The organism is Variovorax sp. 01N429, from assembly GCF_056399425.1.
In genome coordinates, this window is sequence record NZ_JBFTRG010000021.1 from 1 (window position 1) to 104,485 (window position 104,485).

Annotated in this window: 88 protein-coding genes, 1 other RNA gene and 1 riboswitch; of the genes, 46 read left to right on the forward strand and 43 right to left on the reverse strand. The window is 65.5% G+C overall.

Annotated elements, in window-relative coordinates:
* Positions 1 to 239: 239 nt before the first annotated feature.
* Genes AC1DSF_RS26265 through AC1DSF_RS26280 form a run of 4 tightly spaced genes read right to left on the reverse strand, consistent with a single transcriptional unit; the run spans position 240 to position 4,384 of the window.
* Positions 240 to 1,010, reverse strand: a complete 771-nt coding sequence (locus tag AC1DSF_RS26265; protein WP_478146287.1) for a glucose 1-dehydrogenase — start codon at positions 1,008 to 1,010, stop codon at positions 240 to 242.
* Between the two features lie 56 nt (positions 1,011 to 1,066).
* Positions 1,067 to 1,975, reverse strand: a complete 909-nt coding sequence (locus tag AC1DSF_RS26270; RefSeq protein ID WP_478183707.1) for a pseudouridine synthase — start codon at positions 1,973 to 1,975, stop codon at positions 1,067 to 1,069.
* A gap of 19 nt (positions 1,976 to 1,994) precedes the next feature.
* Positions 1,995 to 3,326: a leucine-rich repeat-containing protein kinase family protein gene (locus AC1DSF_RS26275; protein ID WP_478183708.1), complete on the reverse strand. Its 1,332-nt coding sequence runs from the start codon at positions 3,324 to 3,326 to the stop codon at positions 1,995 to 1,997.
* Positions 3,323 to 4,384, reverse strand: coding sequence for an MBL fold metallo-hydrolase (locus tag AC1DSF_RS26280; RefSeq protein WP_478183709.1), 1,062 nt, complete (start codon positions 4,382 to 4,384; stop codon positions 3,323 to 3,325). Before AC1DSF_RS26280 ends, AC1DSF_RS26275 begins: the two co-directional genes overlap by 4 nt.
* Positions 4,385 to 4,479: 95 nt before the next feature.
* Between AC1DSF_RS26280 and AC1DSF_RS26285 the strand changes: the two genes are divergently transcribed.
* The 12 genes from AC1DSF_RS26285 (at position 4,480) to AC1DSF_RS26340 (ending at position 17,919) form a co-directional block, all read left to right on the forward strand.
* A complete protein-coding gene (locus AC1DSF_RS26285; RefSeq protein ID WP_478125871.1) occupies positions 4,480 to 4,875 on the forward strand; it encodes a MerR family transcriptional regulator in 396 nt (131 codons plus the stop codon).
* Between the two features lie 36 nt (positions 4,876 to 4,911).
* The gene (can, locus tag AC1DSF_RS26290) at positions 4,912 to 5,613 is read left to right on the forward strand and encodes a carbonate dehydratase (protein ID WP_478125872.1); all 702 of its coding nucleotides are present in this window, start codon (positions 4,912 to 4,914) and stop codon (positions 5,611 to 5,613) included.
* 24 nt (positions 5,614 to 5,637) lie between these two features.
* On the forward strand, positions 5,638 to 7,452 hold the full coding sequence (aceK, locus tag AC1DSF_RS26295) for a bifunctional isocitrate dehydrogenase kinase/phosphatase (protein ID WP_478183710.1): 1,815 nt from the start codon (positions 5,638 to 5,640) through the stop codon (positions 7,450 to 7,452).
* A 45-nt stretch (positions 7,453 to 7,497) separates the two neighbouring features.
* A complete protein-coding gene (locus AC1DSF_RS26300; RefSeq protein ID WP_478146281.1) occupies positions 7,498 to 8,682 on the forward strand; it encodes an acetyl-CoA C-acyltransferase in 1,185 nt (394 codons plus the stop codon).
* A gap of 83 nt (positions 8,683 to 8,765) precedes the next feature.
* On the forward strand, positions 8,766 to 10,013 hold the full coding sequence (locus tag AC1DSF_RS26305) for a glutamate carboxypeptidase (protein ID WP_478183711.1): 1,248 nt from the start codon (positions 8,766 to 8,768) through the stop codon (positions 10,011 to 10,013).
* A 47-nt stretch (positions 10,014 to 10,060) separates the two neighbouring features.
* Positions 10,061 to 11,191, forward strand: a complete 1,131-nt coding sequence (locus AC1DSF_RS26310) for an acyl-CoA dehydrogenase family protein (protein ID WP_478125876.1) — start codon at positions 10,061 to 10,063, stop codon at positions 11,189 to 11,191.
* A gap of 52 nt (positions 11,192 to 11,243) precedes the next feature.
* Positions 11,244 to 11,675 (forward strand): YchJ family protein, encoded by a 432-nt coding sequence (locus AC1DSF_RS26315; protein WP_478183712.1) that lies wholly within the window; start codon positions 11,244 to 11,246, stop codon positions 11,673 to 11,675.
* Positions 11,676 to 11,851: 176 nt separating this feature from the next.
* Positions 11,852 to 12,670, forward strand: coding sequence for a DUF3047 domain-containing protein (locus AC1DSF_RS26320; protein WP_478183713.1), 819 nt, complete (start codon positions 11,852 to 11,854; stop codon positions 12,668 to 12,670).
* A 48-nt stretch (positions 12,671 to 12,718) separates the two neighbouring features.
* Complete coding sequence (locus tag AC1DSF_RS26325; protein ID WP_478125879.1) at positions 12,719 to 13,684, forward strand: rhodanese-like domain-containing protein; 966 nt, start codon at positions 12,719 to 12,721, stop codon at positions 13,682 to 13,684.
* Positions 13,685 to 13,711: 27 nt separating this feature from the next.
* Positions 13,712 to 13,817, forward strand: a riboswitch (TPP riboswitch).
* 80 nt (positions 13,818 to 13,897) lie between these two features.
* On the forward strand, positions 13,898 to 15,781 hold the full coding sequence (thiC, locus tag AC1DSF_RS26330) for a phosphomethylpyrimidine synthase ThiC (protein ID WP_478125880.1): 1,884 nt from the start codon (positions 13,898 to 13,900) through the stop codon (positions 15,779 to 15,781).
* A 54-nt stretch (positions 15,782 to 15,835) separates the two neighbouring features.
* Positions 15,836 to 16,528 carry an HAD family hydrolase gene (locus tag AC1DSF_RS26335; RefSeq protein WP_478125881.1) on the forward strand — a complete coding sequence of 231 codons (693 nt, stop codon included), beginning with the start codon at positions 15,836 to 15,838 and terminating at the stop codon, positions 16,526 to 16,528.
* Between the two features lie 5 nt (positions 16,529 to 16,533).
* Positions 16,534 to 17,919, forward strand: a complete 1,386-nt coding sequence (locus tag AC1DSF_RS26340; protein WP_478183714.1) for a patatin-like phospholipase family protein — start codon at positions 16,534 to 16,536, stop codon at positions 17,917 to 17,919.
* Positions 17,920 to 17,955: 36 nt separating this feature from the next.
* Here AC1DSF_RS26340 and AC1DSF_RS26345 read toward each other — a convergent pair whose 3' ends face one another.
* Together AC1DSF_RS26345 and AC1DSF_RS26350 are read right to left on the reverse strand one after the other, a co-directional pair.
* Positions 17,956 to 18,156, reverse strand: coding sequence for a hypothetical protein (locus tag AC1DSF_RS26345; protein ID WP_478183715.1), 201 nt, complete (start codon positions 18,154 to 18,156; stop codon positions 17,956 to 17,958).
* A 119-nt stretch (positions 18,157 to 18,275) separates the two neighbouring features.
* Positions 18,276 to 19,310 carry an AraC family transcriptional regulator gene (locus AC1DSF_RS26350; protein WP_478183716.1) on the reverse strand — a complete coding sequence of 345 codons (1,035 nt, stop codon included), beginning with the start codon at positions 19,308 to 19,310 and terminating at the stop codon, positions 18,276 to 18,278.
* Positions 19,311 to 19,440: 130 nt separating this feature from the next.
* Between AC1DSF_RS26350 and AC1DSF_RS26355 the strand changes: the two genes are divergently transcribed.
* The 18 genes from AC1DSF_RS26355 (at position 19,441) to AC1DSF_RS26440 (ending at position 40,920) form a co-directional block, all read left to right on the forward strand.
* Positions 19,441 to 20,613, forward strand: a complete 1,173-nt coding sequence (locus tag AC1DSF_RS26355) for an isovaleryl-CoA dehydrogenase (RefSeq protein WP_478183717.1) — start codon at positions 19,441 to 19,443, stop codon at positions 20,611 to 20,613.
* Between the two features lie 10 nt (positions 20,614 to 20,623).
* Positions 20,624 to 22,327, forward strand: a complete 1,704-nt coding sequence (locus AC1DSF_RS26360; protein ID WP_478183718.1) for an AMP-binding protein — start codon at positions 20,624 to 20,626, stop codon at positions 22,325 to 22,327.
* Entirely contained in the window at positions 22,324 to 23,940 is a 1,617-nt protein-coding gene (locus tag AC1DSF_RS26365) for a carboxyl transferase domain-containing protein (protein ID WP_478183719.1), read from the forward strand. The genes AC1DSF_RS26360 and AC1DSF_RS26365 overlap by 4 nt, the downstream gene beginning before the upstream one ends.
* A 10-nt stretch (positions 23,941 to 23,950) precedes the next feature.
* Positions 23,951 to 24,460 carry a DinB family protein gene (locus AC1DSF_RS26370; RefSeq protein WP_478125888.1) on the forward strand — a complete coding sequence of 170 codons (510 nt, stop codon included), beginning with the start codon at positions 23,951 to 23,953 and terminating at the stop codon, positions 24,458 to 24,460.
* Between the two features lie 41 nt (positions 24,461 to 24,501).
* Positions 24,502 to 25,290 (forward strand): enoyl-CoA hydratase/isomerase family protein, encoded by a 789-nt coding sequence (locus AC1DSF_RS26375; protein WP_478146268.1) that lies wholly within the window; start codon positions 24,502 to 24,504, stop codon positions 25,288 to 25,290.
* A 28-nt stretch (positions 25,291 to 25,318) separates the two neighbouring features.
* Positions 25,319 to 25,990, forward strand: a complete 672-nt coding sequence (locus AC1DSF_RS26380) for a DUF4126 domain-containing protein (protein ID WP_478183720.1) — start codon at positions 25,319 to 25,321, stop codon at positions 25,988 to 25,990.
* Positions 25,983 to 27,977, forward strand: a complete 1,995-nt coding sequence (locus AC1DSF_RS26385) for an acetyl/propionyl/methylcrotonyl-CoA carboxylase subunit alpha (protein ID WP_478183721.1) — start codon at positions 25,983 to 25,985, stop codon at positions 27,975 to 27,977. Before AC1DSF_RS26380 ends, AC1DSF_RS26385 begins: the two co-directional genes overlap by 8 nt.
* 65 nt (positions 27,978 to 28,042) lie before the next feature.
* On the forward strand, positions 28,043 to 29,566 hold the full coding sequence (locus AC1DSF_RS26390) for a sugar ABC transporter ATP-binding protein (RefSeq protein ID WP_478183722.1): 1,524 nt from the start codon (positions 28,043 to 28,045) through the stop codon (positions 29,564 to 29,566).
* Positions 29,563 to 30,591, forward strand: a complete 1,029-nt coding sequence (locus tag AC1DSF_RS26395; protein WP_478125893.1) for an ABC transporter permease — start codon at positions 29,563 to 29,565, stop codon at positions 30,589 to 30,591. Before AC1DSF_RS26390 ends, AC1DSF_RS26395 begins: the two co-directional genes overlap by 4 nt.
* Before the next feature lie 52 nt (positions 30,592 to 30,643).
* Positions 30,644 to 31,597, forward strand: a complete 954-nt coding sequence (locus tag AC1DSF_RS26400; RefSeq protein WP_478183723.1) for a substrate-binding domain-containing protein — start codon at positions 30,644 to 30,646, stop codon at positions 31,595 to 31,597.
* A gap of 167 nt (positions 31,598 to 31,764) precedes the next feature.
* A complete protein-coding gene (locus AC1DSF_RS26405; protein WP_478183747.1) occupies positions 31,765 to 32,694 on the forward strand; it encodes a 2-hydroxyacid dehydrogenase in 930 nt (309 codons plus the stop codon).
* A gap of 62 nt (positions 32,695 to 32,756) precedes the next feature.
* On the forward strand, positions 32,757 to 33,677 hold the full coding sequence (locus AC1DSF_RS26410; RefSeq protein WP_478183724.1) for a hydroxymethylglutaryl-CoA lyase: 921 nt from the start codon (positions 32,757 to 32,759) through the stop codon (positions 33,675 to 33,677).
* Positions 33,677 to 34,165 (forward strand): YbaK/EbsC family protein, encoded by a 489-nt coding sequence (locus AC1DSF_RS26415; protein WP_478125897.1) that lies wholly within the window; start codon positions 33,677 to 33,679, stop codon positions 34,163 to 34,165. Before AC1DSF_RS26410 ends, AC1DSF_RS26415 begins: the two co-directional genes overlap by 1 nt.
* Entirely contained in the window at positions 34,162 to 34,401 is a 240-nt protein-coding gene (locus tag AC1DSF_RS26420; RefSeq protein WP_478183725.1) for a DUF1289 domain-containing protein, read from the forward strand. The genes AC1DSF_RS26415 and AC1DSF_RS26420 overlap by 4 nt, the downstream gene beginning before the upstream one ends.
* Complete coding sequence (locus AC1DSF_RS26425) at positions 34,398 to 35,033, forward strand: DsbA family protein (protein ID WP_478146263.1); 636 nt, start codon at positions 34,398 to 34,400, stop codon at positions 35,031 to 35,033. Before AC1DSF_RS26420 ends, AC1DSF_RS26425 begins: the two co-directional genes overlap by 4 nt.
* Before the next feature lie 243 nt (positions 35,034 to 35,276).
* Complete coding sequence (locus AC1DSF_RS26430) at positions 35,277 to 36,971, forward strand: MFS transporter (RefSeq protein ID WP_478183726.1); 1,695 nt, start codon at positions 35,277 to 35,279, stop codon at positions 36,969 to 36,971.
* Positions 36,972 to 37,188: 217 nt separating this feature from the next.
* Entirely contained in the window at positions 37,189 to 38,463 is a 1,275-nt protein-coding gene (locus AC1DSF_RS26435; RefSeq protein WP_478183727.1) for a PucR family transcriptional regulator, read from the forward strand.
* A gap of 120 nt (positions 38,464 to 38,583) precedes the next feature.
* The gene (locus AC1DSF_RS26440) at positions 38,584 to 40,920 is read left to right on the forward strand and encodes a hypothetical protein (RefSeq protein ID WP_478183728.1); all 2,337 of its coding nucleotides are present in this window, start codon (positions 38,584 to 38,586) and stop codon (positions 40,918 to 40,920) included.
* 206 nt (positions 40,921 to 41,126) lie between these two features.
* Here AC1DSF_RS26440 and AC1DSF_RS26445 read toward each other — a convergent pair whose 3' ends face one another.
* From AC1DSF_RS26445 to AC1DSF_RS26500, 12 genes are all read right to left on the reverse strand, one after another.
* Positions 41,127 to 42,035, reverse strand: a complete 909-nt coding sequence (locus AC1DSF_RS26445; RefSeq protein ID WP_478183729.1) for a malonate decarboxylase subunit epsilon — start codon at positions 42,033 to 42,035, stop codon at positions 41,127 to 41,129.
* A gap of 13 nt (positions 42,036 to 42,048) precedes the next feature.
* Positions 42,049 to 42,921, reverse strand: a complete 873-nt coding sequence (locus AC1DSF_RS26450) for a triphosphoribosyl-dephospho-CoA synthase (RefSeq protein ID WP_478183730.1) — start codon at positions 42,919 to 42,921, stop codon at positions 42,049 to 42,051.
* A complete protein-coding gene (gene mdcG / locus AC1DSF_RS26455; RefSeq protein ID WP_478183731.1) occupies positions 42,918 to 43,604 on the reverse strand; it encodes a malonate decarboxylase holo-[acyl-carrier-protein] synthase in 687 nt (228 codons plus the stop codon). The genes AC1DSF_RS26450 and mdcG overlap by 4 nt, the downstream gene beginning before the upstream one ends.
* A 9-nt stretch (positions 43,605 to 43,613) precedes the next feature.
* Entirely contained in the window at positions 43,614 to 44,315 is a 702-nt protein-coding gene (locus AC1DSF_RS26460; protein ID WP_478183732.1) for a biotin-independent malonate decarboxylase subunit gamma, read from the reverse strand.
* Between the two features lie 11 nt (positions 44,316 to 44,326).
* Positions 44,327 to 45,205 carry a biotin-independent malonate decarboxylase subunit beta gene (locus AC1DSF_RS26465; RefSeq protein ID WP_478183733.1) on the reverse strand — a complete coding sequence of 293 codons (879 nt, stop codon included), beginning with the start codon at positions 45,203 to 45,205 and terminating at the stop codon, positions 44,327 to 44,329.
* A complete protein-coding gene (gene mdcC / locus AC1DSF_RS26470) occupies positions 45,202 to 45,546 on the reverse strand; it encodes a malonate decarboxylase acyl carrier protein (RefSeq protein WP_478183748.1) in 345 nt (114 codons plus the stop codon). Before mdcC ends, AC1DSF_RS26465 begins: the two co-directional genes overlap by 4 nt.
* 159 nt (positions 45,547 to 45,705) lie before the next feature.
* The gene (mdcA, locus tag AC1DSF_RS26475; protein ID WP_478183734.1) at positions 45,706 to 47,388 is read right to left on the reverse strand and encodes a malonate decarboxylase subunit alpha; all 1,683 of its coding nucleotides are present in this window, start codon (positions 47,386 to 47,388) and stop codon (positions 45,706 to 45,708) included.
* Between the two features lie 9 nt (positions 47,389 to 47,397).
* The gene (gene madM / locus AC1DSF_RS26480) at positions 47,398 to 48,162 is read right to left on the reverse strand and encodes a malonate transporter subunit MadM (RefSeq protein ID WP_478125909.1); all 765 of its coding nucleotides are present in this window, start codon (positions 48,160 to 48,162) and stop codon (positions 47,398 to 47,400) included.
* A 5-nt stretch (positions 48,163 to 48,167) separates the two neighbouring features.
* Positions 48,168 to 48,584, reverse strand: coding sequence for a malonate transporter subunit MadL (madL, locus tag AC1DSF_RS26485; RefSeq protein ID WP_478183735.1), 417 nt, complete (start codon positions 48,582 to 48,584; stop codon positions 48,168 to 48,170).
* 159 nt (positions 48,585 to 48,743) lie between these two features.
* Complete coding sequence (locus tag AC1DSF_RS26490; RefSeq protein ID WP_478125911.1) at positions 48,744 to 49,658, reverse strand: LysR substrate-binding domain-containing protein; 915 nt, start codon at positions 49,656 to 49,658, stop codon at positions 48,744 to 48,746.
* Positions 49,659 to 49,794: 136 nt separating this feature from the next.
* Complete coding sequence (locus tag AC1DSF_RS26495; protein ID WP_478183736.1) at positions 49,795 to 50,301, reverse strand: HPP family protein; 507 nt, start codon at positions 50,299 to 50,301, stop codon at positions 49,795 to 49,797.
* A gap of 115 nt (positions 50,302 to 50,416) precedes the next feature.
* Positions 50,417 to 50,572, reverse strand: coding sequence for a hypothetical protein (locus AC1DSF_RS26500; protein ID WP_478125913.1), 156 nt, complete (start codon positions 50,570 to 50,572; stop codon positions 50,417 to 50,419).
* Between the two features lie 866 nt (positions 50,573 to 51,438).
* Between AC1DSF_RS26500 and uvrA the strand changes: the two genes are divergently transcribed.
* Entirely contained in the window at positions 51,439 to 57,261 is a 5,823-nt protein-coding gene (gene uvrA / locus AC1DSF_RS26505) for an excinuclease ABC subunit UvrA (protein WP_478183749.1), read from the forward strand.
* A gap of 92 nt (positions 57,262 to 57,353) precedes the next feature.
* On the opposite strand, the gene AC1DSF_RS26510 is transcribed toward uvrA, so the two are convergent.
* The 8 genes from AC1DSF_RS26510 to AC1DSF_RS26545 all read right to left on the reverse strand — a co-directional run bounded on the left by AC1DSF_RS26510 (position 57,354) and on the right by AC1DSF_RS26545 (position 68,597).
* The gene (locus AC1DSF_RS26510) at positions 57,354 to 58,388 is read right to left on the reverse strand and encodes a DctP family TRAP transporter solute-binding subunit (RefSeq protein ID WP_478183737.1); all 1,035 of its coding nucleotides are present in this window, start codon (positions 58,386 to 58,388) and stop codon (positions 57,354 to 57,356) included.
* 556 nt (positions 58,389 to 58,944) lie between these two features.
* Positions 58,945 to 60,243 carry a TRAP transporter large permease gene (locus AC1DSF_RS26515; RefSeq protein WP_478125915.1) on the reverse strand — a complete coding sequence of 433 codons (1,299 nt, stop codon included), beginning with the start codon at positions 60,241 to 60,243 and terminating at the stop codon, positions 58,945 to 58,947.
* Entirely contained in the window at positions 60,240 to 60,812 is a 573-nt protein-coding gene (locus tag AC1DSF_RS26520) for a TRAP transporter small permease (RefSeq protein ID WP_478125916.1), read from the reverse strand. The genes AC1DSF_RS26515 and AC1DSF_RS26520 overlap by 4 nt, the downstream gene beginning before the upstream one ends.
* Before the next feature lie 150 nt (positions 60,813 to 60,962).
* A complete protein-coding gene (locus AC1DSF_RS26525) occupies positions 60,963 to 62,900 on the reverse strand; it encodes an acyl-CoA synthetase (RefSeq protein ID WP_478125917.1) in 1,938 nt (645 codons plus the stop codon).
* Positions 62,897 to 64,033 carry an acyl-CoA dehydrogenase family protein gene (locus tag AC1DSF_RS26530; protein WP_478146402.1) on the reverse strand — a complete coding sequence of 379 codons (1,137 nt, stop codon included), beginning with the start codon at positions 64,031 to 64,033 and terminating at the stop codon, positions 62,897 to 62,899. The genes AC1DSF_RS26525 and AC1DSF_RS26530 overlap by 4 nt, the downstream gene beginning before the upstream one ends.
* A 10-nt stretch (positions 64,034 to 64,043) precedes the next feature.
* On the reverse strand, positions 64,044 to 65,252 hold the full coding sequence (locus AC1DSF_RS26535; RefSeq protein ID WP_478125919.1) for an acyl-CoA dehydrogenase family protein: 1,209 nt from the start codon (positions 65,250 to 65,252) through the stop codon (positions 64,044 to 64,046).
* A 14-nt stretch (positions 65,253 to 65,266) separates the two neighbouring features.
* Positions 65,267 to 66,457, reverse strand: coding sequence for an acetyl-CoA C-acyltransferase (locus AC1DSF_RS26540; protein WP_478125920.1), 1,191 nt, complete (start codon positions 66,455 to 66,457; stop codon positions 65,267 to 65,269).
* A 10-nt stretch (positions 66,458 to 66,467) separates the two neighbouring features.
* Entirely contained in the window at positions 66,468 to 68,597 is a 2,130-nt protein-coding gene (locus AC1DSF_RS26545; protein ID WP_478125921.1) for a 3-hydroxyacyl-CoA dehydrogenase NAD-binding domain-containing protein, read from the reverse strand.
* Between the two features lie 123 nt (positions 68,598 to 68,720).
* Between AC1DSF_RS26545 and AC1DSF_RS26550 the strand changes: the two genes are divergently transcribed.
* From AC1DSF_RS26550 to AC1DSF_RS26560, 3 genes are all read left to right on the forward strand, one after another.
* Positions 68,721 to 69,635 carry a LysR family transcriptional regulator gene (locus tag AC1DSF_RS26550; RefSeq protein ID WP_478125922.1) on the forward strand — a complete coding sequence of 305 codons (915 nt, stop codon included), beginning with the start codon at positions 68,721 to 68,723 and terminating at the stop codon, positions 69,633 to 69,635.
* A 67-nt stretch (positions 69,636 to 69,702) separates the two neighbouring features.
* Complete coding sequence (locus AC1DSF_RS26555; protein WP_478183738.1) at positions 69,703 to 72,969, forward strand: adenylate/guanylate cyclase domain-containing protein; 3,267 nt, start codon at positions 69,703 to 69,705, stop codon at positions 72,967 to 72,969.
* A gap of 22 nt (positions 72,970 to 72,991) precedes the next feature.
* Positions 72,992 to 73,645, forward strand: a complete 654-nt coding sequence (locus AC1DSF_RS26560; RefSeq protein WP_478125924.1) for a redoxin domain-containing protein — start codon at positions 72,992 to 72,994, stop codon at positions 73,643 to 73,645.
* A 28-nt stretch (positions 73,646 to 73,673) separates the two neighbouring features.
* On the opposite strand, the gene AC1DSF_RS26565 is transcribed toward AC1DSF_RS26560, so the two are convergent.
* A complete protein-coding gene (locus AC1DSF_RS26565; RefSeq protein ID WP_478125925.1) occupies positions 73,674 to 74,111 on the reverse strand; it encodes a JAB domain-containing protein in 438 nt (145 codons plus the stop codon).
* Between the two features lie 98 nt (positions 74,112 to 74,209).
* Between AC1DSF_RS26565 and pyrC the strand changes: the two genes are divergently transcribed.
* The 4 genes from pyrC (at position 74,210) to htpX (ending at position 77,715) form a co-directional block, all read left to right on the forward strand.
* Positions 74,210 to 75,250 carry a dihydroorotase gene (gene pyrC / locus AC1DSF_RS26570; protein WP_478183739.1) on the forward strand — a complete coding sequence of 347 codons (1,041 nt, stop codon included), beginning with the start codon at positions 74,210 to 74,212 and terminating at the stop codon, positions 75,248 to 75,250.
* Positions 75,247 to 75,990 (forward strand): NYN domain-containing protein, encoded by a 744-nt coding sequence (locus AC1DSF_RS26575; RefSeq protein ID WP_478146393.1) that lies wholly within the window; start codon positions 75,247 to 75,249, stop codon positions 75,988 to 75,990. The genes pyrC and AC1DSF_RS26575 overlap by 4 nt, the downstream gene beginning before the upstream one ends.
* A gap of 43 nt (positions 75,991 to 76,033) precedes the next feature.
* A complete protein-coding gene (locus tag AC1DSF_RS26580) occupies positions 76,034 to 76,771 on the forward strand; it encodes a DUF3025 domain-containing protein (RefSeq protein ID WP_478183750.1) in 738 nt (245 codons plus the stop codon).
* Between the two features lie 77 nt (positions 76,772 to 76,848).
* The gene (gene htpX / locus AC1DSF_RS26585; RefSeq protein WP_478146392.1) at positions 76,849 to 77,715 is read left to right on the forward strand and encodes a protease HtpX; all 867 of its coding nucleotides are present in this window, start codon (positions 76,849 to 76,851) and stop codon (positions 77,713 to 77,715) included.
* A gap of 100 nt (positions 77,716 to 77,815) precedes the next feature.
* On the opposite strand, the gene AC1DSF_RS26590 is transcribed toward htpX, so the two are convergent.
* The 6 genes from AC1DSF_RS26590 to cysK form a co-directional block, all read right to left on the reverse strand.
* The gene (locus AC1DSF_RS26590) at positions 77,816 to 79,480 is read right to left on the reverse strand and encodes an NAD(P)/FAD-dependent oxidoreductase (protein ID WP_478183740.1); all 1,665 of its coding nucleotides are present in this window, start codon (positions 79,478 to 79,480) and stop codon (positions 77,816 to 77,818) included.
* A gap of 135 nt (positions 79,481 to 79,615) precedes the next feature.
* Positions 79,616 to 81,160 (reverse strand): tripartite tricarboxylate transporter permease, encoded by a 1,545-nt coding sequence (locus AC1DSF_RS26595; RefSeq protein ID WP_478146390.1) that lies wholly within the window; start codon positions 81,158 to 81,160, stop codon positions 79,616 to 79,618.
* 3 nt (positions 81,161 to 81,163) lie between these two features.
* Entirely contained in the window at positions 81,164 to 81,652 is a 489-nt protein-coding gene (locus tag AC1DSF_RS26600) for a tripartite tricarboxylate transporter TctB family protein (RefSeq protein WP_478125932.1), read from the reverse strand.
* Positions 81,653 to 81,808: 156 nt separating this feature from the next.
* Entirely contained in the window at positions 81,809 to 83,329 is a 1,521-nt protein-coding gene (locus tag AC1DSF_RS26605) for a sensor histidine kinase (RefSeq protein WP_478183741.1), read from the reverse strand.
* A complete protein-coding gene (locus AC1DSF_RS26610) occupies positions 83,326 to 84,015 on the reverse strand; it encodes a response regulator (protein WP_478183742.1) in 690 nt (229 codons plus the stop codon). Before AC1DSF_RS26610 ends, AC1DSF_RS26605 begins: the two co-directional genes overlap by 4 nt.
* Positions 84,016 to 84,043: 28 nt before the next feature.
* Positions 84,044 to 84,964 carry a cysteine synthase A gene (gene cysK / locus AC1DSF_RS26615; RefSeq protein WP_478125935.1) on the reverse strand — a complete coding sequence of 307 codons (921 nt, stop codon included), beginning with the start codon at positions 84,962 to 84,964 and terminating at the stop codon, positions 84,044 to 84,046.
* Positions 84,965 to 85,029: 65 nt separating this feature from the next.
* Between cysK and rnpB the strand changes: the two genes are divergently transcribed.
* Positions 85,030 to 85,367: RNase P RNA component class A (gene rnpB / locus AC1DSF_RS26620), an RNA gene on the forward strand.
* Positions 85,368 to 85,522: 155 nt separating this feature from the next.
* Here the strand turns inward: rnpB and AC1DSF_RS26625 are convergent.
* Together AC1DSF_RS26625 and AC1DSF_RS26630 are read right to left on the reverse strand one after the other, a co-directional pair.
* Positions 85,523 to 86,236: an RNA pseudouridine synthase gene (locus AC1DSF_RS26625; RefSeq protein WP_478183743.1), complete on the reverse strand. Its 714-nt coding sequence runs from the start codon at positions 86,234 to 86,236 to the stop codon at positions 85,523 to 85,525.
* Positions 86,237 to 86,246: 10 nt separating this feature from the next.
* Positions 86,247 to 87,905: an MBL fold metallo-hydrolase gene (locus tag AC1DSF_RS26630; RefSeq protein WP_478183744.1), complete on the reverse strand. Its 1,659-nt coding sequence runs from the start codon at positions 87,903 to 87,905 to the stop codon at positions 86,247 to 86,249.
* Between the two features lie 153 nt (positions 87,906 to 88,058).
* On the opposite strand from AC1DSF_RS26630, the gene AC1DSF_RS26635 reads away from it, so the two are divergent.
* The 3 genes from AC1DSF_RS26635 to AC1DSF_RS26645 all read left to right on the forward strand — a co-directional run bounded on the left by AC1DSF_RS26635 (position 88,059) and on the right by AC1DSF_RS26645 (position 91,331).
* A complete protein-coding gene (locus tag AC1DSF_RS26635) occupies positions 88,059 to 89,024 on the forward strand; it encodes a Bug family tripartite tricarboxylate transporter substrate binding protein (RefSeq protein ID WP_478146404.1) in 966 nt (321 codons plus the stop codon).
* 93 nt (positions 89,025 to 89,117) lie between these two features.
* Entirely contained in the window at positions 89,118 to 90,524 is a 1,407-nt protein-coding gene (locus AC1DSF_RS26640) for an NfeD family protein (RefSeq protein ID WP_478125938.1), read from the forward strand.
* 3 nt (positions 90,525 to 90,527) lie between these two features.
* Positions 90,528 to 91,331, forward strand: coding sequence for a slipin family protein (locus tag AC1DSF_RS26645; RefSeq protein WP_478125939.1), 804 nt, complete (start codon positions 90,528 to 90,530; stop codon positions 91,329 to 91,331).
* Here the strand turns inward: AC1DSF_RS26645 and AC1DSF_RS26650 are convergent.
* Positions 91,258 to 92,274 carry a LysR family transcriptional regulator gene (locus AC1DSF_RS26650; protein ID WP_478183745.1) on the reverse strand — a complete coding sequence of 339 codons (1,017 nt, stop codon included), beginning with the start codon at positions 92,272 to 92,274 and terminating at the stop codon, positions 91,258 to 91,260. The genes AC1DSF_RS26645 and AC1DSF_RS26650 overlap by 74 nt on opposite strands.
* A gap of 160 nt (positions 92,275 to 92,434) precedes the next feature.
* Between AC1DSF_RS26650 and AC1DSF_RS26655 the strand changes: the two genes are divergently transcribed.
* Positions 92,435 to 93,184, forward strand: a complete 750-nt coding sequence (locus AC1DSF_RS26655) for an SDR family oxidoreductase (RefSeq protein ID WP_478146381.1) — start codon at positions 92,435 to 92,437, stop codon at positions 93,182 to 93,184.
* Between the two features lie 66 nt (positions 93,185 to 93,250).
* Complete coding sequence (corA, locus tag AC1DSF_RS26660; protein WP_478125942.1) at positions 93,251 to 94,225, forward strand: magnesium/cobalt transporter CorA; 975 nt, start codon at positions 93,251 to 93,253, stop codon at positions 94,223 to 94,225.
* Positions 94,226 to 94,263: 38 nt separating this feature from the next.
* Here corA and AC1DSF_RS26665 read toward each other — a convergent pair whose 3' ends face one another.
* Genes AC1DSF_RS26665 through AC1DSF_RS26675 form a run of 3 tightly spaced genes read right to left on the reverse strand, consistent with a single transcriptional unit; the run spans position 94,264 to position 98,884 of the window.
* Positions 94,264 to 95,196: a dimethyl sulfoxide reductase anchor subunit family protein gene (locus tag AC1DSF_RS26665; protein ID WP_478125943.1), complete on the reverse strand. Its 933-nt coding sequence runs from the start codon at positions 95,194 to 95,196 to the stop codon at positions 94,264 to 94,266.
* On the reverse strand, positions 95,193 to 95,963 hold the full coding sequence (locus AC1DSF_RS26670) for a 4Fe-4S dicluster domain-containing protein (protein ID WP_478125944.1): 771 nt from the start codon (positions 95,961 to 95,963) through the stop codon (positions 95,193 to 95,195). The genes AC1DSF_RS26665 and AC1DSF_RS26670 overlap by 4 nt, the downstream gene beginning before the upstream one ends.
* Positions 95,960 to 98,884 (reverse strand): molybdopterin oxidoreductase family protein, encoded by a 2,925-nt coding sequence (locus AC1DSF_RS26675; protein WP_478125945.1) that lies wholly within the window; start codon positions 98,882 to 98,884, stop codon positions 95,960 to 95,962. The genes AC1DSF_RS26670 and AC1DSF_RS26675 overlap by 4 nt, the downstream gene beginning before the upstream one ends.
* 96 nt (positions 98,885 to 98,980) lie before the next feature.
* On the opposite strand from AC1DSF_RS26675, the gene AC1DSF_RS26680 reads away from it, so the two are divergent.
* Positions 98,981 to 99,943 (forward strand): LysR family transcriptional regulator, encoded by a 963-nt coding sequence (locus AC1DSF_RS26680; RefSeq protein WP_478183746.1) that lies wholly within the window; start codon positions 98,981 to 98,983, stop codon positions 99,941 to 99,943.
* A gap of 37 nt (positions 99,944 to 99,980) precedes the next feature.
* Complete coding sequence (locus tag AC1DSF_RS26685) at positions 99,981 to 100,841, forward strand: IclR family transcriptional regulator (RefSeq protein ID WP_478125947.1); 861 nt, start codon at positions 99,981 to 99,983, stop codon at positions 100,839 to 100,841.
* Here the strand turns inward: AC1DSF_RS26685 and AC1DSF_RS26690 are convergent.
* The 4 genes from AC1DSF_RS26690 to AC1DSF_RS26705 form a co-directional block, all read right to left on the reverse strand.
* Complete coding sequence (locus tag AC1DSF_RS26690; protein WP_478146374.1) at positions 100,830 to 101,339, reverse strand: flavin reductase family protein; 510 nt, start codon at positions 101,337 to 101,339, stop codon at positions 100,830 to 100,832. The genes AC1DSF_RS26685 and AC1DSF_RS26690 overlap by 12 nt on opposite strands.
* A 37-nt stretch (positions 101,340 to 101,376) precedes the next feature.
* Positions 101,377 to 102,543 carry an acyl-CoA dehydrogenase family protein gene (locus AC1DSF_RS26695; protein WP_478146373.1) on the reverse strand — a complete coding sequence of 389 codons (1,167 nt, stop codon included), beginning with the start codon at positions 102,541 to 102,543 and terminating at the stop codon, positions 101,377 to 101,379.
* Entirely contained in the window at positions 102,540 to 104,153 is a 1,614-nt protein-coding gene (locus AC1DSF_RS26700; RefSeq protein WP_478146372.1) for a rhodanese-like domain-containing protein, read from the reverse strand. Before AC1DSF_RS26700 ends, AC1DSF_RS26695 begins: the two co-directional genes overlap by 4 nt.
* A partial coding sequence (locus AC1DSF_RS26705; protein ID WP_478146371.1) for an AMP-binding enzyme occupies positions 104,150 to 104,485 on the reverse strand: 336 nt, incomplete at its 5' end. The genes AC1DSF_RS26700 and AC1DSF_RS26705, both read right to left, overlap by 4 nt.

A 104,485-nucleotide genomic window follows, 5' to 3' on the forward strand; every position in this document is an offset into this window, starting at 1 on the left:
GGCCCTATCCAACAGAAGGTGGACCCCTTTGCCACCAAAATTCTGTAGCTCACCGAGACCTCGATACTGGATGCGGCGCAAGTCGCGTGCGGCCTCTCGTCACGTCACGTCACGTCTGCACCGTGGTTCTCACACGGCCTCAGTCTTGAGCAGCGTTGGTCAACTTAGTGCTGGGCAGAGGCGTGCCGCCTGCTCGTGCCGCCCCCTCACGATTCGCAGGCGCCCGCGCCAATGCCCTCTCAACGCGCGTGCGTCACCCCACCGTCCACGATCAGGGTCGAACCCACCACATAGTCGCCAGCCCGCGAAGCCAGGTAGATCGCCGCGCCCGCCATGTCTTCCGGTTCGCCGATCCGACCTGCCGGAATCCGCGCCTTGACTTCATCGCCGTGGTCGCGCGCATCCTTGTTCATGTTGGACGCGAACGCGCCCGGCGCGATCGCGCTCACTGCAATGCGGTCCTGCGCCAACCGCAGCGCCATCCGACGAGTGAGCTGGATCAGCCCCGCCTTGCTCGCGGCATACGAATAGGTCTCTTGCGGATTGACCGAAATGCCGTCGATGGATGCAATGTTGATCACCTTCGCGAGATGGTCTGTCGCAGCCTTCTTGAGCATCGGCGTGAGCGCCTGCGTGAGGAAGAACGGCGCTTTCAGGTTGAGGTCGACCACCTTGTCCCAACCGCTTTCGGGGAATTCTTCGTAAGGCGCGCCCCATGCGGCGCCGGCGTTGTTGACCAGAATGTCGAGCGAGCCTTCGTGCTTGGCGTAGGCGTCCACCAAGGCTTGCGCGCCTTCGATGGTGGACACATCGGCCGGTAGCGAAACGCAATGGCCGAAAGCGGAGAGCTCCTTCGCGGTCTGGTCGCAGGCGTCAGCCTTGCGGGCCGAGATGTAGACGCGTGCTCCTTGCGCGAGAAAGCCTTCGGCGATCATTCGGCCGATGCCGCGCGAGCCGCCGGTGATGAGGGCGGTGCGGCCCTCGAGCGAGAAAAGTTGGGTCGTGTCCATGGTGCGTGTCTCCTGAGTTTCGCAAGCAGCTTAGTGCGACACGCGGCCGAGTGGCGTCACATTGGCGCCACCGGCAGTGCGAGCGATCGTCCGCTGACGAAGCGCCGCTCGGTGCCGCTCACCGGGTCGCGGAAGCGAACCTCCTTGGCCAGCAGCTGCAACGGTCGGTCGAAATCGTCACTGCCTTCAGGCAGCAGCATGGGATAGATCGCGTCGTTCAGGATCGGCATCCCGAGCGCTGCGCAATGCACGCGCAGTTGGTGCCTGCGGCCCGTCACGGGCGAGAGGCCGAGATGCGCCCATCCTTCACCAGTCGCCAGCACCTCGATGCGAGTCTCGGCATTGGCCTCCCCCGCGACCTCTCGCATGCGCATGAAATGATCGTCCGGCTCCAGCCGGCTTCGATGCAAGGCTGGCGGCGCGAACTCGGCGGCCGGATGCACGATGGCTTCGTATTGCTTGGTGATCGCCCGGTCGGCGAACAATGCGCTGTAGGCGCCACGTGTCGCGCGTTGCACCGAAAACAGCACGATCCCGGCTGTCTCGCGATCGATGCGGTGAACGGGTGCCAGATCTTCGATGCCCAGCTTGCGCTTCAGCCGCACCAGGAGGCTTTCCTGCACGTACTTGCCGACGGGCGTGACGGGCAGGAAATGGGGCTTGTCGACCGCCAACAGGTGCTCGTCCTGAAAAAGGATGCGCTCTTCGAACGGAACGCGAGGTTCTGCTTCGAGGCTGCGGTAGTAGTAGACGCGCAGCCGCGGCTCGTAGGGCCGGGCCTCGGTGACCGGCACACCGTGCTCGTCGACCACGTCGCCGGCCCGCATGCGCGCGTCCCAGGTCGAGCGCGGGATCGCCGCGAAGCGCTGCACGAGGAAAGCCGCGATGGTCGGCCACTCGCCATCTGGCAGGGCCACACAGCTTGCGCCGACGCCATCTCGCATGGGCAACGGCAAGGCGCGCATAAGTTGCGAGGCTCGTTCGTCAGAGGCCGGCCGCGGCCAGTGCGGCAGCCATTTCGCCGAAGGCTGGCCGCGCCATGACCTCGGCATCCATGCAGCGCGAGCGAAGGTCGGAGAGGAGCGCGAAAGTCGCATGCTCGTCTCGCGTCGTCGGCGTGCAATGCGCCAGCAGCTCTTCAAGCAGGCAGCCGAAGGCGCGCGCCTCGATGCACTGCAACGCGTGGGCTCTCGCGTTGTCGTCAACAGGAAGGAACGATGCGGCACCGAAGTCACCTAGCAAGGCATCGCCTTCGACGTTCGACAGGATGTTGTGGGCATACAGGTCGCCGTGCAGGATGCCGCGCGCATGCAGTTGGGCCGTGACCGAAGCGATGCCGCTGGCCATGCGCAGTGCGATAGGGACAGACCAGCCCGCGCCTTCCGCGTAGACATCGCGGGTGCACGATTCGAAGCTCGGCGGCCCTGCCAGGTTCCCGAAGCCGGCATGCACCAGTTCCAGCACGAGTCCCGGCGTGGCCTCGGGGTGATCCTGGATGCGCCCCAGCACACTGATGAGGTTGGGATGCGTGCCGGCCGCGATGCACGCCGCCATCTCGCTGTGCGGCCATCCATCGCTGGTCACCGCGCCCTTGAAGAGCTTGACCGCGACCGGCCGCGTGCTGCCATCCGGCTGGCGCCATTCGGCCTGATGGATCACGCCGGAAGCGCCTTCGCCCAGCTTCTGCTGAAGCGAGAGCTGCCGCCAATCGATCGATGCAGTCGGCTGCGAGTCGAGCGCCGTCGCCTCAGGTGCTTCATCGAATGGATTGCCCGCGAAGGCCAGCCATGACAGCCTTGGCAGCGAGAGCAGCCAAGCAGGAAGTGCATCGAGCTCATTGGCGGAAATGCGCACCAGCTCCAGTGCGCGACAGGCCGCCATCTCGGGTGGAAGGGCGCGCAAGCGGTTCCCGGCCAGCAACAGCTTCTGCAGCTTGGTGCAGCGGCCGATTTCGGCGGGCAGTGCTTCGATCCGGTTGTCCGTCAGGATCAGCCATCGCAACTCGGGCGGCAGTGCGGCCGCCGGCACCTCGACGATATCGTTGGCCCGAAACGCGACCATGCTGAGTTGCGGGCAACGTCCGATGGCCTCCGGCAGCCTTGTGAACCGATTGCCGGAGCAGAACAGGACGCGCAGCCGGTGCAGCCGATGAAGATCGTCCGGCAACGCGCTCAATGCATTGCCGGAGAGGTCCAGCACCTCCAGCGTGTCGGCAAGGTCGAAGATCTCGCGCGGGAACTCCGAGAGGCCGCCGCCCAGATGCAGGCGCTGCGATCCGGCCAACTCGCCCGCGCGCAGTTGGCTCAAAGTCTTCATGCGAAGGTGCCGAACCGGTACACCCCGTCCTCGCCACGCCGACGCTGCAACTGTCCCGAGAACCACAGCAGATGAAGGTGCGCGATGGTCTCGCCCAACGCGAAGGTCATCTGGTGCAGGTCGAGCGCGCGCTTGAAGAGAATCGGCAAGCCTTCGGCCCCGCTGTGTGGCTTGGCGATGCAGGCTTCGAGCAGTTCGGCCAGGCGGTCGCGGTGGTGTTCCTTGAGTTGCTCGACGCGGCGATGAATGCCGGTGAAAGGCTTGCCGTGCGAAGGCAGACCCAAGGTGTTCTCCGGCAAGGACTTGAAGCGCTCGATGCTGTCCAGGAAGAGCCGCAGCGAATTGGCTTCGGGCTCGCCGGCATGCACGCTCACGTTCGTGGAGATGCGCGGCAGCATCATGTCGCCGCCGATGAGCGCATTGAGTTCCTCGCAATACAAGGCAATGTGCTCGGGCGCGTGGCCATAGCCGCTGATGCAGCGCCAGCCCCGGCCGCCGATCTGGACGACGTCGCCGTCCAGCATGCGCACGAAGCTGTCCGGCACTGCCGGCACCATGTTCGAGTAGTAGTTGCTGCGGGCGCGAATCTTGGCGATCGCTTCCGGATCGGTGAGGCCGTGCGTCGCGAAGAAGTCTGCCGCAGCATCGCCGCCGGCCAGCGTGTCGCCCGTGGAGGTCAGCACCCGTGCGACGTGATAGTCGGTCGAGCTGATCCACAGCGGCGCGTTCCAGCGCTTGCACAGCCAGTCAGCCAGGCCGATGTGGTCCGGGTGCATGTGGGTCACGATCACGCGCAGGATCGGCAGACCCTGCAACTGTGTTTCGAAGATCTGTTCCCACTGCTTGCGCGAGGCTTCGTGGGAGATGCAGCAGTCGACCACTGTCCAGCCTTCGACGCCGTCGATCGTGTCGCGCAGCAGCCAGAGGTTGATGTGATCGAGCGCGAAGGGGAGCGCCATTCGGATCCAGCGCACGCCGGGAGCGACTTCAAGCGCCTCCCCGGGGGCCGGCAATGTGTCGCCGTGGGGGTAATGGAGTTCGCGTTCGAGGAGGTTCATGTACGATTGACGTTAACGTAAACGTCATGGCAAGGAGCCACCATTGTAGGCAGTGCCGCTCCGGCGCGCTTACTCATTGCTTTTGAGCCATTCTCATGCCGTCGCAGACCTTCACCATCAGCGAACTCGCCAAGGAGTTCGATCTCACCACGCGGGCCATCCGCTTCTATGAGGACATGGGCCTGCTCGCGCCGCGGCGAGCTGGTATGCAGCGGATCTATACGGCGCGCGACCGGACCCGCCTGACGCTCACCCTGCGCGCCAAGCGACTCGGTCTGAAGTTGACCGAGGTCAAGGAAATCCTCGACATGTACGACAGTCCGCGCGACACAGCCTTGCAGTTGCAGCGCTTCCTTGGCGTGCTGGGCAGTCATCGCGAACAGCTCGAATCTCAATTGTCGGAACTGCAGGCCAACCTCGCCGAGGTCCGCCAGCAGGAAGAACAGGCACGCGCCGCGCTCGCGCGCGCCGCAAGACAGAAGACGCGCTGAGCGCCAATCTCACCTTCAACTCATCCAAGAACGACCATGGAAAACGCACCCGAAACCCTCGACGATCTGTTCGCCCACAACCGGGCGTGGTCCGCACGCATGGAGCGCGACCGTCCTGGCTTCTTCACCAGCCTGGTGAAGCAGCAGACCCCGCGCTACATGTGGATCGGCTGCTCCGACAGCCGTGTGCCGGCCAACCAGATCACCGGGCTGGAGCCGGGCGAGGTGTTCGTGCACCGCAACGTGGCAAACATCGTGGTGCATTCCGACCTGAACGCGCTGTCGGCGATCCAGTTCGCCGTCGAGCGGCTGAAGGTGCAGCACATCATGGTGGTGGGCCACTATGGTTGTTCGGGCGTGCAGGCCGCCCTCGAAGGCGCGCGCATCGGCATCGCGGACAACTGGATCCGCCACATCCAGGACGTGCGCGACCGGCATCGCGTGATGCTCGACACGTTGCCCGAAGCAGCACGCGCCGACGCGCTGTGCGAGCTGAACGTCGCCGAGCAGGTGGTGAATGTGTCCGTCAGCACGGTGATGGTCGACGCATGGAGCCGCGGGCAGGCCGTGACGATTCATGGCTGGGCCTTCGGCGTGCACGACGGGCTCATCCAGGACCTCGGCATCACCGTCGACGGCAACAAGCCGATCGAGAACCAGTATCGCGCCGCAGTGCAACGCATTCGCTACAAGTGGAGCAAGCCTGGCGAACTGACCCTGTCCGAGTCCGCCAAGTAGTTCGTCAGGCCATCGGTCGAAGCCATGTTTCCACAGCGCCTCGATTCGCCGCTTGCCTACGACGTCGCAAAGGCGATGCGCGACGGCTTCGACCGGCACTACAGGCTGTTTCGTGCCGAGTCGTCGCGTGCCAAGCATCGCTTCGAGACGGCGGACTGGCACGGCCAGCAGCGAGCGCAGCGGGAGCGCATCGAGTTCTATGACCTGCGTGTGAACGAAGCCGTTGCGCGGCTCGAAAAGGAATTCAAGGCCGGCGAGCAGCCGATGGATGTCTGGCACCAGATCAAGCTGCACTTCATCGGGCTGCTGGTCGATCATCACCAGCCCGAGTTGGCGGAGACCTTCTTCAACTCGGTGACGACCAAGATATTGCACCGGGCGTATTTCCAGAACGACTTCATCTTCGTGCGGCCCGCCATCAGCACGGAATACATCGAGCCGCGCGGTGCGCCGACCTATCGCGCCTACTACCCGGCGCAGGAAACGCTCGCCGACACCATTGAATGCATCCTGGACGACTACGCGCTGCAAGGCAGCGGCTACGCCGACATGCGCCGCGATGCGGAGCGCGTGGCGGCGGCGATCCTCGGGCGTTTTCACCAGATCAAGCTGCGCGCCAATTTCCAGGTGCAGGTGCTGTCGGGCCTTTTCTATCGCAACAAGGGCGCGTATCTGGTTGGCAAGATCATCAACGGCTTCACGGAGCTGCCTTTTTCGTTGCCGATCCTGCATGACGGCAAAGGCAAGTTCTATGTCGATGCAGTGCTCTTCGGAGAAGAAGACTTGCAGATGCTCTTCAGCTTTGCGCGCGCGTATTTCATGGTCGACATGGAAGTGCCGTCGGCCTACGTGCAGTTTTTGCGATCGCTCATGCCCAGGAAACCGCGCGCGGAAATCTACAACGCGCTGGGGCTGGCCAAGCAAGGCAAGACGCTCTTCTATCGCGACTTTCTCTCTCACCTGAACTATTCAACGGACAAGTTCCGCATCGCGCCGGGCATCAAGGGCATGGTGATGCTGGTGTTCGATCTGCCGTCCTTTCCGTACGTGTTCAAGTTGATCAAGGACTTCTTTCCACCGCAGAAGGACACCACGCGCGAGCAGATCAAGAGCAAGTACATGCTGGTGAAGCAACATGATCGCGTGGGCCGCATGGCCGACACGCTGGAGTACAGCGACGTGGGTTTTCCGATGGACCGCTTCGAGCCCGAACTCATCGAGGAGATCAGGAACTTCGCGCCCAGCCAGCTCGAGATCGGCGACCGCGACGGGAATGGGGAGATGGAGATCGTGCTCAAGCATGTCTACATCGAGCGCCGCATGATTCCGCTCAACATCTACCTGCAGGAGGCGTTCGACCAGCTCGATCATCCCGACCATGCCAAGCGCGCAGGCAAGCAGCTCGAGCATGCGGTCATCGAATACGGCAATGCGATCAAGGACATGGTGGCCGCCAACATTTTTCCGGGCGACATGCTGTTCAAGAACTTCGGCGTCACGCGCGGCGGAAAGGTCGTGTTCTATGACTACGACGAGATCGAATACCTCACGGACTGCAATTTCCGCAAGGTGCCGGCGCCTCGCAACGAAGAGGAAGAGATGAGCGGCGAGGTCTGGTATGCCGTCGGCCCAAAGGATGTCTTCCCGGAGACCTTCGGCCCCTTCCTGCTCGGCAATCCGGCTGTGCGCGAAGCCTTCATGGCGCATCACGCCAATCTTCTCGACGCGGCTTTCTGGCAGAGCCACAAGCAGCGTATCCAGGCCGGTCACATGCTGGACGTTTTTCCGTATGACGAGGCGCAGCGCTTTCGTCACGACAGCCACAACCCCTATTTCTGACCACTTTCCCTGACCACTTTCCAAGACCACTGAAGGAGCATTTTCATGAGCGAATCGATCGTGATCGTCGGCGCAGCCCGCACCCCCATGGGCGGCTTCCAGGGCGACTTCTCTTCTCTTGCAGCGCATGACCTCGGCGGCGTTGCCATCAAGGCCGCCGTGGAGCGTGCGGGCATCACGGCCGACAGCGTCGGCGAGGTGTTGTTCGGCAACTGCCTCATGGCAGGGCAGGGCCAGGCGCCGGCGCGGCAAGCGGCCTACAAGGGCGGCCTGCCCGACAGCGCGGGCGCGGTGACGCTCAGCAAGATGTGCGGCTCGGCCATGAAGGCGGCGATGCTCGCGCACGACATGCTGCTCGCAGGCACGCATGACGTGATGGTGGCCGGCGGCATGGAAAGCATGACCAACGCGCCCTATCTCATGCTCAAGGGCCGGGGCGGCTACCGCATGGGCCACGACCGCATCTTCGACCACATGATGCTCGACGGACTCGAGGACGCCTATCAGCCGGGCCGTTCGATGGGCACCTTCGGCGAGGATTGCGCGGCCAAGTACAAGTTCACGCGCGAGCAGCAGGACGCCTTTGCCATCGCGAGCGTGGAGCGTGCCAAGGCAGCGACCACGTCGGGTGCATTCAAGGCTGAAATCGCCGCCGTGACCGTCAAGGGCCGCGGGGGCGAAACGGTGATCGACATCGACGAAGGACCCGGCAAGGTCAAGCTCGACAAGATCGCGACGCTCAAGCCGGCTTTCAAGAAGGACGGCGGCACCATCACGGCGGCATCGAGCTCGTCCATCAACGACGGCGCCGCCGCGCTCGTGATGATGACCGAAAGCACCGCGAAGAAGTACGGTGCAAAGCCCATCGCCCGCCTCGTCGCGCACGCCACGCACGCCCAGCAGCCGGAGTGGTTCTCCACCGCACCGGTGGGCGCGGTCGCCAAGCTCTTCAAGAAGACCGGCTGGACGGTGAAGGACGTCGACCTGTGGGAAGTGAATGAAGCATTCGCGGTGGTGCCGATGGCGCTGATGCACGAGCTCTCGGTGTCGCACGACATCGTCAACGTGCACGGCGGCGCTTGCGCCCTGGGCCATCCGATCGGTGCAAGCGGTGCGCGCATCATGGTCACGCTGATCCATGCGCTGCAGCAGCGCGGCAAGAAGCGCGGCGTTGCGACGCTGTGCATCGGCGGTGGCGAAGGCACGGCGGTGGCGATCGAACTGCTCTGATCCGCTCTGAGTTCGCTCTCATCCGCACAAAGGGGCTGCCTAGAATGAAGCCCCGTTTTTGACCTCTTGGAGACTCTGTCCACATGCATCCGGCCTTCCATCGCAGCGCAGTTGCCGCGCTGCTCGCTTCCGCTTTCGTCGCCCCCGCCGTCTGGAGCCAGACGCGCGACCAGGCCTTGTTCGATGCTGCAACCGCTGAAAAGCCAGCGGTCATCAAGACGCTCGAAAACCTGGTCAACATCGAAACGGGCACGGGCGATGCCGAAGGGCTCGCATCGGCCGGCAAGTACCTGGAGGACGAACTGAAGTCGCTGGGTTTCACCGTCACGCGCAGCAAGTCGGCCGGCATCGTCGTCGGAGACAACATCGTCGGCAAGCTCAAAGGCAAGGGCGGCAAGAACCTGCTGCTGATCTCGCACATGGACACGGTCTACCTGAAGGGCATCCTCGCAAAGGCGCCATTCAAGGTCGAAGGCGACAAGGCGTACGGCCCCGGCATCGCTGACGACAAGGGCGGCAACGCGGTCATCGTGCATTCGCTCAAGCTGCTCAAGGCGCGCGGCTTCCAGGACTTCGGCAGCATCACGGTGCTGTTCAATACGGACGAGGAAAAGGGCTCCTTCGGCTCGCGCGACCTGATCCAGGAAGAAGCGGCCAAGGCGGACTACGTGCTGTCCTTCGAGCCCACGGGCGCCGGCAAGGAAGACCTTTCGCTTGGCACCTCCGGCATCGCCTATGTGCAGGTCAACATCACGGGCAAGGCCTCGCACGCCGGTGCCGCACCCGAGCTCGGCGTGAACGCGCTCGTCGAGGCGTCCGATCTCGTCCTGCGCACGATGAGCATCGACGACAAGGCGAAAGGCTTGCGCTTCAACTGGACCATCGCCAAGGCCGGCGCGGTGTCCAACATCATCCCCGCGAGCGCTACGCTCAATGCCGACGTTCGCTACGCGAAGAACGAAGACTTCGACGCCGCCATGAAGACGCTCGAAGAGAAGGCCCAGCAGAAGAAGCTGCCCGATGCCGACGTCAAAGTGCTGATCACGCGCGGCCGGCCGGCCTTCAATGCAGGTGAGGGCGGCCGCAAGCTGGTCGACAAGGCCATCGGCTACTACAAGGAAGCCGGCGGCGAACTCACCATCGTCGAGCGCACCGGCGGCGGAACCGACGCCGCCTACGCCGCGCTGTCGGGCAAGCCCGTCATCGAAAGCCTGGGCCTGCCCGGCTTCGGCTATCACAGCGACAAGGCCGAGTACGTGGACACCAGTGCCATTCCGCGTCGCCTGTACATGGCCAGCAAGCTGATCATGGATCTCGGGCAGGCCAAGTAGACAACGCCCAAGTACGACAAGCACGCCAAGAAAGCAAGGAAGCCGCCATGCTGCTCAATGCCGACCAGGAAGCGATCCGCGATGCCGTTCGCGAATTCGCGCAAGCCGAACTCTGGCCCAACGCGCCGCGCTGGGACCGCGAGCACAGCTTTCCCAAGGAGGCGCACACCGGCCTGGCGGCGCTCGGCGCCTATGGCATCTGCGTGCCTGAAGAAGACGGCGGCGCCGGGCTCGACTACCTGACGCTCGCGCTGGTGCTCGAAGAAATCGCTGCCGGCGACGGCGGAACCAGCACCGCCATCAGCGTGACCAACTGCCCGGTCAACGCCATCCTCATGCGCTACGGTAATGCGCAGCAAAAGAAGAAGTGGCTGCAGCCGCTCGCACAGGGACAGATGCTCGGCGCCTTCTGCCTCACCGAGCCGCAAGCCGGCAGCGATGCATCGTCCTTGCGCACCACGGCGCGCAAGGACGTCGAAGGCTGGGTGATCGATGGCGTGAAGCAGTTCATCACCAGCGGCAAGAACGGCCAGGTCGCGATCGTCATCGCGGTCACCGACAAGGGCGCCGGAAAGCGCGGGATGAGCGCTTTCATCGTGCCGACCGATGCGCCGGGCTACAACGTTGCACGCCTCGAAGACAAGCTCGGCCAGCATTCGAGCGACACCGCGCAGATCAACTTCGACAGTTGCCGCATTCCTTTCGAGAATCTCATCGGCCAGGAAGGCGAGGGCTACAAGATCGCGCTCGGTGCGCTCGAAGGCGGGCGCATCGGCATTGCCGCCCAGAGCGTCGGCATGGCGCGCAGCGCATTCGATGTCGCCGTGGCTTACGCGAAGGAGCGCCAGGCTTTCGGCGGCGCCATCTTCGATCAGCAGGCGGTGGGTTTCAGGCTGGCCGATTGCGCCACGCAGATCGAAGCGGCGCGCCAACTGATCTGGCATGCAGCCAGCCTGCGGGACGCGGGCCGGCCATGCCTCAAGGAAGCCGCCATGGCCAAGCTCTTTGCGAGCGAGATGGCCGAGCGCGTTTGTAGCGCTGCGATCCAGACGCTCGGCGGCTATGGCTACGTCAATGACTTTCCGCTGGAGCGCATCTATCGCGACGTGCGCGTCTGCCAGATCTACGAAGGCACTTCGGACATCCAGAAGCTGCTGATTCAGCGCGCCCTGGCCTAAGGGTTTACGCGAGGGTCTGCACAATACGCGCTGAACCCCTCGCCAATACCCCATGCCTGCTCCCGACCTTGCCCGTATTCCCTGTCCCTGCGGGCGCCGCGACCGGCGGGAACTCCCGCTCGCCTACGCGCAGTGTTGCGGGCGCTATGTCGACGATTTCGACAACACGCCAGCCCCGGATGCCGAATCGCTCATGCGCTCGCGCTACACGGCTTTCGTGCGCGAGCGGGCGGACTATCTGCTTGCGACCTGGCACCCCTCGACGCGGCCGGCGACGATCGGCTTCGAGCCCGGCGTGAGATGGCTCGGGCTCGACGTGCGCTCGCGTTCGGTCCTCGACGCGGACCATGCAGAAGTCGAATTCGTCGCCCGACAGCGCAGCAGTGCCGGCGTCGCATCTCGCCTGCACGAGCGCAGCCGCTTCGTCCGCGAGGAGAGCGGGCCGCTGCACCGGTGGTACTACGTGGACGGCGATCTGCACTGACGGGTCGGCCGTGCCGCGGCGCACGGCGCGATTGTGTGCAGGCGGGAGACAGAGCAGTTCCCAAAATGGGTATTTATCTTGTCGCGCGCCTGGATCACACTCCGTCTTGGTGTGGGCGCGTGGCGCCCATCACCAGCGCCGCCAGCCCCCTCAACCACCAGCCACAGAGGCCAGCCATGGACAACAAAAGATTCCAGTTTGGACACGGGCGGCCTTCGCTGTCCGCGACGGCATTCCCTGTTGTGGCCGCGATCGCCTGCATAGCGGTCCCGGCGGCCCGCGCAGAGGGCGTGTTGACGGCGTTCTCGACTGCGCCAGGTCCGCAAGCGCCCGCACCATGGCGCTTCACGACCTTGCCGAACAAGGCGCCGACCAAGTTCGAGATCACCCAGCTCGACGGCCAGAAGGTGCTCAAGGTCGACGCCGACAAGTCCTACGGCAATCTGGTTCATGCCACGCGCGTTCAGCTCAACGACCAGGCCACGCTGGCCTGGCGCTGGAAGGTCGAGGAATTCGTGGAAGGCGCCGATCTGCGCACCAAGGGCGGCGACGATGGCGCGGCCAAGGTCTGCGTGTTCTTCGACTTCCCGTCAGACCGGCTGTCCGTGGGTGAGCGAACCAAGCTCGCCTTGGCAAAAGGCTCGACCGGCGAAACGGTACCCACCGAAACCCTCTGCTACGTCTGGGACGTCAAGGAAAGCAAGGGCAGCGAGTTCGACAATGCCTTCACCAAGCGCATCCGCATGGACGTCATCGAATCGGGCGCGACCGACAAGGCCGGCGGCTGGCTCAGCGAGCGCCGGAACCTGGTGGCCGACTACAAGCGAGCCTTCGGCGCCGAGGCTGGCGATACGCTGCCCGATGTGGTGGGCGTGGCGATCCAGGCGGACGCGGACAACACCAAGTCTCGAGGGATCTCGTATTTCTCGGACATCGATCTGCGCGGTGTCACTGCTTCCGCACCCGCGTCCGGCGCGGCGAAACCTGCGCAATAGCGGCCTCGAAACCATCGAAACCGCCCCCATATCGCACATATCGCCGTCATGAACGAATTCGTCTCGCTCCTCGCCAGCCAAGGCCCCGCCGTGGTGTTCGTCGCCACCCTGGCGACGCGTCTGGGCGCGCCGGTGCCGGCGGTGCCTTTCCTGATCGTTGCCGGCGGACTGACTTTTGGCGGACAGGTTTCTTTCCTCGCGGTGACGCTGGCCGCCGTGCTCGGCAACATCCTCGGCGACGGCGTCTGGTTCATTGCCGGACGCCGCTGGGGGTACCGGGTCATGCGGCTGCTCTGCCGCATTTCGCTGTCGCCCGATTCCTGCGTCAAGCACAGCGAATCCATCCTCGGGCGCTGGGGCGGCTTGTCGCTGATTGCCGCGAAGTTCGTGCCGGGGGTGTCGGTGGTTGCGCCGCCCATGGCAGGCGCGCTCGGAATGTCGAATCTCCGGTTTCTATCTTATGAAACGGTGGCCGCGTTGATCTGGACGCTGGGCTTCCTCCTGATCGGACGCGTGTTCCACGCCGCCATCACGGATGTCCTTTCGGTGCTCTCCAGCATCGGGATGGTCGCGACGGTGATCTGCCTCGTGCTGCTTGGTGCATTCGTGCTTTGGCGCTATCGGCAGCGCCGCATGGCCCTTCGATCTCTCGACATCGAGCGCATCGAAGCCGCTGCCCTTCGCGCCGCGATGGCGGCCGGCGCCGGGCTGACGCTGATCGACGTGCGCTCGGACGAAGCGCGGGCGCTCGACGGTCGTGCGATCCCGGGCGCCCTCGGCATTGCGCTCAAGCAGCTGCCCAAGCGTCTCGAAGCCTTCTCGGACGGCCGCGAACTCGTCGTCTTCTGCGATTGCCCCGATGACGGCTCCGCCATTGCGGCGGCGCGGGTACTTCGCAATGCCGGAGTGACCCGCGTGCGCGTCCTGGCAGGCGGTCTGGACGCCTGGGTGGCGCAGTCCGGCGAGACATCGCCTGCCGTCGATTCGTCCATCGTCGCGGCCAATCCCGCTTGATCCCTTTCGCGGGACGGGCCTAGAATCGGTCCCGCTCCGGGGTGCACGCAGATGTGTGCTGAGATGGCCAAGCGGCCGAACCCGCGAACTTGATCTGGTTCATACCAGCGTAAGAAGAGCTGCGACTCCCCGGCATCCCGTCCGTCCCTTGCGACCGATGCCGTCCGGAGCGATCGCGGAGCACCCGTTGTCCCCCAACCAGGAGTGCCCCGCATGAATGCCGTCGACAAGTTCGCCTCCCTCCTCACGCTGACGCGCGAGCCCTTTCCCGCTTCGAGCAAGAGCGCCATATCGGGCAGCAGAGCCGATTTGCGCGTGCCTGTGCGCGAAGTCCTGCTCACCAACGGCGAACGCGTATCGCTCTACGACACCTCCGGCCCCTACACCGATCCGGCGGCCGACATCGACGTGCGGCGCGGCCTTCCGGGCGTGCGCGGCGCATGGATCGCCGAACGCGGCGACACCGAAAGCTACGAAGGCCGCCTGCACCTTGCGCTCGACGATGGCGCCACCAACGTCGACCGCGACTCCCAGCGCATCGCCGACCTGCGTGCCGCTGCCGCTGCCTTGCAGCGCACGCCACGGCGCGCCAAAGCCGGCGGCAACGTCACGCAGATGCACTACGCACGCCGCGGCATCGTCACGCCGGAGATGGAATACGTCGCCCTTCGCGAGAACGGCCGCCGCGAATGGATGGCCGAATACCTGGCCGACGCCGCGCGCGAAAAGCGCCTGGCCGGCAACCCCATGGGCGCGAGCATCCCGAAGATCATCACGCCGGAGTTCGTGCGCGACGAAGTCGCGAGGGGCCGCGCCATCATCCCGGCCAACATCAACCACCCCGAAGTCGAGCCGATGGCCATCGGCCGCAACTTCAAGGTCAAGATCAACGCCAACATCGGCAATTCGGCCGTGACGAGCAGCATCGAAGAAGAGGTCGAGAAGCTCGTGTGGGCGATCCGCTGGGGCGCGGACAACGTGATGGACCTTTCCACCGGCCGGAACATCCACACCACGCGCGACTGGATCGTGCGCAACAGCCCGGTGCCGATCGGCACGGTGCCCATCTACCAGGCGCTCGAAAAGGTTGGCGGCGTGGCCGAAGACCTGACCTGGGAGATCTACCGCGACACGCTGATCGAGCAGGCCGAGCAGGGCGTCGACTACTTCACCATCCACGCCGGGCTGCGCCTGCCCTTCATTCATCTCACGGCGGATCGGCGCACCGGCATCGTTTCGCGCGGCGGGTCGATCATGGCCAAATGGTGCATCTCGCATCACAAGGAAAGCTTTCTCTACACGCACTTCGAAGACATCTGCGACATCATGAAGGCCTACGACGTGAGCTTCTCGCTCGGAGACGGTCTGCGTCCTGGCTGCGCTTCGGACGCGAACGACGAAGCCCAGTTCGCCGAACTGCGCACGCTCGGCGAGCTCACGCAGATTGCATGGAAGCACGACGTGCAGACCATGATCGAAGGCCCGGGCCACGTGCCGATGCATCTCATCCAGGCCAACATGGACGAGCAACTCAAGCACTGCCATGAGGCGCCGTTCTACACGCTCGGGCCACTGACCATCGACATCGCGCCGGGCTACGACCACATCGCCAGCGCGATCGGCGCCGCCATGATCGGCTGGGCCGGCACCGCGATGCTTTGCTATGTCACGCCGAAGGAGCATCTGGGCCTGCCCGATCGCGACGACGTGAAGCAGGGAATCATCGCGTACAAGATTGCTGCGCATGCGGCCGACGTCGCCAAGGGCCATCCTGGAGCGCGAGCGCGCGACGATGCGCTTTCCAAGGCCCGCTTCGAATTCCGCTGGCAGGACCAGTTCAACCTCGGCCTCGACCCCGATACCGCGCGCGAATTCCATGACGAGACGCTGCCCAAGGACAGCAGCAAGGTCGCGCACTTCTGCTCCATGTGCGGCCCCAAGTTCTGCTCGATGAAGATCACTCAGGAAGTGCGCGAGTACGCGGCGCAGAAGGGCGTCGACGAGGTCCGGGCCATGGAGGACGGCATGGCGGACAAGTCGGCCGAGTTCAAGGCGGCGGGCGGCGAGATGTACATCCCGATCCGCAAGACGCAGTGAAATGACAAGGGCGGGCCCGCGGCCCGGGTCCGCAAAATGATTACGATGGCCGCCATGAAAGCCATCCCCTTCGATGCCGTCCTGTTCGACTGCGACGGCGTCCTCGTCGATTCCGAGCCCATCACCAACCGCGTCCTCGCCGAAATGCTCGGCGAACTCGGCTGGGAGTTGACGGTCGACGAATCCATGCGGATCTTCACGGGCAAGGCGGTCAAGGACGAAACCGCGCTGATCGAGGCACGCACCGGCTTTGCGATCACGCCCGAATGGCTTCATCGCTTTCGCCTGCGCCGCAACGAAGCGCTGGAACGCGACCTCGTCGCCATTCCGGGCGCGGCACTGGCGGCGCGTGCATTGCATGCCGCCCTGGACGGCCGCATCGCCTGCGCGTCGGGCGCCGACCGGTTCAAGGTCGAACTGCAGCTCGAGAAGATCGGCATCCTCGACTGCTTCGAAGGCCGCATCTTCAGCGGCCATGAACAGCCGCGCTCGAAACCTGCGCCCGACGTGTACCTGGCTGCTTCGGCCGCTCTGGGCGTCGATCCGGCGCGCTGCGCGGTGGTGGAAGACACCATCACCGGCGCCAGGGCGGGTGTGGCCGCCGGGGCGACGGTCTTCGGCTACAGCCCGAGCGATCTTGGCCACAGCAGCCCTGATGCGCTGCGCGCCGTCGGAGTCGCGCATGTGTTCACCGACATGGCGCAGTTGCCGTCGCTGCTTGCCGATTGGCGAGCGGTTGCGGCCTGAGTCGCATGCAGGGTCTGCGCGCAGCCTGCGGTCTTTTGATCGCCGCCTGCGTCGCGGGTTGTTCGTCGCTGCGCCCATGGCTCAACGAGCCGCTGCCCGAGAATCCGCCGGCCAGCGGCCTGGTCGCCGGCGCAACGGGCCGCGACCCGAGCATTCTGGTGGCCGTCACCCTGTCCGGCGGCGGCGCGCGTGCCGCCGCTTTCGGCTACGGCGTGCTCGAAGAGCTCCACAACACCACATTCAAATGGAGCGGCCACGACACTGACTTGCTCGACGCGACCGACGTCATCAGCGGCGTGTCCGGCGGCAGCATCCTAGCTGCCTACTACGCAGCCTTCGGCGCCGAAAGGTTGCCTGATTTCGAGCGCGATTTCCTGCGGCAGAACTTCCAGAACAGCCTGATATGGCAGGCGCTTCGGCCCGGCAGCCTGTACGACCTCACCTCGCCTTGGTACGGCCGCACGCATCTGCTGGCGCGGCGGCTCGATGAGATCTACCAAGGCAAGACCTACGCCGACGTGGAGCGCAATCCACGCCATCCACAGCTCGTGATCGCCGCGACCGACATGTCGCTGGGGACACCGTTCGAGTTCACCGCGGACCAGTTCGAGCTGATCTGTTCCGATCTGCAGAGCGTTCCGCTGTCGTTCGCGGTCGCGGCATCGTCGGCCGTGCCGATCCTGCTGAGCCCGCTGACGCTGAAGAACTACGCGCTGGAGTGCCGGGAACGAGGCATCGTGCCGCGGCTCGCCGCACGCGTCGGCGGCAACTATCGCGCCCGCATGTTCCGCATGCAGGCGAACAGCTATCTCGATGGGGAAGCGCGTCCTTTCATTCACCTCGTGGACGGCGGCGTCGCCGACAACCTCGCCGTGCGCAGGCTGCTCGACCGCGCGCTGGTGGGAGGCGGATTGCGCCGGAGTTTCGAGGAAGTCGGCATTCCGCCCGGCACGGTGCGCAAGCTGGTGGTCATCAGCGTCAACTCGGCGCGCGATCCGGCCAACAACATCGATCGCAGCGACAAGCTGCCGGGGATCAGGGCCGTGGCCGACACGCTCCTCTTCGGTGCTGGCGCGCGAGCGACCCTGGAGACGCAGGAATTCCTGCTCGACACCACGCGGCAGTGGCGCGAAGACCTGAAAGTCCGAAGTGCCGATGGCAAGGATGCGTTCGCGCCAGATGCCGAGATCCACGTGGTGCAGGTGAATCTTCGGGACGCAGCCGATGGTGAACTGCGTTTGCGGCTGCTTCAGATCCCGACGGCGTTCTCGATCGGCGACGAGGAAGTCACACGGCTGATCGCAGCAGGCCGCAGTGCGTTGCGGCGATCGCCGGATTTCCAGGCGCTCAGGCAGTCGCTGGGCGCGTCAAAGGCGATTGAAGGCGATTGAAGGCGAATGAAGGCGAATGAAGGCGAATGAAGGTGCTCAGCGCTTGCCCGGCGCTGCAGCATTCGCCATGGCGATCAGCGATTGGGTCATGGCTTGGGCGCGGCCGGCCCACATCTGATTGACCAGCTTTTCAGCGTTTTCCGTCACGAAGGCGCCGTTGCGCGTGCGTCCGGACGTGACGATGAAGTCCATGAGGTCGGCAAAGTCTTCGCTGTCGGTGTCGGGAAAGTTCTGCATGACGGCGATCGTAGGGGCACCATCGAGGGCCTTCTGGCGTAGCCAAAGGCGTGGATGGCTGGGGTGAGCATTTAGTCACAAATCCAACGGCGGTTACAGCTTTCGTTGGGCTGACGTCCTTAGCCGCTCGGCAGGTCGCGACGCCTGAAGGCGCCGGGCGTGGCGCCGGACCATGCCCGGAAGGCACGCGAAAAGCTCTTTTCGTTGCGGAACCCCACGGCCAGCGCGATCTGCTTGATGGGCCGGTCGGTGCGGCGCAGTTGCTCCGCAGCCAATTCGTGGCGAACCTCATCCTTCAGCGTCTGCAGCGAAACGCCTTCTTCCAGCAATTGACGGTGCAAGGTACGACTGGACACGTTCAGCAGCGCGGCGATGGCATCGGCCGTTGCGGCTTCGCTACCGCGCTGTCGCAAGAGTTCGCGCACGCGCTGCCCGAGCAGCCGATCTCGGCGGTATTGCAGCACCGTCAGCGGAAGGGCGCGCTTCAGCATCGTCCGGAGCGCCCGCTCGTCGCGCTGCAATGGCAGCTCCAGGTAGCGGGCGTCGAAGCTGTAGCTCGTCCGGTCGGCACCGAAGCGCAATTCGCCGCCGAACATCAACGGGTAGGCGTCGCAGTGCGGCGGTGCCTCGAAAGAAAACGACGCGGCGCTCAGCGAGACGCGGGAGTCGATGGCCCAGCAGGCGTAGCCATGCAAGAAGCGCAGGCTCGATACAAGGCAGAACTCCCGGAACACACCCAGTGCGCGATGTTCGGTGATCGATACGGTTGCCGTGCCGCCAGTCACCGTCAGATCTAGCGTGATGTCCTCGGTCAACAGGCGATGGTGGCGGCACCAGCGCTTGATTGCCACGCCCAGATCCGGAGATCCGATCGAGGCGCGGCACAGCATCCCGTAGGTGCCCCAAGGCAGCTTGCGCGAGAACCAGCCGAGCGCCTCGTCGTCCAGCTCTTGCATCGCGTGCCCCGAGAGCACCTCGAACTGCGCTGCCGTCACTTTTGCCTGCGGATTTCGCACCTCTTGCGGCGCAATCCGTGCCTCTGCCAAGGCGCCTGCAGGGTCCATCCCATAGCGCTCGTACCCTAGTGCAATCGCTCTCACAAAGGCCATCGGCGTGGCTGCTCGGCCGGCGCTGCGAAAGGGGGATGAGGACATGGCGGCGGCTGAAGATGGTGGCGTGATTTGCAACCATTGTGGCGCCAATTGCAACGGCACACGGCGTAAGCTGCGGTCTTTCCGCGCACGAAAGTCCCCGCGCGGCCGATGCTTTTGAGGAGACAACCCCATGCACGATCCCGGCCTGAACTTCGACCTGGGTGACACCATCGATTCCCTTCGCGACGCCATCCAGCACTTTTGCGCCGAGGAAATCGCGCCGCGCGCCGCGGACATCGACCGCGACAACCTGTTCCCGCACGATCTCTGGAAAAAGCTCGGCGACCTCGGCCTTCACGGCATGACGGTCAAGGAGCAATACGGCGGCACCGAGCTCGGCTACCTCGCGCACATCGTCGCCATGGAAGAAGTCTCGCGCGCTTCGGCGTCGGTGGGCTTGTCGTACGGCGCGCATTCCAACCTGTGCGTCAACCAGATCCATCGCAACGGCACCGATGCGCAAAAGAAGAAGTACCTGCCCAAGCTGGTGAGCGGCGAGCACGTCGGCGCACTGGCGATGAGCGAGCCCAACGCCGGCTCCGACGTCGTCAGCATGAAGCTGCGGGCCGAAAAAAAGGGCGCCCGCTATGTGCTCAACGGCGGCAAGATGTGGATCACCAACGGCGGCGACGCCGACACGCTGGTCATCTACGCCAAGACCGAGCCGGAGATGGGCGCCCGCGGAATGACCGCCTTCATCGTCGAAAAGGGCTTCAAGGGCTTCTCGGCAGGCACCAAGCTCGACAAGCTCGGCATGCGCGGCTCCAACACCTTTCCGCTCTTCTTCGACAACTGCGAAGTGCCTGAGGAAAACGTGCTCGGCGGCGAGGGCCAGGGTGCCAAGGTGCTGATGAGTGGACTGGACTACGAGCGTGCCGTGCTCTCCGGCGGACCCTTGGGCATCATGGCGGCGTGCATGGATGCCGTGCTGCCCTTCGTCCACGAGCGCAAGCAATTCGGCCAGAGCATCGGCGAATTCCAGCTGATGCAGGGCAAGCTGGCGGACATGTACTCGACCTGGCAGGCCACGCGCGCCTACGTCTATGCCGTCGGCAAGGCTTGCGACCGCAACGACCATGCGCGCACCTTCCGCAAGGATGCGGCCGGCGCCATCCTCTACTCGGCCGAAAAGGCGACCTGGATGGCCGGCGAGGCGATCCAGGCGCTCGGCGGCGTCGGCTATACCAAGGACTTTCCGGTCGAGCGTTTGTGGCGCGATGCCAAGCTCTACGAGATCGGCGCGGGCACGTCCGAAATCCGCCGCATGCTGATCGGCCGCGAGTTGTTTTCCGAAACAGCCTGAAGGAGCCACCATGACCCTGACGCCCAGCCTGGCGCAAGGCGCCACCGACGTCCCGCTGATCGAGCAGACCATCGGCGACTTCTTCGACGACATGGCCGCGCGGCAAGGCGACCGCGAAGCGCTGGTCAGCGTGCATGAGAAGAAGCGCTACAGCTACCTCGAACTCCAGCGCGAATCCAACCGGCTCGCGAGCGCGCTGCTGAAGCTGGGGCTGGTTCCGGGCGATCGCGTCGGCATCTGGTCGCACAACAACGCGCCCTGGGTGCTGATGCAGCTCGCCACGGCGAAGGTCGGCATCATCCTGGTCAACATCAATCCGGCCTATCGCACCTCGGAGCTTGAATACGCGCTCAACAAGGTGGGGTGCAAGGCGCTGGTCACGATGAAGAGTTTCAAGACCAGCGACTACGTCGGCATGCTGCGCGAACTGGCGCCTGAACTCGCGAGCGCAACGCCTGGCGCCTTGAGCGCCGCGCGCTTGCCGCATTTGCGCGCTGTGGCGTGGATCGATACCGATGCTGACAGCGGCGAGCTTCCGGGGCTGATGCGCTTCTCGAGCCTGCTGGCCAGCGGATCGGCCGACGACCCGCAGGTGACAGCCGCGGCCAAGCCATTGAAGGCGACGGACCCCATCAACATCCAGTTCACCAGCGGCACCACAGGCTTTCCCAAGGGCGCGACGCTGACGCACCGCAATATTCTCAACAATGGTTTCTTCATCGGCGAATGCATGAAGCTTTCGCCGGCGGACAGGTTGTGCATTCCGGTGCCGCTGTATCACTGCTTTGGCATGGTGCTGGGCAATCTGGCGTGCATCACGCACGGATCGACCATCGTCTATCCCAATGACGGCTTCGATCCGCTGACGGTGATGCAGACGGTGCAAGCCGAAAAGTGCACCGGCGTTCATGGCGTGCCCACGATGTTCATCGCGGAGCTGGACCACCCGCGCTTCAAGGAGTTCGACTTCTCGACCTTGCGCACCGGCATCATGGCCGGCTCGCCTTGCCCGACCGAGGTCATGAAGCGCGTCGTCGAACAGATGCATCTGAGCGAAATCACCATCGCCTATGGCATGACCGAAACAAGCCCGGTGAGCTGCCAGAGCTCGACCGACACGCCGCTCGAAAAGCGCGTGTCGACCGTCGGCACGGTGCAGCCGCATCTCGAAATCAAGATCATCGACCCCACCACGGGCGAGATCGTCGAGCGCGGCCAGTCCGGCGAGTTCTGCACGCGCGGCTACTCGGTCATGCACGGCTACTGGGAAGACGAAGAGAAGACGCGTGAAGCCATCGATTCCGAAGGCTGGATGCACACCGGCGACCTCGCCACGATGGATGCCGAGGGCTACGTCAACATCGTCGGCCGCATCAAGGACCTCGTGATTCGCGGCGGCGAAAACATCTATCCGCGCGAGATCGAGGAATTCCTCTATCGCCATCCGAAGGTGCAGGACGTTCAGGTGGTGGGCCTGCCCGACAAGAAATACGGCGAAGAACTCTGCGCCTGGGTGATTGCCAAGCCGGGACAGACAGTGAACGCCGATGAGATCCGCGACTTCTGCAAGGGCCAGATCGCGCACTACAAGGTGCCGAAGTACATCGAGTTCGTCACCGAATTCCCGATGACGGTCACCGGCAAGATTCAGAAATTCAAGATTCGCGAAGCGATGAAGGGCCGCCTGGGGCTCGATGAGGACAAGACTGCATGAAACTGGATTCGAAACTCAACGCGCGCTCGGCCGAATTCCAGGCCAATGCGACGGCCATGCGCGCGCTGGTCGATGACCTGCGCGATCAGTTCGCCAAGGTCGAAGCCGGCGGCGGCGAGGCCGCACGAAGCAAGCACACGGCACGCGGCAAGTTGCTGCCGCGCGACCGCGTCGCACAGCTGCTCGATCCGGGCACGCCCTTTCTCGAAGTGGCACCGCTCGCCGCGCATGCCATGTATCACGGCGCGGCGCCGGGTGCGGGTCTCATCGCGGGCATCGGCCGCGTCAGTGGCGTCGACTGCATGATCGTGTGCAACGACGCGACGGTGAAGGGCGGGACCTACTACCCGATGACGGTCAAGAAGCATCTGCGCGCGCAAGAGATCGCCGAGCAGAATCGCCTGCCTTGCATCTACCTGGTCGACTCCGGCGGCGCCAACCTGCCGAACCAGGATGAGGTCTTTCCCGATCGCGATCACTTCGGGCGCATCTTCTACAACCAGGCGAACATGAGCGCTCAGGGCATCGCGCAGATCGCGGTGGTGATGGGCTCATGCACGGCCGGTGGTGCTTACGTTCCTGCAATGAGCGATGAAAGCATCATCGTCAAGAACCAGGGCACCATCTTCCTGGGCGGCCCGCCGCTCGTGAAGGCGGCGACCGGCGAGGTGGTCACCGCGGAAGACCTCGGCGGTGGCGATGTGCACACGCGGCTCTCGGGCGTGGCCGACCATCTGGCGCAAAACGATCTGCACGCGTTGGCGCTCGCGCGCACGGCGGTCGCCAACCTCAATGCACGCGCTCGCGCGAACGACACGAACGCTGCTGCGGTCGCAACGCCGCGCCCACCCGCCTTCGTAGCCGAAGAGCTCTACGGCGTGATTCCGGTGGACACCCGCAAGCCCTTCGACGTGCGCGAGATCATCGCGCGCATCGTCGACGGCAGCGAATTCCACGAGTTCAAATCGCGCTTCGGCAGCACGCTGGTCTGCGGCTTCGCGGAGATCGAAGGCATGCCGGTGGGCATCGTCGCGAACAACGGCATCCTCTTTTCCGAATCGGCGCAGAAGGGCGCGCACTTCATCGAGCTGTGCTGTCAGCGCAAGATCCCGCTGGTGTTCCTCCAGAACATCACCGGCTTCATGGTGGGCCGCAAGTACGAGAACGAAGGTATCGCGCGCCATGGCGCCAAGATGGTGACTGCGGTAGCCACCGCCAGCGTGCCGAAGTTCACCATCATCATCGGAGGCAGCTTCGGCGCAGGCAACTACGGCATGTGCGGCCGCGCCTACTCGCCACGCTTTCTCTGGATGTGGCCCAACGCGCGCATCAGCGTGATGGGCGGCGAGCAGGCTGCCAGCGTGCTCGCCACCGTCAAGCGCGACGGCATCGAGGCCAAGGGCGGGCAGTGGAGCGCGGACGAAGAAGAGGCGTTCAAGGCGCCGATCCGCAGCCAGTACGAAGCCCAGGGGCACCCGTATTACGCGACGGCGCGCTTGTGGGACGACGGCATCATCGACCCGGCCGATACGCGCCGCGTGCTGGCGCTGGGTCTTGCGGCGGCGCGCAATGCGCCAATCCCAGAGCCGAAGTTCGGCGTCTTCCGCATGTGAGGAGAGTGCCATGACGCTACCGAATTACTTCGCAAGCCTGGGGCGCTATCACGTCTGGGCGACGAACAGGTTGATCGGAACGAACCTGCACGGACTGTCCGACGACGACTGGCACCGCGACTGCGGGCTTTTCTTTCGCTCCGTGCATCGCACCGTCAATCACCTGCTGCTGACGGACACCATCTGGTTTTCGCGCTTTGCGGAAGGCAAGTCGCCGCGCCTTGCGCTCGACACCGAACTGCACACCGACCGCGCCGAAGTCTGCAAGCAACTCGGGGAAGCCGTGACACGCTGGAGCCCCTGGCTGGCAACGCTGGAGCCGGAGCGCTTCAATGGCGAGCTGGTCTACACGCGGAACAACGGCGAGGAGGTGCGGATCCCTTTCGCGCCGGCGCTTGGCCATGTCTTCAATCATGCGACCCATCACCGCGGCCAATTGACGGCCGCACTGACGGCAATGGTCCACCCCGGCCCCGAGCTGGACTGGGTGTATCTGTTGCAGCAGGAAAGCAAGGGATGAATCCCTCGTCCCAGCCTGCAGGTGTTCACAGAGAGCATTGAATGAATAACTTCACCACACTCGAACTTGCCATCGAAGGCGCGGTTGCACGCATCTGGCTCAACCGGCCCGAACTGCGCAATGCTTTCGATGACGTCGTCATCCGCGAACTCGGCGAAGCCTTTGCAGAGGCGAGTGCGGCGGCTGAAGTGCGGGTGATCGTGCTCGGCGCCAACGGCCCGGCATTTTGCGCGGGCGCGAATCTCAACTGGATGCGCCGCGCGGCTGATTTCACGCGCGATGAAAACACCGCCGACGCAGCGGCGCTCGCGGCGATGCTGCGCACGATCCACGAGAGCCCCAAGCCCGTCATCGCTCGCGTGCAGGGAGATGTCTATGCGGGCGGCATGGGGTTGGTTGCCGCCTGCGATATCGCCGTGAGCGTCGACACCGCCTGGTATTGCCTGAGCGAAGTCAAGATCGGCTTGATCCCCGCCACCATCAGCCCTTACGTGCTGCGTGCGATGGGCACGCGCGCAGCGCAACGCTGGTTCCTCACGGCCGAACGCTTTTCTGCCAAGGAAGCGCACCGCATCGGTTTCGTGCATGAGGTGGTCGACGCCGACGGTCTCGATGCGAAGGTCGCGGAGATCGTCAAGGCGCTCACCAACGCCAGCCCAGCGGCGGTGCGTGCGTGCAAGACCCTTATTGCCGATGTCGCAGGCCAGGAGATCGACGACGCATTGGTCGCCAAGACAGTCCAGGGCATCGCCGACATCCGCGCGAGCGAACAGGGGCGCGAAGGCGTTCAGGCCTTCCTGCAGAAGCGCAAGCCGAGTTGGCTGGCCTGACGAACATGCTGAATGCTGGGGGTGAGCGATGACGTCTTTGGATATGCCCCAACTGTTGGCGTTGGCCGCGGCGTTGGGCTGGGCCAGTGGCGTTCGCCTCTATCTGGTGGTGCTGTTGACGGGGCTCGCCGGCTATCTTGGCTGGCTGCCTTTGCCCCAAGGATTGCAATTGCTCGCGCATCCAGTCGTCATCGCAGCGAGCGGGTTCATGGTCTTCGTCGAGTTCTTCGCCGACAAGATCCCTGGGCTCGACTCCATCTGGGACATGGTCCATACCGCGATCCGCATCCCTGCCGGCGCCGCACTGGCAGCCGGTGTGTTCGGCGCCGACCATGCGGCGATGGCCCTGGTCGCGGCGCTGCTCGGTGGCAGCTTTGCGGCCACGGCGCATGCGGCCAAGGCGACGACGCGCGCGGCCATCAATACGTCGCCGGAACCCTTCAGCAACGTCGGAGCCTCACTCGTTGAAGACACCATGGTTCCGGCCGGCCTGTGGCTGGCCGTTGCGCATCCGCTGGTCTTCGGCGTGCTGTTCATCGGCGTGCTCGTGCTCAGCGTGTGGCTGATCCGCAAGAGCTGGCGCTTCCTCAAATCGCTTTTCAGCCGCGTGGCCCGCATCTTCAGCGGCCATGCCGATCCGGGCGTGGTGCCCGCGTTCCAGCTCAAGAAGAATCCTCCCGGAGACTCATCGAATGTTTAAGAAGATCCTGATCGCCAATCGCGGCGAGATCGCATGCAGAGTTGCAGCGACAGCCCGCCGCATGGCGGTTCGCACGGTGGCTGTCTATTCCGACGCGGACGCGCACGCCAATCATGTGCGCGCCTGCGATGAGTCGGTCCACCTTGGCGGAAGCGCGCCCAAGGACAGCTACCTGCGCTGGGAAAAAATCCTCGAAGCGGCCAAGGCCACGGGCGCCGAAGCGGTCCATCCGGGCTACGGATTCCTGAGCGAGAACGAAGAGTTCGCCCAGGCCTGCGCCGATGCGGGCCTGGTCTTCATCGGGCCGCCGCCTTCGGCCATCAAGGCGATGGGCCTGAAGGCCGAGTCCAAGCAACTGATGGAAAAGGCCGACGTGCCGCTGGTGCCGGGCTATCACGGCAGGGACCAGAACCCGGCACTGCTGCAGCGCGAAGCCGATCGCATCGGCTATCCCGTGCTCATCAAGGCAAGTGCGGGCGGCGGCGGCAAGGGCATGCGTGTGGTCGAGAAGGCTGGGGACTTCGCGGGGGCATTGGCTTCGTGCCAGCGCGAGGCGATCAACAGCTTTGGCGACGACGCGGTGCTCATCGAAAAATACGTGCAGCGGCCGCGCCACATCGAGATCCAGGTCTTCGGTGACACGAAGGGAAACTACGTCTACCTCTTCGAGCGCGACTGCTCCGTGCAGCGCCGCCACCAGAAGGTGCTGGAGGAAGCGCCCGCGCCCGGCATGACCGAGGCCATGCGCAAGCAGATGGGCGAAGCGGCCGTGGCTGCAGCGCGCGCGGTGAACTACGTCGGTGCGGGCACGGTGGAGTTCATCGTCGAGCAGCGCGGCGAAGGGGAAATGAACTTCTTCTTCATGGAGATGAATACCCGCTTGCAAGTGGAGCATCCGGTGACCGAAGCCATCACCGGGCTCGATCTCGTTGAATGGCAACTGAGAGTGGCCTCGGGCGAGGCATTGCCGTTGAAGCAAGATCAGCTCCAGATCCACGGCCACGCGATCGAAGCACGCATCTGCGCCGAGAACCCGGACAACAACTTCCTGCCCGCCACCGGAACGCTTCGCGTCTATCGCAAGCCGCAGGCGACTGCGTTCCAGCGCAGCCGGGTGCGCATCGACGATGGTGTGCGCGAAGGCGGCGTGATCTCGCCCTTCTACGACTCGATGATCGCCAAGCTCATCGTGCATGGCGCCACGCGCGACGAAGCGCTTGCGAGGCTCGATCTCGCGCTGGCGCAGACGCACATCGTCGGCGTTGCGACCAACGTGCAGTTCTTGCGCGGCATCTTGCGCACCGATTCGTTCTCGAAGGCGAAGCTCGACACCGCCCTGATCGAACGCGAGCGCGCCGTGCTGTTCGACCAGGAGCCGCTCGGCCTGCCGCTTGCGGCCGCCGCATCGATTGCACGCACGCTCCTGGACGAATCCGCCACAGCGACGGCCGATCCGTTCAGCCGCCGCGACGGATGGCAGTTGCACGGCGTGGCGGTGCGGCCTTTCGAATTCGAATTTCGTGGCGAGCCGCAGACGGCCGAGTTGCGCTATTTGCACGACGGCGCGATGTCACTCAGCGTCGGCGGGACATCGGGCATCCTGCAAATCGGCAGCTTTCCCTCGGGTGAGATCGAAGTGCAATTTGCCGGGCGCCGACACACGCTGAACGTTTATGAAGAGGAGTCGACCGCCTACGTTTTCACTGCCGACGGCGCGACGCGGATCACGGCCATCGACCGGCTCGCGCATGCGGGCGAGGTCCACGCCGAAGGCGGGCGCCTCACGGCACCGATGCCCGGCAAGGTCGTCTCCTTCGCGGTGAAGGCGGGCGACAAGGTCACGCGCGGCCAGCCGCTCGCCGTGATGGAAGCCATGAAGATGGAACACACGATCGCCGCGCCCGCGGACGGCACCGTGCAAGAGCTGCTCTACGCGCCGGGCGACCAGGTCGCCGAAGGCGCGGAGCTGCTTACCCTCGGCGCCTGAGGGTTTGTTCTGGTCAGGCCAATTCGGCCCTATGGCAGAGTCGTCGGACGACCGGTCGACACCCCATGCCGCAACCCATCGTCACCATCCGTGATCTGACCAAGTCTTTCGCAGGCGTCCGTGCGCTCGACAGGGCGCAGTTCGACCTGCTGCCCGGCGAGGTGCACGCGCTGATGGGGGAGAACGGCGCGGGCAAGTCCACGTTGATGAAGGTGCTCGCGGGCGTCTACCGCAAGGATGCCGGTGAAGTGACTTTCGACGGAAGGCCGGTGGACATCGAGAGCCCGCGCGCTGCGCAGGCGCTGGGCATCGGGATCATTCATCAGGAGCTGAACCTGATGAATCACCTGAGCGCCGCGCAGAACATCTTCATCGGCCGGGAGCCGCGCCGGAGATTCGGCGTGTTCATCGACGAGCAGGCGATGCGCGTCGATGCACGGCGCATCTTCGAGCGCATGCACCTGCGGCTCGAGCCGGACACGCCCGTGGGCGAGCTCACCGTCGCCAAGCAGCAGATGGTGGAAATCGCCAAGGCGCTGTCGTACGACTCGCGCGTGCTCATCATGGACGAGCCCACCGCCGCGCTGAACACCGAGGAGGTGAGCGACTTGTTTCGGATCATCGGCCAGTTGCGTTCGCAGGGAGTCGCGATCGTCTATATCTCGCACAAGATGGATGAACTCAAGCGCATTGCCGACCGCGTGACGGTGATGCGCGATGGCCAGTACATTGCCACCGTGCGGATGGCCGACACCGCCATGGACTCGCTCATCGCCATGATGGTCGGACGCCATCTCGCCGACGTCGAGAACGATTTTCCGGACACTTCGCAGAACGAGATCGTGCTCGAAGCCAAGGGCATCCACCGCGGCGCCATGGTGCGCGACGCCAGCTTCGTCTTGCGCAAGGGCGAGATCCTGGGCTTTGCCGGCCTCATGGGTGCAGGCCGCACTGAATTGGCTCGCGCAGTGTTCGGCGCCGACCCCATCGACTCCGGCGAAGTCTGGCTGCATGGCCGCGAGGTGAAGATCAAGTCGCCGCAAGATGCCGTGTCGCACGGCATCGGCTATCTCTCCGAAGACCGCAAGCATTTCGGGCTTGCCACCGGCATGGACGTGGAAACGAACATCGCGCTGCCAAGCATGAAGCGATTCCTGTCGATGGGCTTCTTTGTCGACCAGCCCGCCATCGAGGCGGCGGGCGAGCGCTATGTCAAGCAGCTCAACATCAAGACGCCTTCGGTGCGCCAGCAGGTGCGATTGCTGTCCGGCGGCAACCAGCAGAAGATCGTCGTCGCCAAGTGGCTGCTGCGCGACTGCAACGTGCTCTTTTTCGACGAGCCGACGCGCGGCATCGATGTGGGTGCCAAGGCCGAGATCTATCGCCTGCTGAAGGCGCTGGCGGAGAGCGGCAAGGCGATCGTGATGATCTCTTCGGAGCTGCCGGAGATCCTGCGCGTGAGCCATCGTGTGCTGGTGATGTGCGAAGGCCGCATCACCGGGGAGCTTGCCGGGCGCGAAGCCTCGCAGGAAAAGATCATGCAACTCGCTACGCGGCGCGAAGCCGCGACGACAGGAGACGCGCCTTGACGACACCCACCGCCAGCTCGACCGTTGCCGCACCGGGCTTTTCGCTGAGGGCGAGGCTGTTCCGCCCGGCGACGCGGCAGAAGCTGCTCGCCTTTGCCAGCCTGATCGCGCTGATGCTGTTCTTCAGCCTCGCCTCGTCACAGTTCCTGCAGACCGACAACCTCGTGGGCATCCTGCAATCGACCGCCGTGAACGGCGTGCTCGCGGTCGCCTGCACCTTCGTCATCATCACGGCCGGCATCGACCTCTCGGTGGGCACGCTGATGACCTTCTGCGCGGTGATGGCGGGCGTGGTGCTCACCTACATGGGCATGCCGCTCGCGCTCGGCATTGCGGCGGCGATCTTCTTCGGCGCGCTGTCAGGATTCGTTTCCGGCGTGCTGATCGCCAAGCTCAAAATCCCGCCCTTCATCGCAACGCTTGGCATGATGATGCTGCTCAAAGGGCTGTCGCTGGTGATCTCGGGCACCAAGCCGATCTACTTCAACGACACGCCGGGCTTCACGGTGATCTCGCAGGATTCGCTGATCGGCTACTTCATCCCCGCGCTGCCGATCCCGAATGCGGTGCTCATCCTTTTTGTTGTCGCTGTGGCCGCGAGCATCGTGCTCAACAAGACCATCCTGGGCCGCTACACCTTTGCGCTCGGCAGCAATGAAGAGGCGGTGCGGCTGTCCGGCGTGAACACCGACTTCTGGAAGATCCTCGTCTATACCGTGAGCGGCGGCATCTGCGGCATCGCGGGGCTGCTGATCGCTTCTCGCCTGAACTCCGCGCAGCCTGCGCTGGGGCAGGGCTATGAACTCGATGCGATCGCGGCGGTGGTGATCGGCGGCACTTCGCTCAGCGGAGGCACCGGCACCATCGTCGGCACGATCATCGGCGCCTTCATCATGAGCGTGCTGACCAACGGCCTGCGCATTCTTTCCGTGGCCCAGGAGTGGCAAACGGTGGTCACCGGCGTGATCATCATCCTCGCCGTGTATGCCGATATCCTGCGCCGCCGCAGCGCGAGCAAGCAGTAGAAGATTCGATTCCCTCGATTCCCTCGATTCCCCACACCACAGGAGACTTTGCATGATCCAGAGAAGAGCAGCCACGTTCGCGCTCGGCGCAGCCCTCGTCGGGCTCTCGGGCTTCGCCCATGCGCAGCAGTCGCAGGAGATGTACATCCCCCTCGTGTCCAAGGGATTCCAGCACCAGTTCTGGCAGGCCGTGAAAGCCGGCGCCGAGCAGGCCGCGAAGGACCTGAAGGTGAAGATCAGCTTCGAGGGGCCCGAGACCGAGGCCATGGTGGACAAGCAGATCGACATGCTCTCCGCCGCGCTGGCCAAGAAGCCGCAGGCGATCGGCTTCGCCGCGCTCGACAGCCAGGCCGCCATTCCTCTGCTGAAGAAGGCGCAGGCGGCCAAGATTCCCGTCATTGCCTTCGACTCGGGTGTCGACAGCGACATCCCGCTGACGACCACCGCGACTGACAACAAGGCCGCCGCCGCGCTCGCTGCCGACAAGATGGCCGAACTGATCGGCAAGTCCGGCGAAGTGGCACTGGTGGTGCACGACCAGACCAGCCGCACCGGCATCGACCGGCGCGACGGCTTCCTGAACCGCATGAAGTCGAACTACCCGAACATCAAGATCGTGAGCGTGCAGTACGGCGGTGGCGACCAGCTCAAATCCACGGAGATCACCAAGTCGATCCTGCAGGCCTACCCGAACCTGAAGGGCATCTTCGGTGCAAACGAGGGATCGGCGATCGGCGTGGTCAACGGCGTGAAAGAGATGAAGCGCAATGGCAAGGTCGTGATCATCGGGTATGACTCCGGCAAGCAGCAGAAGAACGCGATCCTCGACGGCAGCATGGCCGGCGCCATCACGCAGAACCCGGTCGGCATGGGTTACAAGACGGTGGAAATGGCGGTGAAAGCGGCGAAGGGCGAGCCGGTGCCGAAGGTCGTGGATACGGGGTTCTTCTGGTATGACAAGAGCAACATCGCGGATCCGAAAATCGCCAGTGTCCTTTATGACTAACCCCCAGGCTGCGCGCACTTCGTGTCGCTTCGCCTACCCCCTTTCAGGGGGCAACACCGGCGGCCCGGCAAAGCCGGTTCCGCGGTGTTTCACGAATGGGGGGCAGGGAGCGGCGGGCGAGAATTGGGGGTCTTTTTTTGCTGCCTTGCTTGGATACCGCTTTGACTATGCGCATTACCGTTTGCCTGACTGACAACCGTCCTGATCCTTGGATCGAGGGGCTTCGTGCTGCTTTGCCGGAGGCGGAGGTCGAGAACTGGGCTCCGGGGGCTGCGGCGGCGGACCATGCGGTGGTTTGGGCGCCGCCGCAGGCTCTCCTGGACGATCAGCCGGGGCTGCGGGGGCTGTTCAATATCGGTGCGGGGGTGGATGCGCTGTTGAAGCTGAAGGTGCCGCCGCAGACGCAGGTGGTAAGACTGGACGACGCGGGGATGTCGGTGCAGATGGCGGAATACGTCTGTCATGCGCTGATTCGGCACTTTCGCGAATTCGATGCGTATGAGGCTGAATCGCGGGCGGGGCGGTGGAGTTACCGCAAGCCTCGCGAACGGCGGGACTTTGCAGTGGGCATCATGGGGCTGGGGGTGTTGGGGGAACGGGTCGCCAAGGCTGTGGCGCAGTTCGAGTTTCCGGTGAATGGCTGGAGCCGATCCGCGAAGGACATCGAAGGGGTTCGCTGCTTTGCCGGGGAAGAAGCCTTCGACGGCTTTCTGCGCGCGAGCCGGGTGCTGGTGAATCTGCTGCCGCTGACGGCTGCGACGCGCGGCATCCTGAACCGCGGCACGCTGTCGAAGCTCAACGGAGGGCAGCCGGGTGGCTATCTCATCAACGTGGCGCGGGGTGCGCATCTGGTGGAAGCCGATCTGATCCCCTTGCTCGACAGCGGGCAGCTCGCGGGGGCGACGCTCGATGTGTTCGAGGTCGAACCGCTGCCCGCCGACCATCCGTTTGTGCGGCATCCGAAGATCACCGTGACGCCGCACTGTTCGGCGCGCACCGAACGCGAAGCATCGATCGCGCAGATCGCGGGCAAGATCCGCGCGATCGAGCGCGGAGAGCCTGTTGCCGGCGTGGTCGATGTCCAGCGCGGATACTGATCGCCTTTCTTTGCAGCCTCGCAGCATTGCAGCCTTGTAGATAGATACCCAAAGACAACGCCATGAAACTCCCCACCCGAGTCAAGATCGTCGACGTCGGCCCGCGCGACGGCCTTCAGAACGAGAAGCAGCCGGTCGCGGCAGAAATCAAGATCGGCCTCGTCCATCGCCTGCAGGACGCGGGGCTGAAGGAAATCGAAGTCACCAGCTTCGTGTCGCCGAAGTGGGTGCCGCAGATGGCGGACAACGCCGAGGTCATGCACGGCATCCGGCGCAAGCCCGGCGTGCGCTATTCGGTGCTGACACCGAACATGAAGGGCTTCGAGGCCGCCATTGCGGCGCCCCGTGATGAATGGCCGGACGAGATCGTGGTGTTCGGCGCCGCGAGCGAGGCCTTTAGCCAGCGCAACATCAACTGCTCCATCGCCGAAAGCATCGAGCGATTCCGGCCGGTCGTCGAAGCGGCGCGGGAGAAGGGCATCTACGTGCGTGGCGCCATGTCGTGCGCCCTCGGCTGCCCTTACGAAGGCGAGATCGATCCTTCGCGCGTCGAAATGCTGGCGGGCCTCATGAAGGGGATTGGTGTGCAGCACATCGGCGTGGCGGACACCATCGGCACCGGCACGCCCGTGAAGGTGCAGCGCGCCATCGACGCGACATTGAAGCACTACGCCATCGACGACATCTCAGGACACTTTCACGACACGTATGGTCAGGCGCTCGGCAACACGCTCGCCAGCCTGGAGATGGGCGTGTGGCAGTTCGACACGTCGTCGGCCGGGCTCGGCGGCTGTCCCTATGCCAAGGGCGCGACGGGCAACGTGGCGACGGAGGACGTGGTCTACATGCTGCACGGCATGGGCATCGACACGGGCATCGATCTCGACAAGCTGATCGATGCGGGCGTCTACATCAGCGATGCGCTGGGCCGTGCGCCGAACTCGCGCGCGTCGAAGGCCATCCTGACGAAGAGGGCCGGCTGATGTGCGGCGCTGAATTGACAGCTTTGCCTGATGGCGTGCAGCGCGTGGCGCGCCTGCTGCAAGACAAGGGCCATCCGCATGCGCCGCAGATGCTCGACGACGCCGCGCGCACTGCGCAGCAGGCCGCCGATGCGCTGGGCATCGGCGTGGGCCAGATCGCCAAGAGCATCGTGTTCCGTCGCAAGGTCGACGAGGTTGCGGTGCTTGTCGTGACCTCCGGCGACAAGCGCGTCGACGAGAAGAAGGTCGAGGCGCTGGTCGGCAAGCTCGGCCGTGCCGATGCCGACTTCGTGAAATCGCGCACCGGCTTCTCGATCGGCGGCGTCTCGCCTTTCGCGCATGCCACGCCGCCCGTGATGCTGATCGACCGCGAGCTCTTTCGATTCGAGGACATCTGGGCGGCAGCCGGACATCCGCATGCGGTGGTGCGCCTGCGCCCGCAAGACCTCGAAGCACTGACTGGCGCGCCCGTCGCGGACGTGGTGTGACCGCGCTTGCCGATCGCGCCATTGCGGCTCGCGAAACAGCGAGCGATGTGCCGTCGCCCTGCATTTCGATCTGCCGCATGGACCCTGCGAGCGGCTTCTGCGAAGGCTGCCTGCGAACCCTCGCGGAGATCGCCGCATGGAGCCGGATGGACGATGCCGAGAAGCGCCGCGTATGGCGCGCCATCGAGCTGCGCGCCGAAGCCGGGTTTCTCGTCGCTTCCGGAGAAAAGGCATGAAGCACATCGTCTTCTATCTCGACTTTCTCTCACCGTATGCCTATCTCGCCTTCGAGCAGTTGCCGCAGGCGCTCGAAGGGTTGAGCTACAGCGTGGCCTACCGGCCCGTGCTGCTGGGCGCACTGCTGAAGCACCACGGCCAGCTCGGGCCGGCGGAGATTCCTGCAAAGCGCGCCTGGACCTATCGCCAGGTGCTGTGGCTGGCTCGCACAAATGGCATCCCGATGCAGATGCCTGCTTCGCATCCGTACAACCCATTGCCGCATCTGCGTCTGGCACTCGCGACGACGATGGATGGCGACATCAACCGGTACGTGGCGGAGACGATCTTTCGCGACGTGTGGTGCACGGGCGCCGAAGCCGGCGATGCGGCGCGTCTTGCCGCACTGTCGGCGCAGCTTCGGCAAGTGCGTGACGTGGGCAGCGACGAGGTGAAGGCGCAACTCAAGGCCAACACCGACGAGGCCATTGCGCACGGCGTCTTCGGCGTGCCGGCCTATGAAGTCGACGGCCGCATGTTGTGGGGCTTCGACGGCCTGGCCATGCTGCGTGCCTACCTCGAAGGCGACGCCTGGTTCGACGGGCCTGAGTGGGCGACCGCGGATCAGCGGCCTTCGCTGCTGAGGAAGTAGCTCGCCCCCAGGGTCGCGCACTTCGTGTCGCTCTCCGCCCCCGGCCGGGGGCAACACCAGCGGCCCGGCCAAGCCGGATTTGTGCGGTGCACATAGGCTTTTTCTACAGGCTGAAACGCGAAGAGCGGGTTTCACCTTAAGTCGTCAGCGAGCATTCAGTTTCGCGACAGGCTCGGGTCAGTCGGCCCTCCAAGAATGCGACACGTCCCACGCCGTGGGCGCATTTCATACGAAGGAGACGACATGTCAGCCACACTAGATTCAAGGGGCGCGCCGCACAGCGCTCCCCGGCCCATGAGCGCGGAGGAGAAGAAAGTCATCTTCGCCTCGTCCCTCGGCACCGTGTTCGAGTGGTACGACTTCTACCTCTACGGTTCGCTCGCGGCGATCATCGCCAAGCAGTTCTTCAGCGGTCTGGATGCGGGCGCGGCCTTCATCTTCGCGCTGCTGGCCTTTGCGGCGGGCTTCCTGGTGCGTCCCTTCGGCGCCATCGTGTTCGGCCGGCTCGGCGACATGATCGGCCGCAAGTACACCTTCCTGGTCACCATCCTGATCATGGGCCTGTCGACCTTCATCGTCGGCCTGCTGCCCAGCTACGGCACCATCGGCGTCGCGGCACCCGTGATCCTCATTGCATTGCGCATGCTGCAGGGCCTCGCGCTCGGCGGCGAGTACGGCGGCGCGGCCACCTATGTGGCGGAGCATTCGCCCCACGGCAAGCGCGGCGCCTACACATCGTGGATTCAGACGACCGCGACGCTTGGCCTGTTCCTGAGCCTGCTGGTTGTTCTCGGCGTGCGTGAAGGCGTCGGCGAAGCAGCCTTTGCCGATTGGGGATGGCGCATTCCGTTCCTCGTGTCGATCCTGCTGCTCGGCATCTCGGTGTGGATCCGCTTGTCGCTGTCCGAGTCGCCCGCCTTCCAGAAGATGAAGGCCGAAGGCAAGACATCGAAGGCGCCGCTGGCTGAATCGTTCGGCCAATGGAAGAACCTCAAGATCGTTCTGCTGGCGCTCATCGGCCTCACCGCCGGCCAGGCCGTCGTCTGGTACACGGGCCAGTTCTACGCACTCTTCTTCCTGACGCAGCAGCTCAAGGTCGACGGCACCACCGCCAACCTGATGATCGCCGCGGCACTCCTGATCGGCACGCCTTTCTTCGTCGTGTGGGGCGCGCTCTCCGACAAGATCGGCCGCAAGCCGATCATCATGGCCGGCTGCCTGCTGGCGGTGGTGACCTACTTCCCGGTCTTCAAGATGCTGACCGAAGCCGCCAACCCTGACCTCGCGAAGGCGCAAGCCACCGCCGGCGTCACCGTGACGGCCGATCCGCGCTCCTGCTCGTTCCAGGGCAACCCCGTGGCGCGTGAGATCGACTTCAACAGCTCCTGCGACATCGCCAAGCGCTTCCTGGTGCAGAACTCGGTGAGCTACGAGCGCATCGATGGCCCGGCCGGTTCGCCCGCCGTGGTCAAGATCGGCGAGACGGCGATCACCGCGCCGGCCGGCAATGTAGTCAACCACAAGTTCGACGAGGCATCGAGCAAGGAAATCGCCGCGTTCAAGAAGTCGGTCGCCGACGGGCTCAAGGCCGCCGGCTACCCGAGCAAGGCCGACCCCGCCAAGATGAACAAGGTCATGACGGTGGTCCTGCTGTTCTGGCTGGTGCTGCTGGTGACGATGGTCTACGGCCCGATCGCCGCCATGCTGGTGGAGTTGTTCCCGACCCGCATCCGCTACACATCGATGAGCCTGCCGTATCACATCGGCAATGGCTGGTTCGGCGGCCTGCTGCCGACCACTGCCTTCGCGATCGTGGCGAGCACCGGCAACATGTACAACGGCCTGTGGTATCCGATCATCATCGCGGCAGTGACGCTCGTGGTGGGCACGATCTTCATTCGCGAGACGAAGGACGTGGACATCTACGCGAACGACTGACCGGCTTTCCGGCATGAGGGCATGGCCCTCGGCTCGACATAGAGGCTTCGTATCTTTCCGGTACGAAGCCTCTTTTCATTGGGGTACCTCTGGCTATCACTCTTGCGTCGGCACGCCGCCTTGCCCAAGATCGGTGGCGTCCAGGCAAGGCGAATGCGCGGAGCGAAGGACGAAAGTACAAGAAAACGAGACGACAAGCAGACCGAGAACCGCTTCAATGCCTGAACCGACGAACGATCCCGCCATCGAGCCGCTGTCGCCAAATCTGCGGAGCCTCGTGCAAAACCTGCGCGAAGACAGCTCGGGACTGTCCTCACGCATGCTCGACATCTTGCGCAGCACCATTCCCGAATACGGCGCGCTGGGCGATTCCCTGGCGCAGGATGTGTATCGCGCCGGCGTCAAGAACGCCGAACTCTGGTATGACGCTCTCCTCGCGAGCGGCAGCCCGCACGTGGACGATCTGCAATGGATCGGCCAATTCAGCCAAAGGCGGCACGCCCAGGCGCTTTCGCTGTCCGCGCTGCTGCAAGCCTATCGAACGGGCTCACGCGTCTACATGGACGCGATGCTCTCGCATGTGCGGCAGCATCGGTCGCTCGGTGACGAGGTGCTGTTCAAGGTCTCGCCTTTCCTGCTTTATTACAGCGACCTGATGAGCCGCACGATCAGCGATGCGTACTTGGCCGAGCACACGCGCGAGATGCGATGGCGGGAGCAGATGCAGGCGCGGCTCTGCGCAGCGGTGTTCGATCCGGTGCGCGCCGGCGCTTTTGACGATGCGGCCCGTGCGCTCGGCATTGCGGCGGACCAACCCCACGTCGCGCTGGCGATGCGGGTGAAGATCACGGAGCCTGTCGCGGAACACCTGTCGCTCCCTGAGCACGCGCTGGAGGCGCTGCTTGCGTCGGCATCCAAGCTTGCGGTTGCAGCCGCCGCAGGCCAGCACCGCGGCCATTGGTTGATCTGGGTGCCGGTGCTCGCCGGGGAGTCGGCCGATGCCCGCGAACGCGGTCTGACCGAACGCGTCAAGCAACTGCTGCGGCTTTGCCCGGAGGTCGAGGCGGCGGGAGTCGGCCTGCCGGGCGCCGGCGTCGCAGGCTGGCGCAGCAGCGCCGAGCAGGCGATGGCCGCCATCGATCTCGGTCGAAGGATCCACAAGGGGAGCTTGAGTTTTCGCTACTCCGAATTCGCGCTGGACACCCTGATGCGCGAGTCCTCCGAAGTGTCCGCCCTTTGCGGCGAGATGATCGCGTGCCTCGCAGCCGAGCCCGCATTGTTGGAGACGCTCGAGGCGTATTTCGACCACCGCCAGAACCACAAGGCCGTGGCGGCTGCACTGGGCATCCACCGCAACACCTTGTTCCACCGGCTCGCGCACATCGAGACTGTGCTCGGAGCGAGCTTCGACGACATGGCATGGCTGTCGCGGATGTACCTGGCGCTGCGCCAGCGCCGTCTGAGCCGTGGTGCGCCGCCGGCGATGCACTGAGTCCTCACCAGCAGTTGTGCAAATGCACAGCAGCGCCGGGCAGTTTGCCAATGGCGTTGTCGGTTGCCCACTCGTAGAGTGCTGTCGTTCCAGACGACACCCACGAGGAGACAAGACCCCATGCAATCGCCCGATCGAGGCCAGCCTACGGCACGCCCATCCTTATCTAGCCGCAGGCTCAAGCCCTGGACTGCGCTCGCAGGCGCCGCATTGCTTGCGGCGGTCATCGCGGGCTGCGGTGGTGGCGGGTCCAGCGCACCTTTCGACCTGAGCAGCATCCGCCCTTCGGGCAACGGAGGCAATGGCGGCAACAGCGGCGGTGGCAGCAATTCGTCGCCAACCATGCTCGCCAGCATCGACGACCAGCTGCCGGCCGACACCGCCAGCACGGCGCAGCGATGCGATTTCCTCGACGCGACGCATTGCATGCTGCCGTTTCCGAACGACTACTACACCGTGGCCGACAAGGGCACCGACACCGGTCGGCATCTGAACCTGCAGACCGCCTCGATGCCGCGCAGTGCCATCGCAGCCAATCGTCCGATCGACATCACCGAATGGAACCGCAACGACGGTTTCTCGCCAGGCGCGATGATCGTCACGCGCGTCCCCGGCATCGATCTCGCGCGCACCGGCGCTCCGATGCTGACGGATCTCTCGGCCTCTCTCAAGGCCGACGCTCCTTTCGTGCTGATCGATGCCGACACCCTGGAACAAAAGCTGATCTGGGTGGAGCTCGACAAGAACACCGTGAGCTCGCCTGACCGCCAGGCCCTCAACATCCGCGTCGCGAAGAGCCTCGACTACGGCCACCGCTACATCGTCGCCATGCGAAACCTGAAGAATGCGCAGGGCGAGACGATCGATGCCGGACCGGCATTCCGGATCTACCGCGACAGCCACGAAAGCAGCCTCGACTTCGTCAACCAGCGGCGTGCGCACATGGAAGATCTGTTCGCCACGCTGAAGAAAGCCGACGTCGCGCGCGATTCGCTTTTCCTCACGTGGGACTTCACAGTCGCTTCGCAGCGCAACTTGACCGGTCGCATGCTCGCGATCCGCGATGCGGGTTTTGCCGCGCTGACCAATGGCACGCCGGCGTTCAGAGTCACGACCAAGGTGGACTACACGCCCACGCAGAATGCGAAGGTCGCGCGCCACATCGAGGGCGTGCTCACCGTGCCGAGTTTCATCGTGACGCCCAATACCGGCACCGACATTTCCCCGGTGGCGAACGCGGTCGCACCTTATCTGCAGGGCCGCGCGCCGCTTGCTCTCGACAGCATCAAGGCCGCTTTCGCGACCATCGGCGACAGCCCTTTGCCGCTGCCTCGGTTCAACTACGCATCCGCGACGCCGGGCGTCAATGACCTGCCGGTGCGCGCCGGCAGCGCGACCATGGACGTGCCCTTCATCTGCAACATTCCGCGCGCCGCGCTCAACGCCGACGGCAGCGTGAATCCGGCGCGGATTTCGCTCTATGGACATGGCCTGTTCGGCACGCCGACAGAAGTCAACGCAGGCAACGTCACCGACATGGGCAACGAACACAACTTCGTGTTCTGCGCCACCAATTGGTACGGCTTCTCGCAGACGGAACTGATTCCCGCGGTGTTCGCGTTCTTCGATCTCTCCAATGCCCGCGTGCCCTTTGACACCACGCAGCAAGGCGTGCTCAACACACTGATGCTCGGGCGCGCGATGCAAAGTGCGCAAGGCTTCGGCAGCGACCCTGCGTTCCAGATGGGCACGGCCCAGCAGAGCGTGTTGAACACAAGCGAGCTGTTCTACGACGGCAACAGCCAAGGCGGAATCCTGGGCGGGATGCTGATGAGCGTCGCCCAGGACATTCATCGCGGCGTGCTCGGCGTGCCGGGAATGAACTACTCGCTGCTGCTCGAACGCAGCGCCGACTTCCCGCAATTTGCCTCGATGGTGTACGCGGCCTATCCAGACAGCCTGGACCAGCAGTTCATCTTCTCGCTGTGGCAGACACTTTGGGATCGGGCGGAGGCCAACGGCTACGCGCAAACGATGACCGACAAGCCGCTGCCCAACACTCCGCCGCACAAGGTGCTGATGCATGCGGCCTTCGGCGACCACCAGGTGTCGATGTGGGCGGCCGAGATCGAGGCGCGCACCATGGGTGCGAAGCTCCATTGCCCCGCGCTGGCACCCGGTCGCCATCCTGACGCCGTGCCTTACTTCCAGCTCTCGTGCATGGACAACAGCACCGGCTACGACGGATCGGCACTGGTCGTGTGGGACAGCGGCCCTGGGCGCGTCACCCCGCCGCCGCAAGACAATCTGGCGCCTTCGACGGCGAGCGACCCGCACAGCGATCCCCGCGCCACGCCGGCGGCACGGCTGCAGAAGTCGGAGTTTCTCAAGCCCGATGGCAAGGTCGTGGACACCTGCAACGGCGGGCCCTGCCACACAGCGGCCTATACGCCTTGATGAACTAGGGGTTTGACTTGCCAAGCCTGTCGATGGTCAGGCCTTGGCTGGTCTTCCCGTACCGGTTCGATCCCGGTTTCCCTCTTGGCAGCGAGTGGTGCCCGTTTTGCGGGCAATCCAGCGGCAAGCCGCATGGCGCCTCGCTTCGAGCACAGCCGTCCTCGTACAACACACAACGTTATCCACAGAAACGCGGCCGAACTTCGTCACGAGGCATGCCGTTCGATCCAGTCGATCACGCCGCGCGCGGTGCGAAATTCATCCGCCGATCGCGCCGGGATATCCGGATATTGCTGGTTCCACATGCGGGCCAGAGCCTGTCCCGGGCCGATCTCCAGCACGCAGCGGACGCCTCGCGCCGCGATGCCTTCCATGCATTCATCCCATCGCACGGTGTGATCGATTTGCGCGGCCAATGCGAGCTTGGCGTGCGCGCCGTCGCGAATGCGGCCCGTGAAGTCGCTGAGCAAGGTGGTTCGCGGTGACGCGAACGCGAAAGGCCCAGTGGCAAGCAATTCGTCGAAGGCTTTCGCAGCATCGGCCATCCACGGTGTATGCGAAGCGACGTGGACATTGAGCAGTGTGACATGGCCGCCGAGGCTCTGCGCAGATTCTGCGGCCGGCATGAGCGCCGCCTTCACTCCGCCGACGACGACACTGGCCGGGTCGTTGCGGATGGCGAGCGCCAGGCCGAACTCCGCACATAGCCGTTCCAGCGCTTTTTGTGCGAGTCCGCTGATTGCCATCAGCCCTGTGGCGCACTTGTCGGCGTCGCGGTCCATCAGTGCGGCGCGATGTTGCGCCAGGGCGATGGCGTCGCGCGGCGGGAAAACGCCCCCGGCGGAGAAGGCCGCCAGTTCACCGACGCTGTAGCCCGCGATCACGGCAGGCTCGGGCAAGGCCGGCGCGAGTTGCGACCATGCGGCAACGCCGAGTGCTGTCAGCAACAGTTGCGCATGCGCGTTGCGGCCGGCCCATGCGGGATCTTCCAGACGTTCGCGCCAATCGCGCCCAAGTGCGCGCTCGACGGTCTGCAGCGATTCGTCCTCGGTCAGCCACGGAAGCATCGCAGGATGCTGCATGCCCTGGCCCGAGAAGATCAGCGCGAAGCCCATGGACGACGGGTCTTCAGATGGTCTCGCAGACGCGGCGCATCCAGCACGCCGCGGCCAATGTGTCGGCGGCACCACCAGGCGAAAGCCGCCGCGAGACGAAGTCGCTGTGAATCTCCGATGCGGCTTCGAATCGATGGTCGCGTGCGGCGCCGCCGTCGGCGAGATACCCGCGTGCGGCGCGCTGTGCGTATTGCAGTCCGGCAAGCCCGCCGCGATGTGCGAGGTTGCTGTCGTCCAGCGTTGCCATCACGGTGAACAAGGTGTCGATGCGCGCAGGTCTTGCGCCCAACCCGCGCCGCTGTGCATCCGCGAGCGCAGGGATGGCGCTCTCGAACAGCACCGGGAATGCAAGCGCAGCCTCTTGCGAGGCACTGCGCAAGCCGTGCCGCTGCGCTGCAATGCCTCCCGGGAGTGTCGAGACACGCCGGCTGCGTGCATGCAGTGCATCACCCCAATGCCGGCGCAGCGATTCGCGCAATGCGTCGGGACTGAGCGGCACACCATCGCGAACGAGGGCGCCCGCCGAAGCGCACAGCAGGCCGAGCATGAAGATTGCGCCACGATGCGTGTTGATGCCTCCCGTGGCCGCCAACATGCATTGCTCGGCAGCGATGCCGCAACGCTCCAGCGCTTCGAAGGGCGCGTGAGCTTCGCCCAAGGCACTGATCTGCACGAAGTAGCGGCGCAGCGCGAACAGGCTGCGCATGAACGTGTGCGCATCCATGTCCGTGTGGCTGCCGCTGTCGACGAAGGACACCAGTCCCGGCTTGGGGGCGAGTTCCAGTTCGTCGTGCAACGCAAGTGTGGCGGCGCGTCCGATGTCGGTTGCGGCAAGGCATCGCTCGTGCGCCCGCTGCGCAGTGCGTCGAGTCGCGGACGTGTTCATGCGGCCATCTCCAGAACGTGCGCACGGCGGCGCAGGAAGGCCGCGTCTGCCATCGCTGCGCCATGCAAGCGCTTCACGAGCAGATGGCGCGCCCGGCCGGCGCGCCAGGCACTCCATTCGCGCCAGGCGACCGCCGTTCCGTCATCGAACACGAGCTCGCCATCGAGCCGCGGATGCCTGGGTGTCAACCGCTCCAGATGGTGAGCGACCGTGTCCGCATGATCGGCGTCGCCGACTGCGATCCATATGTCGATATCGGAGCCGTCACGCAAGTACTCCAGCCCGGTCAACAAATGCCAGCCATAGCTGCCGTACACGCGTGCGGGCGCCCCGCAGTCGGCAAGAGCGCGCTCCAGCGTGCGCCACGCCGAACGCGGTGCGCGTGGCAGGAGCGTTGCCGCTTCGGACGCACGCGGGAATTCGTCGAACCACGCGATGGCGCTGCGCGGCACATGGACGGCGATGCGCCGCCGGTCCCATCGCAGCGGGGCCGGCAAGCCGAGCGCGATCGGTGCGTCACATGACTCGTTGCACGCAGGCTGTCGTGTGACGACCAGGGGCAGTCGGTGCAGCGACCAGTGATCGATGCAGGCCTGTGCCTGCGTGTCCCATGCGCGGGCGCGAATACCGGCCCAGCCCGCGTCGGACAAGTAGACCAATCGATGGCGGCGCAGCGGCATCATGTGCGGACCTCAGGCTGCGTCCAGCACGCACTGGGTGATTGACGCGGCCAATCGCCGCCCACCGCGCTCGGCGCCGTCGACAGCGCGCACGTCTTCGCGCGGCGTGTGCGCCAGCGCATCCCGAAGGGCGGCGGGCAGGTTTCCATCCCACAGTGAGCGCACGCCGCCCATCGCGACGTAGTTCGACACGCCGGGCGCAAAGACCGGGTTCGACTGCGAGAGCGCATTGAGCATGTCCTCGGGCAACTTGGTCACGCGCGCCATCGCCGGAATGCGCATCACACGGATCTCGGCTTCGGGCAGCGCGTAGCAGCCGTCGGCGACTAGGCCCGACGTGATGAAGCCGCCGGACAGCGCCTGGTCGTACACCAGCCCGATCACGCGATGGCCCAGCCTCCGTGCCAGATCGATGCTCGCTCCGAGGTGCGCCATGGCGCGATTGATGCCGAGCAGTTCGTCGCGCCGCCGCAGTTGCTGGCCCTGCGTGTCGATCAGCAGAAGGATCGGCCGCTGCGGATGCCGGGCGATGGTGTCCAGCACCACGCGCGCCTGCGCCAATGCGAGCTTGACGCCGATCGGCGCGTGGTTCGTCGTGCCGATGACGGCGATGGGATGCCCATCGAATCGCGCAGTGCCTTGCAGGAAATCGCCGTCTGCGGTGATGCCGTGTTCGGCTCCGAAGAGCCGGGTGGCGAGAAGATTCCAGTCCATGGTTTCGGTCCTCATTGGGGAAGCAGTGCGCGCACCGCAGCCACATCCAGTTCAGGCACACGTTGGGCCTCAGGGATGCCCAGGCGCGACCACAGCGCGGTGGCATCGTCGAGTTCCGGGTCGGCAGCCGGCAGCAATTGCATGCGCGCTGCAAGCAGGGCATGTTCGTGTTCCAACGAAGCCAGCGTCACGGGCTTTGCCATGTGGATGGCATCGAGCGCAGCCTTGCGGAAGGCGGCCACGTCGTCTTCCACGAGCATGTCGCAATCGCCCGTGAGCCAGCGGTGCTTGCCACCCGTGGTGCGCCACACGAGCGCGCGATCCCGCGAGTCGTATTCCTCGACGCCATGCGATGCCTCGATCACTTCGGGGCCCGACATCGCGAGCCGCCCGACGTCGCTCATCACAATGCAGTCGGCGCAGCGCGCCACGATGCCCATGCCGCCGAAGCATCCGTTGGCGCCGCCGATCAGCACGATCACCGGCAGGCCCGCGGCGCGGACATCGAGCACGGCGCGCATGACTTCGGACACGGCGATCAACCCGGCGTTGGCCTCGTGCAGGCGCACGCCGCCCGACTCGGCCAGCAGCACCACGGCGGCTGGCCTGTCGCGCAGCGCGCGGCGCAGCAGTCCGACCAGCTTGGCACCATGCACCTCGCCGACACCGCCGCCCATGAAGGCGCCTTCCTGCGCGGCCACAAACACATCGTGCCCGCCGAGCTTGGCCCGGCCGATCGCCACGCCGTCATCGAAAGACGAGGGCACGCCGAGTTGCGCGAGATGCGGGCTGGTGTGCCGCTCGGCCGGCGGCAGCCATTCATGAAAACTGTCCGTGTCGAGCAGCAACGCGAGCCGTTCTCGCGCCGAGCATTCGGCAAAGCTGATCATGGCCGTCCTCCTTGCGCCGCAGTCGGCAATTCAGCCACGGCCTGATCGAGCCGCAAGCTGACGACGGCAGGCGTCGCACCCATGTCGTTGATGGAAATGCGAACGCCCGCCAGCGGATGGCGCTCGTGGAAGTCGCCGAGCACAGCCTCCCAGATCGGGCTGAAGCCCCGCGCCGAAGTCTCGACGCGCACCCTGCAGTCGTCGCCGGCGGACGCCTCGAGCAGCACCTCGAGGTTGCCGGACCCGACGACCCCCACCAGCACAGGCGCAAAGCCGCCTGCGGGCCGGCTGCCCGGAAAGACGAAATCGAGAGCTTCAAGCCCTGCGGGAATTGTCATGATTGATGCTCCGTGACTTTGCGCGCTGTGAGCGACGCATGAAACCGCCACAAGCGGGTCCAGAAATCCCGCGGAACCGGCTTTGCCGGGCCGCCGGGATTGCCCCCTGCAAGGGGGTGTCCGAGCCACACGAAGTGGGCGAGGCTGGGGGTGAGCTGCATGTCACCAGTTCCTGAATCGACGCGGCGGCTGGTACAGCCCGCCCGAAGCACGCACCAGGTCGCGCATGCTGCGCGCCGCCAGCAGATTGCGTGTGGCCTGGCGCGGATCGATGCCCAGGTCTTCGGGTCGGCGGATGACACCGCGATCGCGCAGGTTCTCGACCGCACGCCGGTCGCGCGCCAGCCCGACGGCGGTATAGCCGGCCACCCCACGGATCGCCTGCTCGCGCTCCGCGTCATTGCGGCACAGCAGCAGGTTCGCAATGCCTTCCTCCGTGAGGATGTGCGAGACGTCTTCGCCGTAAATCATCACGGGGGGCAACTCCATTCGCGCTTGTTCGGCGAGCTGCCAGGCATCGAGCCGCTCGACAAAGGCCGGCTGCATGTGCTCACGGAAGGTCTCCACCATCTGCACGACAAGCTTCTGTCCGCGCGGCGTTCCGGCCGCACCGGTGCGGCCGTTGCGCGCCTCGCGCCCCGCCTTGAGCCATGCCGGACTCGCGTGGCGGCGACCGCGCGCGTCGGCCCCCATGTTGGGCGCGCCTCCGAAGCCGGCGATGCGCCCCAGTGTTGCCGTCGAGCTGTTGCCGTCAAGATCGATCTGCAGCGTCGAGCCGATGAACAGGTCGCACGCGTAGTGCCCCGCCGCCTGGCACAGCGCGCGATTGCTGCGCAGGCTGCCGTCCGGCCCGGTGAAGAAGATGTCCGATCGCGCGCGGATGTAATCCTCCATGCCGAGCTCCGAGCCGAAGGAGTGCACCGATTGCACCCAGCCCGCCTCGATGGCGGGAATCAGCGCCGGGTGCGGATTCAACGCCCAGTGCTTGCCGATCTTTCCCTTGAGGCCGAGCGACTCGCCATAGGTTGGCAGCAGCAACTCGATGGCGGCGGTGTCGAAGCCGATGCCGTGGTTGAGGCGCTGCACGCCGTATTCGGCATAGATGCCCTTGATGGCCATCATTGCCATCAGCACCTGTATTTCGCTGATTTGCGCGGGGTCGCGCGTGAACAGCGGTTCGATGAAATTGGGCCGGGGCGCCTTCACGACGAAGCTCACCCAATCGGCCGGGATGTCGATGCGCGGCAGCGTGGTGGTCGCGCCGTCGACAAGCTCGTTGACCTGCGCGATGACGATGCCGCCCGAGAAGGCCGTGGCTTCGACGATCACCGGCGTGTCTTCGGTGTTGGGGCCGGTGTAGAGGTTGCCTTCGGCATCGGCCGCGTGCGCCGCCACCAGCGCCACCTGCGGCGTGAGGTCGACGAAGTAGCGCGCGAACAGTTCGAGGTAGGTGTGGATGGCGCCGATCTCGATGCGCCCTTCGGAGACCAGCTTGGCGAGCCGTGCGCCCTGCGGGCCCGAGAAGCTGAAGTCGAGTCGGGATGCGACGCCGTTCTCGAAGACGTCGAGGTGCTCTGGCAGCGCGAGAACCGACTGCACCATGTGCAGGCCATGCACCCGCGTGGGGTCGACCTGCACCAGCGCACGCGCCAGGAAGTCGGCCTGCTTTTGGTTGTTGCCTTCGAGGCAGACGCGGTCGCCAGGCTCCAGGACGGCTTCGAGCAATGTGCCGATCGCGTCGGTGGCCACGCGCTTGCCGGTGAGTTGCCTGCCAAGTGCGGCAGCCGCTCGTGCAAGACGCGCCGCTCGGTTGTCCGCCCTGGTGTTCCAGTTGATACGGTCCATGGTGAATCCTCAGCCGACCAGAGCCTTGGTGGCAAAAAACAGCAACGAGGGGCCCAGCAGGCATCCGAGACCCGTATGAAAGGTCGCGACCAGTGCGCCGTAAGGCACCAGCTTTCGGTCGGTGGCGGCAAGGCCGGCGGAAACGCCGCTGACGGTGCCCGCCAATCCACCGAAGACCATCGCCGAGCGCGGTGTCTTCAGCGCCAGGAAACGCGCCGCGATGGGTGTGCCGACCATCACGATGATGGCCTTCACCAGCCCCGTCGCGATGCTCAGCGCCATCACGTCGGGGGTCGCACCGATCGCCGCGCCGGTGACAGGGCCGACGATGTAGGTGACCGCGCCGGCGCCGATGGTGGTCATGCTCACCGCGTCCGAATAGCCGAAGCTCCACGCAATGGCGGCGCCGACGATGAAGGGCAGCACCGTGCCGAGCAGCAGCGACACCACGCCGATCAAGCCTGCCTTGCGCGCCTCGGTCGCTTGCACTTCGAAGGCCGTCGCGACGATCGCGAAGTCGCGCAGCATGGCCCCGCCCATGAGTCCGATGCCTCCGAACAGCGACATGTCGGCAATGCCCTTGTGACCGCCCGTTTGCGTGCCGCCCCAGTAGGCGAGCGCCAGGCCGATCACGATCGCGATGGCCGAGCCATGCACGCGGCCGAAGGTCAGCCGGCGCGAGATCTGGCCCGAGAGCAGGATGATCAGCCCGACCACTGCGAAGGCCGTCACGAGGCCGTTCTGGATGGCGGCTTTTTCGAGGATTTCGATCATGTCCGTCACTCCGCTTCGGTCAGCAAGGGGTTGTCATGCAGCATGGGAATGCTCTCGGCCTCGACATCGGGCCGTTCGGAGCGGTTGATCACCGCGATGACGCAGGCGCAGACCGCAACCGCTGCAATGGCCGAAAGCACCGCGACCGGGCCGCCGCGCAAGGCGGACACCATGTCCTGCTGCGCCGCCATGGCGACGACGACAGGGATGTACATCGCCCCCCAGTACTCCACCCCGAGTTCCGTCAGCTTGGGCAGCATGTTTCGCTTCTGCATGTAGATGCGCGCGAAGATCAGCAGCAGCATCGCGATGCCGACGCCGCCGACATTGGTCTTGACGCCAAGCAACTGTCCCAGCAGATCGCCGAGAAAGATGCCCAGCAGGTGGCACAAGGCCAGCAGGGCGGTACCGAGAATGATCATGCGGTTGTCTCCTTGTTTGCGCCGCTTGAAGTTGCTGCGCTATGGAGACGAAAGGTACCGGCGCCCTTCTGTGCAATCAATTAAGGAGGGTTCGCGATGCTTACGCTGCGCGAAACGGTCGCGGGTAAACCCTGCAGCGACGATGTCGCGGGGACGCGCTCAGGAGAGCTCGGTTTTCGATGTGCGGCAGACCGCCAGCAGGGCCAGGAGATTGGGATCGCGCTCGCGGGTGCGCAGGAAGTTCACTGCAATGGTCTGCCGCACGAGATACCGCGCCTGCAATGGAATCAATCGCACGTTGGGCGGCAGTGCGCCGCGGACGCGCCCGGGCAGCAAGGTGAACCCCACGCCGCCGCTCACGAGATTCATCAGCGAGAAGATGTCGCCCGTCTTCATCACCACGTCGGGCGTGAAGTCGGCAATGCGAAAGGATTCCATGAAGCCGCTGTACGTGATGAAGCCTTCCGACAGGCTGACAAAGCGTTCCTGCGCGCAAGCGCCGAGATCGATTTCAGCCATCTCCGCATAGCGGGAGCCGAGCGGCGCGGCGAAGAAGATGTCGTCTTCGAAGAGCGGCTCCGACTCCACATCGGACGCTTCCCCGGGGATGGCCATCAACACGGCGTCGACCGCGCCATCGCGCAGCTTCTGCAGCAGGTCGGCGTTCGAGCCCAGGACGAGTTCGGTGTGAAGGTCGGGCTTGCGCAGCTTCATCGCCATGATGACCTTCGGAACGGTCCGGCTCGTGAGCGAATAGAGCGATCCGATGCGGATGCGGTCGGCCGAGTAGCCCGCGACCTCGCGTGTCGCACGGATGCCGTCCGACATCGTGCGCAGCACCTCGCGCGCAACGTCTGCGAGCGCCTTGGCGGCGTCGGTGGGGAGCAAATTGCGCCCTTCGAGCCGGAACAGCGCGCAGCGGGCACCCGTCTCCAGCGAGTGCAGCGCCCGATGCACGCTCACGGTGCTGGTGTCCAGGCGCTCGGCGGTGCGCGCGAGATTCCCTGTCTCCATGAACACAAGCAGGATCTCCAGCTTCCGGAAGGTGATTTCTTCGTCGACGAGGTAGGTCATGTGTGTCCGCGTGTAAGTGCGCCCGTGCGTTGTCGGGCGAGGCCCTGCACGGTAGCGCAGTAGAAGCCCCGCGCGGCGAGCAACCTTGCGCCGCCGCAGGCAAGCCCCTTTATGTCTTCCTAGGGCGAAGCCGCGATCACCAGTACTTTGGATACCGATCTGTTCGAGTCACGTTGTTGTACACAAGCGCGAAGGCCACGATGCAGATCGCGCCGACCAGCGTGGGGAAGAGCAGAAAACCCCATCCGGGGTCACCCAGGAACGCAATGACGGGATTCGATCCGGCCGGCGGATGTACGGTGCGTGTGACCATCATCAGCGCGATGGCCGTTCCGACCGCGATGGAAACTGACCACCACTGCGCCCCGAACATCTGCATGCAAACCAGTCCGACGAGTGAGCTGAGGAAGTGGCCAACAACGACGTTTCGAGGCTGGGAAAAGGGCGCTTCGGGATAGCCGAACACCAGGACGCACGATGCGCCGAAGGACCCAAGCACCATTGCCACGGTCAACCAATTGGTCAAGCAGGCCAGGATGGCAATGATCAGAAAACCGCCTAACCAGGCGAATGCCAACGCCTTCGTCGAGGGCCGAGGCGGCAAAGGGGAGCTGTCGCCCTTGAGTTTTTTCAGAAGAATCATGTTTGCTACGTTTCCTACAAGTGGTTCCGCTCGAATGCGACTCGGCATCGAGAAAAATGGTGGAGTGGAAGTCGCGACGCTGATCGGCGACGGACTTGGATGGTGTTAGCAGGCTCTAGGCTTCATTGCCTGCGGCGGTGTGATCGACGCCTTGCGCATGCCGCAGTGATGCGCACAAGGCGTCGACGCACTGTCGCGAGTGCCGTGCATTGATATCCAGTGCGCTGGTGAAAAAGAAGGCGCCCGTGGTGAGTTCAGCGACGGCTCGCATCGATCCGTTGCGCGAACCGAAGCGTCTATCACCTCGTAGCAAGCTGGATCGATCTTGTTTCCCCGAGCCAATCCGGCACGATCGAACCGTCGGCGCTACGACCTGACAGGAATCCCCACAAGGCGGCATGTCGTGGAGCTTTCGGCGTAGATGGTCTCGTCGGGGCCATACAAACTCGCCTCGCCAAACGCATCTCGCCCCTCTGTGCATGTGAGCCGAACTTCGACGCGCACGCGCGACGTTTTCAGTGTCAGGAACTGTCGATACCCGATGTCGAGGCCACTTGTTGAGTACGCTTGGCCTGGAGGCAGTGAAGACAGAACGGCGCAGCCGAACGCCGAGTCGGGGATGGAGCCGATCCATCCTCCCTGAATGGCGCCCATCGGATTGAGTTGGCCGTACGTGGGGGGCAGCCTTGATCGCGAAGAAGCTTAGCGATTTCGCGCACTCGGCGTACGGCAACTCTCCGCCCATCATTTGCTGCATAACCTCAAGTCCGGATTTGCCGGCGAGTTCTTCGGGGTGCGCGATGGCAGAGCCCCGACCTCTTTGCAGACGTTCGAGAACGGCCTGCTCATCTGCGATCCAATGTTGAAGCGTTTCTTCTGGTGTCATGTGAACTCCCTGGTTATTTGTTGCGAAAAGCCCGCCGTCCTTCAAACGTGAGGCGGGCATTTGTAGGGTACGCGATCAAAGCCGCCTGCAAATGCGTGTGAATCTGCCTACAACCTGGCCGCCCCAGCCTGTTCTGCTGCAATGCCGTCCTCGCCAGAGATGCCCCTGCATGACCGTGCGCGTTAGGCCACCGCCGCAAGCGAAAGCCTCGCCAGGTTCCTAGAATGTCTGCCCCACCCCGCAAGGCATTCATGACACAGGGCTTCATCCGGATTCGCGGTGCACGTCAGCACAACCTCCAGAACCTCGATCTCGACATCCGCACCGGCGAGATGACGGTGGTCACCGGCCCGAGCGGTTCCGGCAAGTCGAGCCTGGTGTTCGACACGCTCTACGCGGAAGGCCAGCGGCGGTACGTGGAGACTTTCTCGGCCTACGCCCGACAGTTCCTGGACCGAATGGACAAGCCCGCCGTCGACAAAGTCGAAGGAGTGCCGCCCGCCATTGCCATCGACCAGACCAATCCGGTGCGATCGTCCCGCTCCACCGTGGGCACGATGACGGAGCTGAACGACCATCTGAAGCTGCTCTTCGCGCGTGCCGCGCAGCTTTTCGACCGCGAGACCGCGCTGGCGGTGCGGCACGATTCGCCGGATTCGATCTACGCCGAACTGGTCTCTCGCGCTGCCGCGGCAGGCGATCCGCGCGTGGTGCTGACCTTTCCGGTCGAACTGCCCGCCAGCACTTCGGCCGAGGAAGTCACGCAATGGCTGTCCGCCAGCGGCTTCACGCGGGTGCAGGCCGAGCGCGATGTTGCAACGCCGACGGGGCCACGCAAAGTGCTCGACGTCGTGGCTGATCGCTTTCGCATGGCCGGGGCCGAGAGAGCCCGTGTCGTCGAAGCCATCGAGGTGGCCCTCAAGCGCGGCAGTGGGCGGCTCACGGTCTATGCCTTGTCCGGCGATGAAGGCGCTGCGCCCGATGTCTGGAAGTTCTCCACCGGCCTGCATTGCCCCGAGAGCGACATTCGCTATGGCGATCCGCTGCCGTCGATGTTCTCTTTCAACTCGGCAGTGGGTGCGTGCGAAACCTGCCGCGGATTCGGCCGGGTAATCGGCGTCGATCTCGGGCTGGTGATTCCGAACGACAAGCTCACGCTGCGCGCAGGTGCGATCAAGACGATCCAGACGCCAGCATGGAAAGAGGCGCAGGACGACCTCATGCGTCACGCGGAGGCCGCCGGCATTCCGCGCGACACGCCCTGGAACAAGCTGACCGACGAACAGAAGCACTGGGTGATCGAAGGCACGCCCAACTACAAGGAAGGCAACTGGAACAAGCAGTGGTATGGCGTGCGCCGCTTCTTCGGCTACCTGGAGAGCAAGGCGTACAAGATGCACATCCGGGTGCTCTTGTCGAAGTACCGCAGCTACACCCCATGCCCGACCTGTGCGGGCGCGCGGCTCAAGCTCGACAGCCTGCTGTGGCGCATCGGCAGCAAGCAGGACGCCGACGCCGTGCTCGACCCCGCGAAGCGCTTCATGCCAGTTGGCACCAAATGGTCGCGGGCGCAACTCGAAGCACTTCCGGGCCTGTGCCTGCATGACCTCATGCTGCTGCCCATCGAGCGCCTGCGGCGCTTCTTCGACGGCATCGAAAGCCACCGCCATGGCAATGGCAGCACGGCGAGCGACGGCGATGTGCAGGCGCTCAAGCTGTTGTTCGAAGAGATCACGACGCGCTTGCGCTATCTGCACGACGTCGGCATCGGCTACCTCACGCTCGACCGCCAGAGCCGAACGCTGAGCGGCGGTGAAGTGCAGCGCATCAACCTCACGACGGCGCTCGGCACGTCGTTGGTCAACACGCTCTTCGTGCTCGACGAGCCCAGCATCGGACTGCATCCGCGCGACATGAACCGCATCACCGAGGCGATGCTGCGCCTGCGGGACGCGGGCAACACGCTCGTCGTCGTGGAGCACGACCCCGCGGTCATGCTGGCTGCCGATCGCGTGATCGACATGGGCCCCGGCCCGGGCGTGCGCGGCGGGCAAGTGGTGTTCGACGGCAGCACCGACGCGCTGCGCGATGCCGACACGCTCACCGGCCAATACCTCGGCGGACGCAAGCAGATCGGCATGGCCTTTCGCCGCATGGTGAGCGAGAACACGCCGCGCCTCATCCTGGAGGGCGTGCGCGAGCACAACCTGCAGAACGTGACGGTCGAGCTGCCGTTGTCGCGGCTGGTGTGCATCACCGGCGTGAGCGGTTCGGGCAAGTCGACGCTGGTGCAGGACGTGCTCGCACCGGCGCTGATGCGGCACTTCGGCAGGGCGACCGAATCGCCGGGCGCGCACGACCGCCTGCTGGGCGCCGATCACCTGAGCGATGTGGTCTTTGTCGACCAGTCGCCGATCGGCAAGACGGCGCGCTCCAATCCCGCGAGCTATGTCGGTGCGTGGGATGCCATCCGCGAAATTTTTGCGACGGCGGCGCTCTCGCGGCAGCGGGGCTACACCGCATCGAAGTTCAGCTTCAACAGCGGCGACGGACGCTGCCCAACCTGCGGGGGCTCGGGCTTCGAGCACGTCGAGATGCAGTTTCTCTCCGACGTCTATCTTCGCTGCCCCGATTGCGACGGCAAGCGCTATCGGCCGGAGATTCTTGAAGTCACCATCGAGCGTGGCGGCCGCAGCGTCAACGTGGCGGATGTGCTAGATCTCACCGTCGCGGAAGCGGCCGCGGCGTTTGGGGCCGACCGGGACGTGCTGCGGACGCTGCAGCCCATCGTCGACGTGGGGCTCGACTATGTGAAGCTCGGCCAGCCGGTGCCCACGCTGAGTGGGGGCGAGGCGCAGCGGCTCAAGCTCGCGGGCTTTCTGGCCGAAGCTGCGAAGAGCGGTAGCGCAAGCAAGCAACCGCTCGCGCGCAAGGGGACGCTGTTTCTTTTCGACGAGCCCACGACCGGCCTGCACTTCGATGACATCGCACGCCTGATGCGGGCCTTGCGCAAGCTGCTCGATGCCGGGCATTCGCTGGTCGTGATCGAACATAACCTCGACGTGATCCGCGCCAGCGACTGGCTGATCGACCTGGGGCCCGAAGGCGGCGAGGGCGGCGGGCAGATCGTCGCGGTCGGCACGCCCGAGCAGGTGCGCGAGAACCGTGCGTCCCTCACCGGCGCGGCCCTTGCGGATTACGAACTGGCCATCGGACCGGGCGCCTACAAGGTGGCCGAGCGCGCAGCCCGGTCGTATGCAGCGCGCGCGCAACCGGCGCCCGGCCGGGAAGCGATCCAGATCGTGAATGCGCGGGAGCACAACCTCAAGCATCTCTCGGTCGACATCCCGCGGGGCAAGTTCAGCGTGGTGACCGGTGTCAGCGGCTCGGGCAAGTCCACCTTGGCCTTCGACATCCTTTTCAACGAAGGTCAGCGGCGTTATCTCGAATCGCTGAACGCCTATGCGCGCAGCATCGTGCAACCCGCAGGCCGTCCGGAAGTGGATGCCGTGTATGGCATTCCGCCGACAGTCGCGATCGAGCAGCGCCTGTCGCGCGGCGGTCGCAAGAGCACGGTCGGCACGACCACGGAGGTGTGGCACTTCCTGCGTCTGCTGTACGTCAAGCTCGGCATCCAGCATTGCATTCACGATGGCTCCGCCGTGCAGCCGCAAACGCCGGACAGCATCGCCGCGCAGTTGCTGAAGAACTTCAAGGGCCAGCACATCGGGCTGCTTGCGCCGCTGGTGAGCAATCGCAAGGGCGTCTACACCGAACTCGCCGACTGGGCGCGTCCACGTGGCTATACGCATCTGCGGGTGGATGGCGCGTTCTTGCCGACGACGAACTTCCCGCGCATCGATCGTTTCAAGGAGCACAGCATCGAGCTGCCCGTGGCAAGCCTGGATGTGCTGCCTTCGCAGGAGACGGAGCTGCGCCAGGCGCTCACGCGCGCGCTGGAACACGGCAAGGGCGTGGTGCATGTGCTGAGCGATCTCACAGGCCTGCGTGGCGCGATGATGGCGGGGGCGCCGACCAACGGCATCGGACGCGCGCACGTGTTCTCGACACTGCGTGCGTGCCCGGTTTGCAGCACCAGCTATGCGGAACTCGATCCGCGCCTGTTCTCGTACAACAGCAAGCATGGTTGGTGCCCGGACTGCGTGGGAACCGGCGTGAAGCTCACGAAGGAGCAGCGCAAGGTCTACGACGATTCGGTGATGGCTGACGACCAGAAGGGGCGCGAGCAAACCTTTGCCGAGCCCGAGGCTGAAGACGTGGGCGATGTGGTGTGCCCGACTTGCGAAGGCACACGGCTCAATGCAACGGCGCGCGCGGTGAGCTTCGGAGGGTCGGAAGCGGTCGGCGTGAGCGGCATCGGCATCACCGAGATTGCGCGCATGAGCGTGAGTGACATCCGCGTGTGGTTCGAAGGCTTGAAGCTCTCCGGCCGTGAGGCCGAGATCGCGCGCGACCTGGTTCCCGAGATCAAGAGCCGGCTCGAATTCCTCGAAGAGGTGGGGCTGGGCTATCTCACGCTTGACCGCGGCGCGCCGACGTTGAGCGGCGGCGAGGCGCAGCGCATTCGCCTCGCGGCGCAACTCGGCAGCAACCTGCAAGGCGTCTGCTACGTGCTCGACGAGCCCACCATCGGCCTGCATGCGCGGGACAACCAGATCCTGCTCGACGCGCTCCACAAGCTGGGCGACAAGGGCAATACGCTGGTGGTCGTGGAGCACGACGAGGACACGATTCGCCGCGCCGATCACATCATCGACATCGGTCCGAGTGCGGGCAAGCGCGGCGGCCGGCTGGTGGCGGAGGGCACAGTTTCCGACATCCAGAACGCGGGCGATTCGCAGACGGGCCGCTATCTGCGCAACGCGATCAAGCATCCGCTGCAGGCGCGGCGCCTGGTGCCGCCGCCAGAGCCGGGTGCGCCGGATTGGCTCTCGGTGCGCGGAGCCGATCTTCACAACCTCAAGGACGTGACGGTGACACTGCCGCTGCGGCGCCTGGTGGCGGTGACGGGTGTCAGCGGTTCCGGCAAGTCGACGCTGGCGCGCGACGTGTTGCTGGCCAACGTGTATGCGGTGGTGGTGCAGCGGATGACCAAGGCCGGCCGTGATGCGGACGCTGCCGGCAAGCATCCCGCATGGTCAGGATGCAGCTCGGTCGAAGGCTACGAGACGATCGACCGCGTGCTCGAAGTCGACCAGACGCCCATCGGCAAGACCCCGCGCAGTTGCCCGGCGACCTACATCGGCTTCTGGGACACCATCCGCAAGCTGTTTGCCGACACGCTCGAGGCCAAGGCGCGCGGCTACGGGCCGGCGCGCTTCAGTTTCAACACCGGCGAAGGCCGCTGCCCCGGCTGCGACGGCGCGGGCGTGCGCACCATCGAGATGAGCTTCCTGCCTGACGTGAAGGTGCCTTGCGAGGTTTGCCATGGTGCGCGCTTCAATCCCGAGACGCTGGCGGTGAGCTGGCGCGGCAAGAGCATCGGCGATGTCCTGCAGATGGAAGTCGATGAAGCGGTCGAGTTCTTCGCTTCGATGCCCAACATCAGCCATCCGCTGCAGTTGCTCAAGGACGTGGGGTTGGGCTATCTCACGCTGGGCCAGCCGTCGCCGACGCTGTCTGGCGGCGAGGCGCAGCGCATCAAGCTCGTGACCGAACTCAGCAAGGTGCGCGACGACGTCACCCGGCGCGGCAACAAGGCGCCGCACACGCTGTATGTGCTTGACGAGCCGACGGTCGGCCTGCACATGGCCGACGTCGAAAAGCTGATCCACGTGCTGCACCGCCTGGTGAATGGCGGGCACAGCGTGATCGTCATCGAACACGACCTGGACGTGATTGCGGAGGCCGACTGGCTGATCGACCTGGGTCCGGAAGGCGGCAATGCGGGCGGGCGCGTCGTGGCCGCTGCGCCGCCGGAAGAAGTGGTGAAACTGGGCACGCACACCGGGGTCGCGCTTGCGCCGGTGCTGGCGCGGTCGCGTGAGGCGCATGTCGTGCTGACCTTGCCCGTGCAGGAGTCCGAGCCGGTGGCGGCGCGGCGCGAGGCATAGGACATGCTCACGATCTACAACGAACGAATGCCCTCAATGTGCTCGACGGCTTCATGCAGCACGCGGGCTGAGCGCCCGCGTGGCATGGGTTCTTACTGCTTGCGTGCTGCGACGGCCTGCTCGGCCTTCGTGACCAGATCGTTGCCGACAGTCGACTTCCACTTGGTGTAGACCGGGCGCGTCGCCTTCACAAAAGCATCGCGTTCGGCCGGCGTCAGTTGCGTCACGGTCACACCCATTGCGGCGATGTCCTTGAGCACGGGCTTGTCCGCACCGGTCAATCCTTTGCGGGCGAGCGCAATGTTCTGTTTGCCGGCATCGATGGCGGCTTGGCGAACGATGGCTTGATCAGCCGGCGTCCACGAGGCCCAGGTTTCCTTGTTGACGACGAACACGAGCGGATCGCACACGTAGCCCCAGGTGGTCACGAACTTCTGCCCGACGGTGTGCATCTTGAGCACGGTGAAGAGGAACAGCGGGTTCTCCTGTCCGTCGACGGCACCACTGGCGAGCGCGGGCTGCGCATCGGCCCAGCTCATCTGCGTGGGATTGGCGCCCAGCGCGGTGAACATGTCCGAGAAAATCGGTGAGCCGACGACGCGGATCTTCATGCCCTTCAAATCTTCGGGCGTCTTGATGGGCTTCTTCGAATTGGTGATTTCGCGGAAGCCGTTTTCACCCCATGCCAGAGGCACGACGCCAGACTTGTCGAGGGTCGAGAAAATTTCCTTGCCTACTTCGCCTTGCGTGAGCGCATCGACGGCTGCGTAGTCGGGCATCAGGAAGGGCATCGAGAAGAGGTTGAGCTGCTTGACTTGCGGTGACCAGTTGATGGTCGAACCCACGGCCATGTCGATGACGCCTTGGCGCAATGCGCTGAACTCGCGCGTCTGGTCGCCCTGGATCAGCGACACGCCAGGGTAGAGCTTGATGTTGATGCGGCCTTGAGTGCGCTCTTTCACGAGGTCGGCCCAGATGCGGCCCGCTTCGCCCCAAGGGGTCGGGGGGCCTAGGACCAGGGACATCTTGTATTCGGACTTGTAGGTCTGGGCGGGGGCTGCTACTGAGAAGCTGCCTAGGGTGGCTGCTACGGCCATGAGGGCTAGTAGGGAACGGCGGAATTTCATGGGTGGGTCTCCTTGGGGTAATACGTTTGAAAGGGTGGGGGGCGTCTTGGGGGGGCCGCCCGGTATGCGGTGCGGGCTGTGCGACCCCGCTGCGCCGGCCCTTCGGGCTTCCCTGCAGTGCTCGCCTCAGGTGGGGTCCGCGTGAAACTCGCTGCGCTCAAACACACGCGGCCCTGATCCACCTGAGGCTGCGCGCTTCGGCGGCGCAGAAGGGTCGCACAGCCCGCACCGCATACCGGGCTCTGTGGGTGGCGACGAATGCGCGCGCCTCGAAGGGTCGCAGCCTGCCCGTTATTCACGGCGATGGCGGCGGACCGTTCTCCCCCACCCTCTCTGCGATGGCGGGCGGTGTGCGCTGGGGCGGCCGTTGAGGCACCGCCGAGCAGCGCAGCGGTACGCGGATCAGGGCTCGCGACTGTTTGAGCCGCAGGCGAGTTTGAGCGGGACCCCGCGTATCGCGAGCAGCGCAGGGCAGCCGCAAAGCGGCCGGTGACGTCGGCCGCCCCAGCGCACACCGCCCGCCATCGCCACCCCCGCCCTTCCTGCATTTGCATTCCTAGTACCCCAATTTCCGGGGCAGCCACAACGCAAGTTCGGGCCAGGCGATGACAGCCACCATCACGAGGAACATCGCAAACAGCATCCAGCCCACCCAACGCACGGTTTCTTCCATGCGCACGTTGGCGATTCGGCAAGAGACCATCAGGTTCACGGCCAGCGGCGGCGTGAACTGTCCGAGTGCGACCTTGAGTGTCAGGATGACGCCGAACCAGACCGGGTCCCACTTGTAGTGCTGCACGATGGGCCACAGCAGCGGCACGAAGATCAGGAAGATCGAGACACCGTCGAGGAACATGCCGACGGTGATGAGCAGCAGGATCAACAGCGACAGCACGCCGTATTCGCCCAGGCCCGAATTCACGATGGCCCGCGTGACCGGGTCGATCACGCCCAGCGTCGACAACGAATACGCAAAGATCCCGGCAAGCGACACCACCAGCAGGATCACGGCCGACAACTCGCCCGATTCGCGCAGGATCGTGAAGAGGTCCTTGACCTTGATCGTGCGATGGATCGCCATTCCGACGAAGAGGCCATAGAACACTGCCACCACCGCTGCTTCGGTCGGCGTGAAGAGGCCCGCGCGCATGCCGCCGAGGATCAGCACAGGCGCAGCCAGGCCCCAGGTTGCTTCACGAAAGCTCTTCCAGAACGGCGGACGTGGCAGGCTCGATTCGAGCGCGCCCATCTTGTGCTTGCGGGCCAGCCACACTGCCGGAACGATCAGCGCGATGCCAGCCAGAATGCCGGGCACCATGCCCGCCGCGAAGAGCGCCGGCACCGATGCGCCCGGCACCAGCACCGAATACACGATGAAGGCCACCGAAGGTGGGATCAGGATGTCCGTGGCGGCCGCCGCGCCGACCACGCTGGCCGAATACGCATCGGGGTAGCCGGCACGCGACATCGCCGTGATCATCACCGCGCCAACCGCGGCCGCATTGGCAGGGCCTGAACCGGAGATGCCGCCGAGGAACATCGCCACGACGATCGCCACCAGCGGCAGCATGCCGGGGCCGCGCCCGACGATCGCGATAGCGAAGTTGACCAGCCGCAACGCCACGCCCGAGCGGTCGAAGATCGAGCCGACGAGCACGAACATCGGGATCGCGAGCAGCGGATATTTGCCGAGACCGGCGTAGAAGTTCTGCGGCACGGCGAGCAGGCCGAACCACTGCGCGTCGCCATTCGCCAATGCAATGCAGGCCGCGCCCGCGAGGCCGAGCGCCGCGCCGATCGGCACGCCGATCAGCATCATCAGGATGAAGGCGACGAAGAGGAGCGTGGGGATCATGGCTTCGCGCCCCGGTCATTCGCGCCATAGTTGGTCTTGCGGCCGCGTCGAACGAAGAGGCCGACCGCGCGCAGGGCGATGGCAAACGAGACGATGGGCAGCCAGATCGAATACCACCACTGCGGCACGCCAATGCCCGGCGACGTTTCTTCGAAGCGATAGTCGTCCCACACCACGCGCACGCTGAGTGCGGCGATCAGGAAGAACAGCACCGCGACCATGGCTGCGCCGAACTGCGCCAGGCGCTTGCGGCGCGCCATCGATCCGCTCTCGGCGAAATATTCGATGCGGATGTGGCGATCGCGCGCCACGGCCGCTGAGCCTGCGACCAGCGCCAGCAGGATCATCAGGAACACCGAGAACTCTTCGGTCCACGCGAAGGACGAATCGGTGAAATAGCGCACCAGCACGTTGGCGAAGGTGATGCAGGCCAGGAGGCCCATGATGACCACCGTCGCCCAGTCCTCGATGGCGAGCGGTACGCGCGTCGGTTCGTCGGCGGCTTGGATTTCAGGGGGAATGGGGCTGGCGGCGTCCAGCACAGGGCCGGACTCGTGGGGAGTGGTCATCGGGATTGCGGGCAGATGAGGCAGATGCCGTGTCACCGGGCGGACGCCGGGACGGGATCCGTGCACCTCGACAGCGAAGCGATGATGAATCGTAACGATCCATGACCACTTCGTTCATCGGGGGTTTCCTTAGCTGCCGGCGTCCCCGCCCTATGCCAGGACGACCTGCGTCTTGAAGGGAAGCCGGCCGAGCGCCTGCTGCAGTTGCTGGCGCAATGGATTCGCCAACTCGCCGGCGGCCTTTGCATCGATGACGACTTGCAATGCGTTTTCGCCGTCCGGCCGCACTTCCGGGCGCGCCGCGGCATCGACACCGAGCGCCGCGCAAGCTTCGTCGACCATGGTGGCGGCCACCTTGCGGGCGGCCATTGCGCGCAGTTCGGGCTTGTAGATCTTGCCGACGTTGGTCATCGGCATGGTTTCGATGACGACCACCGCCTTCGGCTTGGCCGGCGCTTCGTCGACGCGCTCGGCGGTAAAGGCCAGCAGTTCGGCTTCAGTGGCCGATGCGCCGGGGACGAGCGTCGCGAAGACCACCGGGAGTTCGCCCGCATAGGCATCGGGCGCGCCGACCGCCGCGCACAACTGCACGGCGGGGTGGGCGCCCAGGGCATCCTCGATCGTCTTCGGATCGATGTTGTGGCCGCTGCGGATGATCAGGTCCTTGGAGCGGCCGCTCAGGTTGAGCCGTCCTTCGTCGTCGAGCCACCCGAGATCGCCTGTGGCGAGCCAGCCGTCAGCGGTGAAGGCCTTCGCGTTATCGGCCGGGTCCACAAAGCCCGAAAACACATTCGGCGACTTGAACAACACCATGCCTTGCTCGCCCGGAGGCAGGTCGCGTTGGGTGGCGTTGCCGTTTTCGTCGAGCGCGACGATGCGCAGCTGCGAATAGGGCAGGCGAAATCCGACGCAGCCGGCCGGGCCGATGACGCCCGGCGGCGTGATGGTCGAAATGCCGGCCATCTCGGTCATGCCGAGGCTTTCATGCACATGCAGGCCGAAGAGGCGCTCGAAGCGCGCTGCGAGTTCGGGGGCCAGCACGGCGGCGCCGGTGCGGCAGTAGTTGATCGACGAGATGTCAGCGCCATCGAGCGGCACGTTGGCCAGCGCGGCGAGCACGGTCGGCACCGCGGACAGCGACGTGGGACGGTATTTCTCGACCAGCCGCCAGTAGTTGCTCAGCACCTGCTTGTTGCGCAGCAGGGTGGTGGTCGGGATGATCATCTCGACCCCCGCCGACAACAGCGAGAGTGACGCCGGCAGCACGCCCGCCACATGGAACAAGGGGTAGCCGTTGATGGCGGCATCGTTCGGGCCCTGTCCGGTGATCTGGATGCTGGCCCACGCCGTGAACACTTGCGCGCCGTGACTGTGGCGCGCAAGCTTGGGCGCGCCGGTCGTGCCGCCGGTGTGGAAATACGCGGCGATGTCGATCGGCTGAATGTCGCGCTCACTCACCAGACGGTCGGAGGGCTCTCTCGCGCGCAGGGCATTGAAGTCGGCCACGCGTTCGGGCAGCGTACCGGCGCTGCCCGGCACTTCGTCGTGCGGCGCGACGCGCAGCACGGTGGTGAGCGTGGGCACCTGCGAGCGCAGCCGCATCGCCTTGGACCACATGCCCGAATCGGATTCGGACCCATAGGCGATGAGCACCTTCGCACGGCCCGCCGTCATCAGCGAAACCAGCTTCTCGTCAGTCAGAAGCGGGTTGAGCGGCTGCGTGATGCCCGCTGCCGCGCCGCCCCAGAGCGCGAGGTGATATTCGAGACACGCCGGCATCAGCACCGCCACCGCGTCGTCGGGACCGACACCGAGGCCGTGCAGCATATTCGCGGTCTGGTGGATGCCCGCCAGCAGTTCGGCATAGGACCACCGGATCGGCTCGTCGGCGGGATCGCCAGTCCGCAGGAAAGTCAGCGCCGGTTTGTCGCCGAAAGCCGCGCCCGAATTGCGGAAGATCTCGTAGGTGCTTCGGACCGTGAGCGCTTCGCCGAGCGGGGTTTCCTCGATCTTTCGGATGTCCGCCATGCTACGGACCGGAAACGCCTGGCTGAATGGCGCAGCGGTGCGCATGGGTTGGGTGCTCATGAGGGCTGCCTGCCGAGTTCGATGTAGCGCTGCAAGTGACGGTCTTCGTCACCGAGCTGATGGTCGATCATCACGAGACGCTTGGCAAAGTGGGCCAGCGGCAGTTCCCAGGTCATGCCGATGCCGCCGTGCAACTGGATGCTCTCCTGGGCCACCAGCGTGCCGATGCGCCCGATGCTGAATTTCGCGGCCGACAGCGCGCGCTCGCGCGTGAGCCGGTCCGCGCCGATGGCTGCCGCGGCGTTGATCACGGCCGAGCGTGCCTGTTCGATCTCGAGGAGAAGGTCCGCCATGCGATGTTGCAGCGCCTGGAAGCTGCCGATGAGCATGCCGAACTGCTTGCGCGTGCGCAGGTATTCGAGCGTGGCGGTCTTGGCGGACTCCATGGCCCCGAGCGCCTCGGCGCACAGGGCGAGAATCCCGCGGCCGACTGCGCGCTCGAGCGTGGCGTAACCCGCGCCTTCGGCACCCAGCAGTGCGTCCGCGCCGAGCTTTGCCTTTTCGAAGGTCAGCTCCGCGACGCGGCCTCCATCGATGCCGGCGCAGCCACGCACTCTCAGGCCGGGCGTATTGGCAGGCACGATGAAGAGCGAGATACCGGCTTCGTCATCGACCGAGCCCGAAGTGCGGGCCGTGACGACGAAGAGGTCGGCCCGCTCGCCCTGCGCGACCACTGCCTTGGCGCCCTTGAGCACCCAGCCATCGCCGCTGCGCTCGGCGCGCGTCTGCACGCGGGAGAGTTCGTAGTGCGATTCGGGCTCGTCGTGCGCGAAGGCCGCCATGGTGGTGCCGCCGACGATGTCTGCCAGCAGCTTCTTCTGTGCATCGTTGCCTGCAAGGGCGATCGCTTCGCCTGCCATCACGGCACCGAGCAGCGGCTCGACCACGAGGCCGCGACCGAGTGCCTCGAAGACCACCGCGATGTCGAAGCCCTCGCCGCCGAAGCCGCCATCGGCTTCCCTGAAGAGCGCGCCGATCACGCCCAGTTCCGCAAACTGTTGCCAGATCTCCGTGCTGTAGCCCTGGGGCGATCGTGCAATGCGGTCGCGTGTCTCAAAGCCGTACTGCTCCGCGATGAAGCGGTTCAGGCTGTCGGCGAGCATGCGCCGGTCTTCGGTGTGTTCGAAGTTCATGGCAGTTCTCTCAGAGTCCGAGGATCATCTTCGAGATGATGTTCTTCTGGATTTCATTGGAGCCGCCGAAGATCGACAGCTTGCGGTTGTTGAAGTAGCGCGCTGCTGCGGATGCGGCATAAGCGGGGCCGAAAGGTTCGCCACTGAAGCCTTCCTCCAGCGCCTCGGCAACGAAGGGCCGTGCATAGGCGCCCATCGCACGTCGGGCGAGCGATGAGATTTCCTGGCGTATCTCGGTGCCGCGGATCTTCAGCATCGAGCTTTCCGCACCGGGCACGCCGCCACCGGCCACAGCCGCGATCACGCGCAGGTTGGTCGTCTTCATGTTTTCAAGGTCGATCTCGACGCGGGCCATGCGTGCCGCGAAGGCCGGATCGTCGGCCAGCGGGCGGCCGTTCTTCGTCTGCCCGGCGGCGATTTTCTTGAGCTGTTCCATGGCGGCGACGGAGAAGCCCACGCCTGCGATGTTGGTGCGCTCATAAGTCAGCAGGTACTTGGCGCAGGTCCAGCCCTTGTTCTCTTCGCCGACAAGGTTCTCCGCAGGCACGCGCACGTCCGAGAAGAAAACCTCGTTCACTTCGTGCTCGCCGTCGAGCGTGATGATCGGTCGCACTTCGACGCCGTGCGACTTCATGTCGATCAGCAGGAAGCTGATGCCTTCCTGCTTCTTGGCCTCGCGATTCGTGCGCACCAGGCAGAAGATCATGTTGGCGTGGTGGCCCAGCGTGGTCCATGTCTTCTGACCGTTGACGATGTAGTGGTCACCTTCGGCATCGTGGCCGCGCACGGCCTGGGTCTTGACCGCGGCGAGATCGGAGCCGGCGCCCGGTTCCGAATAGCCCTGACACCACCAGTCGGAGCCGTCGAGGATGCGCGGAAGCCAATAACGCTTCTGCGCCTCGTTGCCGTACTTGATCAGCACCGGGCCGAGCATGTTCACGCCGAAGGGCACGATGCGCGGTGCATGGGCGAGGGCGCATTCGTTTTCGAAGATGAACTTCTCGACGGCAGTCCATCCCGGTCCGCCGTATTGCTCGGGCCAATGGTTCGCGAGCCAGCCGCGCTCGTTCAGGATGGCGTGCCATTCCTGCATGTCGGCCTTGCTCAGGTGCTTGCCGGTGGCGACCTTGTCGGAAAGCCGCTTGGGCAGCTTGTCAGCGAGGAAGGAACGCACTTCGCTGCGGAAGGCTTCTTCTTCGGGCGTGAAGTTCAGGTCCATGACTGGTTCTCCGCTCAATAGATTTCAAAGAGCCCCGCAGCGCCCATGCCGCCCGCGATGCACATCGTGACGACCGCGTACTTCGCGCCGCGGCGCTTGCCTTCGATCAGCACGTGGCCGGCAAGTCGTGCACCGGTCATGCCGAAGGGGTGGCCGATGGAAATCGCGCCGCCGTTGACGTTCAGCCGTTCCGACGGAATGCCGAGCTTGTCCTGGCAGTAGATCGATTGCGAGGCGAAGGCTTCGTTGAGTTCCCACAGGTCGATGTCACTCACCTTCAGTCCGTGGCGTGCCAGCAGTTTCGGCACCGCAAAGACAGGGCCGATGCCCATCTCGTCGGGCTCGCAACCCGCGACCGCCAAGCCGCGGAAGGCGCCCAGGGGCTTGATGTTGGCCCGCTCGGCTTCCTTGGCTTCCATCAGCACGCAGGCCGATGCGCCATCGGAGAGCTGCGAGGCATTGCCTGCGGTGATGAACTTGTCCGCGCCCATGACCGGTTGCAGCTTGGCAAGCGCCTCATATGTCGTGCCGCGGCGGTTGCAGGTGTCGTGGTCGATCGTCACCTCGCGCTGCGTGACTTCCTTGGTGTCCTTGTTCGTCTCGGCCATCGTCGTGGTGCAGGCCACGATCTCGTCCTTGTAGCGCCCGGCGATCTGCGCCTCTTCGGTCTTGCGCTGGCTCTCGGCGGAGAAGCGGTCCTGCGCTTCGCGGCTGATGCCGTAGCGCTGCGCCACGATGTCGGCGGTTTCGATCATCGCCATGTAGAGCGCGGGCTTGTGCTGGACGATCCACGGGTCCATGCCGCTGTCGCCACTGTCGGTCGCGCTGCGCGAGCGGATCTGCGAGATGCTTTCGACACCGCCCGCGATCATGGCCGGCGCGCCGTCCACCACGATGCGGCCCGCCGCCATCGCGATCGCCTGCAGGCCCGATGCGCAGAAGCGGTTGACGGTGGTGCCGGCGATCGAGATCGGCAGGCCCGCGCGGATGATGGTCTGGCGTGCGATGTTGCGGCCGGTGGTGCCTTCGGGATAGCCGCAGCCGAGGATCGCGTCTTCGATCAGCGCGGGATCGATGTCCGCGCGCTCCACGGCGGCCTTGACCGCGAACGCGGCCAGCGTGGCGCCGGGCGTGATGTTGAATTCGCCGCGGTGCGCCTTGGTGAGCGGGGTGCGGGCGGTGGAAACAATGACGGCTTCGCGCATGGGGCGCTCCTTATTCGGATTGGTTGAGGCTTGCGAAATCGGCGCCGCGTTCGACCAGTTCGACCAGCAGCGGAGAGGGTTTCCAGAACACCGGGTCTTCCTTGGCGAATTCGCGGATGTCCGCGAGCACCTTGTCCAGACCCACGGTGTCGGCGTACTTCATCGGGCCACCGCGAAAGCGCGGAAAGCCGTAGCCATAGAGAAAGGTCACGTCGACATCGAGCGGCCGCAGGGCGATGCGCTGGTGGACGACGTTGGCGCCCTCGTTGATCATTGCGGCCATGTAGCGGCGCATGATTTCCTCGTCGCTGAAACTGCGCGGCGTGATGCCGGCGCGCTGGCGTTCGGCGTCGATGATGGCGAGCACTTCGGGGTCCGGCGTGCCGGTGCGCGCGCCTTCGGGATAGAGGTAGTAGCCGCGCTGCGTCTTCTGGCCGAACCAGCCGCGCTCGCAGATGCGATCGGCAATCTGCACATAGCGCGCCTTCGGGTCCCTCGTCGCAGCCTTGCGCTTGCGCGTGGCCCAACCGATGTCGCCGCCGGCGAGGTCCGAAACCTGGAAAGGCCCCATCGGATAGCCGAAGTCACGCACCGCCTTGTCGATCTGGTAGGGCGATGCCCCGTCTTCCATCATGTGATCGGCGGCCTGCCGATACACCGCGAGGATGCGATTGCCGATGAAGCCGTCGCACACGCCGGCGCGCACCGGCACCTTCTTGAGCTTCTTGGCAAGCTCGAAGCCGGTGGCGACCACATCGGCGCTCACCTTGGCAGGCACCACGATTTCCAGCAGCTTCATGATGTTGGCCGGCGAGAAGAAGTGCAGGCCCACCACGTCGGCCGGGCGCGAAATGCTGGCGGCGATCTCGTCGATGTCCAGGTAGGACGTGTTGGTCGCGAGCACCGCACCGGGCTTGCACACGCGATCGAGTTCGGCAAAGACGGCCTTCTTGACGCTCATGTCCTCGAAGACGGCTTCGACCACGATGTCGACCTTTGCGAGTGCATCGTAGGAGATCGAGCCCGAGAAGCGTGCCATGACCGCGGCCTTGGTCTCGAGCGTCATGCGGCCCTTTTGAATGAGGCCGTCGTACACCTTCTCGACGTTGGCGCGGCCGCGCGCGAGCTGGGTGTCGTCCCGTTCGATCATCGTGACCGGCATGCCCGCATCGAGCATGGCCACCGCGATGCCCGCACCCATCGTGCCGCCGCCGACGATGCCGGCCGAATCGAGGGGGCGGGGCTTGGCGGCCTTGGTCTCGGGCGCCTTCAGCACTTCGCGCTCGGCAAAGAAGGCGTGGATCAGGCCGGCGCGCTGCGGGCTCTCGATGCACTGCATGAAGAGCTTGCGCTCGAGCGCCATGCCTTCGTCGAAGGGCAGCGTGAGCGCGGCTTCCACCGCTTCGACGATCTTCATCGGCGAGAACAGGCCGCGGCTCTTCTTGGCGGTGTCGGCGCGGGCAGCTTCGAGTGCCGCGCGGCTTGCATCAGCGTCGGCCAGCGCCTGGGCGTCGCGCGTGCGGCGCACCGGCGCGTTGCCGGCGATGAGTTCCTTGGCGTAGGCGAGGCCTTCGGCCAATGCGTCGGCGCCGACGCCCGCTCTGTCGATCAAGCCCAGCGCAAGCGCTTCCTTGGCATTGGCGTGGCGACCGCTCAGCATCAGTTCGATGGCCGGCTTGACGCCGATGAGGCGCGGCGTGCGTTGCGTGCCGCCTGAGCCGGGAATCAGGCCCAGCGCCACTTCAGGCAGGCCCAGCTTGGCCGAAGGCACTGCGAAGCGGTAGTGCGCCGACAGCGCGACCTCCAGGCCGCCGCCCAGCGCCGCACCGTGAATGGCGGCCACCACGGGCTTGCTGCAGTCCTCGATGCGTTTGCAGACTTCGGGCAGCGACGGCGGCTGCGGCGTCCTGCCGAATTCGCGGATGTCGGCGCCGGCGATGAAGTTGCGCCCTGCGCCGACGATCAGCACTGCGCGGGCGTTGGTGTCGGCCTCGGCTGCATCGATGGCCGCCACGAGACCGCGTCGGACGTCGACGCCGAGCGCATTCACGGGTGGGTTGTCGACGGTCACCACCATCACGTCGCCATCGCGGCGGAAGGTGACGGGCAGGGAAGCTGGGGAGGGTGAAGTAATGGCCATGCTGTGTGTCTCCGAAGGCGTGCGAGGGCGAACTGAGCATTCTTGATCCGGCGTGCCGCTTTGACAATTGCATTGCACGTTGACAGACTGTCAAAGAATTTTTGACAAAATGCCGACCCAACCATGGATCTGCAGTCGCTCACTCTTCTGGTCGAAATCCTCGACGCCGGCAACCTGAGCGAAGCCGCGCGCCGGTTGAAGATGAGCCGCGCCAACGTGAGCTATCACCTCAACCAGCTCGAGCGCTCGGTTGGTGCGCAGCTGGTGCGGCGCACCACGCGGCGCGCCGAGCCCACGGAGATCGGATTGCGGCTCTACCAGCACGGCGTGGCGATCCAGGGCGAACTGGTGGCTGCGCGGGAATCGGTCACCATGCTGGGCCAGAGCCTCCAGGGACGGGTGCGGCTGAGCGTGCCCAGCGGCTACGGGCAACTCGTCATGTCCGAATGGCTCATCGACTTCAAGCGGCAGTACCCCGGCATCGTGCTCGACGTGCTGTTCGAGAACCGCATCGAAGACCTGCTGCGCGACGAAGTGGACATCGCGATCCGCGTGATTCCCGAGCCGCCGCAGAACCTCGTTGCGCGCGAACTCGGTCCGGTGCGCTACGTGGCCTGCGCGTCGACCGCTTATGCGCAGGCGCATCCGCTGCCCACGCAACTCGATGACCTGCAGGGCGCGCCGGTGGTGACTGCCGCGGTGATCGGTCGTCAGTTGCGCATCTCCGCCTACCAGGGCGAGGAGCGCCGCGAGGTGGTCCTGGAGCCGACGCTGATTTCCGAGAACTTCCTGTTCCTGCGGCAGGCCATCCTTGCCGGCCTGGGCATCGGCCTCGTGCCCGACTACGTCGTGAACGACGACGTGCGGCGCGGCGACGTGGTGACCACGCTCGGCGACTGGCGCCTGAGCATCTTCGGCACGCAGATGTTCATGCTCTACATGCCCAACCGCCAGCACACGCGCGCGACGCGGACTTTCATCGACTTCATCCTGGAACGGGCGAGAGGCACCGCGGGCGGCATCGTGCAGCCCGCGTAGCGCCTCCGGGCGCCCGCCCATGGCGCGGTCTGTGGAAGTCGGGCAGCATGGAGGCACGGAACCTTCGATGACCACGACCTGTGTCGGCTGCGGCGCCGATGTGCTGCCCGCGTCTTCCTTCTGCCAGCGCTGCGGGCGTCGGCTGGCCCGTTCCTGTGCATCGTGCGGATTCGAATGCGATTTCGATTTCGCGTTCTGCCCGCGCTGCGGTACGGCGCGCGCGGCGGCCGTCAGCCCGCCGCCACCGCCACCACCGCCGCCGCCCGCACCCAGCGAGGCCAGCCACGAAGCCGATCGCAGACAGGTCACCGTGGTGTTCGCCGACCTGACCGGCTTCACCTCATTGGCCGAAGGGCTCGACCCCGAAACGCTGCGCACCTTCCAGAACGCGCTGTTCGCCACGATGGCGCAGGCCATCGCGCGCTACGACGGCTTCGTCGAGAAATTCGTCGGCGATGCGGTCATGGCCGTGTTTGGTGCACCGCGCGCGCACGAGGACGACCCGCTGCGCGCAGTGGAGGCAGCGCAGGACATGATGCATGGCGTCGGGCAATTGAGCGCGCATTGGCTGTCGCGTCTCGGCCGGCCTGTCACCTTGCACATCGGCGTGCATACCGGCGCCGTGGTCGCCGGCAGCCTGGGCAGCGGCACCGGCAGCGCGTATGCCGTCACCGGCGACACGGTGAACACCGCGTCGCGATTGCTCACGGCCGCCGCGCCGGGCAGGGTACTGGTCTCGGAAGCGACGCACGCGATGGTGCGCCACCGCTTCGAATTCGAGCCGCCCGCCGAACTGGCGCTGCGCGGCAAGGCCGAGCCCATGCGCGTGCATTGCCTGATCGGCATGCGCTCGGAACTGGCCTCTGCCCGCGGGCTCGCCGATTTGGGGCTCTCGGCGCCGCTGGTCGGGCGCGGGGACGCGGTCGAACGTCTGCTGGCTGCGTTCGACCGCATGCAGGGCGGATCGGCACAGGTCGTCAGCGTCGTCGGCGAGGCCGGCGCCGGCAAGTCCCGGCTGCTCGCCGAATTCTTCGCGCGCCTGGAAGGCGACGAACGCCTGACGGCGACGGGCGTCCGTCGCGCCAACTGTTCGTCGCTCGGGGAGCCGACCTATGGCACCTTCGGCGCGCTGTTTCGGGATGCCTACCACGTGGATGCCGGCGAATCGCTGGAATCGGCGCGGCGCAAGCTGCAGGAGGGCTTGACGGCCCTCGGCGCGAATGCCGACGAGGCCGATGCGGTGGCCAAGGTGCTGAACTACCTGCTCGGTATCCAGGACACCAGGCCGCGCGACATCGAGCCAGAGCAGCTGCAGCGCCAGATCACGCTGGCAGCGCGGGCGCTGATCGAGCGCCGGCTGGCGCAGCAGCCGGTGATGATCGTGGTCGACGACCTGCATTGGGCCGATGCGGCATCCGTCGACTTGCTCGGAGAGGTCATCGACCAGCTGGCGGACCGGCCCTTGATGGTGCTGGTCTTCCAGCGTCCGGGTTCGCGCTCGCTGTCCAGCGACAGGGCCGAGGCAACCGGGATCGAGCTGGGTCCGCTCCCTGCGCAGGAGGCGCGCTCGCTCGTGCGTCATCTGCTGGACGCGTCCGCGGACGATGACCTGGCGCCGGTGCTCGATTTCGTGGCGGCCCGCGCCGGCGGCAACCCGCTGTTCGTCGAGGAAATCGTTCGTTCCCTGGCCGGGCGCGGCCTGCTCGTGCAAAAGGACGGACGCTGGGTCTGCGAGGACCCCTGCGACAGCGTGGACGTTCCGCCGACGCTGTATGGCCTGCTGCTGTCGCGCATCGACGGATTGGGCGCGGACGACCGGCGCGTGCTGCAGGAGGCGGCCGTGTGGGGCGCCGGCTTCGAAAGCGCACTGTTGCAGCGTATCGCGAGCGAGCCGCAATCGGTCGAGGCATCGTTGCGTCGGCTTGCGGCGGCCGATCTCGTCCGGGCCGATGGGCAGGGCTGGTGCTTCACCCATGCGCTGCTGCACGAAGTGGCCTATCAGAACCTGCTGCTCTCGCGGCGGACCGAATTGCACCAGCGCGCCGGCCTCGCGCTGGAAGCCGTGCTGGGCGTCGACGCCCAGGCGCCCATCGATGAGGAGGCGCGCAGCACGCTGCGCCTGGCGGAGCTGGAAGCGCTGGCGCACCATTGGAGCCTGTCGCCCGACAAGGCGCGGGGCGCGCGCTATCTCGTGGCCGCCGGAGACTGGGCGCGCGCGGTCTACGCCAACGACGACGCCATTCGCCACTACGAACGCGCGCTGCAAACGCTGTCCGGGTCGGCGGCTGACTCGGTCGCCGCGAAGGCCGAGGTCGAGACGGCCGAACTCGACGCCCGCGAGCGCCTCGGCGACCTGCTCGGCTTGCAGGGGCGGCGCGCCGATGCGCTTGCGCAATACCGGATCGTGCAGGACGCGGACCCACGGCGGGACGAGCCTGTTCGCACGGCGCGTGTGCTGCGGAAGACCGGCGGCCTGCACTGGGAGGCCGGGGAGCGCGAGCGCGCCAGCGCCTGCTTCAGCGCTGGTCTCGACCGGCTCGGCGAAGAAGGTGACCGGATCGAACGCGCGCACCTGTTCCAGGAAATGGGCCGGCTGGCTTTCCGGGCCGGCGACAACGACACCGCCTTGGCGCTGGCACAGCGCGCGCTGGCGGAGGTGCCTGCAGAGCCGACGGGCCGCGAGCGGGAAGCCAGCGTCGTGCGCGCCGAAGCCTGCAACACGCTTGGCGTCGCGCTGGCACGGCTGGGGCGGCCGGCAGAGGCGGTGGAGCACGTCGAAAACAGCGTCGCCCAGGCAGAGGCGAACAACATGCTGCAGGCGGCCTGCCGCGGCTACACGAACCTGGGCGTGCTGTACGCGTCGCTCGATCCGCAGCGCAGCATCGAAACCTGTCTGCGCGGCCTGGAAACCGCCCGCAAGGTGGGCGATCTCGGCTTCCAGTCGCGGCTGTACGCGAACCTTGCGGTGGCCTATTGCGCGCTGACGAATCGCTGCGAAGCGGAGGGAATCGAGGCCGCGCGGGCCGCCGCCAGCCTCGATCGCCGGCTCGGACTGCTCGACCATCTGGCGGTGCCGCTCATCGTGCTGGGGCAGATCTATCAGTGCCATGGGGACCAGGCGCGCGCCTTCGCGTCCTACAAGGAAGCCCTGGCGCTGGCCGAGCAGATCGACGAGCCTCAACTGCTCTTTCCCTGCTACGATGGATTGGCTACGCTGTACCTCGATGCCGGGCGCCCCGCACAGGCGGAAACCTACCTCGCAATGGCACAGGCGGTATGCGAGCGCGCAGGCCTCGAGCCCGACGCCCTGATGGTGCTTCCGTTCCTCTGCTGAACCTGCCTGAAGGAGCCTCGATATGGCATATGTGATGAGTCATCCCGTGGCGCCGGGCGACCCGGCCCCCGATTTCGCGCTTCCGGCCGTGGCCGGTCCCGACACCGTTTCGCTCGCTGACTACCGCGGACGGAGCCCCGTCTTCCTCGCACTCATGGTCGGCCTGTGGTGCCCGTTCTGTCGACGACAGCTCGTCCAGCTCGGTGCGCTGGAACAGAAGCTCAAGGCCATCGGCGTGGAGACGCTGGCAGTCGTGGCGACCGAACCCGAAAACGCCCGCCTGTACTTCAAATTCAGGCCGACGAAGCTGCGCCTGGCGTCCGATCCCGAACTGTCGACCCATCGCGCCTTCGGCGTGCCGAAGCCAGAGCCGACGCCCGAAATGCTGCAGCAGCTCGACGAAGTCCGCGTCAATCCCTTCGGTGATCTTCCCGAACCGCTGCCGATCTCCCAGGCAGCCAAGGTGATCGGCGATCTCGACGGCTACGTGTGCACGCCGACCGATGCGAGCGAAGTCGACAGGCAATGGCCGCAACTCAAGGCGCAGTACATGATCGACCGCGATGGCATCGTGCGCTGGGCGGAAATCGAATGCGCGAGTGAAGGCCTGCCCGGCATCGGCAAGCTTCCGTCGGAAGAAGTGATCCTCGGCGCCGCGCGCGCCTGCGCCATCTAAAGCGGCCTTGCGGGCAACCGCGGCAGTGTCAGATCAGACCTTGGTCCCGGAAGCTGTAGAACTCGCCGTAGCCGATGATGATGAAATCCTGCAGCACCATGTCGTGCAGCGTGCCGAGTTCCTTCATGCGAAGTGCCACGGCGATGTCGGCTTTCGAAGGCTTGCAGGTGCCGGACGGATGGTTGTGGACGACGACCAGCGAGGATGCTCTGGCGAGCATGGCATTCCTGAATATCTCCACGGGCTCGAGTACCGCGTGGTGCGCCGTGCCCATGGACGCGACTTCATATGACAGGATTTCCAGCTGAGGATTCAGGTGCAGGACAACGACCTTTTCCTTCGTTTCGTCCTGCATGTCCTTGAACAACTCATAGACCTGCAGTGGGTTCTCCACGGGCTTGTTCAGCAGGTCATCGTCCACTCGCCTTCGAGTGAACGTGACTTTCAGTTCCTTCAAGTACGCCATAGATCCTCCGCTTTGATTCTGCGGCCCGATCGTATCAATCGGCATCCACAGGACGTTCGTCCACGCGAGGCCGGCGCGCGATGGGACAATCCCGCCCCATGACAAGCCCCGCCGACTCCCTCACCATCACCCGGCCCGACGACTGGCACCTGCATGTGCGCGACGGCGCCCCGCTCGAAGCCGTGGTCCCGCACTCCGCGCGCCAGTTCGGCCGCGCGCTGATCATGCCGAACCTGCGCCCTCCAGTGACCACCGCTGAGCAGGCCGTGGCATATCGCGAACGCATCCGCGCCGCTGTGCCCGCTGGCGTGGACTTCGAGCCCGTCATGTCGCTCTACCTTACCGACAGGCTTCCGCCCGACGAAATCGAACGGGCCGCCGCGGCCGGCGTGCGCGCACTCAAGCTCTACCCGGCCGGCGCCACCACCAACAGCGATGCCGGCGTGACCGATACCAAGAAGACCTACGCCACCCTCGAAGCCATGCAGAAGCACGGCCTGCTGCTGCTGGTGCATGGCGAGGTGACAGACCCCGCCGTCGATCTCTTCGACCGGGAAGCCGTTTTCATCGATCGCGTGATGATTCCGCTGCGCCGCGACTTCCCCGAGCTGAAGGTCGTCTTCGAGCACCTGACGACCAAGGAAGGCGCCCACTACGTGCGCGACGCGAGCCGCTTCACGGCGGCGACCATCACAGCGCACCATCTGCTCTACAACCGCAACGCGATCTTCACGGGGGGCATCCGGCCGCACTACTACTGCCTGCCGGTGCTCAAGCGTGAGACGCACCGCGTGGCGCTGGTCGAAGCGGCGACCAGCGGCAGCGATCGATTCTTCCTCGGCACCGACAGCGCGCCTCATCCCGCCCACCTCAAGGAACACGCCCTGGGCTGTGCCGGCTGCTACACCGCGCTGACGGCGCTGGAGCTCTATGCGGAGGCTTTCCACAACGCCGGCGCGCTCGACAAGCTCGAAGGCTTTGCCAGCTTCCACGGCGCCGACTTCTACGGCCTGCCGCGCAACAATGGCACTGTGACCCTGCGGCGCGAAAGCTGGACAGTGCCTGAAGCAGTGCCCTATGGCGATGCCACGCTGAAGCCGCTGCGCGGCGGCGAAACCATCGGCTGGAAGCTTTCATGAACGGCACTCCACGCGTGATGCTGCTCATCGATGCCGACAACGTTTCCGCCGATGTCATCGAGCAAGCCGTGCAGCGCACGCTGGCGGAGCACGGCAGCGTCCATGTCCGGCGCGCTTACTGCAATGCCGAGACTGCGATCAAGCAGCAGGCGCTTTTCAAGCGACTGTCGGTGCGGCCAATGGTCAATATTTCCGCGGGCAAGAACAGCACCGACATCGCTCTCGCGGTCGACGCCATGGACCTGGCAGTCGCCGAGCGTCCGGATATCGCCGTGCTCGTGTCGTCCGATTCGGATTTCGCGCCGCTCGTCATCCGGCTGCGAGAGAAGGGCTGCCGCGTCTGCGGTATTGGTCAGCAAGGCAAGACGGGCGACGACACCGTGGGCGTGTACGACAGCTTTGTTGATCTTCAGCACCATTCGACAGCGAAGCCGGCGGTCGCCAAACCCGCCACCAAGCGCGCCGCGCGTGCGCCCCGGCGCACCAAGGCCGAGCAGCCTGCGGCGCCGCGCGCACCCGCCCTGCCCGACGAAGTGATTCGCATCCTTCAAGCAGTCCCCGAATTGGGCATGGGTCGCCAGGTGGAGCTCAACGTTGCCGCTGAACGGCTGCGCGCTGCGAAGCTGCTCGGCACGACTGTGAGCTCGCCGAAGTTCTTCGGCAAACACCCCGAGCTGTTCGCGCTGACCCCGGAAAAGAGGCCCAACAAGGTGCAGTTCGTCGGGCCCACGACTACGTGAATCCGTCTTGGCCAGTTGGAAGATCGACACCGCGGCTGCCTGGATGGCACCCTATGCAAGGTGCGCCGAACGCGTGGGCACGCGTACGAAGCAAGGTGCGAGCGCCGCTGAAGCTTTGGTAGCCGAAGCGGCGAGCATCGAGTTGCGCGCAGGGTTTCTGCGCTTTGTTGCGCCTGACAGCGCACCGCCAAACGAAGCGTACGAAGCCTTCATCCATCGCACCGCGTGCGTGCCCACGCGCGACAACCTCCACGATCTCTTCAACGGCCTGGTGTGGCTGCACTTTCCCCAAGCCAAGCGGCGGCTCAACGAGCTGCAGGCCGCCGAGATCGCCCGCGCGGGCATCGGCGCGTCGCGCGGTCCGCTGCGCGATGCACTGACACTCTTCGACGAGAACGGCGCCGTGCTCGACGCGCCGCCGCCATTGTGGGAAGCATTGCTCGCGCGCGACTGGCATGGGCTCTTCGTCACGCAGCGAACGCTCTGGCGCGACTCGCGGCTGCTGGTGTTCGGGCATGCACTGCTCGAAAAGCTGGTGTCGCCGCGCAAGGCCGCGACGGCGCATGTCCTCATGGCGCCGGGGGGAAATCATTCGATCGCGCCGGACGATGCCGGCATAGTCTCGGCACTGGACCCCGCACACCTCACGGCCAAGCCCTTCGTGCCGCTGCCCGTGCTTGGCGTGCCCGGGTGGTGGATGCCCAACGAGAACTTTTCCTTCTATGATGATCCGGCCGTTTTTCGTCCTCGCAGGGTCGCAGAACCAAGCCCAAACCCATAGACCTTGCCGTACCGCGCAGCTTGAACCGGAGCCGTCCGGCCCCAACTGTGCACACGTTTCCCCACGGAGAATCCAACTTGAAACGCATCCTTCTGTTCGTGCTGACCAACGTCCTGGTGGTGGCGGTGCTGGGCATCGTCGCGAGCCTGCTGGGCGTCAACCGCTTTCTCACCGCCAACGGACTCAATCTTTCGGCGCTGCTTGGCTTCGCATTGATCATGGGATTTGGCGGCGCGATCATTTCGCTGCTCATCAGCAAGCCGATGGCCAAGTGGTCGGCGGGCGTGCGGATCATCAACGAACCCCAGTCGCCTGACGAAGCCTGGATCGTGCAGACCGTGAAAAAGCTCGCTGACAAGGCCGGCATCGGCATGCCCGAAGTCGGCATCTTCGAGGGTGAGCCCAACGCGTTTGCGACAGGCGCCTTCAAGAACTCTTCGCTGGTCGCCGTCTCGACCGGTCTGCTGCAAAACATGACGCGTGAAGAGGTCGAAGCGGTGATCGGCCATGAAATCGCCCACGTCGCCAACGGCGACATGGTCACGATGACGCTGATCCAGGGCGTGATGAACACGTTCGTGGTGTTCTTGTCGCGGGTGATCGGCTATGCGGTCGACAGCTTCCTGCGCCGCGGCGACGACCGCAACTCGGGCCCGGGCATCGGCTACTTCGTGACGACGATCGTGCTGGACATCGTGCTCGGCTTCGCAGCTGCCATCGTGGTGGCGTGGTTCTCCCGCCAACGTGAGTTCCGGGCGGATGCGGGCTCCGCGCAATTGCTGGGCCGCAAGCAGCCGATGATGAATGCGCTGGCGCGCCTGGGTGGCCTGCCTCCGGGCGAACTGCCCAAGTCGGTCGAAGCGATGGGTATTACCGGCAAGCTCGGTAGCCTGTTCGCGACGCACCCGCCGATCGAGCAGCGCATCGCGGCATTGCAAGGCTAGGCTCGCCCCCAGGCTGCGCGCACTTCGTGTCGCTTCGCCTACCCCCTACCGGGGGCAACACCGGCGGCCCGGCAGAGCCGGTTCCGCGGTGTTTCTCGATTCAGATGCGTACGCCGGCTGCGATGCCGAGCGCGACCGCTTCGCCTACCTTGATGCCGTCGACTCCGGCCGACAGAATGCCGCCCGCGTAGCTGGCGCCTTCGCCGGCGGGGTACAGGCCGCGCACGTTGAGGCTCTGGAAGTCTTCGCCGCGCGTGATCTTGATGGGTGACGAGGTGCGGGTCTCGACGCCGGTCAGGACGGCGTCATGCAGATCGAAGCCTTTGATCTTGCGTCCGAAGGCGGGGAAGGCCTCTCGCATGGCTTCGGTCGCGTAGGCGGGGAGGGCGGCGCGGAGGTCGACCGGCATCACGCCCGGCTTGTACGACGGTTCCACACTGCCCAGCACCGTCGACGGCTTGCCCGCGACGAAATCCCCGACCAGTTGCCCCGGCGCCCGGTAGTCGCCGCCGCCGAGTACGAAGGCGTTGGACTCCAGCTCGCGCTGAAGCTCGATGCCTGCCAGCGGAGAACCCGTTCGGCCTTCTTCCCAGCCGGGAAAGTCCTGTGGATCGATGCCGACCACGATGCCCGCGTTGGCGTTGCGCTCGTTGCGTGAATACTGGCTCATGCCGTTGGTCACCACGCGGCCCGGCTCGCTGGTAGCCGCCACGACAGTGCCGCCGGGGCACATGCAGAAGCTGTACACCGAGCGTCCGTTGTTCGCGTGATGCACGAGCTTGTAGTCGGCCGGGCCCAGCAGCGGATGGCCTGCGTGCCGTCCCCATCGCGCACGATCGATCAAGCCTTGAGGATGCTCGACGCGGAAGCCGATCGAGAAAGGCTTGGCCTCGATGTGCACCCCACGCTCATGGAGCATCGCGAAGGTGTCGCGCGAACTGTGGCCGAGCGCCATCACCACGTGATCGGCACGCAGCTCGCTGGTTTGCCCGGTGCGCTGGTCGAGCACGGTCAGCCCACGCAAGTGCTTGCCGTCGGGGCCGTCCTCGATCAGCACGTCGGTCACGCGGTGCTCGAAGCGAATCTCGCCGCCGAGCGCGGTGATCTGTTCGCGCATGTTCTCCACGACCTTCACCAGCTTGAATGTGCCGATGTGCGGATGCGCGACATAGAGGATTTCGGGCGGTGCGCCGGCCTTGACGAACTCTTCCATCACCTTTCGGCCGAGAAAGCGCGGATCCTTGATCTGGCTGTAGAGCTTTCCGTCGGAGAACGTGCCCGCGCCGCCTTCACCGAACTGCACATTGGATTCGGGATTGAGCACGCTCTTGCGCCAGAGGCCCCAGGTGTCCTTGGTGCGTTGGCGCACGGTCTTGCCGCGCTCCAGCACGATCGGCTTGAATCCCATCTGCGCGAGCACCAGCGCAGCAAAGATGCCGCAGGGGCCGAAGCCGATCACCACCGGCCGTAGCGGCAGCGTGGCGGGCGCTTGCGCTGGCGGCTCCCACGCCATGTCGGGAGTCGGGACGATGCGGGGGTTTTCTGCGAACTTGTGGAGCAGCGCGGCTTCTGTCGCCGGATCCGCGATCGTCACGTCGACGATATAGACCTGCAGCAGTTGCGCCTTGCGCGCGTCGAAGCTGCGCTTGAAGATGCTGAACTCGCGCACGGCGCCGGGCGGGATGCCGAGCACGGCGTCGATGGCTGCGGGGAGGGCCGCTTCGTCGTGGCCGAGCGGCAGTTTGATTTCTGAAATTCGCAGCATGTGGGGTGGCTTGGGTCTATCAAGCAGGGGCCCGGATCATAAAACCCCTTCCTGAATGGCAAATGACCTGCGGCGCGCACATCGCGCCGCAGGTCATTTTGCGGGAGGGATCAGGGACTGATCGCCCTGGCCGTGTCAGGCTTCCGAGACGGCTTCGGAGCCGAGCCCATCGGCATCCGCTTCGACGCGCTTGACCGCGCGGCCACGGAAGCTCGACCAGGTGACGCCGACCAACAGCAGTGCCGACAGTGCGATGAAGGCCGCGCTGATGGGGCGCTGCACGAACACACTGATGTCGCCGCGGGACAGCAGCATGGCGCGGCGGAAGTTTTCTTCCACCATCGGCCCGAGCACGAAGCCCAGCATGATCGGCGCGACTGAGAATTCCAGCGTGATCAGCAACGCGCCAATGACACCGAAGGCCAGCACTTCCCAGATCTGGAAGAGGCTGTTCTGCGTGCTGAAGACGCCCACCGCGATGAAGAACATCGCCGACGGGAACAGGTAGCGATACGGCACCTGCAGCATCTTGACCCACACGCCGATCATCGGCACGTTCAGGATGATCAGCAGCACGTTGCCGATCCAGAAGCTGGCAATCAGGCCCCAGAAGATGTCCGGATGCTCGGTGATGAGCTGCGGGCCGGGGGCGATGCCCTGGATCATCAGCGCACCGAGGATCAGCGCCATCACCGCGTCGCCCGGAATGCCCAGGCTCATCGTCGGGATGAAGTCGACCTGCGTCTTCGAATGCGAAGAGGCTTCGGGCGACGCCACGCCGGCGATCATGCCGGTGCCGAACTTCTCCGGCGTCTTCGAGACCTTGCGCTCGAGCGCGTAGGCGATGAAGGTCGTGATCGTCGGGCCGGTGCCGGGCATCGCGCCGAAGACGGTGCCGACCAGCGTGCCGCGCACCATCGGCCAGAAGGCTTCCTTCAACTCGGCCAGGCTCGGGCGCATGTCCCGCACGCGCAGCGAGGTGTTGCTCGTGATGATGGTCATCCGGTTCACGTTGAGCAGGAAGTCGGCGACGCCGAACAAGCCCATGGCGATCGCCACGAGTTCGAGGCCGTCGCTGAGTTCAGGGATGCCGAACGAGAAGCGGAAGCTGCCCGAGTTCACGTCGGTGCCGACCACGCCGCACAGCAGGCCGAACAGCGTCATGGCAACGCCTTTCAGCGGCGAACCGCGCGACATGGTGGAACCCGCCAGCAGGCCCAGCAGCATGATCGAGAAAATCTCGGTCGGCCCGAACTTGAAGGCCACGGCCACCAGCAGCGGCGACGCGAAGATCATCACCAGGATGCCGACCGACGCCGCGAAGAACGACGAGATCATGGTGATGCCGAGCGCCGTCCCGCCCTTGCCGGCGCGCGTCATCGGATAGCCGTCCAGGCAGGTCACCGCGTGCGGCGGATGCGAAGGCAGGTTCAGCAGGATGGCGCCGATGGCGCCGCCATATTGCGAGCCGTAGAAGATGCCGGCCAGCATCAGGATGGCCGGGACCGGGTGCATCGCGTAGGTGAGCGGCAGCAGGATCGAGATCGCCGACAGCGCGCCCATGCCGGGCAGCACGCCAATCAGGTTGCCGACCAGCACGCCGAAGAACGACCACATCAGGTTGGTGCCCTGGAAGGCAACGCCGAACCCGAACCACAGGTCATGGAGAGACTGCATCATGGTCTACATCCCCCACTGGAACAGCGGAAGCTGCAAGCGCAGCGCCCACCAGAAGACGATCACCGCGACGATGCACATCGATAGCGCCAGCAGGATCGCCTGCGTGATGGTGTTCGTGCGGTCGCCTAGCGCCGAGATGAAGACGATGGCAAACGTCGCTGGGACCAGTCCGCCATAGACGCCCAGCAGCAGGAACGCCAGCACGGCCACGATGATGCAGATGCCGCCGCGCACGTCGGGAAGGCCAGTCCCGTGGCCGTGACCGACCGCGATCTTGGATGAGCTGCCGCTGTCGGATCGGGCGGTGATCGCGATCAGCAGGCCTGTGATGGCCAGGAGCACGCCGACGGCAACCGGAAAGAAACCGGGGCCCATGCGGGCGGGTGTGCCGGTGCGGTAATCAAGCCCCGCGTAGACCGCGATGAGCCCGACGAACACCATCAAGGCGCCGCCGTAATAGTCTTTCTTGACCTTGGAAGTGAGGGCTTTCATTGCCGCCCCCCGAGCCGATGGCCCGTATGCCTGCGCTGGCACTGCATGTTTGTCTCCTTTGTCGCATGCGATGTGCACGCTGAGCAAAAGGCAGTCTAGAAATCAAGCCTTCCAATCTCCTTTCAGTGGCAGGCGGGCTCTTCAAAATACGTGTTATCACTTATCGGGTTGAACCGCACGCGGCAACCGCAGTACGGCGCGCAATCCGCCTGCGAGGCCTTCGAGCGGCGGCGCGTCGCCAAGCGTGATTTCGCCGCCATTGCGGTGCGCATAGGCCTGTGCAATGGCGAGTCCCAGGCCGGCGCCGCGGCCCTCTTCGGGGCCCACGATGTCCGAGCGCTGGAAGCGTTCGAACGCGCTTGCCCATCGGCTCTGCGGAATGCCCGGCCCGGTGTCGCAGACTTCAGCCTCGACCCAGTCGCCGTCAAAGCGAACGGCCACGGTGATGTGGCCTCTGGCCGGCGTGTACTTGATGGCGTTGTGGACCAGGTTCGACAGTGCTTCGTGCAGTTCTGCGGCTTGCGCGGCGACGGGAGCAACCGGCACAACCGGAACGGCCGGTTCGTAGTCTGCGTCTTCGATTTCCGCATCGCCGCGCGCGTCGATCCAGCCGAGATCCTGGTTCTTTTCGCGTGCGAGCGGCAGATGTTGCAGCACCACCTCGCGCGCCACCGCGTTGAGGTCAGTGATCGGGAGGGCTCCCGCGTCCGACGCGGACTCGCTCGCGTGCGCCAGCGCCAGCAGCTGCTCGCTCAGCCGGCGGGCGCGCACCAGTTGGGCGACGATTGCGCGAAGTGTTTCGCGCATCGTTTCGGGATCGCGTTCGCGCAGCGCGTACCCGGCCTGCGTCAGCATGATGGCCAGCGGCGTGCGCAGTTGGTGCGACGCGTCGGCAAGAAAGCGCGACTGCTTGGCCAACAGGTCGCCCTGGTTGGCGATGTGGTGGTTCACCGCCTCCACGAGCGGCGCGACTTCGTAGGGCACATCGCTCGCGTCAAGCGGTTCGAGGTCGCCCGGTGCGCGAGTCGCGAGCGATCGGCGCAGCCGCTGCAGCGGGCGCAGCGAGAGCGCCACCCCCAGCCACACGAGAACGACCATCACGGTCACGATCCGCACGTCGTTCCAGAGCGCCTGGTGCCATGAGTCGGCCAACGCCTGATGGCGGAAGCCGGTGCTTTCGGCCGCCTGGCTGAGTACGCGGTATCCCTCCGTTTCGTTGATGCGCACTGTGCGGCGCAGTGCCGCGATGCGCACTGGATAGCCGCGATAGGTTGCGTCGTAGAACTGCGCGACGTTGTCCGGACCCGCCGGTGGTGGCGGCAGGTCCGAAACGCCGACCAGCGTTTCCTCGGATGCCGCAGCGCTGTTGCCGGCGTTCTTGGCAGATAGCGGCGTGTAGCCCACATGCAGATGCTTGTGAATGGATCGCGTCGACTCGAACATCGACTGCACCGAAAAGGCGGTGTCGACGCGCGGCTTCAGGTCGTCGCCGATCGCGATGCTGTCGTTCAGCGCTTCGACCGGTTCAATGAGGGCCTGATCGTATGCATCGACCACCACCCTGGAGATGGCGCGGTAGTCGATCCACGTATCGATCGCCAGCAGCGCGACGATCGCGGGCAGCAGCATCGCGAGCAGCAGCGTGCGGATGCCGATGCGGCGCGGCTCGGCCTTCATCCGAGGTCGTCCGAACCTGAGGAGACGTCTTCCAGCATGTAGCCGAGGCCGCGGACCGTGGTGATGCGGACGTCGCTGTCGGCCAGCTTGCGGCGCAGCCGATGCAGCACCAGTTCGATCGCTGCCGGCCCGACCTCGCTGTCGTGCGGGAACACCTTGCCCGACAGGCGCTGCTTGCCGACGGGCGAGCCGGCGCGCAGCAGAAGCGCGATCAACGCCGCATGCTCGCGCGGCGTGAGGGCCAGGAGCTGGCCTTGCAGCATGAAGGCATGGCTTTCGCTGTCGTAGGTCAGCGATCCGCAGTGCATGCGCGGATGCTGCGTGCCGCGGCTGCGCCGCACCAGCGCCGTGAGACGCGCTTCCACCTCTTCGACCGCAAAAGGCTTGCTCAGGAAATCGTCCGCGCCCAGATGCAGACCGCGCACGCGATCCTGCAGCGAGCCTTCTGCCGTGAGCACCAGGACCGGCGTGCGGTCGCCTTCGTCGCGCATGGCCGAGAGCAGCGCCAGGCCGTGCTTGTCCGGCAGTCGCAGGTCGAGCACGGCGGCGTCGTATTCATTGCCGGCCAGCAGGGCCTCGGCCGTGCGCGCGTCGGGTGCGTGGTCGGTGACGAAGCCGCTTTGCTTCAGCGCACGGACCAGCCATGCCGCGAGTTCGGCTTCGTCTTCTACCAGCAGGATGCGCATGCGGCAGCGGTGCCTCGACGGGATACGTTCACGCGGGCAGGAATCCGTCGACGGACAGGTAGCGCTCGCCGGTGTCGTAGTTGAAGCCCAGCACCACGGCATCTGCAGGCAGCGACGGCAATTTCTGCGCAATGGCTGTGAGGGTGGCGCCGGAGGAAATGCCGACAAGGATGCCTTCTTCGCGCGCGCAGCGGCGGGCCATTTCGCGCGCGGGTTCGGCATCGACCTGGAGCACGCCATCGAGCAGCGAGGTGTCGAGGTTCTTCGGGATGAAGCCCGCGCCGATGCCCTGGATGGGGTGCGGCGAAGGCTGGCCGCCGGAAATCACCGGCGACGCCACCGGCTCGACGGCAAAGACCTTGAGCTTGGGCCACTTCTGCTTGAGGATTCTTGCGCAGCCGGTGATGTGTCCGCCGGTGCCCACGCCGGTGATCAGCACGTCGATACCCTCCGGGAAGTCGGCTGCGATTTCCTCGGCCGTGGTGCGCTCGTGCACCTCCACGTTGGCCGGATTGTTGAACTGCTGCGGCATCCACGCGCCGGGCGTGCCGGCGACGATTTCTTCCGCGCGGGCGATGGAACCCTTCATGCCCTTTTCGCGCGGCGTGAGGTCGAAGCTCGCGCCGTAGGCCAGCATGAGGCGGCGGCGCTCGACGGACATGCTGTCGGGCATCACCAGGATCAGCTTGTAGCCCTTGACCGCCGCAACCATGGCAAGGCCGATGCCGGTGTTGCCCGAGGTTGGCTCGACGATCGTGCCGCCGGGCTTGAGTGCGCCCGATCGCTCGGCATCCTCGACCATGGACAGCGCGATGCGGTCCTTGATCGAGCCGCCCGGATTGGCGCGCTCCGACTTGATCCAGACCTGCTGGGTGGCGTGGCCGAACAGGCGCTGGATACGGATGTGCGGCGTGTTGCCGATCGTCTGCAAGATGGTGTCTGCTCTCATACGGTGTCCTCTGGGCAAATCCGATGCGGAAGTGGGGAGCGTCATTGTGGCGATAATCGCCCCGTGAAGCACGCTGGACCGCCGCTGGTGCAAGTCTCGAAAGAGCGCACTGGAGGAACGTCCGGACTGCACAGGACAGCGCAGGAGCTAACGGCTCTCCACCGTGAGGTGAGGATCAGAGCAACAGAGACGAGTCGGCCGGGGGCAACCCCGGCCGGGTGAAACGGGCAATCTCTGCGCGCAGCAACACCAAGTAGGCCAGCGTCGATGTGGTTCCGCAGAGCTGGCGGGTAGGTGGCACCGAGCCGTTTGGCGACAAACGGCCCAGATTAATGGCGGTCACGCTGGAGCTTCCGAAAGGGGCTTCAGCGCACAGAATCCGGCTTATAGGCGGGCTTCACACTATTTTGACTCGCCCCCAGGCTGCGCGCACTTCGTGTCGCTTCGCCTTCCCCCTGACCGGGGGCAACACTGGCGGCCCGGCGAAGCCGGTTCCGCGGTGTTCACGAAGGGGGCGGGCTTCGCCGCCCCTGCTTGTCCGGCGCTCTCTTTCTCTTTTTAGAAGCGTTCTTGGGGAGAGAGGTAGCGCCACTGGGAGGGGAGGAGGCCGGCCAAGGGGACGCGGCCGATGCGGATGCGCTTCATCGAGAGGATTTGCAGGGCGGCGTCGTCGCACAGGTGGGCGATTTGACCGGGGCGGGCGCCTTTGAGGGCGAAGCGCAGGCCGGTATGGCCTTCGGCTTGCTGGCTGATGCTGACTCGGGCGGGGGTGCGTTCGAAGCGCGACAGCGTTTCGGGGCCTACGGGGCCTGCGACGTCGACGATGACTTCGTGTTCGAGGATGCCGGCGTCTTCCTGAAGCTTGCGCTCGACGCGCCACTCCTGGGTGTAGACGAGCAGGCCGCTGGCGCCGGTTTCCAATGGGGTCATGCAACGCTGGGCACTGACGTGGCGCGGCAGGAAGCGCAGGCCGGCGCGTTCGGGTTCGTGATGATTGGCGGGTACGAGCAGGCGGTGCGCGTGGTCGGTCGCCATGCCGGCTGGCTTGTGCAGCAAGAGGGTGACGGGCACCACCGGTTCGGGGCGGGCGCCGGCTTCGATTTCGACGTTTTCGTGGGCATGCACGCGCGACTGCGGCAGCAGCCGGGATTGGCCGTCGACGCGCACGGCGCCGTTTTCGATCAGGAGCTCTGCTTCGCGCCGCGAGCAGCCAGCGAGCGCGGCGACACGCTTGGCCAGGCGTATGCCGTCTTCGGCATCTTTTTCGGTCACGCTGGCATCCTCATTCCTTCACCGTCTGTCGGAGTCGCTCGACATGCGCAGCCAGCGAGCGAGCGGCCACGGGCCACATGCGCTCGGGCACGTCGTCATAGGCGATCGGCAGCCAGTCTTCCGGCGTGCCTTGGGGTAGCTTGCGCATGGCGGCAGCGATCTTGGCTTCGCGCTTGAGGCGGTGCGCCTTCAGGTAGGCCAGTGCCGCACGCGCTTCGCCGAGCACATAGCCGTGAGCGGGCAGGATGAACGAGATGCCACCTTCGGCACATGCCGCATCGAGCTTGTCGAGCGATGCGAGGTAGGCGTTCATGTTGCCGTCCGGCGGGTCGATGACGGTGGTGCTGCCATTGAGCACATGGTCCCCAGAGAAGAGGAGGCCGTCTTCTTCCAGTACAAGGCAGAGGTGGTTGGCGGCGTGCCCGGGCGTGTGAATGGCGCGCAGCGTGTGGGTGTGGGCGGCGGAGGTCAGCACGATGTGCTCCCCGTCCTTGAGCGCGCGGTCGGGACTGAACCGGGCCGTCGACCGCGCGGTGGGCGCCGACGCCAGTCCGACGATGGGCGGTGGGGTCTTGCACAGCTTCTGCAGCGGAAGGGCGCCCGGCGAATGATCGGCGTGCGAGTGCGTGCAGACGATCACGCGGATGTCGCCGTGCGTTGCGCGCCAGAGCCGGCCGATGTGGTCGAAATCATTGGGGCCTGGGTCGATCACGACGTAGCCGGTGGAGGCGTCGCCGACGATGTAGCTGTTGGTGCCGGGGCCGGTCATGGCGCTCGGGTTCGGCGCGGTGAGTCGCTGTACGTTTTTCAGGAGCGGCACCGGCTGTTCGCTCTGCCAGTCGAGCGCATGCACGAGTTGACCGTCAGGGCTGACCATGGCGAGTTCACCGAAGGGCGAATCGGTCTCCATGTAGCGCGCCTCCTGGCCCTTGAGCATTCCGGCGCGCGGACAACTGGTCCACAGGGGACCTTCGCCGCCGTGCCGGTTGGCGCAGGCGTACAACACGGCGTCCACCGTCTTGTAAGCGGCCAGTCTTTCGAGCGTGCGCAGCGTCGGGAAAATCATGAAAAAGGCGCCCGCCGCATGACGCGCGAGCGCGTCCGCCGGTCGCACCCAGCAGGGCTCGAACTGCTCGGTCTCGTCCGCCGTCGGAGTTTGTCCTTCGGGCATGCGCGCCACCAGAAAGGGCACGTCGAAGCGCTTGGGCAGATCGCGATCGGTGATCCAGTGGGCGAAGGTAAAGACGCGGTCGGTGGACAGCAGCAGGCCACGTTCGACGCACTGATCGGCAAAGGCGACTGTGGTGGTGGCAGTGCTGCGATCCATCGAGGCCACTTCTTCGGCGCTCACCGGCCGGCCGTCGGGGTGATGGGCGAGCAGCACGCCGAGTTCCTCGAAGCTCTCCCGAAGGGCGGCGATGGCTTGTGTGAGTTGCGTCCGGCTCTGGGTGCGGCGGCGCGTTGCGATCGCGCGCGCGGTGGCGTCGCTTTCGTCGATGCGTCCTCCTGGGAAGACGTACGCGCCCGGCGCGAAGCTCGCCGTCGACGAGCGACGGGTCATCAGCACTTCGATGCCTTCCGGCGTGTCGCGCAGCAGGAGCACGGTGGCGGCGGCGCGCAGCGGAGCCGGTTCGCGCTGGGGGTGGAGCAGTTGGGTGGGACGTACCATGATCCGCGATTATCGGGAGAAGGCTGCCGGCGCGCGCGGCCGTCCACCCGAGGCATAAGCTGGAGTCATAAGCTTCTGTGCAATTGCTGATGAGGCTCGCGCCACAATGCCGCCATGACTGCATCTTTCATTCGAGGCGCGCGCCGTCTTTTCATGCTCTCCACGTTGGCCCTGTGCGCCGCTGCGCCGGCCGCGTTCGCCCAGGCCGATTGGCCGCAGCAGCCCGTCACGCTGATCATGGGTTTTCCGGCCGGTTCGGGCGTCGACGTCGTCGCCCGCATCATTCAGGAGCCGCTCCAGCGCAAGCTCGGCCAGCCGGTGGTGATCGACTACAAGTCGGGCGCGGCCGGCAACATCGCGAGCGAATACGTCGCGCACGCCAAGCCCGACGGCTACACGCTCGCCTTCGGTACCGCGGCAACGCACGGCAGCAATGCGGCGCTCTACAAGAAGCTGCCTTTCGACGTCGAAGCCGATTTCGTTCCGGTGGCGCCGGTGCTCGATGTGTCGAACGTGCTCACGATCAATCCGAACGTGATGGACGTGAAGACGCTCAAGGAATTCGTCGATCTCGTGAAGGCGAACCCCGGCAAGTACAACTACGCTTCGACGGGCAATGGCGCCGGCACGCACATGGCGTTTGCCGAATTCAATTCGCGGCTCGGCCTGAACATGGTGCATGTGCCCTACAAGGGCGGTCCCGAGGCGATCACTTCGGTTGTGCGCGGTGAGACCTGCTGCATCATGAACCAGGTGCAGACCGTGCTGCCGCAGTACAAGGCCGGCAAGGTGCGGCTGCTGGGCGTTACCACCGCAAAGCCCGTGGCCGCCATCAAGGAAGTGCCGACCATCGCGTCGAGCGGCTTGCCGGGCACCGAAGGCTTCGACAGCTCGATCTGGTTCGGCGTGTTCGCGCCGAAGGGCACCGATCCGCACATCGTGGACAAGCTCAACGCTGCCATCCGGTCCGTGCTCGAGCAGCCGGAGATCCGCGAGAAGTTCGAGAACCAGGGCAACACGATCCGCATCGAGTCGCCCGCGCAATTCAAGCAGACCGTTCATGCCAACCGCGTGAAATGGGCCGAGGTCGCCAAGGCGGCCAACATCCACATCGATTGAGTCACGCCGGGCCGGCGCAAGAGGCCGGAACCAGCCGGGGCGTCTGCTGCGACGCACCATGACAGCGCCCTGCGCGGTACCTAGAATCGGACGATGAGGTCCGCCAGAGCATGGTTGACGGTATGGACCCTCCTCGTCCTTGCGGCGGGAGCGGCCAATGCCCAAGCCGTGCCTGATGCCGCCCCAGCCCAGCCGCCGGCCAACGCGCGCGCCGGGATGGTAGTGCTGATGGAAATCGACGGCGCGATCGGCCCCGCGACCGTCGACTACATCCACCGCGGACTCAAGCTCGCAGAAAAAGAAAAGGCGCGGTTGGCCATTATTCAGATGGACACGCCCGGCGGGTTGGACGCGTCGATGCGCAACATCATCAAGGACATCCTCGCATCGCCCGTTCCCGTGGCGGGCTTCGTCGCCCCCAACGGTGCGCGCGCAGCCAGCGCCGGCACCTACATCCTCTACGCCAGTCATATCGCGGCGATGGCGCCGGCTTCGAACCTGGGCGCAGCGACGCCGGTCGCCATTGGCATGCCGTCACCGTCGGAGCCGGCTGCGAAACCCGAGTCCGCGGACAAGGCGGAACACAGCGGCGATGCCATGACAGCCAAGCGCCTCGCCGATGCATCGGCCTACATCCGCAGCCTGGCGCAACTGCGCGGGCGCAATGCCGACTGGGGCGAAAAGGCCGTGCGCGAATCGGTCAGCCTGTCGGCCCAGGAGGCGCTGGACAAGCAGGTCATCACTCTCATTGCAAAGGACGTGTCCGACTTGCTGGCGCAGGTGAACGGGCGCGAAGTGCAAACCATCAACGGCAAGGTGCGCCTGGCAACCCAGCGGGCGGAGCTTCTGGTGGTCGATGCGGATTGGCGCACGCGATTGCTGTCAGCGATCACGGAGCCGAGCCTCGCGCTGATCCTGCTGATGGTCGGTGTGTACGGCCTGCTGTTCGAGTTTTCGAATCCGGGCTTCGTGCTGCCTGGCGTGGTGGGCGCCATCTGCCTTTTCGTCGCGCTCTTCGGGCTGCAGATGTTGCCGATCAACTTTGCGGGGCTGGGGCTGATCCTCCTTGGCGTGGCTTTCCTGATCGCGGAGGCGTTTCTGCCGACTTTCGGCGTCCTCGGTGTGGGTGGGATCGTGGCGTTCTGCGTGGGCGCATTGCTCCTGATCGACAACGACATTCCGGGCTTCGGCGTGCCGCTGTGGCTGGTGGGGCTTCTGGCGCTGGGGTCCGCGGCGTTCATCCTGGTCGTTGGCGGCATCGCTGCGAAGACGCGCCGACGGCCTCTGGCGGTGGGCGTTTCGACGCTGGTCGGCGCGACCGGTGAGCTCGTCGAATTCGCGGACGGCGAAGGCTGGGCGCAAATCCAGGGTGACTACTGGAAGGTACGCGGCTCAGAAGGACTGAGCCCCGGCCGCCGGGTCCGCGTGACGCGCGTGCAGGGCCTGGCCCTTCAAGTCACCGAAGACATCCAGGAGAGCCCGGCCGGGGCCGGGGCATGACCCATGTTCATCAATTTCAGCCTCGTGTTCGTCGGTTTCATCGTGCTGCTCGTGGTGGCCTTCGTTGCCGCCTCGCTGCGCATCTTGCGCGAGTACGAACGCGGCGTCGTCTTCCAGCTAGGCAGATTCTGGAAGGTAAAGGGACCGGGGCTGGTGATCCTCATCCCGGGCGTCCAGCAGATGGTGCGCGTGGGCCTGCGGGTGATGGTGCTCGACATCCCGAGCCAGGACCTGATTACGCGCGACAACGTGTCGGTGAAGGTGAATGCGGTGCTCTACTTTCGCGTCATCGACCCCGAGAAGGCGATCATCCAGGTGGAGAGATATTTCGAGGCCACCAGCCAACTGGCGCAGACCACGTTGCGTGCGGTGCTGGGCAAGCATGACCTCGACGACCTGCTGGCCGAGCGCGAGCGGCTCAATCTCGATATCCAGAAGACGCTCGAAGCTCAGACCTTCCAGTGGGGCATCAAGGTGACCAACGTCGAGATCAAGCATGTCGACTTGAACGAGAACATGGTGCGTGCGATTGCCCGGCAGGCGGAGGCCGAACGCGAGCGGCGCGCCAAGGTGATCCATGCCGAAGGTGAGTTGCAGGCGTCCGCAAAGCTGGCGGAAGCCGCCGAGATCCTGGGGCGGCATCCGCAGGCGCTGCAGTTGCGCTATCTCGAAACGCTGACCGTCATCGCTGCCGACAAGAATTCGACGATCGTCTTTCCGCTGCCGCTGGAACTCATCGGACCCTTGGTGCAGTGGCTGGATCGAAAGCCCCGGCCGGTCGGCGAGCCTGGCTCGCAGCCGATGTAGCTGCCCTGGCCGTTTCTCGCGCTCGGGCGTCGAACGTGTCCAGGCCCTGCACCAGCCGGTTCGACAGCCGAGGCTGGCGAAGCTGCTCCAGCCACCAATCCATCGCGCGGCCTTCGTGATCGCCTCGCCAGGCAACATAGAGGATGTTCGGCTCGCGCGGGTCGACGGTCTGCTTTTCGATCAATTCGCCGCGCTCGAGCAACGAAGCGGCGCGTTGTCGCGGCAGCCATCCGACGCCGAGGCCGTCGCGCTGCGCAAGGATCTTGGCGCGCATGGTCGGTACTGCCAACACGGCTTGGCCGCCATGAATGCCGTAGGCACTGCCTGCGGTGGTGCGCGAGGTGTCGGCAACGACCACCGCCCGTTGGCCGGTGATGGCGTCCCGCCCGATCGGCTCTTTTGCCGAAGCGAGCGGATGACGCGGCGAGACGGCGAAGACCCAGTCCATGACGCCGAGTTCGAACCAGCGCAGGCCCTCGATCGACGGCGGCTCGTTCGTCGCTCCAATGACCATGTCGGCACGGCCATCGCGCAAGGCTTCCCAGGTGCCCCGCAACACTTCATGCGTCATGCGCAGCGGCACGCCCGATTCCAGCGCATCGAAAGCGCCGATCACCGGCAGCAGGGTCTCGAACTCGATGATCTCGTCGGTCACGATCCACAGGCGATCTTCCCAGCCGCTCGCAACCTGCCGGACGCGTTGCGACAGCCGCGATACGTCCGCGGCCAGCCGCGACGCTTCGTGCGCGAGCAGCTGGCCGGCCGGAGTCAACTGCGGCCGATAACGGCGCCGGTCGAACAGCAGCGCATCGAATCTCTCCTCGAGCTGACGCGCGGCGTGCGAGATGGTGGACGGCGCCTTTCCCAGCCGTGCCGCGGCACGGGAGAGGCTTCCGCTCTCGCGAATCGCCTCGAGCAGCGCGAGTTCATCTTCTGACAGCATCGTCGGCTCTTTCGAACAAGTTGAGCGAAATCATGGCACGCCGAGCAAAGAACGTTCGAAGTTTTCGCACATCTGCCCACCGAAAACCGGCACGTCAAAAGCGTCCTTGAAGCCGACCATTCAGTCACGGTCATCTGACCGGCACTCAATGGAAACCATCATGGAACGCTTTCAAGACAAGACAGTACTGATCACCGGCGGCACGAGCGGCATCGGCCTCGCCGCCGCCAAGGCTTTCGTGGCGGAGGGCGCACGCGTCGTCGTGACAGGCCGTGACGCCGCCGCGCTCGAAAGGGCGCAGAGCGAGCTCGGCCCGAAGGCCGTCGCCATCCGCAATGACGCCGGCGCACCGGCGGCCGCGAAGGAACTGGCAGCCGATATCGCCGGCCGTGGGCTGAAGCTCGATGCCGTCTTCCTCAACGCCGGGGTCGCAAGATTCGCAGGGCTGTCGGATGTGACCGAAGCCTTCTGGGACGACATCTTCAACACCAACGTCAAGGGCTTGTTCTTCCAGATCCAGGCCGTGACGCCATTGCTCGCGCAGGGCGCGTCGATCGTGATCAACGGCTCGATCAATGCGCACATCGGCATGCCCAGTACCGCCGTCTATGCAGCCAGCAAGGCTGCGGTCATCTCGCTTGCCAAGACCTTGTCGGCCGAACTGCTGCCACGCGGCGCGCGCGTCAACGTGCTGAGCCCCGGCCCGGTGCGGACGCCGATCTACGGAAAGCTCGGCCTGGATGCCGCCACACTCGAAGCCACCGCGGCGCAGATCCAGGCGCAGATTCCGCTCGGCCGGTTCGGCACGCCGGAAGAAATCGCCAGCACCGTGCTTCACCTCGCGTCACCGGAGTCGGCTTTCATTGTGGGCACCGAAATCGTGGTGGATGGCGGCATGAGCCAGCTTTGATCGGTACGACGCCGGCGCCGGGCCGTGGCAAGATGACCCGTCTTTGTCTCGTCCCGGTGCCATCGCATGCTGGTCAATTGCGTCGTCTATGAAAACGGCAACAAGCTTGCCGACATTCCTGTCTCCAGCATCAGCGACTACGTGTCGCTGCCGGGCTGCTTCGTATGGGTCGCGCTGCACGACGCCACGCCCGAGGAACTTGCCGAGGTGCAGGCCGAATTCGGCTTGCATCCGTTGGCGGTCGAAGATGCGCAGCACGGCCACCAGCGGCCGAAAGTCGAGGAATACGACGGGTCGCTTTTCGTCGTCATGCATCTGCTGGAGCCCGACGAACACGACAAACGTGCGCTGAACGTCGGCGAGATCGATGTCTTCGTCGGCACCAACTACCTGGTGTCGGTGCGAAACCGCAGCGATCACGGATTCGTCGAAGTGCGTGAACGCTGCGAGCGCGAGCCCGAGCTATTGAAGAATGGCCCGGGGTTCGTGCTGTATGCGCTCATGGATGCGGTGGTCGACCGCTACTTTCCGGTCATCGATGCGTTCGAGGTCGAACTGGAGACGATCGAGCAGCGCATTTTCACGAAAGGCGAAGCGCGCGAGAACGTGCGGCGCCTGTACGAGCTCAAGCAGCGGCTCACGGTGCTCAAGCACGCGGTGGCGCCGCTGCTCGAAGGCGTGGGCAAGCTGCATGGCGGCCGCGTGCCGCAGATCTGCATCGGGTCGCAGGAGTATTTTCGGGACGTGGTCGATCATCTGGGGCGCATCAACGCGTCCATCGACGCGATCCGCGACACGATCGGCACGGCGATCAGCGTGAATCTTTCGATGGTGACGATCGAAGACAACGAAGTCACCAAGCGCCTGGCGGCGTGGGCGGCCATCTTCGCGGTCTGCACGTCGTTCGCGGGCATCTGGGGCATGAACTTCAAGAACATGCCCGAACTGGACTGGCACTACGGCTATCCGGCCGCGCTGCTGGTCATCGTGCTGCTGTGCGGCTACCTGTATTACCGCTTCCGGCGCGCCGGGTGGGTGTGAAACAGCCCGCCAGAGGCCGATAGCCTTCGCGTTCGCTCTCAGGACACCACCTGGTAGTAGAGGTTCTGCGGGTGCCGCGCCTGCGCGAAGAAGAACCATCGTTCGGCGACCAGGCCCGGCGCCTGGAACACCAGCGCCAGGACGAAGCCCGCCGTGGAGGATGTGGCGATTGCCCACAGGAGCATCAGCGAAGGCAGCGCGAAGGCCAGCACGATGAAGGCCAGCTTCACGCGCTTCAGGGCAGCGAGGCCCATGCCATGAAAGAACTCGCGCGTGTTGAAAGATCCCGCCGACATGCCCATCGACTTCTGCGTCAGCTTCGCCGCCCGAATGCCGGTGGCCGACTGCAGTGTGGAGCGCGGCTTCAGCGCGGCGTTGCGGCGAAGCGCCAGCATGCGCGTGGCCCAGGCGACGAGCGTGAGGGCCAGCGCGGCCGCACCCGTGGCGTTCAAGAGCGCCTGCTCGCCCATCGACGCGGCCAGTGCGCTTGCCAGCACGAGGCCTGACGACAAGCCGATCAGCGTGAAGTTCACGAGCGTCAGCGGCTGCGCCCACTCCTGGATGAAGCGCAGGCAGGCATAGATCATCGCGGTGCAGTACCAGAGCAGAAACGCGAAGAGCGCGGCGGCCAGTGGCAGCAACGGCAATAGCGGGGAGTTGATGCCGTTGTGCAAGGCGAGCCACCACAACGCCACCACCGCCATGAAGGTCGGCAGCACGATCACTTCCCGAGACAGCCACGAGGTGCGCCACATCAGCACGGCGCGCCATGCACGTTCGGGCCTTCCCAGATGGCCGAACGAGGCGCCAAGGGCGACCAGCAGCATCGCTTCGGCAACGGCCAAGGCCGCGCTCGCGAAGCCAGGCGAGATCGACAGGCCGCCCAGCATCGCCAGTGCCAGCGTGACCACCAGGCCTTGTGCCGCGCCGGCGACGGTGGTGAAGATGACGACCGAGAACGCGGGGTTCATTGCGCTTCGCCCTGCGCGGACGGCACCACGGTCGCGCCGCCGGCCTCGGCGGTCACGCGCCGGGGAAGGTATTGATTCGCGGGGCGGGTTTCCCACTCCGGCATCAGCGCGTAGCCGCCACGCTCGCGAATCGCCTTCGAGACGTCGGAGTCCGGGTCCTTCACATCGCCGAAGAGCCGCGCGCCGGTGGGGCAGGCCTTCACACAGGCGGGCTTGCGGTCTTCCTTGGGCAGCTTCTCGTCGTAGATGCGATCGACGCACAGGGTGCACTTGGTCATCACCTGGCGCTCTTCATCGAGTTCGCGCGCGCCATAGGGGCAAGCCCACGCGCAGTACTTGCAGCCAATGCACTTGTCATAGTCGACCAGCACGATGCCGTCTTCCTTGCGCTTGTAGCTCGCGCCCGTGGGGCACACCGGCACGCAGGGCGGGTCTTCGCAGTGCAGGCAGCTCTTGGGGAAATGGATGGTGTCCGTGGACGGGAAGCTCCCGGCCTCGTAGGTCTGCACGCGGTTGAAGAAGGTACCCGTCGGGTCGGCGCCGTAGGCATTGGCATCGGCGAGCGGGCCGGCGCTGCCGGAGGTGTTCCACTGCTTGCAGGAGGTCACGCAGGCGTGGCAGCCGACGCAGACGTTCAGGTCGATCACCAGCGCGAGCTGCTTCGCGAGCGTCTCGGCCGGGTCCGCTCGCACGGTGGCCGCGCCTTCGTCGATGAGCGGCAGCGGCGATGCGGCGCGCGATGTCAGGTCCTTGAGCCATTGAATCATCGCCTGCGCCCCGCAAAGTAGGTCAAGACATTCGCCGCCTTGCCCAGCACACCGGGCAAGACCGGCATGCTGGCGACCTGCGGAAAACTTTCCTTCGCCTCTTCGGGCGCAGCGGGCCGGATGCGCACGCGCACGTCGTACCAGCCGGCCTGTCCGGTGATCGGGTCCGAGTTGCTGATGGTCCCGGCGCGCGTGCCTTCGAAGGGAAGCTCCTCGGAAATCAGATGATTGAGCAGGAAGCCCTTGCGCGCTTCGTCCGCACCGGGCGCCAGGTGCCATGCACCGTCGGCCTTGCCGATGGCGTTCCAGGTCCATACGGTGCCCGGCTCCACGGCCTCGCTGTAGCGCAGCATGCAACGCACTCTGCCCCATTGGCTTTCGACCCAGCACCAGCCGCCGTCGGCAATGCCGGCCGCTTCGGCGGTGGCGGGATTCACGTGCAGGTAGTTGTGGCTGTGGATCTGCCGCAGCCATGCATTCTGCGAATCCCACGAGTGGTACATCGCCATCGGTCGCTGCGTGATTGCATTCAGCGGATAGGCAGCGAGGTCCGTCGCGCCCTCTTCGAGCGGCGCATACCAGAAGGGCAGCGGATCGAAGTAGGTGTCGATGCGCTCGCGCAAGGCATCGGGCGGCTGGCGGCCACCGGCCTTCCCCTGCGCGGCGAGGCGGAAGCTCTGCAGCGCATCGGAGTAGAGCGCAAGCTGCACGGGGTCGTTGCGCTGCCGCCAGCCCTTGTCCTTCGCGAAGTCGAGGTATTCGCGGTTCCAGTTGCGCATGTAGTGCATGGTTTCCGGCATGTGGTACTGGAAGACGCAGTTGTTCTGCGCGTAGGCCTCCCACTGCTTCGGGTTGGGTTCGCCCTTCAGATGCTCGGTGCCGTCCTTGCCGCGCCAGCCCATCAGGAAGCCGATGCCCGGCTGCGGCTGGAAGTTGACGACGAAGTCCGGATAGTCCGTGTATTTGCGCCCGCCCTCGGGCGTGGTGAACGCCGGAAACTTCATGCGCGAGGCCAGTTCGATCAGCACCTCCTGGAAGGGCTTGCACTGACCCGTGGGTGGCACGACCGGAACGCGCACCGAATCCACGGGGCCGTCGAACTCCGAGATCGGCCGGTCCAGCATGCTCATCACGTCGTGCCGCTCGAGATAGGTGGTGTCGGGCAGCACGAGGTCGGCGAAGGCCACGGTCTCGCTCTGGAACGCGTCGCAAACCACAAGAAACGGGATCATGTAGTCGCCCTTCTCGTCCTTGCGGTTGAGCATCTCGCGCGCCACCATCGTGTTCATGCTGGAATTCCAGGCCATGTTGGCCATGAAGATCAGCAGCGTGTCGATGCGGTAGGGATCGCCTTTGACGGCGTTGCCGATCACGTTGTGCATCAGCCCGTGCGCCGACAGCGGATGCTCCCACGAGAACGCGTGGTCGATGCGGATCGGCGAACCATCGGGGTTGATCGCAAGCTCTTCCGGACTGGCCGGAAAGCCCAGTGGCGCTGCGTTGAGCGGCGTGTTCGGCTGGATCATCTCGGGCGCATTGAACGCCCGGTAGTTCGGCACGATGTGTCGCGGATACGGTGCCTTGTGCCGAAAGCCGCCCGGCGCGTCGATGGTGCCCAGGACACTCATCAATACCGCCAGCGCACGCACGGTCTGGAAGCCGTTGGAATGGGCCGCCAGGCCGCGCATCGCATGAAAGGCGACCGGGCGCGCCTGCGTGGTCGGATGCTTCTTTCCCCAGGCGTCGGTCCAAGGGATGGGCAGCTCGAAGGCCTGCTTCAACGCCGTCTCGCCCATCTCGCGCGCAAGCTTGCGGATGCGCGCCGCATCGATGCCGGTGATGGCCTCGGCCCACTCCGGCGTGCAGCTCGCGACGCGCTCGCGCAGCAGCTGGAACGACGGCGCGACGCGCGTGCCGTCGGCCAGCGTATAGCGCCCTTCGAGGGCGGGATCGCAGCCGTCGGCAATGCCTTCGGGGTACGCGGCCTTCACGCTGGCGCTTTGCGTATCCCACACGAGCTTGTTGTGGGGATGGCGGCCGTCGCCCGGCGGGCCGCGCTCGGGATCGAATGCGAAGAGTCCCTCGCGCTCGCCCTCGTCCAGCACCACCAGTTGCGGCGCGTTGGTGAAGCGCTTGAGAAAGGCATGGTCGATCTGGTCGGTGCCGATCAGCTCATGCAGCAGCGCCATGAAGAGCGCGCCGTCCGTGCCCGGCTTGATCGGGATCCATTCGTCGGCGATGGCCGAATAGCCGGTGCGCACCGGGTTGATCGAGATGAAGCGGCCGCCCGCGCGCTTGAATTTCGACAACGCGATCTTCATCGGGTTGCTGTGATGGTCTTCGGCGGTGCCGATCATCACGAACAGCTTGGCCCGGTCGAGGTCCGGGCCGCCGAACTCCCAGAAGCTGCCGCCGACGGTGTAGATCATTCCGGCGGCCATGTTGACCGAGCAGAAGCCGCCGTGGGCCGCGTAATTGGGCGTGCCGAACTGGCGCGCGAACAGGCCGGTCAAGGCCTGCATCTGATCGCGGCCGGTGAAGAGCGCGAACTTCTTCGGATCGGTCGCACGGATCTTGGAGAGCCGCTCGGTCAGCAGATCGAAAGCACGCTCCCAGCTGATGGGCTCGAATTCGCCAGCGCCGCGCTCGCTGCCGGGCTTGCGCAGCAAAGGCTGGGTCAGCCGTGCCGGCGAGACCTGCTTCATGATTCCCGAGGAGCCCTTGGCGCAGATCACGCCCTGGTTCAGTGGGTGGTCGGGGTTGCCGTCGATGTAGCGCACCTCGCCGTCCCTGAGGTGCACACGGATGCCGCAACGGCAGGCGCACATGTAGCAGGTGGTGGTCTTGACCTCGGTGTCCGCGGTCGGAACGGGCGCGGCGAGGGGATCGTGAAGGGGCTCTGAGGACAGGAACTTGAACACAGTGTGGTCTCGGTTTCCCTGCGATGGTAGGCACTGTCGCTAAAAAGAAATAGCGCACAATATTGATCGAATTGACCTGAAAAATCGATCAGCGACATGCGCCGGCCCACGAGCCCGTCCCCATCCCCCTCGCCATTGCCATCGCGGCTGCGCCTGCATCTACGCCATCTCGAAGTCTTCGTTGCCATCGCGCGGGACGGCTCGACGCGCGCTGCGGCGGAGCGCATCGCGCGCTCGCAGTCCGCGGCCAGCACGGCGCTGGCCGACCTTGAAGCCGCACTCGGCGTCGCGCTGTTCGACCGGGCCGGCCGGCGCCTGCTGCTCAACGAGAACGGGCGCGCGCTTCTGCCGCGCGCGGCTTCGCTGCTCGATCAGGCGGGCGAGCTGCAGCACCTGTTCTCCGGCGACCACGCCACACCGCTGCGCGTCGCGGCGAGCCTCACCATCGGCGAGTACATCCTGCCGGCGCTGGTCGGTCAGTGGAAGGCGCGGCATCCGACGAGCCGCGTGCAATTGGTCATCGCCAACACCTCCGAAGTCATCGCGTCGGTTGCGGCCTTCGATGTCGACGTGGGCTTCATCGAAGGCCCGCAAACGCATCCGGACCTGATCGTGCGGCCGTGGTTCAACGACGAGATGGTGGTCGTGGCGTCGCCGACGCATCCGTTGGCGGGGCGGCTGGTGGGCGTCCGTATGTTGCGCGAGGCATCGTGGGCGTTGCGCGAGACCGGGTCCGGAACACGGGAGGCTGCCGATCGCTGGCTGATCGAGCATCTGGGCGCGATCGACGTGGCCTTCGAGCTCGGCAGTCCGGAGGCCATCAAGCACCTGGTCGCTGCGGGGACGACGCTGGGTTTCCTGTCGCGCCAGGCGGTTGCGCAATCGCTCGCCGACGGAACGCTGGTCGAGCTTCGGACCCGCCTGCCGCCCGCGGTGAGGCGGCTGGCGATGGTCCTGCACCGCGACAAGCAGCTGGGACGAGGCGCCGAGGATTTCGTTCGGCATTGCGCCGCGTCGCGGCCCTCGCGCACGGCGCAAGGCGGACGTGCGCTCCTATAATTCCAATATGTGACTACGCCGGGAGGACTCCGCGAGCATGACAACAAAAGCACCCGTGCGATCGACCGTCGCACGCAAGAAGACATCCAATACGGCCGCCGCCGCCAAAAAGAATCCAGCTTCGCATCCCCGCGGAACCCAGACCATTCATCGCGCCGTCGCGATGTTGCGAGAGATCGCAGCCTTCCAGAAGGGCATGCGGCTGGTGGACATCGCGAGCGCGATGGGGCTCGAACGGCCCACCGCGCATCGCATCGTGAAGGGGCTGGTGTCGCAAGGCATGGTGATGCAGGATCCGGCGACCAAGTGCTATCGGCTGGGCCACGTCGTCTATGAACTCGGGCTGGCCGCATCGCCCTACTTCAACCTGAAGGAGGTGTGCCAGCCGACCCTCGACCGCATCGGGCAGGCCACGCAGGACACGGTGTACCTGGTCGTGCGCAGCGGCTTCGACACAGTCTGCCTGGCGCTTGTCGAAGGCAGCTACCCGATCCGAACCCGCACGATGGAAGTCGGCACCCGCCGGCCGCTCGGCGTCGGCGCTGCAAGCGTCGCGCTGATGCTCAGCCTCAGCGACGATGAGGTCGATCGCATCATCGCGGTCAACGGCCCGCGCATGCAGGCCTTCGGACGCATCACCGGCGAACGCCTGCGCGAGGTCATTGCCGAATCGCGCGCCGCCGGCTTCTCCATCAACGAGGAGAACGTGCTTCCGGGCGTAGGCGCGCTCGGCGCGGCGATCCACACGCGCGGCGGACCGCCCTATGCGGCGATCAGCATCGCCGGCATCCGGGAGCGTTTCGAAGGGCCGCGGCGCGAGGAACTCTCGCGCCTGCTGCTCAAGGAGACACGCGCCCTCGCTCGCAAGCTCGACGACCTCAGCGTCTCATGGGCTTGAGGGCGGCATCGCCGGATGCACCGCGGGCACGCCGTAGGTGCCGCCGGCATACAGCAGCGGCACCTTGTCGCTGTGGCCGAAGTTGAGCACCTCGCCGACAAAGATGACGTGATCGCCGCCTTCGTAGCGGTGCACGCTAACGCATTCGAACCACGCCACGCACCCGTCGAAGAGCGGAACGCCGGTCGGGCCGCGATGCCAATCGACGCCCGCGAAGCGATCATCGATCGGTGAGGCGAAGCGGGCGGCCAGAGGCATCTGGTCCGCGCACAGGACGCTCACCGCGTAATGTTCGGCCTCCATGAAGATCGGCAGGCTTCGGGCGTGCTTGTTCAGGCTCCAGAGCACGAGCGGCGGCGTGAGCGAGACAGAGTTGAAAGAGTTGGCCGTGAGCCCCACCGGCGTGTGCTCGGCATCGCGCGTGGTGATGATGGTCACGCCCGTGGCGAAGCGCCGCATCGCGTCGCGAAAGCGGCGGGTGTCGAGTTCGGCGGTCATTCGGCAGTCCTCCAGGCGGCGTCGTGGATGCGGCGCCTCACAGGCGATCTCCCGTGTCGAAGCTCTGACCGAGGTGGTACTTGCCGATGGTGGCCGCCGACTTGTCGACGTTGGAGTGCAGCGTGTGGATGCGCAGGTCGCGCATCATTCGCTGGAAGAGGCCCTGTCCGGTCAGCGCATGCGAGCCGGCGATCTGCGCGGCCTTGTCCATCACCAGGGTCGCGCAAGCGGTGGCCTGGTGACGTGCGACAAGCGAAAACAGTTCGGCCTGCTGCAAATCCCCCTGCGTCCAGAGCCAGGCCGCACGGTAGACAAGCCAGCGCACGGAATCGATCGCCACGCGGATTTCTCCCAGCCGCAGTTGCGTGAACCCGTCGCCGGCCGTGCCGCGACGCGGCAGGTACTCGCTCAGGCTGTCGAAGAGGCCCTCGCAGGCACCGAGGTACTGGGCCGAGAGCGACAGATAGTGCCGCGCCTGCCAGCGCTCGCGCGGATAGACGCCGGGTGTCCCGATCAGCCGATCGCCCGCCACGAAGCATTGCTCGAGCAGCACGTCCGGACTGATGGCGGCGCGCATGCCGACCGGGTCCCAGGTGTCTTCCGCAATGCGCAGCCCTTCGGCCCCGCTCGGCACCGCGATAGCCACATTGCCTTCGGCGGGCTCCGAGCCGCGCAGCGTCGCAAAGACGATCAGGTTGGCCGCCACAGTCGCCAGGGTCGCGTAGTTCTTGTGTCCGTTCAGCACGTAGCCATCGCGCAGCGGCTGCGCGATGGTGTTGAACATGTTCATGCCGCGCGCCGTGCGGCCGGGCTCGCTGCCGACGGCACCGATGAGTTCGCCATCCTGCAGCACCGGCCCCAGCAACCTTCGGCGCTGCTCGGGCGTCCCGACCTGGTCGATGAAATGACAGGCATGCAGGTGGATGTGCAGGCAATGCGCGGTCGACAGGTCGACGCGCGCGGTCTGTTCGATGGCCAGCAGATAGAGCACCGGGTCTTCGCCCATGACGCCGCTGCCCTTGCCGCCGCGCTCGCGCGCGATGGTCAGGCCCAGCAGGCCATGCGACTGGAGATCCTTCAGGTTCTGGAGCGGCAAGATCTGCGCCGCGTCGGCTTGCGCGGCACGCGCCGCGAAATGCTCGCGCGCGAGATAGCCGACGAGCTCGTAGAGATCCTGCTGCGATTGACTGAAGTTGAAGTTCATCTTTGCCTCTTTGTGGAATCGACAGAAGGTGGGGCGGCGAGGTCCTGCGCCGCCAGTGGCACAAGCAGCTTTTCCCAGTCGATGTAGTCGCGCATCGCCTGTTCGCCTCGCTCATAAGGCGCCAGCAGCTCGTCGTCCTGTGGTGCCAGATCGGCGCGGTGCAGCGCCTGCCCGGCAGCGGCCCAGGCGCGCGTACCGCCGTCCAGGCAGGCGACTTGCGCATGACCCATTCGCCTCAGCGCGGCAGCGGCCCATGGCGCGTGCTGGCCGGAGCCGCACGTCACCAGCACCGGCACATCGGTCGATGGCGCCAGCGCGCCAATGCGCAATTCGAGCCATCCGCGTGGAATCCAGCGCGCATCGGGCAGATGGCCGCGGCGAAAGTGCCCGCTCGTATCGACGTCGATCACGAGCAGTTCCGGATGTGCGCGGCGCCACGCGAGGCAAGCCTCGACCGTCAATCGAATGGCGGCGGGTTCGCGGATGGCTGCGGAGACGGGACGGCGACCGCGCGCCACCGGAAGGCCGGCATCCCGCCATCCGCGCAGCCCGTGGGTCAGAACCGCGACGTCCGCGAAGCCCATGCGGCGCAGCCACGCGCCGGTGAGATTGGCGCGGGCTTCTTCCTCGTCGATGAGCACGATCGGCGCGGCGCGTACCGGCATGAAGTCGTCCGCGCGTTGCACCGCCTGGCCGCCGGGCAGTGCGATCGAACCCGCGATGTGTCCGGCCTCGAACTCGGCCACACCGCGAACATCGAAGACATAGCGGTTGCGCGTTGTGTCGGCAAGCAGTCCTACCAGCACATTGGCGTCGATGCGCCGGACACCGGCGTCGCGGGCAAGCACGGCGGACGTGCGTTCCGCAAGAGCGCGGCTTTCCGGGGAGGGCGGCGCCTGCATCCCATGCGATCCCTGGGCCAGCGCATGGCCCGCCAGGCGCCAGCTCATGGTGCCGTTCTCGAGCGCGACCACGTTGTCGATGCCCAGTTCGCGCAGCGTCCGCGTGGCGATGATGCTGCGGGTGCGGCCCGCGCAATGCAGCACGACCGTGTCGGCCGACCGGGCGAGATCGGCGGCATGCAGGGCGATGTCGAAACTCGGAAGCGACCGCGCCTGCGGAATGCAGCCCTGCGCATGCTCCTCGGGCGTGCGCACGTCGCACACGGCGATGCGGCGTCCCTCGGCCTGCCACCGCAGCAGTGTGGCGGCATCGATGGCGGGCACCGCGCACGCGTGCTGCACCTGCTCGCCGAAACGCTTGCTCGGCACGTTGGTTCCGTTGGCAAGTGCGCGGCCCGCGGCGCGCCATGCCGCAAGGCCGTCCTGCAGCCAGCGGACGCGCGTATAGCCGAGCGAGGCGAGCGTGTCGGCGGCCAGGGCGGCACGCGCATCGGCCTCGCCGTAGACCAGGATCGGCGTGTCGCGGTCCGGCACGAGTTCGGCGATGCGGAATTCGATGCGCCGGCGCGGCAATGTGCTGGCGCCAGGGATGTGTCCGCGTTCGTACTCGACCGGGTCGCGGATGTCGAAGAGGGCGAAGTGGCCGAAGTGCCCCGCCTCCGGCGAGCTCGCCTCCCACTGCGCGATGGAGACGCACTGCGCGGTCATGCGGCCTTCTCCAGCGTGGCCTGCGCCCTGGCCTTGAGTTCGAGCTTGCGAATCTTCTGGCTGCCCGTGAGCGGCCAACTGGTCACGAACTCCACGTGCCTGGGCACCTTGTAGCTGGCGATCGATGCCTTGCAGTACGCCTGCAGCTGCGCTGCCTCCAGCGTCACGCCAGGACGCGCCTCAATGTAGGCATAGCCCACCTCGCCCAGGCGCCGGTCCGGCACGCCCACCACCACGGCCTCGCGCACGCCCGGGTAGGTCTTGAGGAACACCTCGATCTCCTGCGTGGCCACGTTGAAGCCCCCGGGCTTGATCATTTCCTTGACCCGCCC

Coding starts and splice junctions, on each gene's coding strand:
- AC1DSF_RS26265 (WP_478146287.1), bottom strand. CDS start 1,010: ATGGACACGACCCAACTTTTCTCGCTCGAGGGCCGCACCGCCCTCATC.
- AC1DSF_RS26270 (WP_478183707.1), bottom strand. CDS start 1,975: ATGCGCGCCTTGCCGTTGCCCATGCGAGATGGCGTCGGCGCAAGCTGT.
- AC1DSF_RS26275 (WP_478183708.1), bottom strand. CDS start 3,326: ATGAAGACTTTGAGCCAACTGCGCGCGGGCGAGTTGGCCGGATCGCAG.
- AC1DSF_RS26280 (WP_478183709.1), bottom strand. CDS start 4,384: ATGAACCTCCTCGAACGCGAACTCCATTACCCCCACGGCGACACATTG.
- AC1DSF_RS26285 (WP_478125871.1), top strand. CDS start 4,480: ATGCCGTCGCAGACCTTCACCATCAGCGAACTCGCCAAGGAGTTCGAT.
- can (WP_478125872.1), top strand. CDS start 4,912: ATGGAAAACGCACCCGAAACCCTCGACGATCTGTTCGCCCACAACCGG.
- aceK (WP_478183710.1), top strand. CDS start 5,638: ATGTTTCCACAGCGCCTCGATTCGCCGCTTGCCTACGACGTCGCAAAG.
- AC1DSF_RS26300 (WP_478146281.1), top strand. CDS start 7,498: ATGAGCGAATCGATCGTGATCGTCGGCGCAGCCCGCACCCCCATGGGC.
- AC1DSF_RS26305 (WP_478183711.1), top strand. CDS start 8,766: ATGCATCCGGCCTTCCATCGCAGCGCAGTTGCCGCGCTGCTCGCTTCC.
- AC1DSF_RS26310 (WP_478125876.1), top strand. CDS start 10,061: ATGCTGCTCAATGCCGACCAGGAAGCGATCCGCGATGCCGTTCGCGAA.
- AC1DSF_RS26315 (WP_478183712.1), top strand. CDS start 11,244: ATGCCTGCTCCCGACCTTGCCCGTATTCCCTGTCCCTGCGGGCGCCGC.
- AC1DSF_RS26320 (WP_478183713.1), top strand. CDS start 11,852: ATGGACAACAAAAGATTCCAGTTTGGACACGGGCGGCCTTCGCTGTCC.
- AC1DSF_RS26325 (WP_478125879.1), top strand. CDS start 12,719: ATGAACGAATTCGTCTCGCTCCTCGCCAGCCAAGGCCCCGCCGTGGTG.
- thiC (WP_478125880.1), top strand. CDS start 13,898: ATGAATGCCGTCGACAAGTTCGCCTCCCTCCTCACGCTGACGCGCGAG.
- AC1DSF_RS26335 (WP_478125881.1), top strand. CDS start 15,836: ATGAAAGCCATCCCCTTCGATGCCGTCCTGTTCGACTGCGACGGCGTC.
- AC1DSF_RS26340 (WP_478183714.1), top strand. CDS start 16,534: ATGCAGGGTCTGCGCGCAGCCTGCGGTCTTTTGATCGCCGCCTGCGTC.
- AC1DSF_RS26345 (WP_478183715.1), bottom strand. CDS start 18,156: ATGCAGAACTTTCCCGACACCGACAGCGAAGACTTTGCCGACCTCATG.
- AC1DSF_RS26350 (WP_478183716.1), bottom strand. CDS start 19,310: ATGTCCTCATCCCCCTTTCGCAGCGCCGGCCGAGCAGCCACGCCGATG.
- AC1DSF_RS26355 (WP_478183717.1), top strand. CDS start 19,441: ATGCACGATCCCGGCCTGAACTTCGACCTGGGTGACACCATCGATTCC.
- AC1DSF_RS26360 (WP_478183718.1), top strand. CDS start 20,624: ATGACCCTGACGCCCAGCCTGGCGCAAGGCGCCACCGACGTCCCGCTG.
- AC1DSF_RS26365 (WP_478183719.1), top strand. CDS start 22,324: ATGAAACTGGATTCGAAACTCAACGCGCGCTCGGCCGAATTCCAGGCC.
- AC1DSF_RS26370 (WP_478125888.1), top strand. CDS start 23,951: ATGACGCTACCGAATTACTTCGCAAGCCTGGGGCGCTATCACGTCTGG.
- AC1DSF_RS26375 (WP_478146268.1), top strand. CDS start 24,502: ATGAATAACTTCACCACACTCGAACTTGCCATCGAAGGCGCGGTTGCA.
- AC1DSF_RS26380 (WP_478183720.1), top strand. CDS start 25,319: ATGACGTCTTTGGATATGCCCCAACTGTTGGCGTTGGCCGCGGCGTTG.
- AC1DSF_RS26385 (WP_478183721.1), top strand. CDS start 25,983: ATGTTTAAGAAGATCCTGATCGCCAATCGCGGCGAGATCGCATGCAGA.
- AC1DSF_RS26390 (WP_478183722.1), top strand. CDS start 28,043: ATGCCGCAACCCATCGTCACCATCCGTGATCTGACCAAGTCTTTCGCA.
- AC1DSF_RS26400 (WP_478183723.1), top strand. CDS start 30,644: ATGATCCAGAGAAGAGCAGCCACGTTCGCGCTCGGCGCAGCCCTCGTC.
- AC1DSF_RS26405 (WP_478183747.1), top strand. CDS start 31,765: ATGCGCATTACCGTTTGCCTGACTGACAACCGTCCTGATCCTTGGATC.
- AC1DSF_RS26410 (WP_478183724.1), top strand. CDS start 32,757: ATGAAACTCCCCACCCGAGTCAAGATCGTCGACGTCGGCCCGCGCGAC.
- AC1DSF_RS26415 (WP_478125897.1), top strand. CDS start 33,677: ATGTGCGGCGCTGAATTGACAGCTTTGCCTGATGGCGTGCAGCGCGTG.
- AC1DSF_RS26425 (WP_478146263.1), top strand. CDS start 34,398: ATGAAGCACATCGTCTTCTATCTCGACTTTCTCTCACCGTATGCCTAT.
- AC1DSF_RS26430 (WP_478183726.1), top strand. CDS start 35,277: ATGTCAGCCACACTAGATTCAAGGGGCGCGCCGCACAGCGCTCCCCGG.
- AC1DSF_RS26435 (WP_478183727.1), top strand. CDS start 37,189: ATGCCTGAACCGACGAACGATCCCGCCATCGAGCCGCTGTCGCCAAAT.
- AC1DSF_RS26440 (WP_478183728.1), top strand. CDS start 38,584: ATGCAATCGCCCGATCGAGGCCAGCCTACGGCACGCCCATCCTTATCT.
- AC1DSF_RS26445 (WP_478183729.1), bottom strand. CDS start 42,035: ATGGGCTTCGCGCTGATCTTCTCGGGCCAGGGCATGCAGCATCCTGCG.
- AC1DSF_RS26450 (WP_478183730.1), bottom strand. CDS start 42,921: ATGAACACGTCCGCGACTCGACGCACTGCGCAGCGGGCGCACGAGCGA.
- mdcG (WP_478183731.1), bottom strand. CDS start 43,604: ATGATGCCGCTGCGCCGCCATCGATTGGTCTACTTGTCCGACGCGGGC.
- AC1DSF_RS26460 (WP_478183732.1), bottom strand. CDS start 44,315: ATGGACTGGAATCTTCTCGCCACCCGGCTCTTCGGAGCCGAACACGGC.
- AC1DSF_RS26465 (WP_478183733.1), bottom strand. CDS start 45,205: ATGATCAGCTTTGCCGAATGCTCGGCGCGAGAACGGCTCGCGTTGCTG.
- mdcA (WP_478183734.1), bottom strand. CDS start 47,388: ATGGACCGTATCAACTGGAACACCAGGGCGGACAACCGAGCGGCGCGT.
- madM (WP_478125909.1), bottom strand. CDS start 48,162: ATGATCGAAATCCTCGAAAAAGCCGCCATCCAGAACGGCCTCGTGACG.
- madL (WP_478183735.1), bottom strand. CDS start 48,584: ATGATCATTCTCGGTACCGCCCTGCTGGCCTTGTGCCACCTGCTGGGC.
- AC1DSF_RS26490 (WP_478125911.1), bottom strand. CDS start 49,658: ATGACCTACCTCGTCGACGAAGAAATCACCTTCCGGAAGCTGGAGATC.
- AC1DSF_RS26495 (WP_478183736.1), bottom strand. CDS start 50,301: ATGATTCTTCTGAAAAAACTCAAGGGCGACAGCTCCCCTTTGCCGCCT.
- AC1DSF_RS26500 (WP_478125913.1), bottom strand. CDS start 50,572: ATGCGAGCCGTCGCTGAACTCACCACGGGCGCCTTCTTTTTCACCAGC.
- uvrA (WP_478183749.1), top strand. CDS start 51,439: ATGACACAGGGCTTCATCCGGATTCGCGGTGCACGTCAGCACAACCTC.
- AC1DSF_RS26510 (WP_478183737.1), bottom strand. CDS start 58,388: ATGAAATTCCGCCGTTCCCTACTAGCCCTCATGGCCGTAGCAGCCACC.
- AC1DSF_RS26515 (WP_478125915.1), bottom strand. CDS start 60,243: ATGATCCCCACGCTCCTCTTCGTCGCCTTCATCCTGATGATGCTGATC.
- AC1DSF_RS26520 (WP_478125916.1), bottom strand. CDS start 60,812: ATGACCACTCCCCACGAGTCCGGCCCTGTGCTGGACGCCGCCAGCCCC.
- AC1DSF_RS26525 (WP_478125917.1), bottom strand. CDS start 62,900: ATGAGCACCCAACCCATGCGCACCGCTGCGCCATTCAGCCAGGCGTTT.
- AC1DSF_RS26530 (WP_478146402.1), bottom strand. CDS start 64,033: ATGAACTTCGAACACACCGAAGACCGGCGCATGCTCGCCGACAGCCTG.
- AC1DSF_RS26535 (WP_478125919.1), bottom strand. CDS start 65,252: ATGGACCTGAACTTCACGCCCGAAGAAGAAGCCTTCCGCAGCGAAGTG.
- AC1DSF_RS26540 (WP_478125920.1), bottom strand. CDS start 66,457: ATGCGCGAAGCCGTCATTGTTTCCACCGCCCGCACCCCGCTCACCAAG.
- AC1DSF_RS26545 (WP_478125921.1), bottom strand. CDS start 68,597: ATGGCCATTACTTCACCCTCCCCAGCTTCCCTGCCCGTCACCTTCCGC.
- AC1DSF_RS26550 (WP_478125922.1), top strand. CDS start 68,721: ATGGATCTGCAGTCGCTCACTCTTCTGGTCGAAATCCTCGACGCCGGC.
- AC1DSF_RS26555 (WP_478183738.1), top strand. CDS start 69,703: ATGACCACGACCTGTGTCGGCTGCGGCGCCGATGTGCTGCCCGCGTCT.
- AC1DSF_RS26560 (WP_478125924.1), top strand. CDS start 72,992: ATGGCATATGTGATGAGTCATCCCGTGGCGCCGGGCGACCCGGCCCCC.
- AC1DSF_RS26565 (WP_478125925.1), bottom strand. CDS start 74,111: ATGGCGTACTTGAAGGAACTGAAAGTCACGTTCACTCGAAGGCGAGTG.
- pyrC (WP_478183739.1), top strand. CDS start 74,210: ATGACAAGCCCCGCCGACTCCCTCACCATCACCCGGCCCGACGACTGG.
- AC1DSF_RS26575 (WP_478146393.1), top strand. CDS start 75,247: ATGAACGGCACTCCACGCGTGATGCTGCTCATCGATGCCGACAACGTT.
- AC1DSF_RS26580 (WP_478183750.1), top strand. CDS start 76,034: ATGGCACCCTATGCAAGGTGCGCCGAACGCGTGGGCACGCGTACGAAG.
- AC1DSF_RS26590 (WP_478183740.1), bottom strand. CDS start 79,480: ATGCTGCGAATTTCAGAAATCAAACTGCCGCTCGGCCACGACGAAGCG.
- AC1DSF_RS26595 (WP_478146390.1), bottom strand. CDS start 81,160: ATGATGCAGTCTCTCCATGACCTGTGGTTCGGGTTCGGCGTTGCCTTC.
- AC1DSF_RS26600 (WP_478125932.1), bottom strand. CDS start 81,652: ATGAAAGCCCTCACTTCCAAGGTCAAGAAAGACTATTACGGCGGCGCC.
- AC1DSF_RS26605 (WP_478183741.1), bottom strand. CDS start 83,329: ATGAAGGCCGAGCCGCGCCGCATCGGCATCCGCACGCTGCTGCTCGCG.
- AC1DSF_RS26610 (WP_478183742.1), bottom strand. CDS start 84,015: ATGCGCATCCTGCTGGTAGAAGACGAAGCCGAACTCGCGGCATGGCTG.
- cysK (WP_478125935.1), bottom strand. CDS start 84,964: ATGAGAGCAGACACCATCTTGCAGACGATCGGCAACACGCCGCACATC.
- AC1DSF_RS26630 (WP_478183744.1), bottom strand. CDS start 87,905: ATGGTACGTCCCACCCAACTGCTCCACCCCCAGCGCGAACCGGCTCCG.
- AC1DSF_RS26635 (WP_478146404.1), top strand. CDS start 88,059: ATGCTCTCCACGTTGGCCCTGTGCGCCGCTGCGCCGGCCGCGTTCGCC.
- AC1DSF_RS26640 (WP_478125938.1), top strand. CDS start 89,118: ATGAGGTCCGCCAGAGCATGGTTGACGGTATGGACCCTCCTCGTCCTT.
- AC1DSF_RS26645 (WP_478125939.1), top strand. CDS start 90,528: ATGTTCATCAATTTCAGCCTCGTGTTCGTCGGTTTCATCGTGCTGCTC.
- AC1DSF_RS26650 (WP_478183745.1), bottom strand. CDS start 92,274: ATGCTGTCAGAAGATGAACTCGCGCTGCTCGAGGCGATTCGCGAGAGC.
- AC1DSF_RS26655 (WP_478146381.1), top strand. CDS start 92,435: ATGGAACGCTTTCAAGACAAGACAGTACTGATCACCGGCGGCACGAGC.
- corA (WP_478125942.1), top strand. CDS start 93,251: ATGCTGGTCAATTGCGTCGTCTATGAAAACGGCAACAAGCTTGCCGAC.
- AC1DSF_RS26665 (WP_478125943.1), bottom strand. CDS start 95,196: ATGAACCCCGCGTTCTCGGTCGTCATCTTCACCACCGTCGCCGGCGCG.
- AC1DSF_RS26670 (WP_478125944.1), bottom strand. CDS start 95,963: ATGATTCAATGGCTCAAGGACCTGACATCGCGCGCCGCATCGCCGCTG.
- AC1DSF_RS26680 (WP_478183746.1), top strand. CDS start 98,981: ATGCGCCGGCCCACGAGCCCGTCCCCATCCCCCTCGCCATTGCCATCG.
- AC1DSF_RS26685 (WP_478125947.1), top strand. CDS start 99,981: ATGACAACAAAAGCACCCGTGCGATCGACCGTCGCACGCAAGAAGACA.
- AC1DSF_RS26690 (WP_478146374.1), bottom strand. CDS start 101,339: ATGACCGCCGAACTCGACACCCGCCGCTTTCGCGACGCGATGCGGCGC.
- AC1DSF_RS26695 (WP_478146373.1), bottom strand. CDS start 102,543: ATGAACTTCAACTTCAGTCAATCGCAGCAGGATCTCTACGAGCTCGTC.
- AC1DSF_RS26700 (WP_478146372.1), bottom strand. CDS start 104,153: ATGACCGCGCAGTGCGTCTCCATCGCGCAGTGGGAGGCGAGCTCGCCG.